Source organism: Algoriphagus chordae (assembly GCF_003254055.1).
Classification (GTDB): domain Bacteria; phylum Bacteroidota; class Bacteroidia; order Cytophagales; family Cyclobacteriaceae; genus Algoriphagus; species Algoriphagus chordae.
The window spans coordinates 288,357-403,699 of record NZ_QKZT01000002.1; the positions used below are offsets into that span (position 1 = coordinate 288,357).

The following is a 115,343-nucleotide window of genomic DNA, read 5'->3' on the forward strand; positions in this document are numbered from 1 at the left end:
TGGAGAGAAAAAGACTTTGTTTACCAACTTCTACCTACCAGGATATTCTTCTTACCCTCGTAGCTCGCCGGATGGCACGAAATTGATTTATGGCTATGATGGAAACTATTACAGCTATGATATCGCATCTGGAGAGGAAACAAATTTGACGGCTAGTTTGCCAGTGACATTTGTCAACGAAGATGATGATCACAATGTGAAAAAGCCACTAGAAGGGTCACTTGGCTGGAGTTCAGATTCTCAGTATGTTTTGCTAAATGACGGCTGGGATATCTGGCAAGTACCAGTTACTGGCAAAATCAAAGCAGTGAATTTGACTCAAAATGGCAGATCAGAAAAAATCAGATATCAGTATCGTTTTTCTCTCGATCGAGAAGAGAAAGGCATAAATCTTAGTAAGCCCCTTTACATCCGTACCTATGGTGAGTGGACTAAGAAAAGTGGTATTTCTTTAATCGACGTTTCTAAAAAAGGCTTAATCCCAGGAGCCAAGTCTCTGATATGGGAAGATGCTAGTATCGGATCTTTACAAAAGGCGGAGAATGCAGAAGTGTATTTCTTCAACAAGGAAACTTTCAACGAAGCAGATCAGATATATGTAGCTGATGCCTCTCTTTCTTCCCCAACTAAAGTGACAGAAAACGCGCCTGCTGCAGGGGATTATGCTTGGTCATCTGGGACCAGATTAGTGGATTATGTTTCTGATAAGGGCGATACACTTCAAGGAGCACTCTTCCTTCCAGCTAATTATAAGGAGGGCGAAAAATACCCTACTGTAGTTTACTACTATGAAAAATTATCTCAGACCCGTCACAATTGGGTAAATCCTGGATACAGCGGTACAGGCTGGAATCCAAATGTATATACCAGTAATGGCTTTGCAGTATTTATCCCAGATATCGTCTATACCATGGATGACCCAGGAATGTCGGCAGTTTGGTGTGTAATCCCAGGCGTAAAAGCGGCAATCGCTACAGGAGTTATCGATGAAGAAAATATAGGAATCCATGGACACTCTTGGGGTGGATACCAGACAGCATTCCTGATCACACAGACTGATATGTTCAAAGCCGCTGCAGCAGGAGCACCACTGACCAATATGATCTCTATGTATGATTTGATCTACTGGAATTCTGGTGGAGGAAATATGTCGATCTTCGAGGCTTCTCAAGGCAGATTTACTGGTGGACCTTGGGAAAACTGGGATTCTTACGAGCGAAATAGCCCTGTCTATCATGTGAAAAATGTAACTACGCCGCTGTTGATGCTACACAACGATAAAGATGGTGCCGTAGATTTCACTCAAGGAATTGAGTATTACTCAGCTTTGCGAAGATTGCAAAAACCGGTAATCTTGGTTCAATATAAGGGCGAAAACCATGGTCTTGGTAAACTCGAAAACCGAAAAGATTACTCTGTGCGAATGATGGAATTCTTTGACCATCATCTGAAGGGAACTGAAGCTCCAGATTGGATGTCAAAAGGAATTGACAAAATCGACTTGGATGAGCATCTTGAAAAAAGAGCATTTTAATAGCAGAGGAGCTGTAACAGGCTCCTCTTTTTTTGTCTAATTTTTACCTTAATGACCCTTAGCCCCGCGACCTTTTATCTCAAATCACCCCACTTATCACCAAATGATTGGCGAATATCCTCAGTTTCACGTTATTTAGCGCCCATTCGAAAAAGCGACTCAAAACACCTCATGGAAGAAACCACCCAAGAAAAGAACCTTAACTCAGAATTTGATTTCACGAAGCTTAGCTCAATTTGCTATAAGGAAAAAGACCCAACTTATTACGAGCACCTCGAAACATATATTTATGATCAGGATTTTGAAACAGTCTGGGACAGCTATGTCACTATTTCGCCAGAAAAAGCTTGGAGTGGAAGAATGATCCATTTTCACCGATTATACTCAAGAAACACCCAAGAAGAGGTTTTCCCGGGTCAAGTATATACTGGAGAAATGGGTATAGGTCAAGTACTCATTCTCAACCTTCACATATTTAGCGGAGTCATAAAACTTCAAGTAGGTCATGAAGTGATGGAAATAGACAAAAAGAAGCAAATGATAAAAATCTGCTACCTAGAAAACTCTAAATCTGAAGGTTCCCAATATGTAAGATTTAAGTCACTTGCTAATGGTAAAACAGAGGTAGCTCATCAGTCATTTTATCGCAGCGGCTCATGGTTCAGAGACAAATTCATTTACCCTTACTTCCATACCAAAGCCATCAATGAATTTCATAACAACGTAAGAAAGTCAATGGCAGTAAGCCAATAGGCAAACTTGACCAGCTTTGGATTTCAGAGATTTCTACACATTATCACATAGTTGCTTGATATTTATCTCGAAAATATTCTTGTATATTTAAGCTAACCATCCAATCTATATATTATGAAAACAAAATTGATTTTACCTGTTGCACTGGTGAGTATTGGCCTATTATCCTATGCTTGTAACCCTGCAGAAAAAACAGAAATAGAAGAGAAACCAGAGGTAGTATCTGATGTGATTTTAGAAGAAGATTTTATCTTAGTAATCGATGAGTACCATCTAAATGAAACTCCTATTGCTACTACCCCGCCAACTACTGAAGCCAAAAGCACCCCCGAAGCTAAGGCCTCGGCTCCAAAGACAGACAATAATACTGCCTATGAGCCGCTTCCAGCTATAGAGTTTCAGGAAGTCATCATTGAGGAATATGATTTGGTAGAAGTGCCCGTTATCCAGACTCAAATCGCAATTCCTCTGAATGAGACTCAAACAGTAATGGCATACAATAAAAAAGGTAAAGCTGAGGGATCCATACAAGTAGTAAGTAATGGAGAAGGTGAAATCGACCATATTCTTTTCCAGGACAAAAACCACAAAGATTCCTACGACGTACAAGCAGGCATGTCTGCGAAGGAGGTGAAGAAGCTCAGAAAAGAAATGAAGCATATGGTCCATAAAGGTCAGGTTTTTTATTACACTGATGATTCCAATATCATGTACCTACTCGATACAGAGGTTCCTGATAGCGGAGAAGTGATAGAAGCGGAAGTGGAAGAAAGTGTGGTGTCAGCTGTGATTTGGAAAGACAAAAAGCATAAAGATCATCCGAATAAATCAAAGAAATAAGATTTCTGAAATATTCTCTAAAGAGTTCCAATAATCGGAGCTCTTTTTTTTTGGCCTTTTGATTGTAACTTTTAGAGAAACGAAATTCATACACTAAACTTTTTTGATTATGACTGAGGGAAGAATTGAGACTTTTGATGCCATCATTATTGGATCTGGCCAAGCCGGAAATCCCCTTGCATTGGCACTAGCTAAGGAAAAATGGAAGGTGGCCATCGTAGAAAAAGATGTTCTTGGAGGAACATGTGTCAATACAGGCTGTACGCCTACCAAGGCTTATGTAGCAAGTGCTAGAGCCGCCTGGGCAATCGGCAATGCCCATAGTCTGGGTATTGAAGTGCCCAAATCGCCCAAAGTAAACTTGAAAACCGTCAAGAAACGAAAGGACGCACTTGTCAAAGAATCTAGATTAGGAATTCGTAAGGCATTAGCTGATTCTCCTCAAATCTCCTTGATCCGAGGAACAGCAACGTTCTTGGACCAAACCTGCCTAAAAGTGGGTTCACGCACCCTGAAGTCCAACAAAATATTCTTGAATGTAGGAGCTAGAGCTCGCATCCCAGAAGGCTTTGAAGACATAGATTACCTCACAAATACTACTATACTTCAGCTTGAGCAGGTTCCAGAGCATCTGATTGTAGTTGGTGGAAGTTATATCGGTTTAGAGTTTGCACAGATTTTCAGAAGGCTAGGATCAAAGGTTACCGTTTTAGAAATGGGCAACTATCTGATTTCACGAGAAGATCAGGACACATCTGAACTAGTCAGGGAAATCTTTGAAAACGAAGGGATAAAAGTGATTTGCGGAGCCAAATGCCTAAAAGGCAAAGACAATAAATCTGGCGGGCTTACTGTTAGTTATCACCAAGAAAAAAAAGATAAACAAGTCAGTGGCTCTCATGTGCTCATTGCCACGGGAAGAATCCCAAATACTGACTTACTCAAACCAAAAAAGGCTTGTTTGAAAGTTAACGAAAGAGGATACATAGATGTGAATCCAAAACTGGAAACCAATATTTCTGGCATTTATGCCTTGGGAGATTGCAATGGAAAAGGGGCTTTTACCCACACATCCTACAATGACTTTGAGATCATGGAGAATCAGCTTTTCGGTGATAAGAAAAGAACGCTGAATGATCGCATTACCAATTATGCATTGTACATCGACCCACCTTTAGGAAGGGCAGGAATGACAGTTTCTCAAGCAAAGGAAACTGGCAAAAAACTACTTTTTGCACGCATGCCAATGAGCCAGATTTCCCGAGCAAAAGAAAAGGGAGAAACTCTGGGAAGGATGGAAGTAATCGTAGATGCTGATTCTGAACAAATCCTCGGTGCGGCAGTTTTAGGCACTGGAGGAGATGAGATCATCGGCACATTTCTGACCGCAATGTATGGCAAACAGAGTTATAAAAAGCTGATGAATTCTGTGCAAACTCACCCTACTGTCACTGAGCTAATCCCAACACTCCTTCAACAGCTCAAGCCGATAAAGAAATAAACGCATGAAAAAATCACATAAGATTTATGCTATCCTAAACCTAATAGTTTTGATCGTTGTCATCTTTTGGAATTACTGGGTAAATGCAAAAGGCATAAATGGAAATACTGTAAGCTCCCTTAGCTCAGAATACGAAAACCTGTTCACTCCCGCTGGATATGCTTTTTCTATTTGGGGATTGATCTTCTTAGCCCTATTTGCACAGGCTATTTTCTTTATTTCTAGAGCCTTTAGCGCAAATAAAGATTCGGATTTTCTTTCTCAGGTCGGCCCATACTTGATTATGACCAATATCGGAAATGGCCTTTGGCTGTATATGTGGTTGATGGAGCATACAGGTATTTCGGTTATCGTTATGATAGGCATTTTAGCCTCCCTGGTAATCACCATCCTCAACACCAACATGGAAAGATGGAATGCCCCCAGACAAACAATCTTCTGGCTCTGGTGGCCTATTGCATTGTATAGCGGCTGGATCTCAGTAGCTACCATCGCAAATATCTCTGCTTATCTCGCCAAAATCGGTTGGGTTGCGGCAGAGCAAGAGATTACGTGGACGGTGATCATGATTGCTGTAGCTGTCTTGCTTAACCTCTTTATGATCTTCACTAGAAACCTTCGGGAATTTGCCTGTGTAGGAGTCTGGGCTTTGATCGCTATTTCAGTTAAGCATTGGGATAGCATACCCACACTACAATGGACAGCACTTTTTGGTGCAATCGTGCTTTTCATCGCAATAGGCTACCATGGCTATCAAAACAGAGCAACCGCACCGTTTAACCTTAACCAAACCAACTAATATGAGAACTTTAAAAAAATCAGAGAAACTAGCTTTGGCTATGCCAATAGTCGCCGCAGCAGGAATTATGTTTTTATCTCATGCTTCAAAGGCACAAGATCTAGAAACTGTTCCTCAGGTAGATCTTGAGCAATATGCCGGAGAATGGTATGAAATCGCCTCATTCCCCCAATCTTTTCAAAAAGGATGTACTTGCACCAAGGCGACTTATACTCCCAATGAAGACGGAACTATCAAAGTGGAAAACACTTGCAATCTTCCCGAAAAGGGCAAAACTAAAACATCCACCGCCACAGCATTTGTAGAAGAAGGATCCGGAAATGCCAAGCTCAAAGTGCAGTTTTTCTGGCCATTCAAAGGAAAGTACTGGATTATCGACTTAGCAAATGATTATTCCTATGCTGTCGTCGGACATCCAAACCGTAAATACCTTTGGATCCTGTCAAGAACAAGCAAGATGGATGATGCCCTTTATGACAAAATTCTAACAGGAATAACTGAAAAAGGATTCGACATCAGCAAACTCGAAAAAACGATACAATGCGAGGACTAAGAATTTTAAACTCTCGGAATCATGAATTCCGAGAGTTTTTATTTTACTGTTAATTATGACTTTTTTATATCCAAAGTAAGCTTCACCAGCCTATGTAGATTTGCTAAGGAATCTGAATCCTCAGCTTTTTGAATTAAATCCTTATTTATTACCCATCAAAAAGAAAGTAATTAGAGATTTTTTGATATTTTAAGCCTAGCTAAGCTGGCTGTAACCTTTTCGACATGGAATTTTTAGATGGATTAGACCCTCAACTCAAGATATTCTGGTATATCGCTATACCTGTTTCTTTGATTTTCGTACTTCAGACGATTTTGACATTTGTAGGATCTGGCGGATCCGATGGCTTAGAAGCTGATTTCGATGGAGACCTGGATGGTGGAGAAGCACCATTTCAGATGTTTTCCTTACGAAACTTGATAAACTTCCTGCTGGGCTTCAGTTGGACTGGGATCTCTTTTTACAAACTCATCCCCAATACTACCCTACTTATCTTCATCAGTTTAGTGGTAGGATTTGCCTTTGTCTATTTCTTTTTTCTCATCATCAAGCAAATCCAAAAACTAGGAGAAGACAACACTTTTCGCTTAGAAAAAACGCTTGACAAAATTGCAGATGTCTATCTAGCAATTCCTGGAAGAATGCAGGGAAAAGGTAAAATCATGGTAAGTCTAAATGGTTCTGTTCGAGAAATTGATGCCATGACTGAGCAAGACAAAATAGAAACAAACGCCACCGTAAAAATCAAACGGGTAGAAAGTGGCAATATCCTCATCGTAGAAAAGCTTTAACTTAATTCTTTTATGGATCCTTTAATTCTCATCGTCGTAGCGACGGTTGTCCTCTTTGTGACTATTCTGGCACTTGTCTCACGCTACAAGCGCTGCCCTTCTGATAAAATCCTAGTCGTGTACGGCAAAACCGGTGGAACTTCAGCCCGCTGTATTCATGGTGGTGGTGCTTTCATCTGGCCAGTAATTCAGGATTATGCCTACCTCGACCTGAAGCCTATTTCCATCGAGGCCAACCTGACCAATGCACTAAGCCGTCAGAATATCCGGGTGGACGTTCCTTGTCGATTTACGATTGCTATTTCTACGGATACAGACACGATGAATACGGCCGCTGAGCGTTTGCTAGGCCTAGCTCACGAGCAAATCCAAGAACTATCAAAAGACATTCTTTTTGGCCAGTTGCGTTTGGTGATTGCTACCATGACCATTGAAGAAATCAATTCCGATAGAGATAAATTTCTAGAGAGCATTTCTAAAAATGTAGATAGCGAACTGAAGAAAATCGGCTTGAAATTGATCAACGTCAACGTAACGGATATCAAAGATGAATCCGGCTACATAGAAGCTCTTGGAAAAGAAGCTGCCGCAAAAGCAATCAACGAAGCTAAAATCTCTGTGGCAGAGCAGGAGAAAATTGGTGAGACGGGCAAAGCACTTGCTGATCGGGAAAAGGACGTTCAGATAGCTGACACACAACGTGACCGAGATGTAAAAATCGCCATAACCAATAAAAACCGGGAAGTTAGCATTGCTGAAGCATTAAAAGACGAGAGCATAGGTAAGGCAGAAGCACAAAGGGATACACGGGTAAAAACCTCTGAAGCGAATGCCATAGCGATCAAAGGAGAAAACGAGGCCAAAATATCCATAGCTCAATCGGATGCACAACGTAGAGAAAAAGAAGCTGAGGCTTTAAGAATCGCCCTTGCATCTGAAAAAGTACAAAGTGCTCGAGCACTCGAGGAAGCATATCTAGCTGAACAAAAAGCTGAAACTGCCAGAGCAGACAGAGAGCGATCTACTCAAAATGCTAACGTAGTAGTCCCTGCAGAAATAGCCAAACAGCGTGCAATCATTGAAGCCCAAGCAGAAGCTGAACGAATCAGAGAACAAGCAAAAGGAGAGGCTGACGCTATCTTCGCTAAAATGGATGCGGAAGCTAAAGGTCTTTACGAAATTTTGACCAAACAGGCAGAAGGTTACCGTGAAGTGGTAAGCGCAGCAGGTGGAGATCCTACCAAAGCCTTCCAGTTGCTATTGATTGAGAAACTTCCTGAGTTAGTGAAAACTCAAGTAGAAGCAGTGAAAAACATCAAGATCGATAAAATTACTGTTTGGGATTCTGGACAAGGCGAAAACGGGAATGGCTCCACCGCCAATTTTGTATCAGGAATGATGAAAACTGTCCCTCCACTAAACGAACTCTTCAACATGGCAGGATTAAATCTACCTACCTATTTGAAGGGTGAAGATCTAAATGAACCTCCAAAACCTGAAGAGGAAAAGAAACCTGAGGAAGAATAACTTCAGCATATAGCCCGGTATTTCCGGGCTATTTTTTTTGGGTGGATTTTTGTAGAAATGAGCATAGATATTGTAGATATATATCCTAGATAATTCTAATCCCCTTTTATCTCAAATGAAAAAACAACTCCTTTCCCTAATCTTTTTAGGGTTAACAAATCTGGTGCTCGCACAAGACAATTTCAATCGATGGTCTCTCGAAACCAATGCAGGATTCAACAAAGCCATGGCTCCTCTAACTCCAGGGTTTTTGTCTCCGACTTTAAATGTCGGGCACCTTGATTTTGGTGTACGATACATGCTCAATGAGAAATTTGGACTGAAAGCTGACGCAGGTTTTGGTTCCTTTTCAGAAGCCAAAGATCACAGCCCTACATTTACCACAAACTATTTTAGAGCCGATATTCAGGCTGTCGCCAACTTAGGAAGAATCATGAATTTTGAGTCTTTCTCAAGAAGAATTGGCATGCTTGGGCATTTCGGAGCAGGAGGTGGACGCTTGAGTTATGACCATACTATACTTAACACACAACCTGATTACGTATACAACTTTATTACAGGAATGACTGGGCAATTAAAGCTTGGACATCGCGTAGCACTTACGGGCGATATTTCTATGATTATCAATGGAAGACAGACCTACACCTTCGATGGCAATCAGTACAACGCAGACGTTCAACCTATTGATCCTACAGCAAATCCACTGGTACACGCAACTGGCACCTGGTGGACAGGAACCCTTGGCTTGAATTTCTACCTAGGTAAAAATGAGGAGCATGCTGACTGGTTTATTGCAGCAGACAAGTATGCTACCAAAGAGGAACTAGCAGCTCAGATCAGCGGCATCAAAGAAATGCTAAAAGATTCCGATGGCGATGGTATTCCTGACTACTTGGACAAAGAGCCTAATACTCCAGCCGGAGCTAGAGTTGATTCTCATGGCATCACCATGGATTCGGATGGTGATGGTACAGCAGATCACCTAGATAAATGCCCATTCCTTCCTGGACCAGCATCTACCAATGGATGCCCAGTAGAAGTGGTGAAGGAGCAAGTTGATTTCTTCAAAAAAGCCATCAATGATGGTTACGTGAATGTTTACTATGCTTTTGACAGCTCCAAACCATTAGCTTATTCTACCAGTGCTACAAGCTACGTATCCAATTTCTTGAAGAAGAACCCAGGAGTTAGCGTTGAAATCAAAGGATATGCAGATGAATTGGGTCCTGAGGATTATAATATGAAGCTTTCGGAAAGACGTGCAAAAGCAGTTTATGACCTATTGATTGCTTCCGGTCTAGATGCCTCAAGGCTATCTTATAAGGGTTATGGTGAAGATACGAGTGTTGACAAATCTTCATCCGATGCAAGACAACTGGCTAGAAGAGCTAGTTTCGAAGTGAAATAGCAAACATTTTCATACCTATGAAAAACCCGGTTCAGAAGAGCCGGGTTTTTATTTTATCTTCGCAGCATGTTTGTTCTATCTGACACACCTTCTATAGCTAACCATTTCCTCCGAGAAATGAGAGATATCCATATTCAAAAGGATAGAATGCGTTTTCGAAGGAATCTGGAGCGAATAGGTGAAATTATGGCTTATGAAATCTCCAAATCTTTTGATTATGCTTCAGAAGAAATTGAGACTCCTTTGACCTCCACTTCTGCATTAGCTCCCATAGGGCAACCAGTGATCATTTCCGTGATGAGGGCCTCACTGCCATTTTATAATGGTTTTTTGAATTATTTTGATCAGGCCGACAGCGGATTCATTGGTGCTTTTCGAGATGAGAGTCAGGAAGAAGAAATCACAATTCAATTAGGCTATCATGCCAGTCCAAGTGTAGAGGGGAGAGTAATTATCCTCGCAGATCCTATGCTAGCCACTGGCAAATCACTGGTAGAATCTATCCAAACTATACTTTCACACGGCAAACCAAAACATATTCACATAGCCGCGATCATTGCAGCACCTGAGGGTATTCAGTACCTCAAAGAAAATGTCTCTAGCTCCTATTCACTTTGGCTTGGGGCTATAGATGAGAAATTAAATCACCAATCCTACATTGTCCCTGGACTAGGCGATGCTGGAGATCTTGCTTTTGGCCCAAAACTTTAATAACTACATGCTCCCATATTTACTTTTATTTGTTGGTTTTGCTATTCTTCTCTACGGCGGAAAAATCCTAGTAGATGGTGCCTCAGCTATGGCTGTGAAACTTGGTATGAGCGCAGGCCTCATAGGCATGACTGTCGTTGCTTTTGGCACCTCCGCACCAGAACTCTTAGTCAGTGTAAATGCAGCACTCAAGGGAAATAGTGATATTTCTATCGGCAATGTAATCGGTTCCAACATTGCCAATATTGCCTTAGTGCTTGGCATAAGTGGGATATTCTACCCTATTCTAATAAGAAAAACGCATATACGTTTTGACTACTTGGTTACCTTATTAGTTACCCTACTGTTTTATGGTTTAAGTTATAATGGTCTTATCGGCTTTTGGGAAGGCATTTTGCTTTTTGGGCTATTTATTGCCTTCAACATCTATCTTTTCAAGAGTCCTGGATCAGATTTGATTGATAATACTGAAGTGGAAGAAGAAATTGAGCAGGTGAAAAATTACTCTTGGGCAGCTTCAATAGCCCTCTTTGTAGGCGGAGTACTAGGCTTATACTTTGGTTCCGAACTATTAGTCAACAATGCCGTGACAATCACCAGGGAGTTTGGGATTTCGGAGCGAGTAATAAGTGTAACTGTCATCGCAATTGGCACCAGCTTACCCGAGCTAATCACTTCTATTATGGCCGCATTGTCCAAGCGTACAGATTTAGCATTAGGCAATATTCTCGGTAGTAATATCATGAATATTCTATCCATTATCGGTATTACTGCGATCATCAAACCTATCGGAGTTTCTCAAGACTTTATCGATTCTGATTTCTTATGGATGATTGGAATTACACTATTACTATTCGTACTGATGCGGACTAAGATGCGTATTTCTAAGGTAGAAGGCTCACTGTTACTATTGAGCTATTTGGTCTATATGTATTTCTTGTTATGTCCGAAGATCTTCTAACCCTAATTGGTATCTATTTTCTGAGTTGGTTCAAATTCTTAGCTGGCCCAGTCCTTGGATCAGCAGCTGGATATAGTGTAGTAGAAAATATATTAATAACTGTAGCTGGAATGATGTCTAGCGTGATAGTATTCACACTTATTGGCACAAAAGTCAAAGAAATTTTTCAGGAAAATATACAGAAAAAACCAAAATTGATCTTCTCCAAAAAGAACAGAAGAATCGTTCACCTTTGGAGGAAATATGGTGAAATTGGAATTGCTTTTTTCACACCAATAGTGCTCAGCCCCATTGGAGGAACGCTAGTTATGGTTTCTTTTGGGGTCAAAAAAAGACACATTTATCTCCATATGTTTTGGAGTGCTTGTTTTTGGGCAGTTATCTTTTGCTTGAGTATTGACAACCTTTTGGCACTCCCATTTATCAAAAGTCTATTCCTCTAATTCATCATCGGGCAGGATTTCAATATCTTTTATCAGGACCCTTTCGGAAATAGCCTGTCCCGTCAAAGTAGCCGCTAATCCGCCCATAGCTGTTTCCTTGTAACGACTTTCCATAGAGGCTCCTACCTCTCCCATCGCCTCCACGCACTCATCTACGGGGATTACGCCACTTACATTGGCTAATGCTATCTGCGCCGAACTGAAGGAGATGGCTGCCGCACTGGCATTGCGTACCACACAAGGCACTTCTACCAATCCTGCTACCGGATCGCAAACTAATCCTAGCATGCACTGGATCGTCACAGCCACTGCATTGAATATCTGATCTGTATTACCTCCTAAGCAATATACAATCGCGCCAGCAGCCATCGCTGCAGCCGAACCCGTTTCAGCCTGACAACCTCCTACGGCCCCGGCCAAACTTGCTTTTTCCTCAATAATCAGAGCTATCCCTGCCCCAACCAACAAGCCTTCTATAATTTGCTCATCAGTCAAACCGTGGATTTCCTGAGCAGTAACCAAGGTTCCTGGTAGAATACCACTCGCCCCAGCGGTGGGAGCAGCTACTACCCTACCCATACAAGAATTAACCTCTTTGGCAGCTAAGGCCCGAGAAATCAATTTTTGGAATTCTGGTGATAATACAGAAAGAGGATGGTTATAAACCTTCTTTGCACCATTGTTGATCATTCCCGATCTAGAGGTCATTTCTTCTTCAAGACCTGTCTTCACGGCATCTCTCATCACGTCGTATGCCTGTAGCAAACCAGCTTGAATTTTATCCCTTTCACCATTTTTTTGATCTACTTCATATTCGATCACAGACTCTGGTAAGGATAGATTCTTCTCTTCACAATAGCTTTTCCAGCCTTTGAAGGATTCAAATAAATAGCTCATAGTCGATGGGTTTATATTCTATAAAATTGGTTGTAATTATATCAGCAACCACCACTCCTCATTTAAATTGGCTGGATGACTGATGACCGAAGTCACGCTTTTCTGAGAATTTGGCCAATCCTAGTTTGCATTCCGCCTTCCTTGAGAAAATAGCGCTTTTCCAATTTAATCTATATTTCCACTCAGAAATTGAATTTCAGCGTCTGCTTAATCTCTGGATCCAAGCTCAATGCTACAGGACAAGTCTTCGCAGCATTCTTCAGTTTTTTAATCATCACAGGGTCAGTTACCGGGCTATCCCAATGAAAATCAACAATAATTTCACTTATTTTGCGAGGAGAAGCTTTCATTATCTTGGTTACCTCCCAAGTTAATCCTTCTAGCGACACCGAATCTCGATTTGCCACAATCCCCATAATCGTAATCATGCAGCTTCCTAATGCACTAGCTACCAAGTCAGTTGGGGAAAAAGCCTCGCCTTTTCCATTATTATCTACTGGAGCATCTGTCAGGATTTTTACGCCTGATTGCAAGTGCTCGGATTCTGTTCTCAAATTCCCTAAATATGAACTTTTTATAGTGGGCATAAACTCTTATTTTTAAAATCAGTTAAAATACTAACACCCAAAAATAGGACTATATTTTCGACCAACTCGAATGAACAAACTGAAAATCATTTTACCTCTTCTATTCCTTTCATTTTCCATGGAATCTTTTGCCCAGAGAGATGACATCGGTAACTATGAATACGATAAGGAATACATGTTCGGTGTCAATAAAAACACAAATGGTGGCTTAATCGGTGGATTTGTATTCAAAGCAGGAACACGAATTGACGATACTCAGTTTAGTTTTTGGGCTTTAGAATTCTCCAATGTCAAAAACCCGAAGGAAACCCGATATTCTACCGTGGTGGGCAATAGTTATATTTACGGAAAATCGAACTACCTCTATTCCATCAGACCTCAATATGGTCGTGAAATAATTCTTTTCAAAAAAGCTCCCAATCATGGAGTTCAAGTTTCCGCTTTAGCTGCAATCGGTCCATCATTTGGCTTAATAGCTCCATATTATATCGAATATGCGGTAAATAGGACAGAAACTGTGACGGAGCAATACGATCCAGAATTGCATCAAAGTCAATTTAACATCTTAGGAACTGGCTATCTTTTCGAAGGCTTAGGAGAGTCAAAATTCGCTTTTGGCGGTAATCTAAAAGCTGCAATTTCCTTTGAGTTTGGAGTATTTCGCGCAAATGCTACTGGATTGGAACTTGGATACATGCTCGAAGGTTTCACCAAAGAAATCCCACTGATCCCTACCACAGAAAATCGGCAGTTATTCCAATCGGTTTACTTCACCTTTTTCTACGGGTTCAGACAGTAGGTCAACTTGGGTTTTGAATTCGGCTGACTTACCTTTGCATCAAATCAGAAATCAATGATCGAATTACCTGTAATATCCGAAGAAGCCACTCGAAGAAAAAAGCCAAATTGGCTTAGAGTGAAGCTTCCAGTAGGAAAAGAATACGCCAAAGTCCGCAAACTGGTAGATGAGCATAAGCTTCATACGATTTGCGAAAGCGGCAATTGCCCAAACATGGGTGAATGCTGGGGAGCTGGCACCGCTACCTTTATGATTTTAGGAAATGTGTGCACGCGCTCTTGTTCATTTTGCGCTGTAGCCACTGGTCGACCGCCAGAGTATGACACCGATGAACCGAGAAGAGTAGCCGAGGCAATCAAACTTATGGAAGTGAAGCATGCTGTGCTGACATCTGTGAATCGTGATGAACTTAAGGACAAAGGCGCTGAAATCTGGTATCAAACAGTTGTTCTTACCAAAGAGCTTTCTCCGAAGACGACTATCGAAACACTTATCCCTGATGTGAAATCAAATTGGGATGCATTATATCGCATGATTAGCGCTGGACAGGAAGTGGTATCTCACAATATGGAAACGGTGGAAAGCCTCTACAGAAGAGTTCGCCCACAAGCAAAATACGCGCGCTCACTAGAGCAAACAAAGTTGACTAAGGAATTTGGTAAGAGAACCAAAACAGGCATTATGCTAGGTTTGGGAGAGAAAAAGGAAGAGGTATTTAAGGCAATGGATGATCTAGCTGAGCATGGCTGCGATATCCTAACCCTAGGACAATACCTACAGCCAACCAAAATGCACATCGAAGTTGCTGAATTTATCCATCCAGATCTTTTCGCTGAGTACAGAGAAGAAGGACTGGCAAGAGGATTGAAATATGTAGAGTCTGGACCGTTAGTAAGATCATCTTATCATGCCGAGAGACATGTTAATGTCTAGATTTTACGCTAATTGATGCCAGTAACCAACTTACTTTGCTTTACTGGACAGAAGACCGAAGACGGGCGACCGAAGCTGCCTCAGTGGTAATGTTAGTCAACAAATAAGGTATTTTCTGATACTTATAGAAAATAAATAAAAAGACATACTTAAAAGAATCTATGAGCACACTTTCGGGTGTGCTTTTTTTATGCCTAATTTTTTAATATTTTGAAGCTGAATTTATCTCACACGTAACTTTTAACCAAATGGTAAAAATTGAAAAAATCGGAGTATCCTCCGCTGCTAAAATCTATGGCCTGACACTGGGTATTCTTGGCTTCGTGATCGGAATATTTTATGCCATATTCCTTTCTGCCTTCTCAGGCTTACTCGGAGATGACTTCCCTATAGGTAATTCTGGAGCCTTAGGACTAGCCATGGCTATTTTCTTCCCAATTATGTACGGTTTCATTGGCTTTATCATGGGAGCTTTGGGAGCAGTAGTCTATAATTTTGTGGCATCAAAAATCGGTGGCCTGGAAATCCAGCTTTCGAAAGATGATGAGATTCCGATGCTGTAAAATCAAATATGACTTTAAAAATGGCTTCGACTTCGCTACCAAGAACACATTGATTGAGGGACACGGAACGCGGGTCAGTCCGAGCACCCGAGAGACGGAGTCTAGAGGTTCGAGGACCTTTCGATTTCGAAACTCTCGTCTCTCAAGTGCTCAAGGTGTCAAAGCTTTTTGTTCCAAAACAAATTTGTATTCTTCTCTTTTTTAAGTTCAAAAAATTGTAAAACTCAGCCTAGCACTTGCGCTCTCCGCGTGACCTTGACGATCTCAGCGGTTGAAACGAAAAAAGGGCTACCGAATGGCAGCCCTTTACTAGTTATATCTAAAATCTGATTAAGCTTCTTCGCTTGCGTAATCTTCCACTGGAATACAGCTACAGATCAAGTTTCTATCGCCGAATGCAGAATCAATTCTTCTTACACTTGGCCAGAATTTATTTGATTTCACATATTCAAGAGGATAAACAGCTTTTTCTCTAGAATATGGCAATTCCCAGTTGTCAGTTAATACCATAGTAGCAGTGTGTGGTGCATTTTTCAATACATTCTCCACTCGGTCAGCTACACCATCTTCGATCTCTTGGATCTCAGCACGGATTGAAAGCATTGCAGCACAGAACTTATCCAATTCCGCCATAGTCTCAGACTCCGTAGGTTCGATCATCAAGGTGCCTGCTACCGGGAAAGAAACCGTAGGCGCATGGTATCCATAGTCCATCAGTCGCTTTGCGATATCTTCTACTTCCACTCCCACTTCTTTGAATGCCCTGCAATCCACGATCATCTCGTGCGCCGCTCTTCCTTGTGTACCTGTATATAAAATCGGGAAATGCTCCTTTAGACTTTCCTTGATGTAGTTAGCATTGAGGATAGCCATCTTAGTAGCGTTTTTCAAACCATCTGCACCCATCATAGCGATGTATGCATAGGAGATAGGCAATATGCTCGCACTACCATAAGGCGCTGCCGAAATAGACGATACCGCCTGCTCCCCACCAGCTTTCACAACTGGATTGCCAGGAAGGAATGGTGCCAAATGACTTGCCACACAGATTGGGCCCATGCCAGGTCCACCACCACCGTGAGGAATACAGAAGGTCTTGTGAAGATTCAAGTGACAGACGTCAGCTCCAATTCTACCTGGGCTAGTCAGTCCAACCTGCGCATTCATATTCGCTCCATCCATATAAACCTGTCCACCATTTTCGTGGATGATTTGACAGATCTCCTGAATAGCTACCTCAAATACTCCGTGGGTAGAAGGATAAGTCACCATAAGAGATGCCAGATCCTTGGAATGAGCCGTTGCTTTGGCTCTTACATCTTCCAGATCAATATTTCCTTTTTCGTCACACTTCACCAAAACCACCTTCATTCCCGCCATAACAGCAGAAGCAGGGTTTGTTCCGTGTGCAGAAGTAGGAATCAAGGCTACATTTCTATGATGATCTCCTCGGCTCTGATGGTAGGCACGAATGACCATTAGTCCAGCGTATTCACCCTGAGCACCAGAATTTGGCTGAAGAGATGTATCAGCAAAGCCAGTGATTTCATTCAACCAATGTCTCAAGTTTGCAAAAAGCTCCTGATATCCAGCAGTCTGATCTGTTGGTGCAAATGGGTGTATCTGCCCAAATTCAGGCCAAGTCACAGGAATCATTTCCGCGGTAGCATTAAGCTTCATTGTACAGGAACCTAGAGAAATCATGGAGTGTACCAATGACAAATCTTTGTTCTCTAGACGCTTGATGTATCGAAGCATCTCATGCTCACTTTGGTAATCATTGAACACTGGATGAGTCAGGTAATCTGACTTTCTCAGCAATCCTTTTGGTAATTCCAATTCAACCTCTGAGGCCAAAGCCGAAAGATCTGGAACTTCTACGCCTTTTGCTTTTGCAAAAACTTCCACAACTGCTGCGATATCCTCCAAAGTCTTCGCTTCGTCAAAGGACAAGAAAACAGTATCGTAATCGTAACGGAAATTCATTTCCGAAGAAAGTGCCAAAGATTGAATGGCATTAAGCGACTTCGCTTCAATCTTTACTTTGATAGTATCAAAGTAATTCTTCGAAGAAACCTCGTAACCCAAATGCTCCAAAGACTTCGCCGTCAATTTGGCTAGTCCATGCGTTCTTAGCGCAATATTCTTCAGACCTTTTGGTCCGTGATAGACTGCATAGAAACTGGCCATAACTGCCAAAAGCACTTGTGCAGTACAAATATTTGAAGTTGCTTTTTCTCTTTTAATATGTTGCTCACGTGTCTGCAAAGCCATTCTGTAAGCTTTGTTTCCTTCACGATCCTGAGAAACACCTATAATTCTACCTGGAATCTGACGCTTGTAAGCTTCTTTGGTAGCAAAAAATCCTGCATGTGGTCCACCGTAACCCATTGGCACACCAAAACGCTGAGATGAACCTACCACCACATCAGCTCCCATTTCACCTGGAGCAGTCAATAGTGTCAAGGCCAACAAGTCAGCTGCAAAAGCAGTTGATACATTGTTTTCTTTGGCTGCAGCTACGATCGCAGAGTAATCACGCGCTTCACCGTCAGCATCTGGGTATTGGAACAATACTCCATAAAGATTCTCATCCGTCAAGTCCAAAGAATCAATAGATCCGAAGACCAATTCTATTCCTACTGGCTCAGCTCTAGTTTCTAGGACAGCTTTAGTCTGTGGAAAAGTTTTCTCGTCAACAAAGAACTTTTTAGCATTCTTTTTTTCTCTTGGCTTCACTGCATAAAGCATATTCATCGCCTCAGCTGCTGCCGTTCCCTCGTCTAGAAGAGATGCATTTGCCAGCTCCATTCCTGTCAACTCCATCACTACAGTCTGGAAATTGATCAAAGCTTCCAATCTACCTTGAGCGATTTCTGCTTGATAAGGAGTATATGCTGTGTACCATCCTGGATTTTCAAGTACGTTTCTCAAAATCACGCCAGGCACTAGCGTATCGTAATATCCCAAGCCTATAAAGGACTTGAACACCTTGTTTTTGGAAGCAAGGCTTTTGAAATCTTTCAAAAACTCCGACTCCAACTGTGCTGCTGGAAGATCCAATGGGCGTTCCAGTTGGATAGACTTCGGTACAGTCTGGTTGATTAATTCCTCTAAAGATGAGGCTCCGATTTTCTCCAGCATTGCTGAGATCTCTGTATCTGTCGGGCCATTGTGTCTGCTCTCAAATTTGACAGCATTAGAAAGATTGATCTTCATATAAGAACGTTAAGACGATGAAATACTTGGGTTTGAAAATGGCTTATTTTTCAAGCTGCAAAGGTACAATATATTGAAAGATAATGCTTTCATGAGCCCTATTATTTCGGTTGAGTTATGTCAAAATATATAAACGGTTTATTGTTGGCTAGAAAAATTCTCTAGTTTAGCGGCTGAATTGCAAAATGATTGAAATCAGCCTTTTACTTACTTCGATAGATTTTGAAGTGAATTCATGGAGATTTCCATCTAAAATCAAATAAACCTAAGTATAAACTGATGAAATCGAGCATGATCTAATTGTCAAAAATTAGAGATCATAAAACAAGCGAGATTCCATGGGACCGTTAAAAATCCAAATTATAAACACATGAATAAAAGTCTGTTATTGACGGGCGCAATGGCTTTGGGCCTAGCGCTACCGTCCTTGGCACAACAACCTGTACAGGTGAAGTATGCCAACACAATTACCACTGGAGACCTGAAAGAACGTCTTACTTACCTAGCTTCTGACGAAATGAAAGGTAGAGATACCGGTTCGGAAGAGCAAAAAGTAGCAGCTAATTACCTAGCTGATTTTTACAAAAAAATTGGCTTGGCTGGCCCAGTAGCTGGAAGTTATCTACAAGAAGTTGAGCTAGTGAGTTCTTCTTTCGGAGAGGTTTCTTTGAAAGTAGGTAAACATAAACTAGTCAACAACGAAGATTTTGTTTTCATCGGTGATGGAGATATGAAGAAAGCTTCTAAAACTGACCTTGTATTCCTAGGCTTGGTTACTGACGAAAACTTGGCAAAAGTTGACGTAAAAGATAAGTTGGTTGGTATCTGGGCTGTTGGCGTAAGATCTAACGACCTTCAAACTAAAGTAATGGACGCAGGTGCGGCAGGAATTGTAATTGTAAGCATGGAAGGTCAGGCAAACTTTGACCGAATTGCTGGTCGCTACCAAAGCTTAGCTGGAAAAGGCAGAATCGGTTTTGCGAAAGAAGTTGAGCAAAAGCCTGTATTTATGGTTAGCTCTGATAAAATGGCTGAATTGTTCGATACTCCAGTAGAGGATTTGAAAGAAGCTGCAAAAACAAACCCTGAGTCTATCAAGTCTCAAAAAGCTACTTTCCAGATCGAAAAGGATATCAAAGAAGTAGAAAGCTCTAATGTAATGGGCTACCTAGAAGGAACAGATAAGAAAGACGAGCTAATAGTTATTTCATCTCACTACGATCACGTGGGTGTGAGCAGCACAGGTGAGGTTTTCAACGGTGCAGATGATGATGGGTCAGGAACTGTTTCTGTCACTGAAATCGCTGAAGCCTTCGCTGCAGCTGCAAAAGACGGTATCAAACCAAGAAGATCTATCCTTTTCCTAAATGTAACAGGTGAGGAAAAAGGTCTTTTGGGATCTGCTTACTACGCAGAGCATCCAATTTTCCCATTGGAAAACACAGTAGTGAATTTCAACATTGACATGGTGGGTAGAATTGACTACGAATACCAAGATGCTGAAAACACAGACTTTGTTTATGTGATCGGTTCTGAAATGCTTTCTACAGATTTGAAGAAAATCTTGGAATATAATAACATCACTTATTCTGATTTGATCTTGGATTACAGATATGATGCTGAGGATGATCCAAACAGATTCTACTACAGATCTGATCATTACAACTTTGCGAAGCATAATATCCCAGTTGCATTCTTCTTCAACGGTGTACACGATGATTATCACCAGGTAACTGATACAGTTGATAAAATCGAATTCCCACTTATGGAAAAGAGAGCAAGACTGATTTTCTATACCGTGTGGGATGTAGCCAACAGAGAAAACAAGCCGAAAGTTGACGGTACAAATAACAGACCTGCTAGATAAGTAAGCTGGATTCTAAGAATTCAAAAGGCTATTGGAGGAATCCAGTAGCCTTTTTTTGGTATATGTGTAAGTCCGAGCGGAGTTGAGGACCATTCGGGTCCAAACCTAAAAAAATGAGCTTCAACTTCGCTCAGCTTGACTAAATTTCACCCAACCACTAGGCAGATCTTACGAATAGGAAAACAAATTGATTTCATTTTTCCAATCTTCAAATTTTATAAAAAGGTATCTTTGCCCTCCGAACGCAATCCAAATCTCCGTGTACAAGTCACTACTCAAGCCCCTCTTTTTTCTAAAAAAACCAGAAGATGCTCACCATTTTACGGTGGATCTTACTCGCTTAACATTCAACCTTCCTGTAATTGGATCGATCGTAGAATCGACCTTTCGCTTAGAAGATAAAAGTTTAGAGCGAGAGGTTTTTGGATTGAAATTCAAAAACCCAGTTGGCTTAGCTGCAGGTTTTGATAAGGATGCCAAGCTCATTGATGAGATGGCAATGTTGGGCTTTGGCTTTATTGAGATTGGAACTTTGACACCAAAACCTCAAGAAGGAAATCCTCAGCCTAGACTTTTTAGACTTCCTCAAGACGAATCCCTGATCAATCGCATGGGCTTCAATAATGGCGGAGTTCAGGAAGCTGTAGAGCGCTTGAAAAAGCGCAAATCAAATGTACTAGTAGGCGGAAATATTGGTAAGAATAAAGTCACTCCCAACGAAAATGCGGTTGACGATTACTTGATTTGTCTAGAAGCACTGCACGATCACGTGGACTATTTTGTGGTGAATGTGAGTTCGCCGAATACGCCCAATCTTCGAGATCTGCAGGAAAAAGAGCCACTGAAAGCTTTGCTCCAAGCGGTAAAAAATGCGAATGATCTTAAGCCAAACCCTAAACCTATACTACTGAAAATAGCTCCTGATTTGACAGAAGGGCAATTGGACGACATCATCGAAATCGTACAGGAAACGAAAATCGACGGCGTAATAGCGACCAACACCACCATAGATCGTTCACAACTGAGCACTTCACAGAATGAAGTTGAAGCCATCGGAGCTGGAGGAGTAAGTGGAAAAGTGCTGGGCAAGCGAAGTACAGAAGTCATCCGATACCTTTCAGAGAAGTCAAATAAGGCTTTCCCGATCATTGGAGTGGGCGGAATCTTTTCTGCAGCTGACGCCATAGAAAAACTCGAGGCTGGAGCTAGCTTGATTCAAGTGTACTCGGGCATGATTTATGAGGGACCTGGATTGATCAAAAAGATTAAAAAAGGATTATTGGCTCATTTTTCGCAGTAATTTGTCAATCTAAATTCATTAATCTTATCTTAAATCGGATTTGAATCGAATACATGGCCACCAAATCACCTAGGACCAATACTTTTAGAAAAAAAGCAGAACCCACCAAAAAGAAAGGCGCAGGCTTCAAAGCCCCGAGTTTTTCATTTGGTAAGTTCAATTCTACCAAGCTAGTCTTGACTTTCGGCATATTGCTGATGTCAGTTGCTATCTTTTTGCTGATCGCTTTTATCAGCTATCTGCTCAATGGGCCTGCAGACCAGAGTTTGGTCATGAATAATCCCGACGAAGCAGTAAGAGAAGCTGCCCGAGAATCCACCAATTGGCTGGGCTATCTAGGCGCACAGGCAGGTAATTGGATGATCTACCGATGGTTCGGAATTGCGGCATTCTTATTTCCTCCTTTTCTTTTTTTATTGGGCTTCAAATGGGCATTCAAAATCTCCCTTGTATCACTCACCCGATACACCACATTCGCTCTTTTCTTCACCTTCTGGTTAGGATTACTGACAGGATACATAGTCATTTTGATCCAAGGCTACTCGTACTGGAGCTTCCTTTCGGGAGGATTTGGCTATGAATTGGCCAAGCTATCAGCAGATTTCCTGAGCTGGGGCACATTCATTCTACTGGGTGGATCCATGCTCATTTTCGTGATTTTCTTCTTTGATATTGACAAACTAGATTGGTTTAGCAGCAAATCTTCCGATACTGATTTGGAGGAAGATGAGCTTGAGAATAGTGCTGTTCCTGTGAAAAACCCATTCAAAGAGGATGAGGAAATTGAGGAGGAAGAAGATATTGATGACGATGGAAGTTCATGGACGGTCAAAGACCAGGAAGAAACTCCTTCCGCTCCTATCGAACTCAAACCAGAATCAAAGCCTAAACCTAAAAAAGAAGAGATAGCTTTCGATGTTCCTCAACTGAATATCCTAGACCCAATACAGGAACCTGAGCCAGAAAAGAAAGTTGAAGAGAAAAGCTTCTCGGTGATAAAGCCTAAAGGAGAAGAGAAAACTGCTGAGGAAGTGGAGAATTTGGATGCTTATGATCCGACCTTAGATCTTCCGCATTACAAATACCCTACGCTTGACTTGCTCAATGAATACGATGTACAGAAAGTCACCGTAAGTCGTCAGGAACTTGAGGACAACAAAAACAAGATTGTTGAGACACTTGAGAACTTCAAGATCGGCATTCAGGAGATCAAAGCGACCATCGGACCGACGGTAACCCTCTATGAAATCGTCCCTGAGCCAGGCGTAAAGATCTCCAAAATCAAGAATCTGGAAGACGATATAGCCTTGAGCTTAGCAGCTTTGGGCATTAGAATTATTGCTCCAATCCCTGGAAAAGGCACTATCGGTATAGAAGTTCCAAACAAAAACAGAGAGCTAGTTCCAGCACGTGCAGTTTTGGGCACTGAGAAATTTATGCGCTCAGACAAGGATCTTCCTATTGCTTTGGGTAAGACTATTTCCAATGAGGTTTTTGTGGCTGATCTTGCGAAAATGCCTCACTTACTTATGGCTGGTGCAACTGGTCAGGGTAAGTCTGTTGGCTTGAACATGATCTTAGCTTCATTGATCTACAAGAAACACCCATCTCAGTTGAAGTTTGTGCTAGTGGATCCGAAAAAGGTTGAATTAACCCTTTTCAATAAAATAGAGAGACATTTCTTGGCCAAACTTCCTGGAGCAGAGGAAGCAATTATTACCGATACCAAGAAGGTTATTTACACCCTGAACTCTCTTTGTATCGAGATGGACAATCGATACAATTTGCTGAAAGATGCAGGCGCAAGAAACCTGAAAGAATACAATGCCAAGTTCATTGCTCGCAAGCTTAACCCAGACAAAGGCCATCACTTTATGCCTTACATCGTCTTGGTAATTGACGAGTTGGCGGATTTGATGATGACAGCTGGCAAGGAGATCGAAGGACCGATCGCCCGTCTAGCACAACTTGCCAGAGCGATCGGTATTCACTTGGTAGTCGCTACGCAAAGACCGTCTGTAAACGTGATCACAGGTATCATCAAAGCCAATTTCCCTGCGCGTCTTTCTTTCCGTGTAACCTCCAAGATCGATAGCCGAACCATTCTAGATGCAGGGGGAGCTGATCAGCTGATCGGTATGGGAGATATGCTTTTATCTCATGGATCTGAAGTGACGCGAATCCAGTGTGCATTCTTGGATACTCCAGAAGTCGATTCGATTTGCGATTGGATTGGCGAACAAAAAGGCTATTCCGATGCCTACATACTTCCTGAATTTGAAGGAGAAGATTCCGACAACTCTATTGGTGATGTTGATTTCTCTGATTTAGACCCATTGTTCAATGATGCCGCCAGACTTTTGGTGATGCATCAGCAAGGAAGTACATCACTGATTCAGAGGAAGTTGAAGCTAGGCTACAATCGTGCAGGTAGAATCATAGATCAATTGGAGGCTGCTGGTATCGTGGGCGCTTTCGAAGGCTCCAAAGCCAGGGAAGTCCTCGTTCAAGATGAAGCTAGTTTGGAACGGTTATTGAATAGTTTGTAAAAGCTGTTCAATTAGTTCAAGCAGCCCATTTACATGAAAAAAATCGCCCTAGTTTATACCCTTTTACTTGCCCTATTATTCTCATTCGAAGCCTCCGCTCAAAAGGATCCAAAAGCAAAAACTGTTTTAGATGCCATGAGCCAAAATTTCCAGGCCATGAATGGGTTTACTGCAAATTTTGACTTCACTTTCCAAGATGCAGTAGGCACTGGAGACCGACAGACGGGTGATATCGCTGTCAAAGGCGAACAATATCGACTCAAGCTCCCAGATCAGGAAATCTATAACGATGGTAAGACCGTCTGGACTTTTATCCAAACTGACAACTATAAGGAAGTCACTATCAACGATGCTGGTCAAATGGAAGGAGAACTCACTCCCTCCAATATCTACCGTCTCTACGAATCAGGCTATAGTTATAAGCTGCTCGGGGAAAAGCAATTTCAAGGTAGATCAGCTCAGGTAGTAGAATTGATCGCTGAGAAAAACAATGCTCCCTTCGAACAAGTGAAGTTGATGATTGATAAAAGCAGCTCAAACCTATTGGGCTGGGAGATGTTTGATGGTCAGGGAGGCGTATTCTCTTACACCTTCAAAAACCTAAAAACTGACGCTGACCTACCTGCATCTTACTTTGTGTTTGATGCCAAAAAATATCCAGGAATAGAAGTGATTGATTTGAGATAATCTCCAAAGTTTATCCTTATTAGTAGTCTCAAAACTACCTTTATGAAGACTCACTGGCTTTTTTCCTTTCTTGCATGTCTTATTTTTTCATGTCAGACCAAGAACAATCAAACTGAAAACAGCTCTATCGAAATGCCCAGTTATAAACTGGAGGTATTGGATTCAGTGACGGTAAAGGACATTCTTGCAACATTGTTTTTATTTCAGACTGCGGATGATGAGCATTTGCTATTTAAAGATGCGATGGCTGCCGAAATCTATGTTTTTGACAAAGCAGGAAATCCAATAGAAAAATGGAATAAAAAAGGAGATGTTCCAGGCTCTTTTTCCAATCTCAATAGAAATATATCTACCGACAAATCGGGAAATCTGGTCATTGTTGATATCATTAATGGCCTGAAAGTATTGAAGAAAAATGGAGACCTGATCCAGGATTTTGGAATACATTATACACAAATGAGTTTCAGTGGACCAATCACAATTTTCAAATCTCAGCAAGTCATTGAAAAAGATGGAAAAGATTACCTGTTGTATTCTCTGGATGTTATGGAGGACTTAAACGGGGACTTCGGTCCAGATTTTTTTCATGCCAGAAAAAACCTACTTCTAACCAATCTTGAAACAGAGGAAACCAAGGCCATATTACCATTTCCGGAAGGCTCCCAATTCTTGAATGGGAATATGTTTCTATTCGAAGACTTCAGACCGGTATTCTCATATGATGAACAATCACAAATGCTATATGTAGCTTTTCAGAATGAGCCAATTATGTATTCATACGATTGGTCAGGTCTAGAGCCTATTTTAAAAGATAAAACAAACTTAGATCTAGCTGGATTTGTAGCAGGAACAGGTTTTGAAAAAGGAGCCGTCGGCTACGGTAAACCTACGGACAATAAGATCAATCCCTTCCCCTCACAGATTATCAGTTTGGAGAAATATGGCAACGACTTTCTGATTAGCTATAAACCAACACCATCTGATAAAAGTGGCTTAGCAAAGATGATGGCTGGCGAGGCTACAAAAGAAGTATTCTGGCGTCTATTTGAAGAATCAAAAATCAAAACTGTGGTCCTGACAGCAAAGGGAAACCTTATCCCCTTGGACTTACCTGAAATGAACACCGATAGTTTCAAAGTAATAGGAGAAGATATCTGGTGGATGAAAAAACATACAGGAGAAGAAGAACAGGAGGATTTTACTGTGTATAGAGGTAGGCTGGTGAAAGAATGAGTAGTCAATCTCGTTTAGAACAGCTGTTCTTTGAGACTCATAAATCCTGCTTCTGGAGAAGCGGGATAACTTTAAGGACAACCTAGGGAAAAGATCTTCAACTTTACTACCAATGACAGATTGATTTGAGGACATCAAAAGCTGGTCAGTTCGAGTACCCGAGAGACGGGAGTCTAGAGGTTCGAGAACCTTTCGAATTCGAGACTCTCGTCTCTCAAGTGCTCAAGGTGACCGTGGTTATGGTTCCAAAACAAATTACTGTCATTTCATTTTTGTATGTTCAAAGAATATTTAATACTCGGAATGACATATTCTTAAAATACTCAGACTGACACACGGAATATCCATAAACAGCTTATCAGGCATTGATAAGTTTCTCGATATCAAACTTTTTCATCTTCATAAATGCCTGAACTACCCGTACAGACCTATCGGGATCAGCCATCAATTCTGAGAGAATTTCAGGTACAATTTGCCAAGAAACTCCATATTTATCCTTCAACCAGCCGCATTGACTCTCCTTGCCGCCAGCTGTGAGCCTTTCCCAGAAATAGTCTATCTGTGCTTGATCGACACATTCCACCACAAAAGATACTGCTTCATTGAAATCAAACTCATGCACAATCGCGCTGTCCATAGCGGCAAACACCTGTCCATTCAATTCAAATTGGGCATGATTGATTTTTCCCTCTTGTCCATTGGAATCATCAGCTCCATATCTGGAAACCAGCTTAATCCCAGAATTCTCAAATATATTCCCATAGAAATTGATTGCCTCTTCGGCTTTGCCAAAGTTAGTTCCAGAGAACATTAAGGCTGGGACAAACCTCTGCTCAGGCATTTCATGCTTATCTATCGTGAGCTGCCAGGTAAGCCCAAACTTATCCTGAACCCAACCGTACTTTTTGCTCCAGGGATAACTATCCAGAGGCATCAATGCTCTTCCATTTTCAATCAATCTATCCCATACATCCTGAATCTCCGCTTCATTTCGAACAATCGTATAAAAGGAAATAGCGGGCGTAAACTTAAACGCTGGCCCAGCATTGAGACACATAAACTTTTGCCCAGCAGACATGAAGGTGACTACCATGGGAGTTTCGTCAACTAGCTTAGAATCTGAGAAGACAGTACAGTAAAACTCAGCTGCTTCTTTCGCATTTCCATCAAACCATAAGCAAGGATAAATGGGCTTATTTAGAGTATTCACAGATTGATTATCCATGTTGTTCACAGATTTCTTTGACTTTGTCTAAGGCTTTTGGCCAGGATTCAGTGAAGTATTCTTCAAATTCCATGGTGGAATCCAAGTCTATTGAAAGTAGGGTATCCGCTCCTTTTTCTTTAAAAGAGTATTTTTCATGAGCTCCCTGCCACATTTCCACCTCTTCCCCCTCCGTTATTTCCACACCTTCTTTGAGCAGTCCAATATGCTCCACATCCACATGCTTATTTGGGATATTTTTAATGACCTTACTTACCAGTCCATTAGAATTGCCCTCTTCTCCCTGAGACACAAATAGAACTTTGCTTCCCTCCTCCCAAGTTCCGATGTAGGTGGAACCCGGAGAGAGAACATCCGTCCATTCTTCATAGGTTGGTTTCTCCAGCATAATCCTATAGACCTCAGCAGGAGTGTTTTTGATCAAGATCTCAAAATGCAATCTGACCAATTTCGCATCTGATTCTGCATAGGTTTTAAAGCTTTCCAAGATCGCTTGCCAGCCATTTTTTTGCATCTCCACAGAATTCTCGCTCTCAGCATCGAATATCTCTGTGACTTCCACCCCAGCAGGCACTTTCCGGAAAGTCACCTCCACCTCGCGCCCATCTTCCAGGATATAGCTGTAAAAAGAATGCTTTTCTACTTCTTGATATACCCCACTGAAATCAAAACCCATACTTCCATCTTTGGCTTCCATTCTACTGGTAAAACTTCCTCCTGGCTGTAGATCATTCTCAGCGTTGGGCGTGTGCCAATCTGAGGAGGCCGAATTCCAGTGAATGATATGCTTAGGTTGTGTGAAGTAATCCCAGACTATTTCTAGGTCTGAGTTGACTGTAGTCTGCACCTTAATCTTGGTTTTTTGAGTAGTTGTCATGGCTTTTAGTTTTAATTAGAAAAATGTACTTAACAAATTTATCTAGCAAAAGACTATTTCTTCCTGTTCAATTCAGACAAATGATGGGCGAAATACGACAGGAAACATTAAATTCAAGTTATGAAGAATATTGCTATTCTAGTTCCAGAACGATCTGTTTTGCAAGCCATTGCCGATCCTCAATTTTGCTTTTCGGCAGTCAATGACTTTTTGATCAAATCTGGAGCTGCCCCACTTTTTAATGTTGAACTGGTGGGACTGAACCCAGAGGTCAAATTAAACGACAAACGCTATTCCGTATTCCCCGACAAGCTGTTACCCGAGGCTAGTACGCCAGATCTAATCGTGGTACCAGCACTTTTTGGAGATATGAAACAGGCCGTAGAAGCAAATGAAGCCTATATCCCTTGGATCAAAGCCCAATATGAAGCAGGATCCGAGATTGCTTCGCTTTGTGTAGGTGCATTTCTACTGGGAGCTACAGGCTTACTAGATGGTAAAAAATGTTCTACACATTGGGGATTTACAAATCTATTTCGAGAGTTCTATCCCGAAGTGGACGTTCAAGATGACGCAATAGTCACAGAAGAAAATGGCATCTATTCCAGCGGAGGAGCGCATTCCTATTGGAACCTCTTGTTGCATTTGGTAGAGAAATATGCAGATCGGGAAATCGCCATTTTGACGGCTAAGTATTTTGCAATAGACATAGACAGAGATAGTCAGACTGCCTTCTCCATGTTTCAGGGTCAAAAATCCCATCAGGACGAGGCTGTAAAAAAGGCGCAAGAATATATAGAAAAGAAAATCGAAGAACGCATCAGCGTGGATCATCTTGCAGAAGAAGTTGCCGTGGGAAGAAGGAGCTTCGAACGGAGATTCAAGAGAGTCACCAACAATTCGGTGCTTGAATACATTCAGCGAGTAAAAGTTGAGGCTGCCAAGCGCAGCTTCGAAACTAGCATGAAAAACATCAACGAAGTTATGTTTGATGTAGGCTATTCAGACACCAAAGCCTTCCGTACCACCTTCAAAAAAATCACTGGCCTCACTCCTTTCGAGTATAGGAATAAGTATAATAAAGGGATAGGGGTGAATTAAGATAAGTCTATCATTTCCACTGGATCAAATCTTTAGACGATAAAAAAAGCTACCAGATTGGTAGCTTTTTTGTTTTCCCTCCCACAAAATAAGATTAGGGATAGAGCACTACGCCTAAAAAGAACATTATACTCCTGTAATAAAATACAGATTAAAGCGGAAAAAATCAGCGACTTAATAGGAATCAAAGCTATCTCCTACCGGTTTTCCTCGCCAACTTTGAGGCACATCAAGTCCCAAAATCCAAGCAATTGTAGCTCCCGTATCATAAGTCATGATGAGGTCATTTATTTGGTGATTCGTTTTAACACCAGGGCCAGAGATTATCCAAGGAATGTAAATTTCCTCAAGTGATTTTCCGCCATGGCCTTTTCCCACTCCGCCATGATCGGATGACAGCATAATGATCGTTTCCTCAGTAAGGCCAGCTGAAGCGACAGCATCAACAATCTGTTTGATCTTAGAATCTACAGTTTTCAACTCTTCGTAATACTCGGGAGTATCATGACCTATATTATGACCCACACCATCAGGTTCACTGAGATGTAAAAACATAAAGGTAGTCTCCCCCTCTTTAATAACTTCAATCGCCCTATCAAGACAAAGATCCTCAGTCTCTCCATTGTAAACCACGTCAATAGCATCCTTTTCCACCAAAGGACCTATACCACCCCAACTGAAAATGGCTGCTGTTTTAGCCTTTGGATTTTGATCTCGGATCAAGCTAAAAATGGATGGAAATATACCGTATTTGGTCACTTCATAAGGAGGGATTTCAGGTGTCTTACTTCCCCACTCAGTGAAACCATGAGCAGTAGGACCCGCACCCATCAGCATGGATGCCCAGTTGACTGCGCTGGAGGAGGGTAAAACCGTTCTTGCTTCCAAAGAGTAAGAACCACCTTCCATCAGCTTTTTCAGGTTGGGCATCTCTGCCTTCGGAAAGGCATATGATCCCAATCCATCAAACCCAATCAATATGACATGTTTGGCTTTTTTTACTTGGGACAGGCCTTTGTTTTGAAAAGCAAAAACCAGCAATAAAGAAATAATAAAGAGGTGTTTCATAGAGAGTTAGTTATTAGTACGGAGTACCATTTAATGATTCGTAATAGTAAATATTTCCAGCAAAATCACAGATGTAAAATCCTTTATCAGAGATCGCAGCTGAAGTCATAATCGGAGCACCCAGATACCTCTTCCATAGCAACCTTCCTGTATTTGCTTCCACTGCATAGACTTTGCCATCCATCGCACCGAAGACCAAATGATCTCCAACCAAGATTGGTGTAGACTCTAGGCTTTGTTGCTGGTCTTTAAAGTAAGATGGTGTGTAAAATAGCGCCGGATCCACTTCAAATTCCCAGAGCTTTTGCCCTGTGGTTCTATCAAAAGAAGCCAGGCCAGGATTAGAACCTGCGAGGATAACCCGATCCTTCAAAACAATCGGGGATGATGTGCCGGTATTTTTCATTGCTGTCGCAAAAGTGCGCTTAGTTTCACCAGTTTTTAGATCAATTTCATGGAACGTATCCTGCTCCGCAACCCAAAGCGATCCTTCTTTGTAGGCAATCACTCCGTCTCTGAATCGCAAACCCTGATCAGACCTAGACCAAAGAAACTTACCGGTAAAGCGATCAAAAGCATCCAGTGATCCCCAATGCCTGCCGGTGATCAGTACTGAATCTGCAATCGTCATGGTAGGTGTTGTCCCTTCACCTCCTCCGCCTTTTTTTGAAGTCCAGATAATATTCCCACTTGCAGCATCAAGTGCTGAAAGTGCTTCGGCAAAACCTGTATAGACGATCTCTCCATCCGTCACCAAGCCGGTAATAAAGCCAGGCAGTCGACGGTATTGAAGATCTTTCTCCCATATCAATTCCCCAGAAGCTATGTCAATGGCATAAGTGATCCCCAGCATATCAGTCGCTACGACTAAATCACCGACAATAACCATCTGGTTTTTTACGCCATTTTTTGTCCTAAACTTCCAAACTTCCTCCCCACCGAATGCATCCCAACAAGCAATAAAATTCTTATCCTCATTGCTATCATCAAAACCTGCCGATAAGACAAACTGCTTAAACAACACAGGCGAGCTCATATAAATATTCGAGCCAATATTCGCCGTCCAAGCTAACTCGTACGGAGGCTTTTGAACGGAAGAAACTACTGCGTCATGAGCGGAATTTCCGGCGAGATTCGCCCAGGTATCATTTGTAGTTACTTCTGGACTGGCGGCTGTAACTATTCTAAAAGTGGATTTTCTATGAATGATTTCTCCGCTTGCTAAATAAGCATCTACCACCAAAGTCGCATTAGTATGATCGCCAGGATCAATATTAGCTCTCCAATTCCAGTCTGTCACTTTATTCATTTTAGACCAATTATCCTCCTGCATGGAAGAAGTCCAGCTAAATCCATTTTTGTCCCACAAGCTATACAGCACACTATCCACTTCAGACCCGGAGTCATATACATTTACAGAGAAATGCAGCAATCCATCAGACGAAAGTGTCATATTTCCCTCCTGTGGATTGACGATTTGAATATCACGATCCAGATAAGTCCAGATCAACTGACTCTTGGTATCGCCTTTTGCATCGACTTTGATTTCTCTAAAACTGGAAGGAGAATGATCTATGCCTCCCATTGCAAGAGTTGCCGTGCTGTAAGTCGTTACGCCACTCTCTCCGTGTGTCTTTACCATGTTAATGTGCCAATGGCCATAGACCCATGATTTTAGATTATAGTCATTTAGATGAATAGATTTCTCTTCATTAACCTTGAAATCAAATTCGTCCCCATTTGTCAGCAGGTCATGATTAAAAAAGATCTTGGGCATATCCTTAGCGTAGGCATTGACCAAATTTTGCATCCAAGTACCTATGTCTTCACGGGTGAAACTTGGCGCATAATCACCACTCATCATCGGAGTAATCACATACAACGTATTCCCCACTTCCAGTGCATACCAAGCTGGTCCAAACTTGGATTCAAAGTATTTCTCACCATATTCTCCCTTGATGAGATCATGATTACCTAGATTATAATAAATTGGAATTCCGAGTTGTTTCTCCGTAAGGTGCTCGCTGTGCCATTTCATGCCAGACTCATAGCAGATATCACCCGTATGTACCACAAAATCCGGCTTTTGGACCTTGATGTATTTCTTCAGATCATCCACCCAGTCTCCATATTCATAGGTCTCCGTATCCGAAATATGTAAAAAAGTCACATTCTCCTTTTTCTCTTTTGCAATTACTCCGAAATCATAGTTTTGTGAATTTGAAGTAATTGGAATGTAGCGAGTAGGCGAATCAAAATCTGCACTTGGATAGATGGTGACAAAACGTTGCTTTTCCCAGCCCTCCAAATCAAATGTACCGTCTGCATTGGTACGGATGACATGAAGTCCGTCGGAAACAACAGCCTCAGAGACTCCTTTTTCAGAAGCATCTTTTACTCCGTTTCCATTTTCATCCCAGTAGATGGTTCCTTTGAGCTGCGCAAACACTGACTGGCTCATTCCTATCATAAAAATAAGAGCAAAGGATAACTTAATTTTCATTACAAATTTTTATTTACGATCATTGGCTTAAAGCAGTTTTAGATAAATCCCATAGCTGCCTGCCTAATTTATGAATAGTTACTTCAGGAAGAATAAGTCAAAAAACAAGCTCCATTTACTCAGGAGCTTGTTTTGAACTAATTAAACCAACTTATTTTTAATCAAATTCCATACGACAAGAGCCTACCAAAAAGTAGTTTGCTCTAGGTTTGGATTTAGCACTAATTGCTGCTGTGGAATTGGTCTGTAGTAATATTTAGGACCTTCAAACATTGGAGGGTTGTCTTTATTCTTTGTAAACCTTACAAAACCCTTGTTACCTTCTGACAAGTAAAAACTCTGAGGAGTCCCATTTTCATCAAGCAGATAAAACTTTGAAAGTGAATTTCTCACCTCCTCTGAAAACCCAGAAAGTACACCCTCACTACCTGGCTTCTCCAGTATGGCAATATCCTCGATTCCGTCACCAGTCACGTCAAAAGCGCCTAAGCTAGGAAAATACATTCCTTCTTGTCCCAAATTAAAGTTATCCCCAGCAGCCCAACGCATCATATCTGAATAGCGAAATCCCTCACAAGCTAATTCGACTCTTCTCTCTCTCCTCAACTCCAGCAGCGTTCCATTCCCCGAAATAGCAGGATACTGGGCTCCAAGGTATGGATCAGCGATTATTCCTAATTGAAGTGCCGGCATTCCTACTCGAGACCTTAAGACATTCACTGTTCTGTCAAGATCTCCTTGATTTAAGGTTCCTAACTCAGCTTTAGCTTCTGCAAGGTTGAGCAAAACCTCAGCGTATCGGATCACTGGAAGGTCCGTATAGTTAAGATTCCATCCTTTACGCTCTGATTCATTTGGATAATACTTTACCTGAAGATATCCACCGAAATTTGGACTCGTTCTCACTGGGTCTCCCGCTTCTGTTGTTTTGAATCCAGGATGGACGATGGTAGCCATCATACGTGGATCCCTATCTGCGAACATTTTTACAAAAGGTTTTTTGTCAAAATCAGTCTGTGAAGTGAAAGGAGTGCCATCACCCATTAAGTAAGTATCCGCCAAATCCTTGCTTAGCGACCACTGCCAGTTGTATACCACGTGGGTATTATTTCCTACTCCCAATTTCTCGTCTGAATCTACCCACCAGATCATTTCTGGATTTCCGTTTAGATTTGGGCTTTTGAAAAGATTAGAGTAATCATCTACGCTGCCAGTGGAATAAACACTAAAAGCTCCACTTGAAATCACTTCTTCAGCTGCACTTAATGCTCGCTCTAGCAATGCATTTTCGCTACCAGTTAGTCCCAATTCTGGATGATATTTTCTGAAAGTTCCTTCGTACAATGCGAATCTGGACAAAAGCGCGATTGCTGCATATTTCGTTACTCGAGTACGATCAGTGCCATCTTTCACATTTACGGCCGCAAATTCTAAATCAGCAATAATATTATCCACAACTATTTCTCGGGGATCTTTTTCTTTATACAATAGTTCTTCATCTGTGTCTGAAAGGTCAACATCGTACCAAGGCACATCGCTATAGCGCTGCACCTTGTCAATATAAAACCAAGCTCTAAAGAGTCTGGCTATTCCAATGAAATGATTGATCTCTACCTCAGAGCCTACCACATCATCCACACGAGCTAACATGTAATTGATTCTACGCAAGTCAGACCAGTCGCTCCAGCCTCCTACATTTCCAGCAGATACACCACCTACAAGTACCTGATCCACCTCATTTGATCCAGTGTTCAGAGAAATATTATCGGACCCTAAGTCTTCAAAACTGTATTGCATCTGTGAATAGAAGCCATTGGTATAAGTTTCCAGATCTTGAACATTCCTGAAAAATTGATCTGAAGTAATGCTAACATGAGGATCTCTCTGAAGGAAATCGTCGTTGCAAGAAGTGGAGAGTCCGATAATAAAACTCCACAAGAATAATTTATAAATTGATGATTTCATGTTGTGTTGAGATTAATTAGAATGTGAAATTCATGCCAATAGACATAGTTCTCTGGAATGGGTAAGCTGTCGTGTTACTGCTTCCACCTGAGCCGATCACTTCCGGATCTAACTTAGCTTTCAGCTTAGAAACCTCCCATAGATTTTCACCTGTGAAGTAAAACCTCACTTTTTGAATCCTTGAATTTTCCAGCATTTTAGGAGACAGACTATATCCTACCGTAAGGTTTTTTAATCTCACGTAAGCTGCATTTTGTAAATACCTTGTTTGAGGTAACCCCAATTCAGATTTATCCTCTGCGATGTAAGCTTTCACTCTTGGGAAGTAGGCATCTGGATTTTCAGGAGACCAGGAATCTAAATTGTGCACCTGCACATTTGTCCATGGCTGTGCGTAAACACCCCAGAAATAATGGTTCCCATTTTCTGGATACCAGTCTTTTTTACCAACTCCTTGAAAGAATACGCGTACATCAAAACCTTTCCATGCACTGTTTAGATCTAAACCAAACTGATACCTAGGAGTAGTATTTCCTATCACTTTAAAGTCTCCATGATTTTCTAAAGTCCAGTCTCCCTTGTCGATTTTACCATCTCCATTGATATCCTGAAATTTCAAATCTCCGACGTTGAAAACATATCCTTGATCATCCGAACCTACAGGTCTCTGATCCAGTGTCTCTAGCTCTGCTTCTGATTGGAAAAACCCATCTGTGGTCAATCCCCAGATTTGACCTAACTTCATACCATCATAATAATCATTCAAATTGCCTGTAGGATTGTCATAAGCCGTAATCTCTGTCTGATAATCACTCAGGTTAAACCCAACACCAATCATTATTGGCGATCCACCCATCGAACCGTGATGATTCCAAGAAATTCTTCCTTCCCAACCTTTAGTCACTAAATCGCCAGCATTAATTTTGGGCTCGGAGGCTCCCAAAACCGCAGGAAGGGTCTTACCCTTCACTAACATATCTTTTGTCTTGCGAGAATAGGCATCGAAATTAACACCCAGTTTACCTTCAAAGAATGTTAGATCAGTACCAAAGTTTAAGCTTTCAACTGTTTCCCAAGTCAATGATCCAGCTACTAAGCCAGGAGGCGACACTGTTAAAGGCCTCTCGCCACCCAGCACCTGACCAATCTGTCCCGCACTTAATGAAGGTATATACCCATAATCTGATACTGCTTGGTTGCCCAATGATCCGTATGAAGCTCTTAGCTTGAAAAAATCAAGTCTCAATCCTCTCGAAACACTTTCCATAAACCCCTCATCAGAAACTACCCAAGCAACTGAGGCAGAAGGGAAAAAGCCAAATCGGTCATCTTTTGGAAAGCGAGACGTACCATCATATCTACCATTAAGCTCTATAATATACTTATTGGAAAAGGTGTAGTTTACTCTATAAAATGCACCTCTCACCGCCCAATCCGAATATCCTTCGCCACCATTCCAAGTCCCAGTAGCAAGAGCGACAGAAGGTAAGTTGGTGGTTATCAAATCTGAACGAGAAACATTGAATGAATTAAGTACGCGAGACTCTTGATTGTAGCCTACCAATGCCTGCACAAAATGCTTCCCACCAAACTCTTTTTTGAAATCTGCATAAGCATTTAGAATCGTGTGATTAACCGACTCGGAGGAGTTCTGAGAAAAGGCTGGATTTGTCCCTGTATAGAGTTCCGGTTGATCTGGCCCCGTTTTATAAGGTATCGGCACGTCAAAGGAATGTGTATCATTACCAACCCTTCTGAAAGTCACATCAGCTTTTATACTGAAAATATTTTTGACAATACTGAGGTCTACATCAAATTTAGAAAGCATGTCGTTTCCTTGGGAAACGGACCTTCCACCCTCTTGCAATCTTCCCAATAATCCTGCTCCTGCACTCGTCCAACTTCCGTCTGGGTTTCTTGGCACATCTAGCGAATTCGTTCTGTTAGCATTGTGAAAGAAAAGCCAAGAACTGTAATAAGGCTGATCGTAATCGACCCTAGAATAAGCCGTGTTGTTACCAAATTTTAGCCAATCAGTAATCGTAAAGTCTACTTTCGAACGTAGATTAATTCTCTCATAAATATCATTTCCATACTTTAGCATACCATCTTGACGGTAATACCCAGCAGAAAATAAGTAATTTATATTCTCATCCTTTTTCGAAATATTGAAATTCGCTGAGTAACTCGGGCTGGATTTGTTGTACACTTCATTGAGCCAGTCTGTTTGTCCCACATAGAGGTATTTTTCCGGGTTATTTGGATCAACAATCACTGAAGGCAGTGAAGGATCATTTGACCGCTCTTGCGCATAGGCTCTTGCCTCTTCAGGGTAAAGGTTATAAAGAGGCGCCGCAGCTTCATGCTTGTACTTCATCACCGAGTATGGATCTGTTACGATCTCAGGTGTTTGGCCAAGTGTTTTGATCCCGTAAATAACATTCGCACTCACAGTCAATTTTTCAGACTGAGCCACCTTGGTGGTAATCAAAACCACACCAAATGCTGCTCTAGCTCCATATATCGCTGAAGCAGAAGCATCTTTCAGCACAGAAACAGAAGATATATCATTAGGACTAAGCGCATTCAACTCAGCACTAGTAACTGGAATATTATCCACCAAAATCAAGGGAGCCCCTCCATTCAATGAGGTGAACCCACGAATATTAAATTCCGGGCTATTCCCAGCTTTGCCACTTGACCGAGTAATATTTAGGTTAGGTATCAAACCTTGAAGCCCCTCACCAACAGAGCCTACTTGACGATTCTCGAATGTTTCTCCTTCCACCATATCTACCGCACCACTCAAATTCACTTTCTTCATCGTACCATAGCCTACTACCACAAAGTCATCCATGGTAATAGAGGTAGGTACGATTGTAACATCAACTCTGCTTTGGTTACCGATCAGCACATCCTGGACTTCATAGCCGACAAAGGAGAACACTAATACACTCGCATCATCAGCTACAGTCAACGTGTAGGCTCCATCAATATCCGTGACAGTCCCTGTAGTCGTCCCTTTCACCACCACGGTTACACCAGGCATACCCTCCCCGGTTTCTGAATCTATCACTTTACCAATGACAGTCTTGTTTTCCATTTGCTGTGAAGAAGATTCTTTATCAGCACCAATTGACACTCGCGAGATGGCATAGACGTCTTGACCATTATGTAAGCTAAACACCAGAATAGGAATCGCCATCACGAGACTCCTTATGGGCTTGCTTTGAGTAATCATGTTTTTCATAAGCGGAAATAATTTATTGTTTTTTAAATGTATCAAAATTCAAAATTTTCCTATCAGGAAAATTAACAAATCAGAAACTCATTATTTTTCTTACTCAAAAGTACCTATAAGCCTTACTAAGGATTAAAAAGAAGCATTATGTTTTCGTTAATAGAAATAATTTTTCATTGAAGGAAATTTAACATCATCTATAACATAACTTCAATATTTTCATAACAGGAAATTTTCACTACTTTGGAAGCAAATAGAAAAACATGACAAACTCAGATTATTTAACCATACAGATCGGCAACAAGCTTAAGGCGATCCGAAAAGAAAATGGATGGAAACTTGGAGAGCTGGCCGAAAAATCAGGCATGAGTATGGCCATGATTTCCAAAATCGAGAATGGTCGCGTAATACCCACTCTACCATCTCTGATTCAGCTGATTCAGACTCTAAATCTGAATATTTCGGATTTTTTCAGTGATCTGAAATCCGAAAACGACTTTAAAGGATATATCCTTCGGAAAAAAAGTGAGTACACTGCTGTGCACAAAGAGGAAGAGTCCACAGGCTATGAATATCAGATGATTTTAAACTATCCCATTGAAAAATCCTCCATGGAGATCTCGCTTCTTACACTAAAAAGCCAAGCCGAAAGAGCTAGCGTGTCCACCGCCGGATTTGAATACATCTATATATTAAAAGGGAAAATCGAATATGAGCTAGGCTCGGAGAAATTTCACCTAGAAGAAGGCGATTCGCTATTCTTTGATGGCAATATCCCTCATGTTCCTAAAAATGAAACTAGCCATGATGCTGTCATTTTAGTAGTCTATCTGATCACCATGAATTAAGCATGAAGAGCCAATTCAAGTTGCTTTTTTGATTTGAACTGCAATAGAAACAAGGTGATAACACATACGACCGTCATTATCAATCCAGCAAGCTGATTTAGATCTCCCAAGAAATTCACCCAAGTGACTGGCGTGTTGCTGAATTCTTTGAACAGCATCACTCCCACACTTCCTGTGTATCCCAGTGCATCTGCGGTGTAAAATAAAAATCCGACGTTTCCATTGAATCGAAGCAAGGCAATAAAACGCTCAAAAATCAAACAATGGAACAGGATGTAAGGAAGGTAAAGCCCCACACCATTGATCACCATCCACCAGATGGGTGACACTACCCCCTTATCAAAAAACCACGTTAGGACCACGATCCCAATACAGCACACTATACTTAGGTAGATACCATAATTAAAAGCTTTACGATTATCCCGAATCAAAACTCCAAATGCAGCTAACATCAATACCAATATTGCTACCGGGATTTCTGTCAGAGTGATCAACTCAGGTTTGGCCTGCATCCCAAGTTCAGCCCAAAACTCCACCATAAAATTATCGCGGAAATCACGCACAATTGTCAGTAGAACATAAACCACAACCAACCCTCCAAATACAAGTCCATGCTTTCTTAGAAAATCCATTCGCTGTTTGGCATTCATCGGTGAGCGTTCAGAGCGAAGACTTACATCTTCCGTTGATCGCTGCTGAGATCTGCTTAGCATCTTGACAGAAACCAAAAACAGCGGAAAGAATATCAGACCAGTAAGGAAGGGCATAATAAACTCCCCTACTCCAAAATCCAGCATCAGCCAAACTCCGACCGTTTTCACAAATCCAGTCGAAAAAATAAAAGTTGCACTGAGCGCTGCTGCCAAAAGCTCCGTATTTTTTCGTCCTTCCAGGTATGAAAACACCAACCCAAAAACCATCCCTAGTGGCAATCCATTCAAAAATAAGGCATATGGCTTAAGACCAACTGGCAAAACTGCAAATGCCAACAGCATCAACAGGCCGAAGCCGACCAAGAGCACTAAGGATGTAGCACGCTTAGTAGATGTCATCTCTGACACAAGTTTAATTCCTACAAACTTGGACAACATATACCCCAAAACCTGGCTAATCACCAAGACGGTCTTAAAATCCATCCCAAAAAAATCCATATCCAAATACTGTCCTGCCAGGAATGATTTGCGGACCGCATACATACCTGTATAGCACAGAAAAGCACCCACCATCAGCATTACCGTTGATTTTTCTGGAAAATATTTATGAGAAAAGATGCTTGTATTTTTCATATCATGAAATTTTTCAAATTTGGATATAGATGGAGCATCAAGACTTCAGATGATATTCAACTTGCTTTTGAGATCCTGTATTAAAACTGAATAAAGAGAGCAAATAGCTTCAAAACAATGAATTAATGAACCCATTTGACTTACGGATCAAAGGTATTAGGGACAGATTTGAAATTTGAATTCTGAATGTTAAGGGATTATTAAGTTTTCTAACAGGAAATTAATTTTCCAATTAGGAAATTTTTTAAGTTTATTTGCAATAGAAATATTGTACACTGCAATCATTTACATTGGTCCTTAGACATAAAATTTGAAATGAAGAAAGAAGCCCTAGCAATGATCTTTACTGAATTGGAGAAGCCATTTTCCGCTACGCCGGTAAATCTTCCGAATTTAACATCAGGCGAGGCACTCGTAGAGATCACCTACACGACTATATGCACGAGTGATCTTCATACGTTTTATGGACGTCGTGCTGCACATACACCAAGCGTACTGGGACATGAAGTTATCGGTCGGATCACTCGCATAGCAGAAGAAGGGCTTACTGATTTCTATGGCGATAAGCTTAAAATTGGAGATCTCGTGACTTGGTCAGTCTATGCCCATGACCATACTGGGATGATGGCGGCTAAGGGCATTCCTCAAAAATCTGAACCTCTTTTCAAATATGGTCATGAGCAAATCAAACAAAACGACGTTCTCAGCGGGGGATTTGCCACACACTGCCATTTGAGAAAGGGAACGGACATTTTCAAAATCCCCTCTGGAATTTCTTCAAAAGAAGCTGCTCCTTTGAACTGCACCCATGCTACTATAGCTGGAGCTATCAGACTAGCAGGGAGCCTGACAGACAAAAATGTGCTCGTAATCGGTGCAGGAATGTTAGGAATTTCAGCTTGTGCGATGTCAAAATTTGCTGGCGCCAAGCATGTATTTGCCATGGACAGAACTATTCAACGAATCGAAAACAGTACACGATTTGGAGCAGACAGAGGCATCGATGCGAACCTTTCACTAGAAGAGATACTAAGCATCACGCAGTCGCTCGGAGGCATTGATATCGTCATAGACACCACTGGATCTGCTTCAGCAATGGAAAAAGGCCTAAATATTTTAAACATAGGAGGGATTGCCATCTGGGTGGGCGCTGTATATTCGGAGCGAAATATCTCCATCAATGCCGAGTCGGTGGTAAGAAGAATTCTGACAATTAAAGGACTACACAATTACAGCCCGGAAGACTTGGCTTTTGCCATCAATTTTCTTGAATCAACACATTTACTCTATCCTTTTGAAAGTCTTGTAGAGACAGACTTTTGCTTGGCAAAGCTTGATGACGCCTTTAAATCGGCCAATAAATCTGGAAAATACAGAGTGGGCATCACTCCAAACTAATCAAATCATTCAATTATATCATCAAATAAAATGAGCGAAAAAAACTACATCAAACTGATCGTTTTTGACATGGCAGGGACAACTGTCAACGAAAACAATGTAGTCTATAAATCACTTCAACAGGCCATCAATAAGCTTGGACATGATTTCTCCCTTAATAACGTATTACTAATTGGAGGTGGGAAAGAAAAACTTCAAGCGATTCGTGACATCATGAAACCTGTCTATTCATCTGCAGAAGACCTAGAAAAGGATGCACAAATTGCCTTTGCTGATTTTCTGACTATCCTTAAGGCAGCCTATAAAAATCTGGAAGTAAACACCTATAAAGGCACCTGCGAACTATTTAGTTATTTACGTCAACATGGAATCAAAGTAGCACTAAATACAGGTTATAATGAACAGACAGCACTTTCTCTTTTGGAGAAATTAGGATGGAAAGAAGGTGAAACTTTTGATGCACTCATCACTGCTGACGATGTCAAAAACAGTCGGCCAGCCCCAGACATGATCTATGTGGCCATGGAGAAGTGTGGCATATCCAATGCAAAGCAAGTGGCAAAAATTGGTGACTCTGTCGTCGACATAGAAGAAGGAAAATCAGCCGGATGCGGATTGACCCTCGGTGTGACTACCGGAGCGCAGACTTCTGAGCAATTAAATACTGCTGACCCTGATTTCATCATAGATTCTTTAGTAGAGTTGAAAGAAATAATTGCCTTAGAAACAGTTTAATCCAAAACAGCCCCGACCTATGAACCGTCGAATTTTTATCAAAAACTCAGCACTGGCTGGGTTTAGCTTTGCATTGCCGGATCTTTCCAGTGAGCTAGAAGCCGTTTTTTCTAAAAAAATTACCATTGGCGTCATAGCTGATTTGCATCAGGATCTAATGCACGATGGAGCAGAAAGGTTATCCAGCTTTTTAACGGAAGTCAAAAAACAATCCCCTGATGCAATCTTGCAGCTGGGTGATTTCGCCTACCCTTCCGACACTAACAAAGCATTGATCGATGATTTTAACAATGCACATCAGCACAGTCTGCATGTCATTGGCAATCATGATACAGACTCGGGCTTTACCAAAGAACAGTGTCTTAGCGTCTGGGGGATGCCCGCTACATATTATACTCAAGATCTAAAAGGAATTCGCCTGATAGTGCTGGATGGAAACGAAAAGGGCTCGCCTTCTTACACAGGAGGCTACGTTTCATTCATTGGGGCCGAGCAGATCAATTGGCTTCAGAAGCAATTGGAGAAATCCACATTACCAGTCTTGATTTGTTGTCACCAGCCCCTTGCAGGCCTTTTCGCTGTCGATAATGCGACAGAAATCCAATCACTGCTAGGCCAGTATTCCGACAAAATTCTCCTTTGCATCAATGGTCATTCGCACATTGATCAACATCAGGTGATCAATGATGTAAACTACCTTCATATCAATTCTGCTTCTTATTACTGGGTTGGGGATGACTACAAGCACACAACTTTCGAAGCATCTATCATCAAAGAGCACCCCATCCTTGACTTGACTTGCCCTTATGAGGAAAGTTTATTCGCGTTCTTGACTATAGACCCTACCTCTAAAACAATAACTGTGAAAGGAAGAAGAAGTAAGTGGGTGGGTAAATCTCCTAAGGAACTCGGATACAAAATTGATGGTGAAACCGATCTATATGATTGGGTAATTCCAGAAATCAAAAATCTCAAAATCTCCTTATCACAATAGACACCTCCATCTATTTTTTCAAAGAAAAACACAAACAACTCCATGAATCAACAACACGCAATCGTAATCGGTGCAGGGATCGTAGGACTTTCTATGACTAGAGCGCTTTATGCCAAAGGTTGGAAAGTAACCGTCATCGAGCGCCACCCACAGGCTCAAGGTGCTTCTGTCCGTAATTTTGGAATGATCTGGCCAATCGGTCAAGAGCAAGGCCCTTGCTATCAACGTGCGATGCGCTCAAGAGAAGTCTGGTTGGAGATGTCCCAAAAAGCCGGTTTTTGGTCAGAACAAACAGGATCACTACATCTAGCATACACTGACCTGGAACTTCAGGTAGTCAAGGAGTACGTGACAGCCATGCAAAATCAAAAATCTGCACATCAGCTCAGTCCTGAAGAAACGCTATTGAAAAGTCCCGCGTCGGTGTCTAAAAATCTAAAAGGTGCACTCTGGACAGCCGATGAGATGATCGTAGATCCTCGTGAAGCGATTGCTAAAACTGCCCAATACCTGGATAGTCTCGATGGAATAGATTTTATCTGGAATAGGGTAATCTCAAGAATCGAAGGAAATACGGTTTATAGTGGACAAAGATCCTGGTCGGCAGATAAAATATTTGTATGCAGTGGCGCAGACTTTGAAACCTTATACCCAGAATTATTTGAGACTACACCTATCACAAAATGTAAGCTCCAAATGATGCGACTAGTGCAGCAACCGCAAAGCTGGCGCATCGGACCTCCCCTTTGCGCAGGATTGAGTTTTATACATTACAAAGGTTTTCAGGTGGCTCCCTCTTTATCACAATTAAAGGAAGTCTACACTGAGCAATACAAAGAGCTTTTAGACCTAGGTATTCATGTGATGGTTTCACAGAATGGAATGGGTGAATTGACCGTAGGTGACAGCCATGAATACGGACTTAACTTCACGCCATTCGATACGCAACGCATCAATAAACTGATCCTGGATGTTTTGAAGACATTCGCCCACTTTAAAAATTGGGAAATCGGAAGTTCTTGGCATGGCATCTACCCTAAAATGACTAATGGAGCCACAGAATTTGTCCATCAAATCGATGATGCAGTCACCATTGTCAACGGTATGGGTGGAGCAGGCATGACACTCTCATTTGGGCTGGGTGAAGAGGTGGTAGACTCTATCAAAGACTAATGCTCCGGAAGATATTTATATCAAAGGAATACTTGTCACCTATAAACTAAACCGCATTGAATTATTCAAGATGATCTTACTATGCCTATAGTAAAGAGCTTCCTTTCCATATGTAGACTTCCTTGAATACATTCAGCGAGTAAAAGTTGAGGCTGCCAAGCGCAGCTTCGAAACTAGCATGAAAAACCTCAACGAAGTTATATTTGATGTAGGCTACTCAGACACCAAAGCCTTCCGTACCACCTTCAAAAAAATCACTGGCCTCACTCCTTTCGAGTATAGGAATAAGTATAATAAAGGGATGGGGGTGAATTAAAGCCTCTTTTGATCAATATTAAAAATCCCTCAGCGGGATGTATTCCCCGTTTTCCCGAGCTCTTTTTCTGATGTCCATATGGAATTTCAGGGAACCTAAATTGTACTCAGGATCATAATCCTCTTCAAATTCTAGGTATTCATCTGTCTCAGCTTCAGTGAGCGCATAATATCTGTGCACGTACAAACCATACATAATATTGAACCAGTCATGGAATTCAGCAAAAAAATCAAACTCCTCACCTTCTATCCAATAGGAATGTGTATGAATTTGAACAGAAACATCATCACTTCTTCTCAAGGTTAAATAAGTAAACTCATGCTCATTGAGATATTTATCGAAGCGTAACAGTTTTTCTATGATCTGCATTTCTGAACACTCAGAATTATTCAAAAAATCATCATCAAAGTCTCTCGCAAAATGAGTAACCAAGTCTAAATGACTCTTGAGTGAATAGAACAACATATAAAAATCATCCCAACTCATCGTTTCAAAATCAAAGCCCCCCGAAGAAACCTCTATAAAATCATAAGTAGGCTCGTATTTCATCAGCCAAGCCTCCAAAAACTCCTTACTTATTCGCTGTGGCCAATGAGCTGATTCTTTTACTGCTGCGCCCGCAAGTTGTAAATGAAGCATGACATCTGGCTTGTCAGAAAAATCAGTTCTCTCATCCAAATGAGAAGTCAGAACCATAGAATCTCCATACCAACCATTGTTGTCTTCCAGACAGTTAAAACAGTAACACTGGTAGATCTCTGCAATAAGTTCGCCCAGCCCGTCATCGCTTGGCTCTAAGCTAAACCGCAGGTCCAAGTAATCTCGCGTGACCTTACTGTAAAAGCGATAGGTCCTTCGATCTAGCCTAGGGTTACAGGAAAGATTATCGCAATATCCAGTCAGCACCTCTAGCTGAGATTCCCCCTGACTTCTGAAGAGACTAAATATCCCTTCTAATTTTTCAACAAAAAGTGGTAAAGGCATATCCTGATAGGTGTACTGTGGATCCAGCAATTCACCAAGCTGAGCAGAATCCATTTCTGCAAAGGAGTTTATGACTTGATTTAAATAAGAATTCATATGGAAAATCAGAATTTGTGAATTTAAAAAAATTGCCTGCTATTGCTAAATAAAAGTTGGATTACGCAAAGTGTACTCCTCGGTGTACCTCGAAAAAAAAGAAAACCCCAAATACTTTACGTATAAGGAGTTCTTAAAGCGGGAACTGCCCCGATAGCCATCGCGGCTTGATCTATTGACCTCTAAATCATTACCTAGAAAACAATACCACAAGAAGTACAAATTTTAAGCACAAAAAAAAAGGATACCATTTCTAGTATCCTTTGTAGCGGGAACAGCGCTACAAACTACTTCTGATTTTCAGAGACTTACGATAAACCTGGGACAAAAACTGGGACAGGTTCATTTTGCTTTTACAATATTAAATTTATTTGAATTGAACCATTTCGAACCTCTCAAAACATGTGTTTAAACGCCATATAGGTTATGTTTATGGTTTTTGAATGATCTTTTTTCTTTTTGATGTGAAATCAGAAAACGAACCTATTTTAGCTAGGGTCAAAACTAGAAAATGAACCTTTAATTTTCCTGAAAATTTGAAGGTATTTGAGTTGTCTTAGGATTGAAATAATTTGAATGGTTTAGAGTCTCACTTTAGCCTCGTACAATTCGTACGGTACGAGGGGTACGAGCTGTACGAGGTGTACGAATTGTCTATTCATTTTACTTTTTCAGAAGCATTCTCTTTCCTGTTTTGTAAGGAAAACCTAGAATATAATATCGCTTTAAAACAAAGTTTAAACGGTTTAGGGAAGTAAGAAATGGAAAAAATCCTAAATCTAAAAATGACCTTGCCTTTTGATCAATTTTAAACCACTAACAACTTACCAATTAGATCATTTTTAAATTCCAAAGAAAGGAAATGGCATCTAACTGTCCAACAAGCACAAATTGAATAATAGCCGACAGATCACAGATCCGCCGGCTTTAACTAGTAAACCCACCTATTTAGTATAATCTTTACTTTGAGATACGATTTAAAATTATCTGTTCATTTGGAGGTAATCTGGAGCTCTAATACTATCCTGCTTATCATACAGATAATTCCATTGACTCATGTAATCATCTGCTGGTAAAAAGGAATCATTTGTATCATCCAACTTGGCTTGAAGTATTTTTTCCAAGGAATCCTGCAGCTCTGAATACGCTGATTGATTAATTAGATTTTTGTTTTGAAAGGGATCTTTTTTATTGTCATATAGCAACCAAGGTCCCTGCAGATCCTTCACATACGTGTACCGTTCAGTACGAATTCCTCTATATTCCCTACCACCATTCGAAAAATTCCATTCATGAAATGGAACCGGCAACATTATCAGTGCTCCATCATTCTCGATATCTTTTCCACTGAGCAGCGCAGAAGAAAAGTCAGTTCCTTCTATGCTATTAGGAATACTGATATCACTTAATCCCAACAAGGTGGGAAGCAAATCAGGAGTATCTATTGGTCCTTTGATCTTCCTGGATTTATTGATCTTATCTGGATATCTTATCAACATAGGTACTTTGATAGATTCATCCCAAGGTCTTTGCTTTCGCAAAAATCCTTTGGAAAACAGCATATCCCCATGTTCTGAGGTGAATACCAGAATCGTATTTTCTGTAAGACCTTCAGATTCTAATGTTTCAATCAAATCGCCCATTGCCTTGTCCAAAGCTGTTATATGAGCGTAATACCCGGCAATAACTTTCCTGGCACTATCCTGTAAATTTTCAGGAACGTTTGGTCTAAGAGTTAAGGAAGCCGCATCATACATCTCCTGATATTCCTGAGGAGCAGTTTGATAGGGATTATGAGGCGGTCCCCAAGACATCATTAATAAGAATGGGTTATCCTTGTTTTTTTTGATATAACTGATCGCGCTGTCCGTTTGTGAAAAAGCATCGTATCCTTTCCAATATTGCTTTTCATCATTTTCATCAAAGTAAAAGGAGTTGTTATAATCATGTGTCACCTCCCTCACTTTCCAATAATCAAATCCCTGCCTGCGGTCTTTAGTCACCGGTTTGTCTCTCGCGCTAAAGGCATCCTCTCCCCTTTTATGACCATTTAAATGCCACTTTCCTATGTAGCCTGTCTGATAACCTTGCTCTTTATAGATCTCAGCCATTGTCAAAGCTTCGGAAGGAAGAGGCTTATCATTGTAAAAAACACCATTTGTAAGAGGGTATTGTCCTGTCAGAAAACTAGCCCTCCAAGGTGCACAAACCGCCATTACTGTTACGGCATTATCAAAAACCAGACTTTCTTTGGCTAACCTGTCGAGATTTGGTGTGATCACATCGGTATTTCCAGCATATCCCACAGCGTCTGCCCGCCATTGGTCGGCGAGGATGAATATTACGTTCGGTTTTTCGCTTTGGGCTAAGGACTTAAATGGAACTACATAATTGAAAAGGAGCAAAAGATTCAACCCCACTAGGAATTTGTAATCTCGAAGCTTAACTATAAATAAATTAACAATGTCAGTCATATTAATATCCTGGATTTTGGGTTAAACTATTAATAAGTATTTGCTCGGCTGGTAAGGGAGCTAATAGCTTATGGGGATCAATTTGGTAGGCGCTGTTGTATAGAAAATCTTTTTGAGCCAACTCCCGCTGTCCATGAGCAGTCATTACTTCTATAGCTTTGTCTGTTCTTTTTAGATCATACCAACGCTGATTCTCAAAGCAAAACTCAACTTGGCGCTCCTTGGCTATCAACTCTTCCAGTTCTGCTTTTCCATAGCCAGACAGAGAAGCATCCAACCCTGCTCGATCACGCACTTGCTGAACGTAAGGCAAGGCCTCTCCAGTTTTTCCTTGCTCGTTCAAAGCCTCAGCATACATCAATAGCACATCGGAATATCTTAATACCGGGAAATTGTCTCCCGTGCGATCATCAGGCGCAGAGATTGGAGGCTTAAACTTGCCGGTGTACGGTATATCTCTCACCGCACCATCCCAATCGGGACCATTCCAGAATTTTATAGAGACATCTTTTCTTTTATCCCCATCTTCAAAAGCATTCAACAAATCCATTGTTGGCTGGTTCCAGCCAGCAGAGATAATATTAATATTAGGACGTTGTGTAATACTTCCTTTTGAACTCCAAGGCGCGAACATGAAGATAAATCGATTAGAAAGCTCTCGGCTGTTTTCGGAATACTGCACACTAAAAATGGTTTCTGTATAATCCTTGTTACTTGGATCATATAAATCCGCATAATCTGGCAACAGTGAATATTTATTCGAATCAATCACTTTTTTAAGTGCCTTTTCCGCATTGTCATATTCTTTCACTGTCAGATAAACCTTACCCAATAAGCCATAGGCAGCATTCAAATTGGCTCTACCATTTTCCTCCAATTGGGTAGCCAAAGCAAACTGATCTATCGCTGAATTCAAATCACTGATAATACTGGCGTATATCTCTTCCTCGCTTACCCTACCCATTTGAAGTGCTTCCTGAGCGCTAATTGGAGTCAGCACTAATGGAACACCTCCAAATTGCCTTACCAGATTAAAATAATATAAAGCGCGGAGGAAGTAAGCCTCTCCAGAAGATCTGCTTTTATACGCTAAATCTGACCATGCTACTTCAGGCCTATCTATCTCTACCAGCAGTTTGTTGGTTCTATTTATTCCATTGTAAGACAAATTCCAAAACTCTGAATAAGCCCTATTGTCAGCGGTAATGATAAACTGATCAATAACGCCTCGCACAGCCTCACCCGTCAAGATATTATATTGAAAACTGGTATTGTCAGAGATTAACTCTGCAATAACCCAGTGCGTATTTTTCTCAATGTCTCTTAATGGTATATAACAGCCATTGGCTAAGAGAATAAACTCTTCCTGAGATTGATAGAAATTGCCTTCACTCAATGTGGTATCAGGGTAAATTTCCAAGAAATCATCCGCGCAGGAAGTAATAGTAAATAAGAGAACTATATATAGTAACTTTTTCATAATGCAATAATTTAGCTTGTGATGGAACATCGTTTTCATTCCAGATTAAAAAGAAAGATTAATTCCCAATGACATAGTCCTAGACAGCGGATACGATGTCATATCAAAACCAGGAACCAAAGTATTATTCTGGTTCGCTGCCTGGCCTTCAGGATTTGCTCCTTTGTAATTGGTAAACATGGCTAAGTTTTGCACTGTAAAATACAGTCTTGAACTCTTTAATACTTTCATTTTCTCAGACAAGCTCGATGGAATGGTATATCCCAAAGTCAAATTTGCAATACGCAAATAAGAAGCATCCTCCACCCACAGCGTTGATACTCTATGTCCCCAGCTTGGCTTCAATTTTGGCACTCCGGAATGAATACCATCACCTGGGTTCTCAGTACTCCTCCATCTTTGCTCCCAATCTCTATCTACATTGAAAAATCCCTGTAAATTATCCGTGGTTTGTCTCAAGCCATTCATGACTTGACCACCAACTTGACCGTTTATAATTACCCCTAAGTCAAAGTTCTTGTAAGAGAAATTATTGGTAAGTCCGAAGATGAAGTCTGGATGGGGATTACCAATGATTGTGTAATCAAGCACATCATTGATAAATCCATCACCATTTACATCTTTATATTTTACGTTTCCTTCATAGACCTGCGGAGAATTAACTACCCCAGGCTGGCTTAAGTATTCTGGCGTATATACTCCTTCAAGTACAAAACCGAAAAATTGACCAATAGGCTTCCCCACTACTGAAATATGTGTAGGATTCCCATCATTGTTGCCCGACAAAATTCTCACCGTATTATCATTCAAAGAAAGTACTTCGTTTCTGTTGAATGCGACATTCCCACTGATATTCCAACTAAATTCACCAGCGATAGGTGTTCCTCCCAAAGCGATTTCTATCCCTGTGTTTTGAACACTTCCTTGATTAATTGTTTGAGAATTAAATCCAGTGATGGCAGGTATCACATCTTCCAGCAACATGTTATTGCTTCTTCTCTTGAAATAATCAATCATGAAAAAGGCGCGGCTATTGAAAAAATCAAAATCCAATCCCACATCGATTTGATTTGATTCTTCCCAAGTCAGACTAGGATTGGATATCCCAACACTGGAGCCAGTCACCTGAGTATTTCCAAAGACATAGGACCCAGCGCTGATATTAGCCAAATGAGCATAATTCCCGATGTTATTATTTCCACTTTTGCCATAGCTGACTCTTAACTTCAAATTATCTATCCAGGATATGTCATTGAAAAACTCCTCTTCTGACACTCTCCATGCACCCGCTAATGAGGGAAAGATTGCAAAACGGTTATCACTCCCAAATCGTGAAGAACCATCCGCTCTAAAAGTTGCGGTGAATAAATAACGCTCTTTGAATGAATAGTTGATTCTTCCCAAATATGAAATCATACTCCACTCATTTACTGCCTCACCCCATGAATTAATAGCTTGGGCCGCGTTGATCGTTGTTATCAAATCATTCGGATAAGGGCTGGCATTCAAATTTATATTATTGGAATTAAAGCGTTGGATGGTATACCCCAGTAAGGAGTTGAATGAATGTTCTCCAAAACTCAAATCGTAATTAACTGTATTCTCAACCAACCAATTGAAGCTATTGTATCGGGTATTTGTAGAGTTACCTGTACCTGCAGTAGGCGGTCTATTAGATCCCCCCACGGTGCTAGGAACATATTGAAAATACTTAGATGCTTCCAAAATTGTATTCAAGGAAGACCTGAAACGAAGGTTTGGTAATATGCTCCATTCCAAAAATGCTAAGCCCAGGTTTTGAAAGGACTTCTGCTCGGTAGTCATTTCCTGCAGTACATACAATGGATTAGCGAAGCTCCATGCTGAGTGAAATTTGCTTTGAGGAGCTACTATGTATGGTTTAAGATTTCCATTTTCATCATAAGGAGTAGAAATTGGGTTTGCCCAAATACTCACACCTAAGACATCTTCCCTATTAAGGTTTGTATTCGCTCGTTGCTGGCTTATATAGGTGGGTTGTATCGAGACACCTAATTTTAGATTAGGAGTGATATCTGTTTCAATCCCAAGTTTCGTACTAAAACGCTCTATACCAGTTTCCTTCAAAACACCTTGTTGATTAAAATACCCAAGACTGAAATTAATACGAGAATCTTCTGTCCCCTTTTGAAGATTGAAATTGTAATCTTGAATCGGAGCATCTCTAAGAATGAGATCATACCAATCCGTACCTCGCCCAGTAAGCGCATCTAGATCTCTATATTCTGCAGGATAGTCTTCTAAGGTAGACTCTCTATTCTCCCTTAAATCTACTTCAAGGTCAATTCTATCTCGCTGTAGCTGGGCAAACTCTCTCTGATTCAGCATATTTGGTCTACCTTTTTGTGGTACCTGCTGAACTCCGGCCATAGCGGAAAAAGTAATATTAGTCTGGTTATAAGTGCCCTTTTTGGTAGTGATCATGATCACACCATTTGCTCCTCTAGAACCATAAATGGCTGTGGAAGAAGCATCTTTTAAGATTGTGATAGACTCTATATTATTTGGGTCAATGAATGCCAAAGGATTCAAAGACTGGTTCATCCCAGAGGAATAAGGCATACCATCCACTACATAAAGAGGCTCATTCCCAGCTCCAAGGGATCCACTGCCCCGAATCTTGATAGAGGTACCTGCGCCTGGAGCGCCTGATACCTGCTGAATCTGAACACCTGCAACTTGGCCAATCATTTTTTGATCGACCGAAGAAACGGGAAGATCCTTGATCGTTTTTTCATTGACAGTGGCCACAGACCCAGTGACATCTTCCTTCTTCTGAGTTCCGTATCCGACCACTACAACTTCATCTAATGCCTGCTCATCTTCACGCATAGTCACATTGATTTCTGTTTGGTTTGCTACAGCTACTTTTTGCTGACTGAAACCTATAAATGAAAACACCAAGACATCACCTGCTTCAGCTTCAATAGAATATCTCCCATCAATATCAGATACAGTTCCGCTGGTGGTGCCTTCGACGATTATTGTCACTCCTGGTAAGGGCGCTCCGGTATTGTCACTGACAAGACCTGAAATACTTATAGCGCTGATTTGAGTAAGATCTTCCGTTGCCGCGCTCTTGTCCTGGGCAAGCCACATAGAAATATTTCTATTTACCTGTTGAAAATTCAGGCCAGTTTGGCTACCAATTTCCTTAAGTAAGTCTTCTACAGAAACCTTATTAGATCTTACAGATACTTTTTGATTGAGATAGGTTTCATTTTCATGAATTGTAAACTGAAACTCAGTTTGCCTCTCCACTTCATGTAGCACGTTCAGCAGTTTCTCTTCATTAAAAGAAACTTTCACATAAACTTCATCGATTTTTTGGGCTTTGATTGAGTGGGCAAGTACCACGTTCAATACGAGCATTTGAAACAAAAAACCATACAGGGTGTATTTTGTCATCCGCAGTAATAGCAGTAAAGGTTTATTTATCATAATTTTGGGTTATTGAGTACTGACAAGTATTTAATTAGGCATAGCTAATGTGCGTCCAAACAAATTAGTTATGCTGCTTCAGAATCAATGGGGTACGAACCCATTGGTTCTGTTTTTTTAAAATGTGATCGTCACATTCGAATGCTTTATTTCATAGGCAAATTTTCTAGAGTATTGTAAATCAGTTAATACGTTTTTCAAGCTTTGGTTCTCATATACTGTAGTCACTTTCCAGTTGGAAGGCACTTTTCCTCTTAATTCAATTTGAACTCCATACCATCTCTCGAGACTGAGTTTTACTTCAGGAAGATTAGCCTGCGTGAAAACCAACCTCCCTTCTTTCCAGCCAACAACCTCTTCTAAATCAAAGTCTTGCTCTAAAAAAGTTTTGGAATCTGATGAAAGCAACAATTCCTTTCCAGGCTTTAGAATTAAAGAATTGTCTGCATTTGAAAGTTGATTTATACTCACTACTCCTTCCACCAATGAAATCCGTAAATCCTCCTCCTCAAATGCTTTCACATTAAAAGCGGTACCTAAGGCGATGGTTTCAAACGATCTGCTCTCAACTATAAATGGCTTGGATTTATCCTTAGCAACTTCAAAGAAGCCTTCTCCTTTTAGGTAAACCCTTCTCTCATCTCCGACAAATCCGCTTAAATATTTGATACTAGAACTGCTATTCAGGTAAACAACTGAACCATCAGGTAGAAAAATTTTAGTTTTTTGACCGGGCTTATTCTCTCTAAAAATGAAAGTTGGAACTTCGGCCGCTACCTCATTGTCTTTTCCTTTTTCTAGCTGCTGGTAGTAAAAAATACTCATCGCCAATGCTGCCATTAAGAAAATGCTCGCCGCATAATTGAATACAATCCGCCACTTTCTCTGACTAGTGGACTTTTTTTGATGAGCTTTCTCCCAAATATCATTGGCCTTTTCTTCCAAATTGACTAAAATCGGCTCAGGAGTACTTTGGTTAGTTACTTTTTTAAATGTTTCAAATACCTCCAGATTTTCATCACACAGGTTTGCCCAATTTTCCAGGATTAAAAGTTCCTCCTGGCTAGCAGTGTTTGTCAGCCACTTTGAAAGAATAAGGTCGATTTGATCTTCAGGTACATTCACCTTACCAAGACAACTTTAAGAATCAAAAGGCGTAATGCACTTCGAATATTTTATGAAATTTTATTTCAAACCTGATCAAATAAGCAGAACAAATGATACAAATGAAATTCATTTCCCAAACAATGAATCAGCTATAGGATTAATAAAAGCTTTTGGGCTGGACTGAATTGCTATATTTTAAAAAAGTTAGGTTAGAACTTAAAAAAATCGGAAATCAACACGACCAATGTTACTAAACTGCCTACTTTTAAAGAAATCGGGATGATTTTCGGGGCACTATTTTGAGTTTCGATATAAACCGAAATTTCTGCTCTTAAATCCCTTACTGCTAATTCCAAGTGTTTCTTCACAGTTTTTTCGGCAATATCAAGCAATTTGGAAACCTCCTTGATTTTTAGCCCATCATCCTTGATCATTTTGTAGACTAGCCTTCTTTTATGAGGCAATCTATCAACACAGCCTGCTATTTTATCGCGCAATTCTGAAGCTACTAGTTGCTCCAGAGGCTGGGTATATTCATTGGTTTTAAAATCCTGCAGATCAATTGGAGAAAATAAACTACTCTTTCTTTTATTCTTTTTTAGCTGATTAAGGCATTGATTTTTTACAGAATAATATAGGTATCCTTCAAAATTATCTATTTCCATTAGTTGTGATTGATTCTGCAAAAGTCTTATAAAGACTTCTGAAACCATATCTTCAGCCTCTTCATAATTTGGTAAAAAACAGGTAGCAAATGTGATCAGTTTTGAATGATACCTTTTAAAAAGTTCAGTAAAAGCAGCCTTGTCTGAATCCACCGAAATCCTATGTAGTAATAGCTTATTGGAGGACTGAGAGGCCATGGGGATCTGGGTTTATCTATTAAGCATTTTCAATTTGAAACTAACTACTTATAGAATTAGAAAGTATATATCATTTCTAAATCATAAACTCACTAGCTAATCACCACTTAATATCAGCTGTGTAGAATCCATTTCCATCCTGTACTATAGGGGACGAGACTATAAAAAATAATTCTCTTTATCGATTCCTCAAACCATATTTTATTTGCTTTATAAAAGTAAAATCATACTAATAACTAGTTTAAGCATGAATTTCCTGATAAAAATTGATCTTGATTCAGAAAGGATAAGGAATCAAGAAAAAACAAGTTATGCTACTAGGAAAACACTTCATCTTTATTTGAGAAGGACTTGAATTCTATAGGATTGCCGCTAAAGTCAAATACAAACATAGTCAGCTGCTCTCCCACTCCGCCGGCATATCTCTTTTGTGGTTTGATCACAAACTCTATCCCTGCATCTTCCAGCCTTTGTTGAACATCTTCAAATTCTCGGGCTTCCAATAAGCATCCGAAATGTGGGATTGGAACCTTAATCCCATCTACTTTCCCGCAGTAATCCAATTCCGGAAAATTGTCACTGATGTGAGCTGAAAGTTGATTCTCGAAGAAATTAAAATCAAGCCAAGTTTCGGTAGACCTTCTCTCCTCACAGCCCAAAACATCTAGGTAGAATTTACGCGTGGAAGGAATATCTTTTACTTTAAAAGCAAAATGAAATGCACTCATGGGGAAATAAAATTAGAAATGAAACTAAGCAAAATTAGTTTGAAATCGGATTTACATAAAATTGAATCAATTCAAATACTTTAATTATTCCATAAAATCGTTGATATTTACAAACAAGTAACAACGATTTTATGGCAGACACCTTAGATTTAAAAATATTGGATGAATTGAAGCTGAATTCTCGGGCTTCCTTCGCAGAAATAGGACGTAAAGTTGGGCTTTCCCCTTCTTCGGCCAGGGAGAGGGTCCAAAGAATGGAGATCTCAGGCCTTATTAAAAAATATAGCCTAGAGCTAGATTACACTCATCTCGGAAATTCAATCGAAGCATTTATGTTACTCAAAATTTTTCATGGCAAACTCAAGCAATTCCTGACCATAGTCCCCAACTATACGGAAATTCAGGAATGCCATAGAATCTTGGGAAGTGACAATATCCATATGAGATTGGTATTAAAGGATCAACTTCACCTGCAGCGTTTTATTGACTCCATCATGGAATATGGGCATACGACCACCCACTTGATACTGTCAGATATCACTTCCGGTAAAACCAAAAGCATTAAGTAAAGGGAATGTGAAGAAGCTAACCTAACTTCCAAAGCTATCTATCCGTTCCAATCACCTTCACCGACTTGCCGTCTGTGCCGCTTGTCCGGGCTTTTTGCTCCACGAAATAGGGCTGAAAAGTATAGGAAGAGTTCGGGTCCCAGGTGGAATTGTACTTTGGCAACAGCTTCTTCATTTTCCTGATTTTCTTTGCATAGGTTGGGTTACCTGCGAGATTAGAAAATTCATAGGGATCAATCGTATGGTCGTACAATTCTTCAGTCCCATCTTCATATTGAATGTACCGAAAACCATCAGCCTTGATTCCATGGTTATTCATTCCGTAGGTTGTAAGGGCAAATGCCTTTTTCTCATGACTTTTTCCTTGCATGGTTGACACCAGACTTTTACCCTCATTCTTATCATATGCCGGCAGACCACATAGTTCCAAGAGCGTCGGATAGATTGAGAGCATCTCAGCAGGAGAGTCGATCACTTTTCCCTTTGGTAGAGTTGGAGCGACAAAGAGCAACGGGGCTTTGGTGGCAGACTCCCATAAGCCATGCTTGGCAAAAGTCCCTTTCTCCCCCAGTCTATAACCATGGTCTGACCATAGGACAATCACGGTATTGTCGGCATGCCCGCTTTCCTCCAGTGCATCCATTACCCGTCCGATCTCGTAGTCGACAAAACTGACACATGCTAAGTAGGCTTGGATTATTTTCTTCCATTCACCGGATTCAATCGCCCACTCGGTAGAGGGCATCATGGGCAAATCATTGATTTTAAGTCCAACATCCGGAATATCATCGAGATCATTTGACAGGTAAGGAGCTACCTGAATTTCACTCAGAGGGTGCATGTCAAACCACTTTTGAGGAACATAGAGCGGTACATGTGGTCTCAAAAATCCCAAGCCCATAAAGAAGGGCTTGTCATATTCCTTGTTTAATCGTTCAATCACCCAATCCACTGATTGATGATCCGGCATCAGGGAATCGTATTCAGGAAAAGCTCCCCAATCGGTACTGGTACGTCCATAGTTTTTGCGATCTGAAGTACCATAAGCGTCCCACACATATCGCTCATCAGGCAAAGGTCCAAAACCTTTTTTCCTTCCTCCCGACTCATCAAAAAGTCCTTCTGGGGCATGGTCATGAAACAACTTTCCGATACCCATGGTATGATAGCCCTGCTCTCTGAAATACTCGGGGAGAAAAGTTATTTCTGAGGTCGTCGGATTTTCAGATCTGATTTTTTCGTCACTGATCATCCCGTAGACCCCAGTAGTCGAGGGACGCAATCCAGTCATGACCGAAGCCCCTGAAGGACCGCACAGAGGAGCTTGGCTGTGCGCGTTGGAAAAAAGCACGCCTTTGGCCGCCAGTTTGTCAATATTGGGCGTCTTGGTATGGGAGTAATTATTGAGGACCCCTATCCAATTATTCAAATCATCAACGGAGATAAACAGGACATTGGGCTTATCCGAAGGCCCGTCGCTTGTTTGCGCTATCGAATCGGACAGCAGACACAAAAAAAGGAAAAACAGAAGTACTCGTATTATCTTATTCATATCATGGTTCGATAGAGTAATTGAAGTCGCTAAGGCTTCTTGATTTTATCCGACTGGGTGCTAGCATGATAATTTGACAATTCATTGACTTTATCGGGTAAGGAATCAGCCAAATTCACAAGCTCTGTGGGATCATCTTTAATATTGTATAATTCCCAAGCCCCGCCGTTGAGTCTGACAATTTTGTAATCTCCACTTCTAAACATCCTGAATTTTTCCAGGCCTGACATAAAATAGTCTGGTTCCTTTCGCTCTTCTCCCAAAAAAACAGGCAATAACGAACTTCCATGAAGCGGTAAAGTAGGATAGCCTTTTATAGAGTCTGGATATTGTATATCCAATAAATCCAAAAATGTAGGGGCGATATCTACGACATGTCCTGGCTGTTGCGTAATGGTATTGGGCGCTATCTTACCTGGCCAATAAGCTATAAAAGGTGTATGGCTCCCCCCTTCATGGCCACATTGCTTGTATTGTCGATAAGGCGTGTTTCCTAAGTTCGCCCAGGAGGTACGCAAACTCCAGTAGGAGTCGGCAGGGCCCGGCTGTACATCCGGAATCTTGTTTGTGTAAAAGGGACAGGACCCATTATCATTCAAATACATGATCAATGTGTTTTCCAACTTCCCATGCTCCTCGAGCAGCTTCAAAACCCGTCCGATATTTTGATCCATACGGTCAACCATTGCAGCATACACCGCCATTTCAAGATCCAGCGAGTCTTTTTGCCCTTCAGACAAGCTATCCCATGGGTAATAATCTGTATAATCAGAGATGAACGGTCCACGAGCTTTGTTCAAATTATCCTCCGGCGGACTTAATTTTGCAGACTGTGGGAGCACTCCCAATTTTTGCATTCGCTCGAAACGATCCTGCCGAAGCTTATCCCACCCTACACGATATTTCCCCCTATACTTTTCTATGTCTTCAGGTCGGGCCTGTAGCGGAAAATGGGCGGCATGGTAAGGCAGGTAGAGAAAGAATGGGGCATCCTGTTGAAAGGATTCCTTTAACCATTTCAAAGCATAGTCCGTGATGAAATCCGTCTTATACATCGGCGACTTTTCATATTCAATTTCAGTCGCCTTTAATTCCCTTCCTTCAAGAAAAAACGGTTCCTCAAACTCCCCGGAGGGAGGCAAGAAATATTCTGTAGTCGCCCAAAAATAAAATGAATGGTCGAATACATTCTCTGCCTTACAGTACTCAGGCACCCATGGATCAAAGTGTTCTTTTCCACTCATAATATTCGAGTAGCCTGCGTTTTTGGTCAAATTTGCCAGGTGTACAGCGCCATTTCCCCCAGTATACAGGCCAGTTAGCAGCGACGATCTAGTGGGATTGCACTTGGCCATATTGTAAAAAGTAGTGAACCTCAATCCTCCCTCTGCCAAACGATCAAGGTTTGGGGTTTCGATCTCTCCCCCATAAGGGCCAATATCCGAAATACCAATATCGTCTCCCATTATCAAGATGATATTGGGTCTTTCCTCTTTCTTTTCAGTACAGGAGAAGATTAATAAGGATGAAACCAAAACAGCTAAGATTTTTGTAATGAATGTATTGTCGCCGCTGCTAAGCTTGGAACTAAAGTCATCAACCGAATAAAACAGATCGTTCTTTGCCTGATGTGCCTTCAAACGGTTTGTCACATCCATCAAAAAGAAGCAGGTCAAGGCATCTAGTTTTATATAAATGTATCGCATCATCCCTCTATATAATTTCCTAGTCAAATAATCTCAAATCACCGTTATCCTTAACTCCACAGCTTGTGTAACAAACTCTGCCTTGATAGGCAGGGCTTCCACGCCGGGCACCATATTGAAAGTCCTGCCTTTCTCTGTTTCTATAATGGTCAGCGGGACATTTGCTTCAATTTTTACTATGCCCTCAGGCTTGGTAATGATGATCACATGATCCTCTGGCTGTTCGACTGGCTCAGTATTTTTGGAAATAATGGGGATTGTAAATGAGGTTTGCTGCTTCAATACTTGCCTAGTTTCTGCCTTTATCTGCATGCCCTTCTCAGAACAGAGATAAGTGATCCTAAAGCCAGAAGCGGAGTCTTGTAAAATCTCCCTGGCTTCATTTTTTAACTTAACATCTCCCCATATGCGGATTTCACCATTTTGATCTTCTGTAGAAAAAGAGGCTGGTAAATCATAAAGATTGGTAAACCATTCACCTTCCTGAAAAGTCTCCAAGCGAGGTGTAAGGGCAATGTCTTTTCCGGGAGCATCCTGCTGATTTAAAGGCTCCATCAATCTATAAACAGCCAAACTTGCAACACAAAGCAAGCCTACTTTATTATGATAAAGCATTCCTAAAGAATTGCCTGTTGCTTGCCGGAGATCCATTTTAGGATAATACTCAGCATCATAGGCAGAAACAGTTCCCCTCCAATCTCCCCTTGAAAATAGGACTGTATCCAATTCTTCAAAATATCTTAACCCATCAGCCTTGGCTCTAGGAAGTGGATTCGATTGATCTATTGTTGGCATTTGATCCCAATGATCCAAGATCACCGCCAGTGATTTGGCATGGGCAAATGTGTGATGGACGCAAGGTTTAATCCCATGTGAAAGGTAATGTGGACCACCATGAAGTAATCCATCAGCCGTACATCGTTTGAGTAATTCGGTGTTTTTGAATGCTGCGGTCCCAAAAGCTAGATTATAACCAGCCATCAGACTAAATGCGGGTTGGCAACCATCACAGGTTCGACTGCCCCAATAGGTCCATTTAAACATTCGCGTGCCCCAGCTGTTGTCAAAACCTCCATCAGGCAACATAAACTCCATATGACTTGCCAAAGACTTTTGCACCAACTCCAGCAATTCCTCATCCTTTTCATGTAAAGCATATAAAGCCAAACTATTGAGGGACTCTTCTATATTATAGCCTAAATCCACTCCTGGAAGCCCTTTTTCACTTAGTTTGTGAGCAGAAGGTTTTACCTCACCATACAATAATGAATTGGGAGCAGTAAAATACTTTTTTACCTCCGCTGCAAGTTTTTTACTGAGGGCTATGTACTTGGGCTCATCCAGCAAATTCCCAATCAGATTCATCGCATAAATATTGGTCGCTCCGTAGTTCACGTTAGTTGCATCGATGGCAGGAAATTTCCTATAAATGAATTCTGCCGCCTCGCCAAGGCGATCAGTCCAGATCTGTCGACGTCCGGTTGCCAGCAAATCCCCGTGGTATTTCAGAGTCTCCGCCAGCGCTATTGCACCAAATACGGAAGTCCCATTCCAAGAATTGGGATCTACATCATTCGTCCAACTGCCATCAGGTTGGGAGACATTTTGGCTCCATTCAAACACGGCAATCCCCGCATCCAGGTATTTCTTTTCTCCAGTTGCCTCAGCCATATAGAAAAAAGGGTAAACAGCATCAGAAACCCTTCCGTGTATGGTTTCGCAAGCTGGGCAATCCAGCAAACCGTGAACGTTAGGATCAGAAGGATTAATAATTTGAACCTTAATCATCCCATCACACCAATCCTTTAAAAGACTAAAAACCAAAACTCTATATTCTTCTGAGTGAAAAGTGTTAGGATCTACTTTGGCAAAAAGATTAGCAAATGGCAGCGATAGACCGATGCCAGTCAATGCTGTTGTATGGATAAATTCCCTTCTTTTCATTTCAGTCGAATTTGTCTAGTTGAGGTTTGATCAGGATACCTAGTTTAAATTTTGTTTGATAACCTGGCTCGGATTGTATCCTATTCTATGGGCTTTTACCCAGATGCTTTCTACCTCTTCAATATCAATAGGCTCTTGGTATATACTCCAAGTTGGTGATTGTTCACCGTCGGAATTGATCAACTTATATCCTACAGAAGCTCCTTCAGTAACAGATTGAATTTCAATTTTCCCATTAGTGATCTTAATCTCGGGATCAGCTGTGGAAGGCTTGCTACTTGCGCCAGACCAAAGTCTTTTTATTAATTCCTGCTCAGGTAAATTAGGTCTGTCACCAATATCCGTGAGCCAGCGATCCATCTCATTGCTCAATTCCTTGAGTTTGTCTTGGTAATTAGGATCTTCAGCGAGATTATTCAGCTCGTAAGGATCTGCTTCACAATCATATAATTCTTCCTTTGGTTTAGACTTTCGAAACCATTGGGCTTGACTCGCATTCAGTTCTCCGGATTCATTCAAGCGTAAAAGCTCCTGCATCGTTGGGATTTGCTCCCGATAAGTCAAAGGCAAGTAATACCCTTGATTCGGACGATAATTTCTGATGTATTTAAATTGCTTATCACGAACGGCTCGGATGGCATCTGTGACTTCGTCAAAGCGATCAGCAGCACCATGTATGTATTCACGCTTTTCTTTGGACTGGAAATCACCTAAAAATGCCTGTCCTTGCATGTAATCCAGTGGTTTTTCACCAATCAATGAAAGGAGTGTCGGCGCAAAATCCACAAAACTAATCAGCTGATCATCTTTGGATCCAGCTCTCCAAGAATTAGGATAACGGATGATCATAGGTGTATTTAGCCCTGAATCGTAAATCAAACGCTTCTCCCGGGGCAGTGGACCACCGTGATCTCCATAGAACACGATAATGGTATTTTCCAGCAATCCATCTTCTTCCAATTGAGCCAGTATTGCTCCCAACTGCCTATCCATTTCAGAAATATTATTGTAGAGCTTCCACATATCCCGTTGCACTATGGGAGTATTTGGGAGGTAGGGAGGAACCGCAAATTCTTGGTCTTTGGAAACATGAACAGGCGTTTCCGCTTCGGTCATATTTCCCGGCTCCCATTTGTAAGTGGTATCACCTGAGTGGTAATGTCTCATTTCTATATTTCGGAAACCATAAGGTTCGAAAAGACCTGACTCGTGGGTAGTGGTAAAGTTAAAAATTGAGTAAAACGGCTGGTCTTCAGCTCTATTTCTCCAATGTGCATAAGGCCCATTTTCGTCCCAAGCTGTGACAGGTGCTTTAAACTGATAGTCTTCTTTGTAATTATTACTGGTGTAATATCCTTTCTCTCGAAGCAGCTCACTGACCATCTTCACTTTGGGCCCTGGAACAGCTTCATATTTTGGAAGTCCAGTCACTTCGGTATAAGAATCAGTTCTCATATGATTGGCTCCTATACTAGAAGGATACATGCCAGTGGCTATTGCGGCTCTACTAGGTGCGCAGACTCCTGAAGTGGAGTACAAATTGGTGTATATGACTCCCTCTCTAGCTAGACGATTCAAATTCGGAGTAATGGCACTTGAATCTCCAAAAGCAGGGATATAGGCTCCCATATCTTCGGTCACCAACCATAAAATATTGGGGCGATCAGGGAGAGAATATTCAGATTCATTTGCTTCGAGAGCGGATCCTTTACTGGTACATCCGTATGCAAACAGCATGGCAAGCAAAACCAAAATATGATTTTTGACTGCGTAGTCTGTAGAGTTTTTGATAAGATATTTATTTACAAGGCTCATTGAATTTGATGGTTTTTGAAAGCTTAATTTTTTCTGTAAAATGGCAAGACCAATAAACTAACTAAGATGTATGTACTCTTACCACTAATCAGAAAGAATTGACTTTCAACAGAATAGTATGTTTACCAGATTCTAGCCTTATCGTACCAAACGCTGTGGCTACTTTCTGCCCATTATGAATTACATCCTTTCCTTCCATTTCGGTTAAAGAAAATTCAGCCACCATATTTGCCGGTATTTCTATCTCATAGGTCTGCAGCCTAGCGTTATTGAAAATATAATTAGCCTTGATTGAACCCAAAACAGTTGGAACCTCGATTGCACTGGATTTGAGCGTACTCATTTGAGGCTGAATCTGAGCAATACCAAACCCAGGGGTTTTAGGCTGTATTCCCCATAAACCTCTCGGGATTACATTGGCCGGAACAGCTCCCCAAGGATGATTCCAATCCAGGTTATTTTTGTATTTGTTATCCCAGGCTTCCAGAGTAATCGTTGATCCCAGTTTTATCATATTGTACCAACTTCTATCGCTGGTATCCACCAATAGTGATAAAGCATAATCCTGCTCCCCTGCCCGGTAAAGCCCATCCATCAGGTATTGGGAACCATAAACACTACAGGCCATTCCACGGGATTTGATAAATTCCACGACTGACTCCTTATGCTCCTCTGGCACCAGCCCAAAAGCCAGGGGCATCATATTGGCGTGCAAGGAAGCATGATCTGTATCGATTCCATCTACATAAATTCCACGCTCAGAATCAAACATTTGCTCATTGAGCGATTTCTTCACCTTGGCAGCCCGGTATTCAAATTCCAGGGCTTCTTGTGTTTTACCCATGATCTTGGCAAATTCAGCCATGATTCTCATGTTTTCATAGTAGAAGGCATTGATCAACGTATTATAGGGCTTGAAAACAAAGTTGTCCTGCTCTCCCATAGTAACCGCTCCATTAAACTTTGCCGGTGGCCAGTCCACAATATCCGTAAGTGGCTTTTTATAATCCTCCTTAAAACCCAGCTTCAACATGTAATCATGATCCACCTTGGTAGAAGTGATCAGTCCATCCTCATTTGCCAACTCATAAAGTGTTTTATACTTCAATGGCTCATAGTATTTCTCGATCAATTCCGTATTACCCGTGTACATATAGTCCGCATAGAACATCAGTGCCACGTGTTGCTGCCACTCTGTAGGCCAGGTAGGATGCTCCATAAAATACTCTATCGTCCTTCTGGCCATGGCGTATTCAGCATCCGTAGTATAATGACTCAGCTGATTTAAATACGCGTCTGATTCATAAGGAATTCTCTCCCGATCCCCGTCCACGTAAAGCCCATTGAAAGTGGTCGCTTTGATGGTGTATTTACACAGCTCCCAAACTTGATTTAAAATAGCATCAGAACTCTCAAAAGCACTTGCTTTATCATCAAAATAGGTATGGTAAGCAAGTTGGATAAAGTCATCACCTACTAAATTCCCGCTTGCACCTTCCACCTCAGCATATCTAAAAGGCATCAAAACAGGAGTTCCTTCAGGTAAAGGCAGCGCTACTCCCAGAAGCGTATTTCTTTCGTCCTTTTGTATAGGCAATTGATAGGTTGTTTGACCTGGTTTTACCTCTACTGCGATTTCCTGATAGCGAATGTGGCTCTTTGCGGGAGGAGTTCTGTTGACAGCTTCGCCATCAGCCATTTCTCCTATTCTAAAAATCAGAGTCTCCGCCTTATCCGTTTTATAATTGAACTCAATAGTAGCAAACGCTGCTTTACCAAAATCCATGAAATAAGTATTACCTTTTTTCTCAAAAACCCGAGGTTTAATTCTACTTACATCCTGGATATTGGCAGTAGAAATCATCTTATCCTCACTTTCACCCACGGTGAATTTCTGAGCCTTTGAATAATCCACCACTCGATTTTCCTCATCCCATATCCTCACTTTCCAATAATAACTTTTCCCTTCTTCCAAAGTCTCTCCCTTGTATTCTACATTGGAAGAACTGCTGGATCTCACCTGAGCGCTATTCCATACATCGCCTGAATTCAAATTAATCAGCTCTTCACTGGAACTGACTAGGATTTGGTAGGCAGACTGAGTTTTGGAAAATTCCGATATCTGCCAGCCAAATTCAGGTTTGGTATCCAAAATCTTTACAGCATTTTGAGGATCCCTAATGAGCTCAACGGTCAGATTAGATGGCGCAGCTCTGTATTTATTACTGAATTTAGTGATCAGCTCATCCGTTTTGGATCGAAGGTTTCTAGCAATGTCCTTATACTTTGGATCATTGATAAGGTTATTAATTTCCTGTGGATCGTCTTTTAGTTGATAAAGTTCTTCCACCTTTTTGTCATTGACATAGCGGAAATATTTCCAATCCTCGGTGCGAACTCCTTCACTTGGCGGTATTTCATCAAATTCCCAAATATGCTCTATTAATACCGTGTCTCTACCGATTTCTTGATCTTGTCCGGTCACGATCGGCATCAAACTCTTTCCATGCCAACTTTCTGGAGCTTCAACACCCGCCAAATCAGCAATAGTTGCTGGCACATCAATATTGAGCACCATGTCTTTTACATCTTGATGGCTACCTACACGCGGATCATAAATAATCAAAGGAACACGAATGGAATTATCATACATCAGCCATTTTCCTGCAAGTTGACGCTCACCTAGAAAGTAGCCATTATCACCCATTACGATAATTACTGTGTTCTTGTCTAGTCCCTTTTCGGCTAGTTTCTGACGAATCTTGGCGATCTCCAGGTCAATACCCGAAATCATTCTATAATATCCTTTCAGGCTATGCTGATACTTTTCTTCAGTATCATACCTCCAAGTCCATCTCAGGCGGTTAAATCCGTCGCGAACAAACTGGGGTTGCGCTTGAAAATACTTATCCTCTCCGAGTACAGGTCCTGGAATAGTGGTATTCTGAAGCAATTGATCTGTGGTGGATTGCCAAAAATACTGATCAGGAGCACCGTCGTGCGCATGAGGTGCACTGAAGCTCAATGATAAACTAAAAGGTTGATCTGAAGGAGCCTTATCGATAAAATCCAGTGCCTGCTGGCCGGTATATCGGGTCAGGTGGACTGTATCTCCATCGATGGTTTTGTAGAAATACCCTCTTTTGTCAGGATATTGATTGTTGCGGTCATAGGACTCATACTCATCGAATTGTTTGTCCAGATCATCGTATCGCACGCCATACTTTCCATAAAATGCCGTATAATATCCATTGTTTTTTAGAACTGTTGGATAGGAGTTTTCCATGTATTCTGACCGGATGTTACCTGTCTGGAAATTGAAATTATGTGATCGTTCGTAAAGCCCGGTGAACAAACTGGCTCTACTAGCCGCGCAGATTGGCGTAGTGACTATGGCAGTTTCAAAATAGACTCCCGTTTCGGCAAGCTTATCCATTTCCGGTGTCTGGACAAATTTATTCCCCGCATATCCTAATGCATCAAAGCGCTGATCATCAGTTAGAATGAAAATAATATTTGGTTTATCCGAAGGTGATTTTGACTCCTGAGCAAGAAGTTTTGTTGCATTGAAGGGAATATATAAAAAGCAAACTACTGCTATAAACTTGTTCATTAATTTGGGTGAATTTTAATTGATGTAGGGAAATTTTGATCCACTATTGAAATGGAAATTCAAATTAGATTTTAAGAATTAAACTACTATCCTGTACCCTAGTGTATGATAAATAGCTTTAAATCTTCAGTGATTATTTCGGATCGGTTTGTAGAAAACAGAAAGAAGCAAGCATTAGTCGACTTACTTCTTTCTTGTTTATTTTAAAATTAGAACGGTTGATACCTCACGTAACTGTTCAGCTGATGCCCAATTCCATTGGTAAAAATGAAATTATGAAGATTCACCACCGTACCTCTAGAAGTGCTCGGCATATTGGAAGGTGTGGATGGAGAACCTATCCTAGCAATGCTGGTATTGATACGGATAGATTGATCAAATAATCGCTTATTAATCTCAATCGAGCCCGAATCCCCCGGTACTAACGTCTGGTAGTACAAGAAGAAATCGTTTTTAGGTATGGCAGGTTGAGACAAATACTCATCAATAATGTGGTATCTCAGAACATGCTCAAGCCTCTCATTGCTGATCGAGTCAAGCGGATAATCTCTATTACCTGCCATGTTCTGTATCAGCTGATTATTTCCATTCCAAGCACTGTTTCTTAATAAGAGATAAGTCGTGGTAGTGTCCTGCCCTAAATACAAATCTTCCAATCCTGTTCGAGCAATTGCTTCGAGCAAGTAATTAAATTCTGGAAGTCCGTTGGCATCCTGGTAGGTAGGATCGCTATTTATCATCTCCAGCCATTCTAGAGCTGACATTCCTGTAGGCTTATTTCCAAAAGGCTCCGGCACGTACTCCCATTCCTTTTGTAGTTCCAGATCACAACTGAATGTGGCAAAAGCGACAACAGCTGCAATCAATAGTTTACTTGCCTTATTTATATATACTTTCATATGATTATAATTATTTTTTTAGAGGTCATATGGAATCTCACATAGCCAATAATTATGTCAGTGTGTGACGTTTGAGTCATGCTCGATTTCATCTGTAAGTTCATTTAAATTAATAACCAGTAGTCTGAGTTAAATTTGGGTTATCTACCAAATGCTGAAACCAGATCGGAAACAATAATCTATCAGCACCTTGCCCATTGATTGGTGCCATTACTTCGACCGCTTTATCATTACGAATAAGGTCCCACCATCTTTTCCCTTCAGCCAACAACTCGAACTGACGCTCATCCAAGACTACATTCAGCAATTCTTCACTAGTTGCATAGTCTGCCAGCTGAATACCTGGAAGATCCCTTGCTTGCCTCACTCTATTGACCAGATTTGCTGCTTCTTCCAGATTACCTAATTGAAGTTCAGCTTCGGCTTTGAGCAACAACATGCCTGCATACCTATATACCACCACATCTGTATCATCCTCATTCCCAGAGTAATTGGTCAGATTATACTTTCCATAACGTCTTTCACCAATTACCTTTTCAGACTCAGCAAGCTGTAAGTACCTGAAATAGTCACCATATATAGTCTGTCCGGTATTTTCATCCACAGTTTTAGGAGTATAATCAGGATACTTCATATGCCAAGAAATAGAATCAGTAGGGAATGTTTCTATCCACTTATTTTCCAGTCTTTCAGAGATAAAGTATGGCGGCACCCCAGCCCAAAATAGACTGTAAATTCCACCAGCCCCCTGATCTTCTTCAATATTTAATACGATGGAGAAAATAAGTTCTGTACCTGTTTCCATTTGATTTGTAGGAAGACCTGATCTTTCTGGCTCATTTCGGAAAAGGGCATGGAAGTCTTCGGCAGTGTTTACCAAGGTAAATTGACTTAAATCTTCCAACTTGTCCAGCGCCACCTTTGCCATGGCATATTCTTTCAAATGCATATAAACTTCTGCCTGTAAGCTGTAAACACTTGATAATGAGAATCTGGATTTCTCATGAGGATTAAGGATCAACTCCTCAGCCTTTAGCATGTCCGGAATTATCAAATTATTCATGATCTCCTCTCCGGAGGTCTTTTCTCTATAGATATCATCATTGACGCCGGAAATCACATCTAGGTATAAGGGCACGTCACCAAATGTTCGAACCAAATCGAAGTATACAAAAGCACGAATAGCATGAGCCTGACCTAAAAGTCCATTTACATCTCCTGAAATGTCGGGTATATTATTGATAGCCAGATTGGCTCTCAGAAGCACATTGTACATATCGCCCCATCCACCATAATTTCGACTCTGATCGTTTAGATTATTGGTCGTAAGCTGAAGTGCTTCAGGGTTTTCCCCAGCTGGAGAAGCAGCGAAATTATCTGATCGTAATTCTCCCCAGACAAAATATTTTCGGGAATAAGCTTCCTGCATGGCATCATAAATACCTGCCACACCGGATTGGGCATCTGCCTCTGTCTCCCAAAATTGTGCATCAGAAACTTCACTCTGTGGATTCTCCTCCAGCATGCTGTCACAACCTTGCGAAATCATCACAGTTATTGCCAACAGCAGTCCTAACTTTGTTTTATTTATAATTTTCATATGGTTACAATTTGATGTTTATACCAAGAATATACTCTCGGTAAAGTGGATACCGTAGATTATCCAGACCAGGTTGAAGCGCATTTCCTCTTGAACCCAATTCTGCATTATATCCTTCATAATTCGTCCAGGTAAGCAGGTTGTTTCCCGATGCATAGAAGGAGACATTTGACAGGAAACTGACTTTATCCAGTACAGAAGCAGGAAGAGAGTAGTCCAATCTCAAGGATCTCAACTTTATAAAATCAGCTTGACTCACCCAAAATGTGTTTGGTCCCAAGCTATTTCTAGAGCTTCCACTTGCATTCAAACTAGGGTATTTGGCAATATCACCCAGCTCATACCAAGCTTCCTCTACTCTGTCTGGACCTGGTACAACTGTACGAACCAGACGCTGATTTCTGGATTCATCATAACTTCTGTAAATGTCATTGCCGAAATTGTAGTCAATCATCATAGAGAGCTTTATTCCTTTAAACATGAATTCATTATAGAATCCACCAAATAATTTTGGCAAGCCATTCCCGATTACAGTTCTATCATTATTAGGATCAATATTGAAATCTCCATTCCAATCCTTCCACATCACATCACCACCTATAGGTACCCTATTTTGAACCTTCAACTGGTTTACATTCCCTGTGTAGGTTTGGCCGTTCTGCTCATAGTTGAGAAAACCTCCCTGCTCATCGAAAATCGGAGTTAATTGATTCCCATTGTCGTCAAAGGCATTGGACTCATTATAGGGAAATACTCCCTCTGCGGTGTAGCCCCACATGTCTCCAATGGATCCTCCTTCTCTGATAATAAAGTCACCTCTGATGATTTGACCGTTCTCTTCAGCCAGCTCTACTACTTCATTCACATTAGTTGCAATGTTGAAACTAGAAAACCATTGGAAAGAAGGTGTTTTCATTACATCGCCGCTAATGGTAAATTCTATCCCACTATTCTTGATCTGACCGATGTTATTACTGATGCTGTTAAATCCAGTTTCCTCAGGAAGTGGTGTAGGATAAAGTAGATCAGAGGTCAATTTTTCATAGTAATCGAAACTGGCATTGATTCTACCGTTCAAAAATCCAAAGTCAGCACCTACATAGGACTGCTGGGTAGTTTCCCAAGACAGATTTTCATTGCCTAATTGAGTAATGGCTATCCCATTCAAGCCATTGTAGAGAAATCCAGGGGAGTATAAGGTACGGCTATCAAAGTTTCCGATCCTTTCATTTCCATTTTGGGAAATCCCAGCACGTAGTTTGAATTCAGAGAACACAGATGAAATTGGTTTCCAAAATGCTTCATCACTTATTCTCCAACCTATGGACAATCCTGGAAAAACTCCATACTGCTTTGCTGAACCAAATCGGGACGAACCATCTCGTCTTATAGTCCCACCAAATAAGTACTTGCCTTTATAATCATAAGTAACTCTACCAAACTGAGAAACCAAGGAATGGCTTGTGGCCGTAGTTCGGGTGTTTGCCGCATCCAATTCAGCCACGTTGTTAAAGGTCCTTACTATGTCATTATTGAAGTTAACCGAGCGGAATCTGGAATATTCATATTGCCATCTCTGAAATTGAACCCCTACTACACCAGTCAAATTATGATCACCAAAGCTCTTTTTGTAGCTGAGGTAGTTTTCCTGTTGAATACTGTAGTTCAAATTGGTGATTTCAGATCCTGCTGGTGGACTGCCTAATGGCTGCACCACTGTAGGATCAAAATCATTATTTCTGCCTAGCTCCAAGTTGACTCCCAATGTGGATTTAAACTTTAGAGAGGGAAGGATGTCAATTTCCCCGTAGGAAAAAATCTGTCCTACGTAATCTCTGCTTCTCCTCACAGTGAAAATTGTTTCAGCAACTACGTTTTGTTGACTCGAAGTTTGTGGCACATAGGTTCCGTCCGCATCTTGGGTAGGCAGATATGGGAAATGCGTAGCGAGCTGGCCAAATATAGATCCTTCATTCAGGCCGTTTCGTTCCAGATAGGATGCATTGACACGAGTTCCTATTTTTAGCCTTTTTAAGACATTAAAATTAACATTCAAAGTAGTATTAACCCGTTGAAAACCAGAATTATCAACAATCCCATCTTGGTTTAAAAACCCGGTATTCCAATAAAAATTTGCATCATCTTTCCCTCCACTTAGAGCAAGACCAACCTGGTCACGAACACCAACTCTGGTGATCATTTCCTGATAATCAAAATCTTGATTGAACATTGTGGAAAGTGAATCCGCAGGAGGTCCAGGGTTTATTGCGTTGTTACCAACCCGCGCCAGTTCATAAATCCTAGCCTGGCGGGTGTTTGAAACTGGGATTTTGGTTGCCAAAGAACTATAGCTGCGCACATAACTCGCATCAATCTTTGTTTCGCCACTGGCACCTTTTTTTGTAGTGACAAGTATTACTCCATTAGCTGACTTGGAACCGTAGATTGCTGCAGAAGCTCCATCTTTAAGTACCTCAATAGAGGCAATGTCATTTGGGTTCAGGTTTTCTATATTATCCAATTGTTGTCCATCGACAACATACAATGGTCCTGTACCACCATTCAAGGTGGATGTTCCCCTGATTTTGATATCGGATGGCTCACCCGGTCCGCCATTAGAAGTAATAGAAACCCCTGCCATTCTCCCCTTCATCCCATCAAGTACCCCAACTGGCGTGGACTGTTCCAGTTCTTCTGATTTAACAGAAACTACAGAACCCGTCAAATCCCGCCTGTTCTGCTCGCCATAGCCCATTACGACTACCTCACTCAATTGTGTCATATCCACCTCCAGGGTGACATCTATTTGAGCCTGATTTCCTACGGTGATCTCTTGTGGATTATATCCTATAAAAGAGAATATCAGTACATCTCCTGCTGAGGCTTTAATCTGGTACTTTCCATCAATGTCAGTAGCTGTGCCAGTGGTACTCCCTTTTACCAATACAGTAACCCCAGGCAACCCCAGGTCATCTTCTTCTGATATTACTGTTCCCGAGATAAGATTCTCCTGCGCAAATAGAATCGTATGGCACAAAAGCATCGAAAAGAAGAGCAATACTATTCTTTGTAAAATTTTATGAATCATTTCAATTTCATTTAACTATCTGTTTATATATCATGTCTACTTTTCTTGTAGACATCCTTTTTGAGGATTATTGTTTTTGGGTAAAGAGGTTATTTAAGGTTTATTTTATTCATTCAGATATCAATTAAAATGTTCATACTTATTCACTCTATTTATCAGGCAGTCCTTTTAGCTTAAAGATCAATTATTAACTATAAATAATTCCTGACAGAATCTTTAAAGGCCCCATAAAATCAACTCATTGTTATCATCAATTGAATAGCATACCATTAAGAAATCTTCAATTGAAAACTGTTGCAGTTTGCCTTAGATGAAGACTTTTTCGTTTGTTCATTAATCCGGGATTATTGATGAATACTCATCACAATATTTCTCGATTAGAACACTCTAATCTTCATTTTATTCAAAAAATAAAAATCCAAAAAATAGGTGATTTCGTACAAATCCACTTTAATTCACGGTATAGGCGGAATTTAATGACGTTTTTAAATGATAACTAAAAATTTTTCGATTGACGAATTAGGATTAGGAATGGAAGGAGATACACTAAGCCAAAGAAGATTTAGCATAGCTATAAAAGTTCTCAGCGAATTCTCACAAAAAAAATGATTAAACTGTAATTTGAAAAATCACTACAGTGGTTAAAAAAATCCTGCAGGTAAATCAATCCAAACCGAGCTCTTCTTTGAATCGTTCGGAATAAGCTTTTGGACTTAATCCATAATGTTTTTTAAATGCCTTTGAAAAATAATTAGGATCTTTAAAACCTACTATATAACCCACTTCTGATATATTCGTTTTATGTTGCTCTAAAAGTGAAGCAGCCTTTTTCATTTTCACAGTCAATATAAAATCCTTTGGCGTCTGATTAGTCCATGCTTTAAACTTTGTAAAAAGTAAAGATCGACTAATACCTAGTTCCTCTGTTAGATATTGTATATCAAAAAACTCATTTGTTATATTATCCTTAATGATCTGAATTGCATTTTTCATCATTTCCTCATCTCTGGAATTGACACTCACATCAGAAGAAATAAATTCTCCGGCCTCACCTATTTTCTTTCTTAGTTTCTCATGAGTAGCGAGGATATTCCTGCATTTCAACAGCAGTTCTCTAAAATCAAAAGGTTTGCTTAGAAACTCGTCTGCACCGGATTCCAATCCATCGTATTTATAAACCAAGGACGTTCGGGCAGTCAAAAGAATAAAAGGTATATGACTGGTACGAAGATCAGATTTCACCTTTTCGCAGAATTCAATCCCATCCATTACAGGCATCATCACGTCGCTTATTATCAGATCAGGCTGAGCAGATATGGCCTCTTGGTAACCTAAGGCCCCATTTTCTATCAATACTGTGCGATAAGTCTTGGATAAAATACTTTGGATAAAAGTGCCTATTTCCTGATTATCTTCGACGATTAGGATTTTGGGAGCATCTTCCAGTCGGTTATTTCTTTCTTCAGTATCCAACAATAAATTGGCATCATCTAGAGACTCAGGCAAAATATAATTGGAGATTTCCTCACTACTAAAAAAGGACTCTATTACCTCATCATCCGAGAAATTATCCCTACCCAAGCTGAGCTCCATTACAAAATCACTCCCCCTTCCCTCTTCGCTCCAGACTTTCAATTGGCCCTTATGAAGTTCAATCACATTTTTTGCAATAGCCAATCCAATTCCAGAGCCTTTCTTGAATTTGGATTTATTTCCTTGAGAGGGAACCTCATAGAATCTATCAAAAATTTTGTCCAAATACTCTGCGGCAATACCAGTACCGGAATCCTTCACATGAACCTCCACCTTATTCTCCACCAACATTACACTCACTTCGATCTTTCCACCCGAAGGGGTATATTTAAAAGCGTTTGAAATGAGATTATATAACACCTTTTCCAATTTATCCCTGTCGAAATAGACATTGATCTGCTCGTGTGTCGTGAAGAACTGATAGTCTAACTCATACAATTTGGCTTGCTGGGTAAAGGACAAAAAAATCTCTTTGGTAAACTTTACTATATTCCCTTCTGCAGCTTGGAGCCTCATTTGCTTATTTTCCAACTTCCGGAAATCCATCAGCTCATTTATCAACTTAAACAGATGATCCGTATTTTTTTTGATAACCTGAAGCTGTCTGAAAACACCACTTGGTCCTTTGTATTCAGAAATTAATTTGTCCAAAGGAGCTGAAATTAAGGTCAGCGGAGTTCTGAATTCATGAGAAATATTAGTGAAAAACTGCAACTTCTGCTGATTCAGCTCTTTTTGATTTTCAAATTCCCTGGATTCCATTTCGAGCTGATGCTGTAGCCTCAACCTTGATCTAAAGAAAAATATAACTACTAATAAGCCAGACAATATAATCACCGAGTAAAGAAAATAAGCCCAACCAGTCAGCCAAGGGGCACTTTTGATATTGATAATCAAGCTGGTGATTTCCGCACTTTCTATCCCATCCTTATTTACTCCTTTCACTTCGAATACATAATCCCCTCCACGTTGTATGGTGTAGGATACAAATGGGTTGGAAGTCCTCACCCACTCATCTTCCAAACCCTTGAGGCGATAGAAATAGGTGTTTTTATCAGGGTTAAGGTAATTAGGCATGGAAAAATGTATGGAAAAAATATTCTCGTCATAGTCCAAGGTAATCTCCTTTGAATACGCTATGGACTTGTCCAAAATGTTGGTATCATCTCCCACCCGAATTTGTCGATCGGAAATATAAAATTGGGTAAGCACCACCTTAGGGGCTGTAGCATTTTCAACTTCCAATTTGCTGGGATAAAATGATGTCACGCCTGAGGCACCACCAAATAAAACTCTTCCAGAGCTGGTAAATAGTTTGGCTCGCCTATTAAACTCATTGGGTTGGACCCCATCTTTACTATCAAAAATCCTATGGTTTCCAGATACAGGGTTATACATAACCACGCCTTCTTCTGTACTTAACCAAAGCTTCCCATCACTAGCCTCACTTATAGCAAAAACGCTAGTGATTTTAGGGATTTCCAGATGAATCAGTTGGTTTTCTTCTATATAGAACAGCCCGAAATCATTTGCTGCAACCCATATTTTATTCCCTTTCATACTTTCCACAATATCATGTACATACAAGTCACTTTCCCTTCCATCTTCCATTTTCAAAGTTTGGAAGTTGAAAAGTGCTTGCTCATAGGACGACTTAGTAAGAAAACAAACACCTTTGCCAGTTCCCACATATAGATCCCCAGATTGTGTTTCGGTGACCACCCTCACATTGTTATTGGGTATAGCTGGAACTTGGCCCGCGGAAAAATGCTGAAAGTCTTTGCTTTTTGGGTCTAAAAGGCTGAGCCCTTTATTCAATGTACCAATCCATATCTTTCCGTCAGATGCTTGCTCCAATTCTAATAATTGATTGGTAAGAAGGCTATTGCTTTTATTCAGTTTGGGATCATACCTATATTCTTCAAAGTTTCCGTTCCTTAGATCATAATGGATCAATCCTCTGTTGAAAGTCGCTACCCAGACTTTCCGTGAGTCTTCGTATAGCATATCTTTTACGGAACCAATAAAGTTGCCATCAGCAAGTTTATTTATTTTCTTAAACCCCTGATCTCCAACCTCCATCACATTAATACCTGTACCCTCTGTCCCTATATAAATATTGGTATTGTTATCCTCCATAAAGGAGCTAACCACATTGTACCCCAATTGCGTACCAAAATGCTCCTGAATTCTTTCAAAATTGAGCTGCTTTTCACTCCAATAATTGATCCCTCCAAAATAGGTTGATATCCAAATCCCTCCATCCCTATCGGTAAACAAAGCTTTAACGTCTTTGCCTTTTAAACTATTCGGGTTTCGGGAATCATGTCTGATCTGTGCTAAAAGTTTGTGATTGTTATCCAGGACGTTTACTCCATCATAGGTGCCCACCCACAGCCTATTTTTATGGTCAAAAGTAATAACACTTACCTCTTGGTTAGTAAGTTGCCCTTCCCCTTTCTTATCCCCGTATCGTTCAAAAATTTCTTCATGTACACGATAATAAAACAACCCATGCTTAGTACCAATCCAAAGATTCCCGATCAAATCTTCCGCTAGGCAAGTAATTTCAAAATTCCCATTGAACTGTTTATCTGAGGCTTTTGGGGAAAATGATTTGAAGGTCAATTGATCATTTTTATCTCTTATAGCTTTATTAAGCCCATCCTGAGTACCCAGCCAGACTTCCCCGTTTTTACCTTTATAAATAGTGGTGATAAAACTGGAGCTTAAAGAAGTTACCTCGTTCTCCAGGTGTTTATAAACCTTGATTTCCTTCTTGTCTTCATTCAAAACATGAAGACTCTCACGTGTAGCAACCCAGACCTCACTAGCATTTACCCTCATGACATCGTAAACGAAGGATGAAGAGATCGATAATTTTTCCCCAGCATTGAAATCATGAGATTTTTCCAGCATGGGATCGAAATGGCTCAAGCCTCTTTTGGTGCCCATCCATACGCCAGTGCTATCCAATGCGATAGCGTATATATCATTGATTCTTAATTCTTCCACATTTCCAATATCCCGCCGTACAACCGCCAAATCATGGCCATTATACTTCATCAAGCCATTTCGGGTTCCAAGCCAAATCATCCCCATTTCATCCTGGGCAATACTGTTCACTGGGTTTAATGAGAAACCATCGGATGTGGGTAAATGGGTGAAAAAATTAAATGAATCCTGAACCTGAGCAAAGGAACACCTTATGAAAAAAAAGAAATACAAAAGCAAAACCCAGAAAGTCTTTCTCTTCCTGGAGCATCTACCAATATTCAATATTCGTTTACTTACAAACTCTATTTTTGATATACTTTCATATCGCATACAGTCTTGGTCATAGTTTGGGTTGTTAATTGACTCTTCAAAAGTCAAACTTTTAATATTTACTTAATATTAAAAAAATTCAAAACTACAGAGCCTATTAATTGGGCGAAATTTAATATAGGCTCCTTTTGAATTTAGCATTATGAAATCCTGCAAATGAAATTGTTCATCCAGAAGTTACATCAGAATAGTATAAAGTTGCTTTAATAATCAGACTTGCCTGTACTGCCCTATACTGCTTATAATTAAAAAGGGAGAAGATATGCCTATCCTCTCCCAATTGAGCTACACAACTTAAACCCACTCCGAAAAGTTGTTTTATAATACGCTCAATTTTATAGTCTTCAAATCTTTTTCGAGACTGGAGGCTCCCACAGAAATAGTGAAATCGCCAGGCTCAACCACCTTTTCCATTTTCTGATTATATAGTGAGAGATTATCGGGGTTTAATTCAAAAACCACTGTTTTCGTCTCTCCTGGAGCAAGTGTCACCCGTTCAAATCCCTTTAGTAATTTATCATAGCGCCCAACAGAGGCAAAATCATCTTTGATATACATCTGAACTACCTCATCTCCCTGAACTTTCCCTTTGTTGGTCACATCCACGGAGACACTAGTAGTTTCATTTGATTTAATTTCCGATTTGGCCAGTTTTAGATTAGAATAATCAAACTGCGTATAGCTTAGTCCAAAACCGAAGGGAAAAAGAGGAGTTTTTTCACTGAATTTATATTCCCCTTTTCCAGAACCCACAAAGTCTGGTCTTTCCAGGTAAGTAACAGGAATCTGACCTACGGAGCGTGGAAATGAAACCGTCAATTTGCCTCCAGGATTGTAATCTCCAAACAACACATCCGCTAATGCATCACCAGATCTCATCCCTAGATACCAGCTCTCGATTATAGCAGGCACATTTTCCGCTATATAATTAATAGTCAAAGGTCTGCCATTGACTAAGATTACCACTACAGGCTTACCTGTTTTATATATAGCTTCTACTAACTCATTTTGTACACCAAACAAATCCAAATCATCCCGATCAATCCCCTCCCCACAGGTCTGCGTAGATCCTCCTACTGCCAATACCACGACATCAGATTTATTTGCAGCGGCAATTGCTTCCTGAAACCCGGCCTTGGAATCGCTGGTAAGTTTAGCCCCCTCGGCATAATTGATTTGGATTTGATCACCCACTTTTTGCTTGATCCCTTCCAAAATGGATGTGTAATAAGGGGGAATTCCTGAGTACCCTCCCATCAAGGTATATTTCTTTCCCTCAGGCACTTCTTCATGCGCATTAGGCCCAATCACTGCAATTGACTTGATTTTACCCTTGTTTAAAGGCAGTAAATTATTCTCATTTTTAAGAAGTACTACTGCCTTTTTTGCAATGTCAAGAGCCAATTCCTGACTCTCTGGAGTACTGATCACAGGCTTCACCTCGTCGGTATTATCCTGATCAAACAATCCTAATTTGTATTTCATTTTCAGAATACGGGAGACACTGGCATCTACAAACTTGACCAAATCAGGATTACTGGTTAAGGTGTCTTGCAATACATTCATAATGTACGCCGCATCTGCTGGGTTTTTCCCTATCACCAAATCCATATCCACTCCTGTCTGTAACCCCATTACAGCTGCTTCCTCTCTGGATTTGGCTATATAATGCATGTGATGCAATCGAGAAACATCGTTGTTGTCTGACACCACAAATCCATCAAAACCCCACTCATCTCTCAGTAAATCCTGAATCAACCAAGTATTCATATGGCAAGGAACACCATTCAGATCCTGATGCCCAGGCATGATAGCTCCTACCCCTGCTAGCTTCACCGCTGCTTCAAAGGGAGGTAAATGAATTTCAAATAATCTACGCTCAGAAATATCACTAAAGCCGCCATTGATCCCTCTGCGGTTTTCCGGATAGGCTACAAAATGTTTTGCTGTAGCCATGATATGATTCTCATCGAACTGCTCTTTGCCCGTTCCTTGTAACCCCTCTATAAAAGCCACCCCCATCTTGGAAACCAAATATGGATCCTCTCCATAAGACTCTTCCACTCTCCCATATCGTCCATCACCTGTGATTACATCCAAGTTTGGTGAATAGCAATGGGTCAGATTTGCTGCTCGTGCTTCCTTAGCAATTGCAGTTGTCATAATCCTGATGGATTCTGGGTCCCAAGTAGATCCCAGTGCTATAGCTTGAGGATATACAGTCGCGCCAGGCAACCAAAGTCCGTGAAGACATTCACTGTATTGCATCATGGGAATCCCAAGGCGCTCGTTAGCTGGTGCATCCTGAGTCAACTCCGCCACTTTTTCTTCCAAGGTCATCTGTTTCAGCAATTCGGAAACTTTTTTGTCAATTTCAGAATCAGGGTCTTCCTCTTTTTTGACCATTGCATTTGACTGACAGCCTGCGATGAAAGCTACGAGCATGAGTATGCCAAGCAGGAAATTAATACGATGTCTTACCCACATATTTGGTAAAATTTACTGTTGAGTTTATTGTTATGAACTGTTCAAATAAAGGTCAAAAACAACTTCCTATAGTCTAAAAATAGGGTGATTTAGTCCAGAGTGAAGAAAAGACTTCAGGATAAGCTTCAATAAAAAATACTGTTAAACGACTGATTAATAAACATTAAACCTATACTGATTTATCAATCAGTGATGGGATTAGCAGAAATATAGTCTAGAAGTAGTTTCCTGACATCTTCCACTTTTCCTAGCTCCAATCCTCCTGAAGTTGCTCCAGTGATCCAGTACAATACCATACCCGCATCAGAACAATCCCACTTACCCTTTTGGAATTTTACCACATCATCCACTTCAGCCATTTTGCCCAAAAGCCAGATCCATTGAACCCTTGAATCAAGATGATTCTTTGCCCAATCCCATTGCTCCAAGTCAACCTTGAGGTATTCATTTTGATCCGGAATTCGAACCTCCTCAACTCCAAAATCAAGAATTTGAGCCCAAGTATAATAATCCCCAGCATCATCATTGGCGGAGTGATGAGTAATCACCTTTACAAACTGATGCTTCTCTGGATTGGATTCTTTCAAAGACATACCTATTATATCCGGCTCCCCAGCTTCCACTATCCACAATGGATCCTCAGCTGTAGATTCGTTTATAGCTTTAGCCAAATCACTGACTGTTTCTTCTTGCTGCCAAAGTGCATCGAAGAAAATCAAGGAATCATATCCACCCCAACGCCGTGCTGTCACATCACAAGCTAGCTGCATCATATGATGCCGCTCCTTTTCTGCCCGATCTGAAATTCTAGGACCTCTCACCAAATCACAACTATGGGAATAATGCACCAATCGATCTGACAATCCTGCTGCCCGTAGTAAAGCTAAACTCACGGCAGTCCCTCCGAGATCATCCGGGTCAGGGGAATTCCCATCTGCTACAACAGCAATTCTGCCCGGAGCTGGCGCAATGGCTACACCCTTGAAACGAGTATTTGCAATAGTTGAATCAGCGATTTGACTTACTTCGCTAGAATTTTGATCGGTAGATGGAGCTGGAGTTAGAATTCCATCGGGAGTGTAATTGATGTCTTGAGTGAGTAAGAATTGGTCAAATTCAAAACCATCCTCGCGCATACTGAATTGAATAGTATGAATACCTGTATTCTCGACATCCAAGTAAATTTGATGAGGTACTCCACAATGTTCCTCTTTGGTCCTTTGCTTACTTGCCCAAGTCCAGGCATTTTTACCCTCACACCATTGCATTCGCTGACCACTCGGTGGCCAGGAATCATCAATTCCCACATGTATGCCATTATCTTCAGTTCCTGTGGAAAAGGCTCTCACCCAAACATAATATCTTCCTGGATTTGTGAAATTTACCTCATAGCTGACAATTGCCATCTCCCCCGCTTCATTGGAGAAATTTTCTCCTTGAATCAACTCATCCTCATGGGTAACTCTGGTATCGGGTAAAATTTCCAAATATGCTTGCTTACTAGCTTCTTTTGTATGATTTCCATCTTTATCAGGCAAAACAGCTGCTGTATTCTGCTTCGTAGTAACGTACCATTGCCGTTTTTCAGTCCTATTTTGCCTGGAAAAATTCTCAGCTTCAACCACAATATTCCCTTGTAACTCTACATTCCTTTGTGCTTTTAGGTCTGAAGCGTTAGCTGCAAGATTAATGAAAAGCAATACAGGTAAACTCCTGAATAATTTTGAAAACATAATAAGTTGATTGCATCAATAGCCTTATTGACTTTAGTTTAAATGAAAAAAAACGAATTCCTATAAATAAGGTATAAGAACATACTTATTTCCTAATACCCGGTTCAATACGGACCGAAAGATTCACCTGATCCTCTGGCCATTGGGAAATAATCAATTGTTGTCTAGTTTCATCCCAAGTAAAATTTCTCACATCCCAATTTCCAGTTTTCTTTACTACTTCCAGTCCTACCTGTTTAATGGGATTATGTGTTAGAGCTAATTCATTTCCAAGGCGTACTGTAAACCCATCCGGATAGTGCCTGTTTGCTCCTATAAAAAATTGTGAAGAACCTTTAGAGTTATCTGTTGAAAGATTCACATCCAAAATTCGGGTTGCGAAGTCAAAGTGGAATGAATGTATTTCTCCTGCGATTTCCTGAGGATATGGTCTAGCAATAATATCAGTAATGTACTTTCTCTCCACTGTACCAACCCCCACAGAATCGCTGAAAATGGCCCAAGTCGAAGGCCCAGCAGGAAGAAAATCCTGCATTACTCTATTTCCGGAAAACCAGGCTTTGATCGTCCCTACCCCCAAACTGTCAAATAAATTAACAGTGTGAATGTAAAAATCCATGTACTCCCGCTGAGCCTCATCAGAAGTATCTGTGGTCAAAAAGGTAGGAAAACCCCATTCACCAACTAGCATAGGACCGTTTTGCAACTCAGCTTCCTTCACAAATCTCAACATGGTAGGTCTAATCCATTCTTCTTTATTTTGATAAATATGAGGGGTAAACACTACGTTTTCTCTGTCAATGGCTCTGGTGATTTCAGCATATTGATTGTGATTAATTGCATCGCCTTTGTTCATGAAAATCGCCTGACAATACATTACTTTCCCTTGGTCTATTTCAGTGTAAGCATCAATAATCTTCTGGTAGATCGGGACTAAAAAATTGTTGGTCAAATCAGCATAGGAAATATCCATTTCGTGCTTTCTGGGTTCGTTGACCAAATCATACCCGTTTACCGCATCATTGCTTTTGTACCTGTTCCAGATATTTTTCCAGGCAGCAATGTAAGTTTCCTGCTCCCCATTTTCGTTCCTGTAGAACTTTTCCCAGTTGAACCCTTTTACTCCATACACGGTCATTTTGAAAACCGTCTTTATTCCATGTACCCGACCAAGATCGACTAAGCTGTCCAGCTTAAGTAGATATTCAGGCGATAATTTACCTCCGGGAAAGCTACTCAATTTCCCCAATTCAAGCCTGATTACCTGAAAATTGGCTCCCATTCGTACCATTCTCAGGTAGTCATCCGAAGTATAAAAAAGCTCCCCCACGGCATCATTGGTACTCACCACAAATCCTCTGGGAATCACATGTCTACCATTATCATCTTTGAATGGTTTATTATTTTGGGCAATTGACTGAAAGCAAATGGTCAATATTAATAGGATAATCCCATATGGAAATTTGAATTTTAAAATCATAATTTGCTTGTAGAGCTTTATTCTTTAAAATAGATTTTGTTCGAGATATATCAGCTCATAATAATACCAGAAGAGAAGGTGGAAAACATCCAGATTGCGGGTATTAAAATCCAAAAATCAATCATTATTGGCATTATAGAGTCAATCACGTTAATAAAAAAGTTGAATGCCTTTATTTTCAAGAAATAGCCAAACAGTGAATTTAAATCTGGGACAATTTTATTAATATGAGTTCACTCAACTGGAGAAAAAAAGTATTAATGGGACAAAAAAGAAGACAAAAAGTGGGACAAATCCTGGGACAATTTGAATTAAATGGAATCAATTTCTATCCACAACATGCATACAAGACCCTATAAAACACAAAAAGTTGACCGTGAAACGATCAACTAATTGATTAGTAGCGGGAACAGCGCTACACACTAATCTTGACATTCAGAGACTTATGTAAAAACTGGGACAAAAACTGGGACAGGTTCATTTTGCTTTTACATGTTTAAGATTATTTGAATTGAACCATTTCGAGCCTCTCAAAACATGTGTATAAATTCCGTATAGGCACTTTTTAAGTTTCTGATTTTTGAATGATCTTTATTCTTAATGATGTAAAATCAGAAAACGAACCTATTTTAAACAGGTTCAAAACCAGAAAATGAACCTTTGAATTTCTTTCTAATTTGAAGGTATTTGAGTTGTCTCCCGATTGAAATAATTTGAATGGATTAGAACTTCAATTTAGTCTCGTACAATTCGTACGGTACGAGGGGTACGAGCCGTACGAGGTATACGAATTTTAGGATTTTGGTTTATTAGATATTCAAACACTCACTTTTTCATGCTTCCCATCCAGTTTGTGAGGATGGACAAGGACCTCAACAGGTAAGATATTTTCTATACCCACCTGCCCATTTCCAACTTCATTTTGAGTATTATCCTCACTGTCGCTGTGTTGTGGGATTGATTGAACATTAGCAATCTGCGGTATCATCCCATCCGGATCAATAAACCGCAATGGATTATTGAAAGCATAGTTATAAGGAGAATTCCTGCGCATCTGCTCTGCCATCGGATCCATCACAAACCAACGCCAAATAGCAGGATCATTTCTTTACGCTCAGCCTCTATTATTAAGACATGGATTGTAACCCCATTATCAGCTAACCCTTCACTAAAATATTCACGAGACATTTGCTTTAATCTTTGCTCTCTCCATAATGGTATCCAATAGACGTCTTCAAAGTTAATCTACTTGGTGAAGAAATTCACTGTAATTAAAATTATATACAAGTTACTACTTCCTTTAAATTAAGTTTAATCCAAATATCTCGTTTTAAATAAAATTGTGTTCAACATCTGATTTTCATCAAACAAAAACATAAAATAGCTGGAGTTTTCAAAATCTTTCACAATTAATGTATCGATAGCTGTCTCGAGGTTAAATTTATCCTTAAAGATATTATAAGGAACCCCAATTTTAATTGCTCCTGAGTCTATTTTGTACTGATCAGATTTAATTTCAGCCTCTAATAAAATAGCGTTACCCGAGGCTTTGTGAAACTTAAAAAAATCCTTTTCATTGGTGAATGAAACTATAGTGTCATTTAAGGATTTGTTATGAATATTTGGAACTATTAGTTCTGATTTTATATCGATTTTACTTTCCACATATGAAAAACTCAACTCATTATCTAATACACTAAACACAAAATCGTCATCATTAATAAACTTTTTCGTTTGCGAGGAATCCTGATTAAATATCTCTTTCATTGGGACTTCATTGTCATCCGACTTTTCTTGAAAATTCTTTTCACCTTTTACATTTCCAGTTCCAGTACCACAAGAGAACACAATTAATAAATTCAAAGAGTTTAAGCCTATTTTCATATTTTCAATATTATTTACCTAAGAAGTATTTTAAATCGGTTGGTGCGAATCGAATATTCAAATTCCCAAAGCAAGCAGTTTCAAATGGCGTGTGTTTAGTAACAATTACTTCATAATGCAAATGAGGTCCTGTTGTATTTCGTCCTGTATTGCCAGACACTAGAATAAGATCCCCTACACTAACCGGTTGGCCCTCTTTTTCTGGAATCGAATTGCCGTGTGCATACAAAGTGTAGACATTACCATTACTGTCTGAAGACGGACCATGATCCACGATAACCGTGTTTCCATAAGTTTTTGAATTGTATGCTTTAACGACTTTTCCCGATGCAGTCACCGATACATTTGTTCCTATAGAAACAGCATAATCAGTTCCTCCATGGGTATTTGAACACTTTTCACAGGTTCTTGTTGACTTAAACGCTGAGGATACCCGAGCATTACCAACTGGACTATCAAGCACTTCACTTTTATTTTTAGTACTTCCTCCCCTGGTTTCAAAGTCACCTATATAATCCTCCCCTTGAATATCTCTAGAACTAACCTTTTGTCCATACCCAACATCAATCATGACTTCATCCCTCTTTTTTCCAACCTGCCCAGTCCCCACTTCATTTTGGGTGGGATCCTCACTGTCGCTGTGTTGTGGGGTAGCTTGTACATTTGCCACTTGTGGCATCATTCCATCCGGATCAATAAACCGTAATGGATTGTTAAATGCATAGTTGTACGGGGAATGACCACGCATCTTCTCTGCCATCGGATCCATCACAAACCAGCGCCCAATAGCAGGATCATACATCCTAGCCCCAAAATCATAGAGACTCACTCCCAAGTGGCCGTTTGCCTCTTTTCTATTATAAAGATATGGATTAAACCTCCCTACAAGCTGGCCACTCGCTAAATCAGTCCACTGGACTGATTATTCACACTCGATCCTCTGCATACTGGTACCCCAAACCTGAAAGCTCTACACCCCAAGGATCATAATGAGTTTCCTGGACGATCAAAATGCCCTGTACTAAGGATTCTGAATTGATCAAACCATACATCATCAGAAGTTTCATTCACCAAGTAAGTTTCTATATATCCATCCTTTGGAAAAGCTATCTTTTTGATCAGTTCCTCGTGCTTATTCCTCGCTTTTTTTGGATAGGATTACTTTTCCTTGTTCATATAAGGTGGAATCTGAATCATACAAAGCATAACCCATATAAGCCTCTGGTAAGGTTTTCTGTTGCAGCTCTGTGATCACCAAAGCAATCACGTTGGAAATGGCAATTTCATTCAACTTCTCCGGCACTTAGTTTCTGGCCATATTCATTAGACTGTTGAACTTTAATTATCCGTATGAATGACTGAAAAATTGTGTAAGAAAATAGCAGAAACAACTAACAGCAGGATGGAAACTCATTTCCCAAATATCCCAAGCTTTCACTTTTTACATCAATGAGACCTGCATTATCAAAAACGAAATAAAATTTAACCAATCCATGATTTTGGAACCAGCAATAAATTATTCCATTAGACTTCTCAAGTATAAGAGAACTTAAATCTACTATTTCAAACCCTAATCCTATTAGAGTATTCTTTTTATCTAATGGTCTATCTTTAATAATATGCTCTATATCTGATAAATCATTAACAATTGAATAACTACCAAAGTCATTCGGATTTGAAATAAAATAACAATACTTTTTCATTATCGCCATCTCTCCCTCAACATTAAACAATCTTACATATAAATTAAAGGAGTCCAAGTTGATTAGATTTGACAAATAGTAATAGTCATTAGTTATTCTACTAGTACTATTTTCTACCAAGACCCAAGGATAAGCTTTTACAAAACTTTCATGAGAATCATGTCGAAGTACTATGAAATTTGGCTTAGTTGAACTTTTATTATCAGTAATATTGAGCAATTTAGAATTAGTCGATGAGTCCAATACACTTATTGTATAATCATCATAGATTTCATTTGGCACTATGCCAAGAAATTTATGAAAATAATATCCCCTAGTACTGGTTTGAAAAATTCTATACATAGCAGTATCATCCCCTCTTTGAAAAACCCTAAACAGTGCAATTACACTGACCGTGACACATATTGCCAAAACCAGAAATTTACTCAATTTCCCCATATACTTTTCCTAATAATAGATTGCTGACTTAAATTGAAACCTGCTCCTTGTACATAGGCACTCCTATAATCCATAATGCTATTGGGATCTTCTGTATACCCTTGTGAATTATGATCAAACTTAAATAGACCATGACCTAATTCATGAACGGAAGCATTAACATATTTCCATGTATCAAGAACTCTCCCTTTGGGTTGCATACTTAGTTCATTATATTCAGTAATAGAATGTGGATCACCTAATCTTGCGTATCCACCTGCCCCAAAGCTATCTCTTGATAGATTAAAATTCTTTATAGTTATTGTAGCTGTAGGAGATCCCTGCCACCAAGCTTTCAATCTTCCCATTATTGATTCATCCTTAATTTTTAACTTAGAATTAAATCCATTTTGGACAAGAGTACTTTTTAAAGTTTTGTAATAATCCTCATTATTAAATCCTGTAGGTGTGATCCATTTACTTACAAAAATAGTTGGATCTCCAGTCGTATTATTTTGCACATTCCCTCCCTTAGTTTGATAACTTCCATAAAATGAAGAACTGGAAATGGTAGAGTTTCTTGCACTACTTTCTCCATACCCATCAGACCATAGAAAATCTTCCCTATCCTGCCCCACCTGCCCAGTACCCACTTCATTTTGGGTAGGATCCTCACTGTCGCTGTGTTGTGGGGTAGCTTGTACATTTGCCACTTGTGGTATCATTCCATCCGGATCAATATACCGTAATGGATTGTTAAATGCATAGTTGTACGGGGAATGACTACGCATCTTCTCTGCCATCGGATCCATCACAAACCAGCGGCCGATAGAAGGATCGTAAAGTCTAGCCCCGAAATCATACAGGTTCACTCCCAAATGGCCGTTTGCCTCCTTGCCGTTATAAAGATAGGGATTGACCTTGATTCCTCCATATTGATAACCTAATCCGCTAAGCTCTACACCCCAAGGATCATAGTGTGTCTCCTGAACGATCAAAGGCCCTGTACTTAATATTCTAAATTGATCAAACCAGACATCATCAGAAGTCTCATTCACCAGGTAAGTTTCAATATACCCATCCTTTGGAACAGCTATCTTTTTGATCAGTTCCTCGTGCTTATTCCTGGCTTTTTTGGACAGGATTACTTTTCCTTGTTCATATAAGGTAGAATCTGAATTGTATAGTGCATAACCCATATAAGCCTCTGGCACTGGCTTCTGTTGCAGCTCTGTGATCACTAATGCTATCACATTGGCAATAGCAATTTCATTGACTCCTGCTGCACTAAGATTCTGACCATATTCCGTAAGCTGTTGGATCATTTTTTTATCCATGCCCGAGCGAACAAAACTTGCCGGGGAGAGTCTTATTTTCTTGGGATCAACATACTTACCAAATACACCAAGTTCCACGCTGTCTCCTTGTTGCACTTCCTGGGAACGGAAAGGTCCCAAAATCCTATTCCTTCCAGCATTCAGCCAGGCTGTGACATATCTTTTAATAATCTTTAAAGATAATTATGATCAAAGGAACATAAAAGGTTATTATTTTATCAAAATAAAAACTATTACCAACAACTAACACAACATGCTAAAAATAAATCATCGATTTAAAAACCATTAAACAGTTCAATCAGTTTATTTCAATATAAACAGCTATGGTATTATTTTTTTCAGAAAGTAAAGTTCCTGAAAAAGACATGCTTTTTCTATTATCAATTTCCACTTTATATAAACCTACTTTATTTTTATTCGAAAAATCTTTAAGTGGTCCATGGATAGAATCACTTAAAGGTAGGTGATCAAATTGAAGTGATTTTGATTCTTGATATACTTCTTTAAAAGACTCATTATCTAATTGAAGAACAATAAATGAAAACCCATCCCCATTAAAATTATTCCATTCATCCTTAAATTCTAATATCTCAGCATCACGAGGTATTGATAGTCCACTTATTATTCTGGCTACCTTTTGCGGAGTTCTAGGAGGAAGGTTATCAATATATACCATATAAGTAATCAATAAAGCGATTACTAACAGAACAGGAAATATTAAAATTCTATTCTTCATGAATTAAGGATATGTGATTTTAAATGATTTGGCTCCAACTGCTTTTCCATCTAAATTTACCAATCTTGTTTTTACTTCTGCTTCAAATGATCTAACACCCCAAGGCTTAGGATCGAAATCAAAATTATCATAAAACCCAACTGCAACTCCTTTAGTATTATAATAAACTGTTGCACGTCCAAGAGAATTACCATGTTCAGTACCATAAAATGAGATTACTTTTGCAATAACTTCTTGTCCATTTAAATTGGTAGAGGTTCCTTTGATATCGTCAGCCCCTTGTTGTTTTGCCAACTTTACAATTTCATTGAACTGCTTTTTAGTCAAAACCATATCGCCTTTTCCTAACCAATAACGTTCAAACATATCTTTTCCTGCATCTGTACCCATCTGATTCCTATAAAAATTCCCATATCCAAGCAAATCCGGTCTGCCATCCTGACAACAATCTTTATTCTCTGAATTATTTTGATCATTTTTTTTCAAATCAGATAGATATCCTCCATCTTCTGTATGACTCCATACATTACCGATATCAATATCTTCCCCATATCCCCCTTTTACAACCTGCCCAGTTCCCACTTCATTTTGAGTTGGATCCTCACTTTCGCTGTGTTGTGGGGTTGAATGAACAATTGCAACCTGCGGTACCATCCCGTCCGGATCAATAAACCGCAATGGATTGTTAAATGCATAATTGTACGGGGAATGCCTGCGCATCTGTTCAGCCATCGGATCCATCACAAACCACCTTCCTATTGCCGGGTCGTACATCCTGGCCCCATAGTCATACAAATTCACTCCAAGGTGGCCGTTTGCCTCCTTGCCATTATAAAGATATGGATTCACTTTGATTCCTGCATACTGGTAGCCCAGTCCTGAAAGTTCTACCCCCCAAGGGTCATAGTGTGTCTCTTGGACTATCAGTGGTCCTGTGCTTTCGATTCTAAATTGATCAAACCAGACATCATCAGAAGTCTCATTCACCAAGTAGGTTTCTATGTACCCATCCTTAGGAACAGCGATCTTTTTGACCAATTCCTCGTGCTTATTCCTGGCTTTTTTGGACAAGATTACTTTCCCCTGTTCGTATAAGGTAGAATCCGAATCGTATAGTGCATAACCCATATAAGCCTCAGGTACCGGTTTCTGTTGCAGCTCGGTGATCACCAAAGCTATCACATTGGCAATGGCAATTTCATTCACTCCTCCAGCACTTAGATTCTGACCATATTCTGTAAGCTGTTGGATCATTTTTTTATCCATTCCCGAGCGAACAAAACTTGCCGGAGAAAGTCTGATTTTCTTGGGATCAACATATTTCCCAAATACCCCAAGTTCCACACTGTCCCCTTGTTGCACTTCCTGGGAACGGGAAGGTCCCAAAATCCTATTCCTTCCAGCATTCAGCCAGGCTGTGGCATAGCCGCCCGGTGTTTTATTGTGCTCTCCGGCACCTTGACGGGATTCTTTGATATTCTTAAAGTATTTCTCTTCTTCCTCTTCATTCTCAGGTTCCATGGTGGCTATTCTTGCTCCGGATATTGGCGCACGTATCACCTGTCTCACATTTCCAAGATGGTCTTTCACAAAGAATTCATATTGGAACGCTGAGTTTTCGTAGGCGGCCCTTCCTTCCTCATGGAGAATATAAGAAATCGCATTGTTTTCGAATACTAGTTCTCCCAGATAATCGAATGTCTTTACAGTTGCCCCATCCGTATTGACCTGACGTAGTTTTACCCCTCGGGCATTATACCAATAATCAATTTTCTTATTGGTTCCCGAGAAAGTGATCGTGACCGGAAGATTTAAATGGTTGTAGGTGATGGATGTGATATCCTTGTCCAGGTTTTTCGTGAGGTTTCCGTTTCGGTCGTATAAGTAATTCTCGCTACTCGTGCCTTTAAAATCCTTTGACAGATAGGTGTTGGTGCCCTGGCTTTCACCTACCTGAATTAGCTTATTGCTGTTTGACAAATAAGTATAAGATAAATTATCCACCAATGCCCAAATAGAGGCAGTTTGCTGATTCACCCGCTGCATGGTGGTGATATTACCATTCGCGTCGTAATTGATATAGCCTAGATTGTAACGCCCGTTGTGTACCGAATTTGTGGGAACTGTATATTGAGCAGTCTTAAGCCTATTGGCTGCATCGTAAGTGAAATTATAGACTTTTTTGATGTCGTCCTGCCCTCTCCATTCTGTTTTTGCAATATTTCCATTCCAATATTGTCCAGTTCCTCCCGATTCATAAAACAGTTCCTGCGCAAAAACTTTTGAAGAGGCATTGCTGACTTGAGGATCGTTGATTTTCTTTAGCCAACCCCTGATATTATAGGTGAAACTTGTCACGGCATCCCCTCCAGCTGGATAGGCTTTGGAGGTGAGTTCTCCCAATTGGTTATAAGTATGAGTTGCCAAAGTAACTACTCCACCCGAATTGATTCTGTGGGTAATATGGCTTAGAGCACCCGAATTATTGTATACGTAACCTTTGGTAATGGTATAGGTACTTGGCGTAGTGTGTTGGGTGATCGTCTCCAGGGGTTTGTTTTCAAAATCATACTTACTGGAAATCCGTACCGTTCCCGCCAAATGGTGATCAGAAATTGTTTGGACCACCCGTCCCTGCGAATCATAGTAAATCGCTGTTTCATATCGGGTGTTGTTTCCCAGGTTTTTTATTAAAGTCCCGGTTAACATTCCCGTGGTCTTGGTACTGGAATCATGATAACCCGTAGGTTTCACATAAGTGAGTGCGGATTTTCTGAATGTGTAATTGTCATAGTAATTTACGGTCAGTACATCTCCCTCACCATTGCCGTCGGTGGACCTTGGAAATCCTCCTGCATTGCTCGTTCCGGTTTTGCCTGATGTGGCATTGATCACTGCATTATTATTCCCCAATCCATCAACTAGGGCCTGTAGAGTTGCGCGGTTCCCTGAATAAGTAACCAAACCGGTCATTACTTCACGACCTAACACATCATACTTGGCAAAAAGCCATTTTCCCTGAACCAGTAAAAGACTATCACGGGATGCCACCAATCTATCCTGCTTGTCATAAACCATCTCTTCGGGAGCTTTACCTGGAAGTTTTTTGGTGATCTGCCTACCCCTGGAGTCATAGGAGTAGAGATAATAGAGGCCATAGCGGTTAGAGTCCCAGGTAGAGCCTCCCCAGTTGTTGGAAGATCTTAATGTACTGATGGTCTTAGGTGGCATCACTACCCGTAACCTTCCCATCAGGTCATACACATAATACGTACATAGCCATCCATCATGGTGAGAGGTAGGCGCGGTATCAATCTGGACTTTCTTTAATATCAGTCTACCAAGCTTGTCTTTGTATTCAATAGTTCTTTGATCCTGCTCATTATAGGTTTCAATTTTGGAAAGAGAGCCATTTGCAAATAATCCACCATTGACAGGTAAACCTGATGAATTGACTGTCCATATCCTAACTGAGTCAGCGGCAATGTTTACATTTTCAAAAAGCTCAATTTCATGACCTATCCAAGGCGTTCCTGGTACTCCCTGCTTAAGTATCCTATTTAATGGAGAAGCTTCATATGTTTTATCTGCATACCCACGGGAATCTGAATATTGGGCAGTGTAATAAGAACTATGAAGGGAGGTCGCAGCGGACCTATACAACCCTTGGTAGGATGTATTATTAGGAAATGGAAGGTAATCCCTGTACTGTCTTCCCAATGCATCATATCCAAAGGCCGTTATAATATCAGAACCATTTTCCGAAGCCTGAATCCCGACTTTTTGGCTTACTCTTCCTAATCCGTCGTGATAGGTAGTTTGTTTAAAGGAAGCTTTTTGGGAAGAGTTCCTCAATGTATAGTCCCCAGTCAGGGTATCTCTTGCTGCATATTCACGAGTCCAGTTTAAGTCTTCGGCATAGCGGTTGATTCTTACCGGCATCTTTGAGGTTATACAACCAGTTGCTGTATAGCGATAAGCTATATAATATGTTTTACTGGAGGTCACATTTAATACTGGAAGACTTTGGGTTGTATATGGAAGTAATACTTGATTATTGTCATACCACTGGTATGTAAAACCTGGTGGAGCAGGATTAGCCATGAGTGTATCATTTCCATCTGCGATCAGGGTTATGTCTGGGACTGATGGTAACACTATTGGACAGGGATCTCCCGTGCCTCCCGTAACGCTCACAGTCATATAATCATAATATGTCCCGCTTACATCCGAATATTCATAATATAGGCTATAAGTACCAGCAGAAGCCCACGTGAGAATGTTGGAGCTTATAGTTGTACCCGAAGCCGTGGCCCCGTTTACATCCCAAAAGTAGGTGCCAGATCCAGGAGGTGCCACTTGACTAGAACCACTGTAAAAATTAACAGTATAGCTGGTCTGTACACCTGCTGATGCCGAACTGGAACCCACCAGGTCGACATGGGTAATGGCTTGGGAAAAGCAAAAAGTAGTCCCTATTACCAACATAAATGGGAAAAGAAATAGAAATTTCATGGTTCAATTCTTTTAAGCTTAAGACCAAGATTTCTTATTTCTTTAGGGTTGGCTGGAATTAACTGTAGTCCGTTTTTATTCAGAATCACTGAATATGACAACAACAACCTCTCATCCAGTTCGATTTCCAATATCCCTTCATTATTTAGAATCCAATTACCGTTTACTAATTGGGTGTTCCCATGATCATTCCAAGAAGATTCAAATTTTCCTCCTTCATGGAATATGTATATTCTTGACCGCATGCTTTCTAACTGGCCTTTAAAATGCTCTTCCCTTAATGGATTAGCACTATTTCTACTCTCCAAAGCTGATTTCTCCATTTGCATATCCGCATCCATCATCCATACCCCTGTCAAAGCCTGAATAGTCAAACTATCTTTGGATTGTGCCATTCCCCCTAGGTGGAACATTCCCAAAAAGAGTCCTGTGAAAAATAAGTATTTATATGTACCCATATCTTATTTGATAAAATTGTATTCGTAGTGCGAAAGAATATGCCCGTCATTATTAAGGATTGTTTCAAGCCTTCCCAACCTATCGTAGTTATAAATCACAGCATGATTCTTTGCGTCCAGTTGAGACCATTGCCCAATCCCAGGGATATAGGTATAGGTATTCATTTCAGATCCAGGTGGATGGATCCTTATTTCATCAACGAGGACATTCGTGCCTGAGATAGAAAGTGAAGTTGAGGTGACATCGCGTTCTACTAGTTTCCAAGTAGTGGTTAGGGTCTCAGTAGCTCCCAAAAAAGTCCAGGATTGGGTCCCTGTGGAGACTTTGGCCCAAAAGCTCAGCTTAAATTTGTTTGACGTGGACGCTCCCGTCACAGTTCTGGATATTGCCCCTCCTGACAGATTGTAAGCATTCCTTCCTGTTCTGGCCTCAGTCCATCTTAGCACTGTTTCCGGTCCGCTGTAGGTCCAGCCTCCTTTTTCATTGGTTTCAAAAGAAGTATAGGCGATCTGTGCAGCAGTTGCATTTTTAACTTCGGCAATGGGGTAAGCTCCATCATATGCCCAGATAAAGGAATTTGACTGTGAATCGGATTGGTTGAAGCCTGTGATGTTGCCACGAGTGTCATATGTGGAAAATATTAGCCTTGCCTGATAACGGGTATCCCGGGTTACAGCGGAAGAGCCGGAAATTGTAAGCGGAGTAAATGAGGCGACCGCGAGAGGAGAAGCCAGTTCAAGAAAATACATAATATCAGGAAGATAATAAGTTCCCGAAGCCTTGAAATAAGTCAACTGACCTCCTACTACCTGGGCGTTCGTGCCGTTCAGATTCTGGATCAATGTATATTGTTCTATAGGCTTCAGGATGTTTCTCAATGTGAGTTGCTTAAGAATATTTGGATATCCAGTGTAAGTTGTGGCTGGGTTGATAACCTGAAAGGGGTATCGATATCGGGTTACCACAACCTCTGGATTGGAACTTACCCAAACTTCTTCTTGGGTAAGCTGTAGATAAGTAGGATCGTAAGTCTTTAATGTGGTGGTAGTAAGCGCTCCGGTTGGATTGATAATAGATTCTATTCGTGAATTTTCCACATATGCTCCCGTTTGCTGTTCAAGCTTTCTAATCTGATAAGTCATGAGATCCACAGAGGTGCCATTTTCGTCAATACAGGTAGAATTAAAAGGAGGTATATATCCATCATCAATAAACTGAATGACTGCTTGGCTAACTGCGATATTCTGGCTTTTCAATTTTGTATAAGCGATAACAGTCTGGGAGACATCCGTACCAGCTGCATTTTTAACTGTTTTTTTGGTCAACTTACCCCTTTCCCAGCTGCTTGAATTGCGGTGGGTTTTATTGGAATAAGGTACTGTCATAAAGAGGTCAGGAATATGAGTATTGTTATCAAATTCGTAAAGAATCTTACCGTTTGTCCCATTTATATTCTCATACTCACTGACCTTCAAGTAGACAACGGGGCTATCATCGTAACCTGCTCCTATTGCCGAGTTAGAATAAAACATCCTGACTCTTTCCCTACGACTACAGCCAACAGATTGGCAAGTAGCCCTGGATTCGGATTCTGTAGCAAAATAAAACAAGCTTTGTGTGAAGTTTTTGATACCTGTACCGGTCTCCCCTTCCCCATATTTATATTCTTTGGAATAAACAGAGGATCCAGTTGTATTGGTGATTCTCTTAATCCGTAATCCACCTCCATATTTGGTCACTGAACCATCCACATATTTGTGGGGCTCATAAAAAAACTCTGTATATCCTTTCGTGGGATGAGTGATCCTTTTTAGCATACCTTCTTTCAAGTAAGTGGTATCACTTTCACGATTGCCACCACCAATATCAATGTTTGAAACCGCAGTCGCTGTATTCGGTTGATATTGTATTGTCTGAAATGGAATCAGACTTGAATTTGGTTTTCCATTATAGAAACCAAACCAATCTCTTCGTCTGCTTTTTGTTGCTTGATCCCAAGAAAATGAGTTGGTATGATAGCTAAAGCTTTGTTTGTTTATAATTGTATTAGCCCCATCTTTTTCAATTAATTCGTCTAGTTTAAGACGCGATACGCCGCTGAAATAGCTTTTTGTTAACTGGTAGGATTTTATGAGAGTGTATTCCGTGCCGATTTTACTGTAAATCTCAATCCGGTCCAATGCATTCAACCCGGTAAGATCTGATCGTTTCGAAGTATTAATAATAAACTTGACTTTACCTGTCTTATACCTGATTTCATCGATGCCTAGGCTAGTTGAAAATGAACTTGTGTTGACCTCCTGTTGGATATAAGTTCCACTCCTACATGGAAGAAGAGAGGGACTTGTTGAATTACATTGATCAATTACAGTCACATTATGTTCAATATCCACCAAAGATTGATTTCCTAATGGCTGATATGTGATTTCTACCTTATCATCGGAATTAGGGGCAAATACTTCAACTAGATACCATGCAGTAATCCCTGATACAGAACTACCACCAGCTCCTGTGGTAGTGGTGTTTTCAGTAAAATTCAAATTGGCTGAATTTTTACCGAACCTATATCTGACACCATTTTCATCAGTTATATCAAAAAAACTGAGGCTGGCACCTACTGCTAAATTTATCGGAGCTTCCGGAAATAGGTAGGGAGCCTGTCCATTCTGTCGCAGGTAAAACTTCCCACTCTTTCCAGGCATACTATAGGAAAAAATGTCTGCCTCCCGATCTACACCTGCATTTGCACTGTTTTTCTTATAAAGCCAATTATATTTATCAGTAACCGTGTTACCTATACAGTAATTATCTACCATATAGTCATTTGATCCTGTTAAGAAATAAAGATTATCAGGCATTTTCTGAATTTGCCTAGTAATCTGCCCCCCTGCAATTACTGACCATCCTAAACCTGCCCAACTTGCCTGATCGGTGTATTTAATACCTGAGGAATGGTAATTGAGAGAGATGGGAAGTTTAATCGGTCCGGACTCAACTGTGTAGAGGGGAATTGAGATATTGGGCACTCCAGTGTACAAATTGACATCATAATTCCCATATCGTTCAATACCTGAAGCATTGGGTGACTTTTGAATGGGCTTGGGAAAGTTTTTGTTGACTTGAGTCTGAATATCACTAGGTAATTGAGCCATTGTAGCAAAACTTACCAATAAACAGAAGAAGGAGATAAGAAGAGATGGTCTGAGTATTTTTTTTGCCCACATAAGATCTAGATGAGATATTTCGGGCAAATAATGAAAGAATTTAAATTCTAAACAATACCATATACACGGAATTTTTTATATGAAAAAATATATTTATACAAAATTATATTTGTATTACAACAGATTTGAAAGTATCACAAATCTCATTTTTCTGTATACATTTAAAAAGAATAGGCCAAAAACTATTAAAAAACTCACTTTTAAGCAATTATAAGTTTAGCCATAATTCTAGAACTCAGACAAAATTTAAGTGAATAGTTCTGAGAAAAAGTCAATTGTCAAACAGATTAGTTCAAACAATTATTTTTAGTAAAAAATACTAATGAAGATTTTTCAGAATATTTTATGATTTTTAAAGCTTTTCACAAATAATGGATCCTCCCTATTAGCAGATATAGTTTGATTTAAGTAAGACAACCCTGCCCCATTCATTCATGGCAGACACTAAAACAAACTATTATAAAGGAATGATTGACATCTATGACTAAACAGCATAGAATTATTAAAGATGTGTTTCTTTGGTCTTGTAAAAGACCTGCGCTACACTTTGCAACCATCTGTCTAGCGTTGGGCAAACGCTGATCAAGGCAGAATGAAATACCGAGAAGAAATACTAGAAGTGGTGCCAGATAATCAGAACTACCATGGGCAAAGCAGAAGCATCAGCAAAAGTTAAATTAGCAGCCCGAAAGCAGCAAGTAAAAGATCCTGTGCAATTCATTGAAGTAGTGGAAACCGAACTGCTCGAACTATGTGAAGGAAATTTTGTTAGAAACCGAATCAAACCTTCTGATTTTTCAGCATTGCAAAAACACTGGGGTTCTTAGCAATAATAATAAAAAAAGGAGGGCAGAAACGGGGAAAATTTAAACCAAATTAAATCCATTTGAATTTACAAGACTCAACAGAAAGGGCATAAAACACAAAAAGTTGATCGTAAAACGATCACCTAATTTATTAGTATTAAAAGTGCTACAAAATCACATAGATTTTCAGTGATTTATGTGAAAAGAGGACAAAAAGGGGGACAGGTTCATATTGCTTTTTCAATTTTAAAATTTATTTGAATTCAATCATTTTAAACCTCTCAAAACATGTTTACGATTTTTGAATGATCTTTTTTCTTTTCGATGTGAAATCAGAAAACGAACCTCTTTTCCGAAGAGACAAAATATGAAAATGAACCATTGAATTTCCTGTTAATTTGAAGGCATTTATGCTGTCCCAGGATCAAATTCAATTGAATGGATTTAAATCCTCCTCAGCCTCGTACAATTCGTACGGTACGAGGGGTATGAGCAGTACGAGGTGTACGAAACTCATAGTGCTTAATTAATAAAGAAAGCACAGTTAAAGAACGGAATTCTGACTACGATTTATGAATCACCAAACCACTTCCTTGACATTTTCCGTCAAATCCTAATTAATAATTTGCTCATATCCAAAGGACTACTTAATTCGAATTACAATCTAAAATTTTAAGATTTTGTTAATCGCACTTGACAGTTTCGGCTTTCGTATTTCTCCACGCAAAGGATTAACTGGAAAATGCCAAATATGTGGCAATCCAGTAAAGGCATATTGTGGGAACATTATTATACATCATTGGAAGCATGTCGCAGAATTAAATTGCGATCCATGGAAAGAGCACGAATCGGAATGGCACAGGTCATGGAAAAATGAATTTCCAAAAGATTGGCAAGAAGTAATAATGAACAAAGGCAATAATAAACATATTGCAGATGTTAAAACGAAAAATGGGCTTGTGTTAGAACTTCAGAATTCCTCTATATCAAGTTCAACAATTGAAGAAAGAGAAGATTTTTACGGAAACATAATTTGGCTGATTAATGCAAAACCATTTCAGGATAATTTTATGCATTTCAGTATAGTAAAAAGTAAATTATTAGAATTAGAACGATCCAAGTATTCCTCACTTTCCTATTATCAGAAGGAAGACAGTAAGATTATTAAAGATTTAAAAGAGAAAATTGAAGATTGTAAATCAGATTATACAAATCTATCATATGAAGTCCCAAGTCTAGAAAGACTCCGAACTGAAATTATCGAATTAAATAGCAATATTGAAAAAACTTTAATCAGCTATTTAACTCAAAAATACCTATTTAGTAGAATTTTAAATGAATTCTCATGCAAAGAGAAGGAAGCAATATTATCTATCCGTTCTCAAAAAGAATTAATAAATACTGAAATTCAAGAATGTAAAAAGACTCTGCAAAAAATAGAAAGTTTCCCAGGCTCAGAAGTACCAGGTTTTGAGCATTATAAAATCATACCACACACTGCAGTTTCATCCTCTTCCTTTAGCAAATGTCGTTTAGTCGAAAAAGAAACAAAAGACTCTCTCTTCCCCTTCACTCTTCCGTTTCACTCTAAAGAAGAATTTGAGCAGATTTCAAGTAATAAAAATTATATTCTAATTATTGATCTAAACGAGGTATTGGAAAACATTCATCAAACAATAAACTCTCTCTCATTAGAATTAAAACAACTTGAGAAAGCAGAAAATAATAATCTAAGGTATATGGAGGTTCAACTTACTGATTTTCTAGAGGTAGAACTAAAAAAGTGTTTATCGAAACTCAAAATCAGAAAAGATAAAATAAAACAGGTTAATCAAAGTATTGATAGTTTACAAAATGAAATAAAGTGGCAAAAAGAAAATGAAGAAGATGAAAGAGAACTTGAAATTACGCAGCAAGAAGAAATGCATGAATTAGAAAAAAACGAGATTATGACCAGATTTAAAGGTCAATTTTACTACCAATGGAAGCATAGAAGACAGAGTTGGAACTATGCAAAAGCCCGAATTTTCGTGGATTTTAAATCACACATTTCCGAACTTGTCAGCGATACAACCCTTAGAAAATTAAGCAAGACCGACTTCGTACATCTAATAAAAAATTGGAAGTAAACGACAATGTGGCCAGTAATAAAATTTTTAGGAACAGTTTTTATTAGCTTTTTTGCCATGACGGAGCATAGGGGCCGAAAATCCATTTCCTCTTTTTGCTGTGGCATGGGGAATTTGGATAATTTACATCGTTAGCTTGCGCTCGAAAAGAAAAAAGAGCTGGACAAAGAGCGGCTGATCCGGGAAATACTGAACAAGCTCTAGAATTCAAAAAGGAACTTCAGCGAAGCAAAAGATCCTAGAAGGAAAAAGCAGAATGAAGCAAAACTAACCAATCGAAAACCCGCTCTTGAAAGAAAGGGATTTTTCAGATGAGCATTTTGAATTAATGATAGCAAGAATCCAAGCCCAAGAAAAAAAAAAACAACTAGTAAGGATTCCATCGTTTCAGATCTGAGGGTTTTTAATAATCATTGTTTAAACTACAAAAGTACTTTCTGATAAAAAAAAGGAAGATTACTTCTCCCCTTCTGATTCAATTCCTAAAATATAATTAGCTGCTTGATGGGCTTTTTGAGCAGCGTAGATCAGCATTTTTGGATCATCTTGCAACGGCTTCATCCATCCTTTTAGGTAAGCCAGCGAATTTTTGAAGTTGGCATCTTTGATTCCAGCATAAGCATTCAGGAAACTGGCTCCCATTTCCGCGATCAATTCTTCTTTCGAATATTCAACAGAGCCGTAGCCTACCAAAGCCGGTCTTTCTGAAAATCTACCCAAACGGCTACCATGTCCAGTCGAATGCAGCATTTCATGAAAAAGAACGGAATAGTACTGCTCGTCCCCTTTAAATGATTCCTTATTCGGCATATTGATATAATCAGCAGATGGACTGTAAAATGCGTCATCGCCATAATGAACAATTTTAGGACAATCGGAATATCCAGAAATAATCTGCTCACAAGTTTCAATTGGATTAAATACTCTCTCAGTGCTTTCATTTATGGAAAATTCGATTCCTTCAATTTGGTCGATGTTGAAAACTGTCCAGATAAACGGAGTGAACTTTCTTCCATAGAGATCCTCGTCTTCTCCAGCTTCATTTTTGGTTTGTCCTTTGACGAATTTGGAGATCTTCCAGAATACGACTTTGGTCCCTTTTTGGCCTTTTTTGATATTTCCTCCAAGCTGTTTCGCTTGTTTGAAAGTTAGAAAATAGGATTGGCTGAATTTTTTGGATATAGTCACCCATGCTAACCAAAGCGCATTGAACCCCAAATAAGGACGATCTGAAGCAAAGTTTTTAGGGGCATTTTTCTGATCCCAAACTTGTTCCCAAGTAAGGTTTTCATTTTGGATACCCTCGATGATTTCATTGGTTACGGTTTCCGCTAGTTTGTTGAAGTTTTCCCAAGCTGTCATTTTAATTTTGTTTTAAGTGTTGAAAAAGAGCCAGCTAGCCCCAAAGAATCCCCCATCATATCCAAGGATGTAAGGAACATCGACCCGACAAATCCAGAGCTTTTCCCTGGAGTCAGTAGAGCTTGGTTTTTCTGGGAGAGTGGGGATATTTGGCTGAGTAGTGACATTTTTTTTATCCACTGGTGTTGAGGTACCGACCGACAAGCATTTTCAGGAAAAGCTGGGGCTGGATAAGACAAAAACCTGAAGTGAAATGTCGGAGGCAGTTCGTAGGAAACCGTCATTTTGCGGAAGGGCAAAGCGGATTTTTGACGATTCCAGAATCAGGTTTTCACCTTTGCTTGGTTGGACGGTATAACACCAGTAAAAAACCAGAACAGATCAGACAACCCACTCGGAAGAAAAACTCTCCCTGACGGAAGGATTAGAAAAGCGAAAAATGGCTTGCCCCCCTAAAGGAGGATTGGGTCACTTATTCGAGGAGCGGCTTTCCTCTGTTTCAGGCTTGACGGAACAGGGTAACTAAAGCGGATTGAATGTGTGGCTGTGTGGAGCTGAAAGCTATTTGACTGCAGCGGAAGAATGGAGAGAAAAAAAATTGCTGTATGCGGAGAAATGGGGAAAGGTCACTGTCTATCTGAATGACCACCCCATTCCCAGACCTGTCGGGAATGGGTCAAGGAAAATGAAGTGAGACTGTGACCGTGGGGAAGAGTAAATCTCTTCAGGAATAAAGCGCAGCAAGAAGTCATTTGAAAAATGGTGCGCGAGTAGCGGTATGGATAGAGCGATTTACTATAGGGATTTAAAATTCAACTATTTACTGTAGCACAAACAAGAAATTTTTCGTCCTTTATAAAAAGATTTTGAATTTTTAAAAGTCAATTTTCCATTTTCCCATTTAAACAAAAATCATATGAAAGCCAGAATCTTAATAAGCTTAATCTTCCTTACTATTTTCTTTTCATGTCAAGAAAATAGTAAGGAAGATGGGAACAGATTTTTGATGTGAATGGCCTTTATGAAGGCTACCACATTTTCGAATTTAAAGAAGATGGCACTTATATTGGCGAAATGGCAGCTAGAACACTCGATACAAAAGAACTTATCGGCTATAGAGGTATTGAGGAAGGGATTTATGTGATAAACGAAAATAAGATTACTATGACCCGAACAAAAGGATTCTCACGAAACATCAATGATCCTTCTTTTGTAGATGACAATTCCCCCTTTCCAACTTTTGTACCAAAAGATGCCCTTATACCAGACAACGGGCCACAGGAAATTTATTATTGGATAGCAGATGATTTTTCAGAATTACGATTTATCTGTCCTGAAAATTCAGCCGATTACTGTGTAGAATTTACTACTTATATCAAGGTAACTAACCCTTGACATCTAATGGTATAAAACATGCCGTGTTCAACTCCTAAGTGCTTCCCTAATTCCTTTTTTGCTTCTCTAAATTAGAACCTTGATTACCTTCTTAAAAAATATCAACAATGATTAGGTGATAAAAAAGGGAGCCTAAAGCCTCCCTTCATCTGCAAAAGAGAAATACCCTTCACTGGTTACGATGATATGGTCTAGGACAGGTAAATCCAAAAACTTCCCTGCTTCAACGAGTCGCTTGGTTAATCTCTCATCTTGGGAACTTGGAAGTAAATTTCCACTAGGATGATTGTGACCAAGGATTATCGATTGGCAGTTACTCTTTAACGCTGCTGCAAAAACCAACTTTGGATCAACGACCGTTCCGGCAGTTCCACCGTTTGAAATCTCTACAACTCCCAGAACTCTATTACCTCTGTTCAACAGGATGATTTTGAAGGATTCAATAAACTGGATTTTATCCTCTCCCCAAACTTCCTTGAAAATCTGGTATGCACAGTTGGAACTACTCACTTTTCGTGCTTTCAGAACATCAATTTTTGGCTTGTAAACTAGCTCGATTTCGGCGACTTGGGACTGTGTTTTGATCGTTTCCATAATAATAACGGTTAGGAGTTAGAAATTAATTATGGTGCAACCCCAGCTTTTGAGTGATCAAGGCCAATTGGAAACTGAATAAATGAAAGGTTGTGGGCAGGCGGTGTTTATGCGGTAGTCTATTGGCCGCTTCAGATGTGAAAAAGGTAATTTTGAAGCATTATTGATATCACTACCAGTTTTTATAGTTCACTCTACATTATTCGTGGTGGCATTCAGGGGAAACCTTAGTATCTTAGGAATTTCCAAAAGCTGCAGCAATTTTTGAGTAGCCTCAAATAATTAAGTTAAATGAACATAGCCCAGATTGAATCCAACCTTCAAAATCTGATCAAGTCCTTTTCCAAAGAAACTTTCATTTACGATCTGCTATTGGCATACGGCCTGCCCAAAGCTTCCATCACCAGATTGCAGAAAGGAAACCTCAACTTGTCGAAATCAGAAGGCGAAATTTCCTGGAAAAAGAAACTTCGATTCCAAGAAGAGTATTCTGCCGATTTGCATCTAACTATTTCTGAGCTAGCCCAGTCCATCAAGCATGAAGAGCGATTTGTAATCGTCACAGACTATGAGCTTTTTCTGGCTATAGATTCCAAAACAGGTGAAAAGCTGGATATAGAACTGGCAGAGCTACCGAAGCATTTTGATTTCTTTCTGCCTTGGGCTGGGATGGAAAAAGCCCAACACCGAAATGAGAATCCAGCTGATGTCAAGGCTGCAGAGCGAATGGCAAAGCTTTTTGACGAAATCAAAAAAGACAATCCCGTCAAAACAGAGGAAGATTCTCATGCCCTCAACGTCTTTTTGACCCGGCTTCTCTTTTGTTTTTTTGCTGAAGACACCCACATTTTTCAGGATGGGCAGTTTACAAATGCGATTAGCTCGCACACTGCTGTAGATGGCCATGATCTTCGTTCCTATCTGGAGAGTCTATTTGAAGTTTTGAATACCGCTTCAAAAGGTCGAAAAGATCTACCCGCTTATTTAAACGCCTTCCCTTATGTCAATGGAGGCTTATTTAAAGATTCTTTTCAGGTACCTGAATTCAGCCGAAAATCGAGACAACTGATCATTGACGCTGGGGAGATGAACTGGAAGGATATCAATCCGGATATTTTCGGATCAATGTTCCAGGGTGTTATCGATCCGGAAAAAAGAGGAAGCTTGGGGGCGCACTATACCTCTGTGCCCAATATCATGAAAGTCATCGAGCCACTCTTTCTGGATGAACTGAAGGAGGAGCTTGAAAAAGCAAAACACAATCCCAAAAAGCTCAACGAACTACTCTACCGTCTGAGTAAAATCAAAATCTTCGATCCGGCCTGTGGCAGTGGCAACTTCCTGATCATTGCCTACAAGGAACTCCGAAGACTGGAAATAGCGATTATCCATCACCTTCAGGACTTGCAAAAAGCTGCGGCTGGATTTAACAGTAAAAGCGAACAACTTTCCTTTATCCCTAAGGCTCAACTTAGCCTGGCTGCATCTTTTCAAGTAGAGTTGTTTTCCAGGATTCAGCTGAGCCAGTTTTTCGGGGTAGAGATCGATGACTTCGCCCATGAGATTGCACAACTATCGCTCTGGCTGGCCGAGCATCAGATGAATGTGGAATTTTATCGGGAATTCGGAAAAACCAGCCCTACTCTACCACTAAAGGAAGCAGGTAAGATTGTTTGTGGAAATGCCTGCCGGTTAAAATGGGAGAAAGTTTGTCCAAAGAAAGAAGGCGATGAGATTTATATTTTGGGCAATCCACCCTATCTGGGAAAAAAAGAACAATTGGTGAACCACAAATTAGATATGCAGCTTGTCTTTAATTCTCAAGATGGATTTAAAAATTTAGACTATATATCGATTTGGTTCTTTTTGGCAGCAAAATATTGTTCAAACACTCCAAAATGTAAAGCCGCTTTTGTTTCCACAAATTCAATTTGTCAAGGTGAGCAAGTCGGAAATTTTTGGATCTTAATATTCTCACAAAACATTGAAATTATTTTTGCTCACACTTCTTTCATGTGGAAAAATAGTGCGAAAAGCAATGCAGGAGTTGCTGTGGTGATAGTTGGAATATCAGCAAAAAACGGCTCCATCAAAAAAATATATTCTTCAGGAAAAATCATACAAACACAAGAAATTAGCCCATATCTAACTTCAGGAACAACAACAATTGTAACAAAAAGGTCTAGACCCCTTTCACAAATTCCTGAAATGACCAATGGAAGCATGGCGAATGATGATGGGAATTTCTTTATTGATCATGAAGAGTATATCCAGCTTCCTAGCCATTTAAAAGTATATTTTAGACAAATCCTTGGTGCCAGAGAATTGTTTTATTCTTTTAAAAGATATGCTTTATGGCTTAAAGATGAGGACATTGAAAAGGCGTTGGAAATTGATCTAATAAAGTCAATCGTAAATAAAGTAGCCAAGTACCGAGCTGGAAGCACAAGAGAAGCCACTAGAAAACTAGCAAATACCTCACACTTATTTGGAGAAATTCGACATAAGAGCGGTCAGGCATTAATTATTCCAGGCCTTTCAGCTGAAAAGCGAGACTATATACCAATAGACTTCTTAACTAATGGGGAAATCGTGAGTAATTTGGCCCAAGTTATTTTTGACTTTGATCCTTGGCTTTTTTCATTACTCAGTTCTAGGTTAAACATTGTGTGGGTTCGAGCTACATCTGGCTACTTTAAGAAGGACTTAAGGTATTCTCCTGTATTATCATATAATAACTTTCCTGTTCCCTATATTTCCGACCAACGAAAACAGGAAATCACCCAGTGTGTATTCCGTATCTTGGAAGAAAGGGAGCGGCATTCTGAAAAAACATTAGCACAGCTATATGATCCTGATAAAATGCCAGCCGGATTGCGTGAAGCACATCGTCAAAATGACTTGGCTATTGAGCGATGCTACCGCAGTCGGCCGTTTGAGTCAGATGAAGAACGATTGGAATACCTCTTTAAACTCTATGAGAAAATGATCGCAGAAGAGAAAGTAAAGGACTCCCTTTTTGAAAAAGAGAAAAAAGGAAGGAAAGTGAAAAAATGATGACAGACACTCAACTTAAAGAAACATTAAATGATTTAGTAAAGCTTCCTCGTGAGAGCGAATGGGTGGAGTTTAAGCTAAACTTTCATTCTCCTGAAGAAATTGGGGAACGAATATCTGCATTGTCAAATGGTGCATGTATTCATAATCAACCCTATGGCTATTTAGTTTTTGGAGTGGAAGATAATACGCACATCATCAAGGGAACAACCTTCAAAGCTAAATCCCACAAAAAGAAAAATGAGGATCTAGAACATTGGCTTGCTACTCGGATAAATCCAAGGATTGACTTCCAAGTACATGAATTTGACTATGATGCCACTCGCCATATATCCATCTATATCATCCCAGCAGCGAAAACTCAGCCGGTAGAATTTCTTCACCAAGCATATATCCGTATCAACACGATTACCAGGAAAATAAATGACTTCCCGGAAAAACAAGCTAAAATTTGGAAGAAAGAAAGTAAGCCTTTTGAAAAAGAAATTGCAATGGATAATCTCAGCGTATCTGATATTACTCACTTTCTAAGTGCCGAGACTTATTTTGACCTAATGAAACTCCCCTATCCTTCCAGTGTAGATGGAGTAATTGCAAAGTTCATAGAGGAAGGATTAGTAGTAAAGCATAAGACCTATGCTATTACCAAATTGGGAGCTTTATTATTTGCCAAACAACTGAGAAATTTTGAAAGTACTGAGCGAAAGGCTGTAAGAGCAATCGTGTACAAAGGCAAGAATAAGGTCGAAACAGAGAGGGAACAGATGGGAGTAAAAGGATATGCACTGGGTTTTGAAGGTTTGGTGGAATGGGTAAACAGTCAGCTTCCAGCAAATGAAGAAATAGGGAAAGCCTTGCGAACTGAAACTCGAATGTATCCAGAAATAGCTATTCGGGAACTAGTTGCAAATGCCCTTATTCATCAGGACTTCTCTGTTAAAGGATTTCCTATGATTGAAGTATTCAGTGATCGCATAGAAATATCTAATCCTGGAAATCCATTGGTTACCCCTGAGCGTTTTATCGATGCATATCTTTCCCGAAATGAAAAGCTAGCAGATCTGATGCGTAGGATGGGCTTTTGTGAAGAAAAAGGAAGTGGATTAGATAAAGTGATCTTCTATAATGAGCTCTATCAGTTACCTCCTATAAATGTAATTGTGGCAGAAAACAGGACTAGAGTTAGCATTTACCACTACAAATCTCTGAACAATTTGGATAAGAAAGAAAAGATTAGGGCATGCTATCAGCATGCTTGCCTAAAACACGTGTCAAATGAAAAGATGACAAACCAAAGTCTTAGGGATCGCTTCAAAATCGAGGATCATAATTATTCAATTGCTTCGAGAATTATAAGGGACGCATTGGCTGAGGGAGTGATAAAAGAAGAGGATCCAGAAAACAAATCCAGAAAGTATGCTAGCTATATCCCATTCTGGGCATAGATCTTATGTGATCGTTATGTGATCATAGGGAATAAACATACAGTAAGCCGCTGATATTCAATAGAATTTTATATGAAGCTTATGTGATAAAAAATTAGAATCATGGCTGGATTGCTGATATTTGGATTTCCCTTAATTGTTGAAAAGACTTTGGCTAAAAAGAAATAAACTGAAAATAAATTATTTAAGAAGTGCCCTAGAACTCATTCAAGCCACTTTTTCTCTTTTTTCTTTAAAAACAAATAAAAATAAAGTCAGAGAATTGGACTGAAGTTTAGCAAGTGATGAGGTAGAATTCTTATGTGACGGTCATGTGATCCCTTAGCATTTTGATAAGTTAAAACACTGATAATCAGCCTAATTTTATGTGATAGTTATGTGATAGGCAACAAAAAAACAAAGTGTATTGATAGATCAAAAAGTTCATCTAATTCATTATTTAGCTCAGATGAATTAGACGGGATTTAGATAAACTTTAGACGAAAACAAAATATATATTATTGATATCCAGATATTTATAGGTTTAAATTTAGACGATTTAGACGGATTTTAGACAAACTTTAGACCATTAACCTTTTTGAAATGCCCAATATAGTAGAAGTAAATTATCACCAGACTGGCCAAAGTACCCAAACTAACCCTATGGGAATGCGCGATATGCAAGCCCGGGCATATGAGGCCAGACATGCCCAATACTTATTGCTGAAAGCTCCACCTGCATCCGGGAAATCCAGGGCATTAATGTTCTTGGGTCTCGATAAACTTTTCTACCAAGGCATCAAAAAAGTGATTGTCGCTGTACCGGAACGTTCTATCGGGAGTTCATTTGCACATACTGATCTAAAATCCCATGGATTTTTTGCAGACTGGAAGCCAAACGATGCCTATAATCTGTGCATGCCCGGAAGTGATGGGAGCATGAGTAAAGTCAAGGCTTTTCACAATTTCATGGCAAACGAAGAGAAGCTTTTGATCTGTACCCATGCCACACTGAGATTTGCATCAGAAGAATTGGAAGAAAAAGTATTTGACAATTGCCTCCTTGCAATAGATGAGTTTCACCATGTTTCCGCGGATATCAATAATCGTCTGGGTGATATCCTTCGGAATATCATGCAAAAGTCTTCGGCGCACATTATTGCGATGACCGGCTCCTATTTCCGGGGTGATAGCGTGCCGGTACTTCCTCCGGAAGATGAAGCTAAGTTTGAAAAAGTCACCTACAACTATTACGAGCAGCTGAACGGATATAATTACCTGAAATCCCTAGGAATTGGCTACCACTTTTATCAGGGCAGATATACAGAAGCCATTCTGGAAGTATTAGACACGGACAAAAAGACCATCCTTCATATCCCAAATGTCAATTCGGGTGAATCCACCAAAGACAAGCACAACGAGGTTGATTTTATCTTGGATGCGATAGGAGAAGTAATAAGGCAGGATGCAGAAATTGGTGTGATCTATATCAAACGGCACTCAGATGGCAAAATCCTGAAAGTTGCTGACTTGGTAGAGGATAATTCCAGGGAGCGGGATAAAATCGTAGAGTACCTGAGGAAGAGCAAAGACGAGGAGGATATGGATTTGATCATTGCTTTGGGTATGGCTAAAGAAGGATTTGACTGGCCTTATTGCGAACATGCCCTGACTGTTGGTTACCGTGGGTCCTTGACTGAAATTATCCAGATTATAGGCCGATGCACACGTGACAGTAGCAATAAAACACATGCACAGTTTACTAATCTAATTGCCCAGCCAGATGCTGCGGATGATCAGGTAAAATTATCCGTCAACAATATGCTGAAAGCCATTACAGCTTCCCTCCTGATGGAGCAGGTCTTGGCTCCCAACTGGAAATTTAAAACCAAACTATCCGATGAGGATAAGGCAAAGCCAGGCGAACTCAAAATACGTGGACTGAAAGAACCAAGCTCCAAAAGAGTAAAAGACATTATTGAATCGGACTTAAATGACCTGAAGGCGGTAATTCTTCAGGATGATCAAATGCTCAAGGCTATGCCAGGGAATGTAGATCCAGAGGTAATCAATAAAGTTCTAATCCCGAAGATCATCCAAGTGAGATACCCTGACCTCTCGGCCGATGAAGTAGAAGAAGTTCGCCAGCAAGTTGTGGTCGATTCTGTGATTAAAAACGGTGAAGTCAAAGAAACCGGGGACAAACGCTTTATCCGAATGGCCAATACATTTGTGAATATAGATGACCTTCATATCGACCTGATTGATCAGGTTAATCCTTTTCAGAAAGCTTTTGAGATCTTGTCAAAATCTGTGACTACCAAAGTTCTGAAAGTGATCCAGGAAACGATAGAAGCAACCCGAATTTCAATCAGTGAAGAAGAGGTTTTACTTCTTTATCCTAAAATCAAGGAATTTATAGCCATGTATGGCAAAAAGCCAAATATCAATTCTGGAGATCCATTGGAAAGAAGAATGGCAGAGGCGATCATTTACATCAATGAACAAAGAAGGAAGCATGCAGCATCGTAAAAAGTATTCTTCTTTGGATGAAATTTTCAATGATGAGGAGTTTCATCTGATCGAAGAGAAAAAGAAAGTTTCATCAACAAGTACTCCTGATGATCGTTTGCTTGCATCTTTTCATCAGATCAATGACTTTTTTGCAAAAAACGGAAAAGCCCCAGAAGCGAATATCTCCAATGTCTCCGAATACCAGCTTTACTCCCGATTGAAAAGTATTCGGGAAGATGCTACTAAAGTTGAAATGCTGCTGCCTGAAGATATCCATGGTCTTCTACAAAAGAAAGATACTCTTGCAGTAGAAGAACCGAGCGGGAAATATCATAAGAAACCAAAGCAGGAGATAAAATCCATCAGTGATATTCTGAATGATGATCTGGATATTTTGGGTGACGATGCAGGACTTTTTGATTTTAAACATACGCCTAAACCGGAGGAAAGGGTAAGTGCCGATTTTGTAGCCAAAAGGAAACCCTGCAAAGATTTCGCTACCTACGAACCGCTTTTCAAAGAAGTGCAAAAGGATTTGGCAGAGGGCAAGAGGAAACTGATAGATTTTAAAGTGGACAATCTGAAAGAGGGTGCATTTTATGTCCATAATGGAGTTCTGTTTCTATTGGAGCATGTGAATATTTCCCAAAAAGAGCATTACAGAGCCGATGGTACCAGAGTACGTGAAGATGGAAGGACAAGGTGTATTTTTGAAAATGGCAACCAATCCAATATGCTTAAACGGTCGGTAGAAAAGATTCTTTATGCCAATGGAAAGGTAGTCACTGAGAATTTTGAAAAAATAAACCAGTCATTCCAGGAAAACTTTGGAATGATTACCGAAGAAGACGAAGAATCAGGCTTTATCTATGTGCTCAAATCTTTGAGTTCCAATCCGGATATAGCATCAATAGACAACCTATTCAAGATCGGCTATTCAAAAATCGCGGTAGAAGACCGGATCAAAAATGCATCAAAGGAGCCAACCTACCTGATGTCAGACGTGAAATACATTGCTGGATGGAAATGCTATAATATGAACACCCAGAAATTCGAACAGCTGATTCATAATTTCTTTGGTTCTTGCTGTCTGAACATTGACGTATTTGACGAAAAGGGCAAAAGATATACGCCTAGGGAATGGTTTATCGCCCCTTACGAAGTGATCGAACAGGCAATCGGGTTAATTATTAGTGGAGAGGTGGTAAAGTATCGGTATGACAGCGAGGAGGAGAGGATTTTAAAGAAACAATATTTTTAAAAGAATTAATGGAACTAGTATTTAAAAAAGAACATAGATCAATAAAACAGTTTGAGCCTATTTCGATCGCTGATTTTTGTATCATAACAGGATTAAATGGTTCAGGAAAAACCCATCTCTTACAAGCAATTGAAACTGGAGCAGTAGAGATATCAAATATTCCTTCAAATGAGATCATATATTACAACTATTTCGACTTTAGCCTAAATTATGATGTTCCTCCTTTGACAACTGGAAATAGACAACAAACTACAAGTATATCCAAAAACACTTCTAAGGATAACTTTGCCAAGAAATCCTCAGCATTAAGCCAAAGGCTAACAAAAGAAAGAAATGAAATTCTTCAAGGCTATAAGGTCTTACCTCAAGGGTTATCTCAAATTGAAGACAATTTTTTGCATTGGGCTCAAAATAGCGATCATTTTATTTGGTCAGAGGAAGAACTATCATCTTATAAGGATTTATTAAAAACAGAGGATTTTACGTCTGATCCAAATGGATCTTTTGTGAAATTATCCAAAAAAGCCGAGTCTGTTTTTCAAAGCACAGGATTGATACCAAAAGTTTCAGACTTTGAATTGTTAAAAAACTTGATTCCCAAATGCCAAATTCTGCAATTTTTTAAGCAGGTAGGTTATAATTCAAGTTTGCTTGATTGGAGTGAAAAAGATTTAGAAAATTACTTTTTATACTGTCAAAACAACCCTGATTTCAATATTTGGGATGATTCGGCAAAAACACATCTCTCTCAAGGCTTTATTAACTTAATAATGTCTATTCAAGACTCCCCTAATTCTTTTGTAGCAATAAATGAACATAGTTTATTGAATTTTAGAAGGGAAGGCTTGGAAGTATTTGCAGATTTGGAGAATTTTTTGAATGAAAAAATGCCTACTAATTCTTTGAAAATGCTAAAAGGATTATCTGGTAAAAATGGTATTTTCTCACCTCTCCCCTCAGAAAGTGGATTTCTAGATTTATACCAATTATCCCTTGAAGAAAAGCAATATCAAATAACAAAAAAACAGAATGATTTCAATAGGTATTTGAAAGCTAAAGATGATCCATCTGTTTCATTTCTTGATGATGATCAATTTATAAAGGCTAATGGTGAATCTCCAGTATCAATGCTTAATGAAGCACTTCGCGTTTACGATTGTAACGGATATGTATTTAAAGCAAGCCAAATACCAGATCAAATCGGGATAGACTTTAATTCTCATAACATCCATATTCAACTTTTCAACAAAAAAAAGGGATACAGTACTGATATTAATTCATTATCATCAGGAGAACGAACACTACTGGCATTAACTTTTTATGTGTATAAATTGAAGTTTAAAAAAAGGCTTGTTGCCAGTATATTATTACTAGATGAAATTGACTCTTCCCTCCATCCATTTATGAGTCAAAGATTAGTTGATGTCTTGTACACTTTATTCCATCAACAGTTGGGACTAAAGATAATTCTATGCACCCATTCTCCTTCTACAGTTGCATTCGCCCCTTGTGAAGATTCTCTTTATGTCATGAAAGCTGAAGGAGACCCAAAACTAATAATGAGTAGCAAGGATGCAGCATTAAAGGAATTGACTCATGGTGTCCCCTCATTCAGCGTTAATTATGAGAATAGGAGGCAAATATTTGTTGAGAGCAAGTTTGATGTTGAATATTATGAAGCCATTTACAAGATTTTTAGAAATAAATTGCATCCTGAGATTTCTCTCAATTTCATTGCCTCAGGAGATGCTCAAAAAGATAAAAATGGGCAGCCTATTTCGAACTGTACTCAAGTTATCGAAATCACAAAACTTTTGAGGAATGGGGGAAATAAATTTATTTGGGGGATTATTGACTGGGATCTGGAAAAACAATTACCTGATTGTAAGTTTGTAAAGGTACTAGGATGGCAGAGCAGATACAGTATCGAAAGCTATATTTTAGATCCACTTTTGGTGGCAATACTTGTCCTAGTTGAAAAGTTTCAGGATCCTAAGGAATTTGGTCTGCAAGAAGATTTTAAGCTTCACATGCTATTTAATTTAGATGAACCTTCCATTCAAGTAATTATAGATAGCATGATTAGGATGTTGAATTTCGATTCGACGGTAGACCTGTCGGAGAGGATTGAATATTCGACCATATCAGGAAAGAGGCTTTTATTACCTAAGAATTTCACTGAATTAAATGGCCACGATTTAGAAGCCAAATATTTGAAAGAAATCCCAAAGCTTAATTCAATTAAGAAAAATAAAGAGAATGAGCTTAAAAATGCTATTATTAAAAAAGTAATTCAAGAGTATGAAGAATTTACTCCCAAAGATTTACTCGATATACTAATAAGCGTCCAAGAAGTGTGACACTTCAGAAAGTTGAATCTTATTTTGGTAAAGTAATGTGGTATAAAAAAAGCCCCGAAGGGCTTTCAAATCAAAATTCTTCAGAATCAGGTTCATTGACAGAGACATAAACTGTATGGCTTTTTCCGAACTGATCTGAATTTAAACCTATGCAACTTTAATTTTAAATAATTCGAACAATTTTGTCTTAAAACATATTTAAATATTTTTTTTATGCCTCATAAAGTATACATAGGTTATAAAGGCATTTTTGGTAATGAACCCTTTTCTGAATCTGACTTTTTAAAAAAGATACCACTAAGACTTGCTATAGGAGTTTGTTCGCGTATAGGTTCCATGTTATATCTTAGACAAAATGAAAATCACATTCAAGCAGCACTTCTCGACTTCCTAATTCGGAGGCAAAATATTCAGGTTAAAAGC

At 40.0% G+C, this 115,343-nt stretch carries 77 protein-coding genes and 2 pseudogenes (2 of these 79 cut by a window edge); 36 read left to right on the forward strand and 43 right to left on the reverse strand.

What is annotated here, in order from left to right; all coding sequences use genetic code 11:
• The 11 genes from LV85_RS03310 to LV85_RS03360 form a co-directional block, all read left to right on the forward strand.
• Positions 1–1,534 carry the 3' portion of a S9 family peptidase gene (locus LV85_RS03310; RefSeq protein ID WP_111316759.1) on the forward strand. 1,400 nt of this gene lie to the left of the window's left edge, so only the last 1,534 of its 2,934 coding nucleotides appear in the window; its start codon lies beyond the left edge, outside the window; it ends in the stop codon at positions 1,532–1,534.
• A gap of 171 nt (positions 1,535–1,705) precedes the next feature.
• The gene (locus tag LV85_RS03315; protein WP_111316760.1) at positions 1,706–2,287 is read left to right on the forward strand and encodes a hypothetical protein; all 582 of its coding nucleotides are present in this window, start codon (positions 1,706–1,708) and stop codon (positions 2,285–2,287) included.
• A gap of 114 nt (positions 2,288–2,401) precedes the next feature.
• Positions 2,402–3,127: a hypothetical protein gene (locus LV85_RS03320; RefSeq protein WP_111316761.1), complete on the forward strand. Its 726-nt coding sequence runs from the start codon at positions 2,402–2,404 to the stop codon at positions 3,125–3,127.
• A 109-nt stretch (positions 3,128–3,236) separates the two neighbouring features.
• Positions 3,237–4,628, forward strand: a complete 1,392-nt coding sequence (locus tag LV85_RS03325) for a mercuric reductase (protein WP_211318369.1) — start codon at positions 3,237–3,239, stop codon at positions 4,626–4,628.
• A gap of 4 nt (positions 4,629–4,632) precedes the next feature.
• On the forward strand, positions 4,633–5,427 hold the full coding sequence (locus LV85_RS03330) for a tryptophan-rich sensory protein (protein ID WP_111316762.1): 795 nt from the start codon (positions 4,633–4,635) through the stop codon (positions 5,425–5,427).
• Position 5,428: 1 nt separating this feature from the next.
• The gene (locus LV85_RS03335) at positions 5,429–5,980 is read left to right on the forward strand and encodes a lipocalin family protein (protein WP_211318370.1); all 552 of its coding nucleotides are present in this window, start codon (positions 5,429–5,431) and stop codon (positions 5,978–5,980) included.
• 224 nt (positions 5,981–6,204) lie between these two features.
• Entirely contained in the window at positions 6,205–6,771 is a 567-nt protein-coding gene (locus LV85_RS03340) for an NfeD family protein (protein WP_111316763.1), read from the forward strand.
• Positions 6,772–6,783: 12 nt separating this feature from the next.
• Complete coding sequence (locus LV85_RS03345) at positions 6,784–8,298, forward strand: flotillin family protein (protein ID WP_111316764.1); 1,515 nt, start codon at positions 6,784–6,786, stop codon at positions 8,296–8,298.
• 115 nt (positions 8,299–8,413) lie between these two features.
• Entirely contained in the window at positions 8,414–9,706 is a 1,293-nt protein-coding gene (locus tag LV85_RS03350) for an OmpA family protein (protein ID WP_111316765.1), read from the forward strand.
• 66 nt (positions 9,707–9,772) lie between these two features.
• Complete coding sequence (gene upp / locus LV85_RS03355; protein ID WP_111316766.1) at positions 9,773–10,417, forward strand: uracil phosphoribosyltransferase; 645 nt, start codon at positions 9,773–9,775, stop codon at positions 10,415–10,417.
• Between the two features lie 7 nt (positions 10,418–10,424).
• Positions 10,425–11,378 (forward strand): calcium/sodium antiporter, encoded by a 954-nt coding sequence (locus LV85_RS03360; RefSeq protein WP_111316767.1) that lies wholly within the window; start codon positions 10,425–10,427, stop codon positions 11,376–11,378.
• 431 nt (positions 11,379–11,809) lie between these two features.
• On the opposite strand, the gene sdaAA is transcribed toward LV85_RS03360, so the two are convergent.
• Positions 11,810–12,718, reverse strand: coding sequence for an L-serine ammonia-lyase, iron-sulfur-dependent, subunit alpha (gene sdaAA / locus LV85_RS03370; RefSeq protein ID WP_111316769.1), 909 nt, complete (start codon positions 12,716–12,718; stop codon positions 11,810–11,812).
• 182 nt (positions 12,719–12,900) lie between these two features.
• Positions 12,901–13,305: an OsmC family protein gene (locus tag LV85_RS03375; RefSeq protein ID WP_111316770.1), complete on the reverse strand. Its 405-nt coding sequence runs from the start codon at positions 13,303–13,305 to the stop codon at positions 12,901–12,903.
• Between the two features lie 70 nt (positions 13,306–13,375).
• Here LV85_RS03375 and LV85_RS03380 point away from each other — a divergent pair, with 70 nt between their 5' ends.
• From LV85_RS03380 to LV85_RS03390, 3 genes are all read left to right on the forward strand, one after another.
• Positions 13,376–14,104, forward strand: coding sequence for a hypothetical protein (locus LV85_RS03380; protein ID WP_111316771.1), 729 nt, complete (start codon positions 13,376–13,378; stop codon positions 14,102–14,104).
• Positions 14,105–14,158: 54 nt separating this feature from the next.
• The gene (gene lipA / locus LV85_RS03385) at positions 14,159–15,037 is read left to right on the forward strand and encodes a lipoyl synthase (protein WP_111316772.1); all 879 of its coding nucleotides are present in this window, start codon (positions 14,159–14,161) and stop codon (positions 15,035–15,037) included.
• Positions 15,038–15,285: 248 nt separating this feature from the next.
• A complete protein-coding gene (locus tag LV85_RS03390) occupies positions 15,286–15,600 on the forward strand; it encodes a hypothetical protein (RefSeq protein ID WP_111316773.1) in 315 nt (104 codons plus the stop codon).
• Between the two features lie 330 nt (positions 15,601–15,930).
• On the opposite strand, the gene gcvP is transcribed toward LV85_RS03390, so the two are convergent.
• A complete protein-coding gene (gene gcvP / locus LV85_RS03395; RefSeq protein ID WP_111316774.1) occupies positions 15,931–18,819 on the reverse strand; it encodes an aminomethyl-transferring glycine dehydrogenase in 2,889 nt (962 codons plus the stop codon).
• Between the two features lie 370 nt (positions 18,820–19,189).
• Here gcvP and LV85_RS03400 point away from each other — a divergent pair, with 370 nt between their 5' ends.
• From LV85_RS03400 to LV85_RS03420, 5 genes are all read left to right on the forward strand, one after another.
• Positions 19,190–20,686 carry a M28 family peptidase gene (locus LV85_RS03400; RefSeq protein ID WP_111316775.1) on the forward strand — a complete coding sequence of 499 codons (1,497 nt, stop codon included), beginning with the start codon at positions 19,190–19,192 and terminating at the stop codon, positions 20,684–20,686.
• A 259-nt stretch (positions 20,687–20,945) separates the two neighbouring features.
• Positions 20,946–21,986, forward strand: coding sequence for a quinone-dependent dihydroorotate dehydrogenase (locus tag LV85_RS03405; protein WP_111316776.1), 1,041 nt, complete (start codon positions 20,946–20,948; stop codon positions 21,984–21,986).
• Between the two features lie 53 nt (positions 21,987–22,039).
• Complete coding sequence (locus tag LV85_RS03410) at positions 22,040–24,535, forward strand: FtsK/SpoIIIE family DNA translocase (RefSeq protein ID WP_111316777.1); 2,496 nt, start codon at positions 22,040–22,042, stop codon at positions 24,533–24,535.
• Between the two features lie 33 nt (positions 24,536–24,568).
• Complete coding sequence (locus LV85_RS03415; protein WP_111316778.1) at positions 24,569–25,222, forward strand: LolA family protein; 654 nt, start codon at positions 24,569–24,571, stop codon at positions 25,220–25,222.
• Positions 25,223–25,354: 132 nt separating this feature from the next.
• On the forward strand, positions 25,355–26,455 hold the full coding sequence (locus tag LV85_RS03420) for an NHL repeat-containing protein (RefSeq protein WP_146260417.1): 1,101 nt from the start codon (positions 25,355–25,357) through the stop codon (positions 26,453–26,455).
• A gap of 358 nt (positions 26,456–26,813) precedes the next feature.
• On the opposite strand, the gene LV85_RS03425 is transcribed toward LV85_RS03420, so the two are convergent.
• Together LV85_RS03425 and LV85_RS03430 are read right to left on the reverse strand one after the other, a co-directional pair.
• Positions 26,814–27,680, reverse strand: a complete 867-nt coding sequence (locus LV85_RS03425) for a VOC family protein (protein WP_111316780.1) — start codon at positions 27,678–27,680, stop codon at positions 26,814–26,816.
• Entirely contained in the window at positions 27,673–28,557 is an 885-nt protein-coding gene (locus LV85_RS03430; RefSeq protein WP_111316781.1) for an SRPBCC domain-containing protein, read from the reverse strand. The genes LV85_RS03425 and LV85_RS03430 overlap by 8 nt, the downstream gene beginning before the upstream one ends.
• Before the next feature lie 120 nt (positions 28,558–28,677).
• On the opposite strand from LV85_RS03430, the gene LV85_RS03435 reads away from it, so the two are divergent.
• Complete coding sequence (locus LV85_RS03435) at positions 28,678–29,658, forward strand: GlxA family transcriptional regulator (protein ID WP_111316782.1); 981 nt, start codon at positions 28,678–28,680, stop codon at positions 29,656–29,658.
• 174 nt (positions 29,659–29,832) lie between these two features.
• Here the strand turns inward: LV85_RS03435 and LV85_RS03440 are convergent, their stop codons facing one another.
• The 4 genes from LV85_RS03440 to LV85_RS03455 all read right to left on the reverse strand — a co-directional run bounded on the left by LV85_RS03440 (position 29,833) and on the right by LV85_RS03455 (position 38,444).
• Positions 29,833–30,726 carry an alkaline phosphatase gene (locus LV85_RS03440; protein ID WP_111316783.1) on the reverse strand — a complete coding sequence of 298 codons (894 nt, stop codon included), beginning with the start codon at positions 30,724–30,726 and terminating at the stop codon, positions 29,833–29,835.
• 13 nt (positions 30,727–30,739) lie between these two features.
• The gene (locus LV85_RS03445) at positions 30,740–33,229 is read right to left on the reverse strand and encodes an outer membrane protein assembly factor BamB family protein (protein WP_111316784.1); all 2,490 of its coding nucleotides are present in this window, start codon (positions 33,227–33,229) and stop codon (positions 30,740–30,742) included.
• Positions 33,230–33,412: 183 nt separating this feature from the next.
• A complete protein-coding gene (locus LV85_RS03450) occupies positions 33,413–35,194 on the reverse strand; it encodes a RagB/SusD family nutrient uptake outer membrane protein (RefSeq protein WP_111316785.1) in 1,782 nt (593 codons plus the stop codon).
• A gap of 16 nt (positions 35,195–35,210) precedes the next feature.
• Positions 35,211–38,444: a SusC/RagA family TonB-linked outer membrane protein gene (locus LV85_RS03455; protein WP_111316786.1), complete on the reverse strand. Its 3,234-nt coding sequence runs from the start codon at positions 38,442–38,444 to the stop codon at positions 35,211–35,213.
• A gap of 254 nt (positions 38,445–38,698) precedes the next feature.
• Here LV85_RS03455 and LV85_RS03460 point away from each other — a divergent pair, with 254 nt between their 5' ends.
• Complete coding sequence (locus LV85_RS03460; RefSeq protein WP_111316787.1) at positions 38,699–39,283, forward strand: helix-turn-helix domain-containing protein; 585 nt, start codon at positions 38,699–38,701, stop codon at positions 39,281–39,283.
• On the opposite strand, the gene LV85_RS03465 is transcribed toward LV85_RS03460, so the two are convergent.
• Positions 39,280–40,569: a DUF5690 family protein gene (locus tag LV85_RS03465; protein ID WP_111316788.1), complete on the reverse strand. Its 1,290-nt coding sequence runs from the start codon at positions 40,567–40,569 to the stop codon at positions 39,280–39,282. The two genes, LV85_RS03460 and LV85_RS03465, sit on opposite strands and share 4 nt — an antisense overlap.
• A 315-nt stretch (positions 40,570–40,884) precedes the next feature.
• On the opposite strand from LV85_RS03465, the gene LV85_RS03470 reads away from it, so the two are divergent.
• From LV85_RS03470 to LV85_RS03490, 5 genes and pseudogenes are all read left to right on the forward strand, one after another.
• Positions 40,885–41,967 (forward strand): zinc-binding dehydrogenase, encoded by a 1,083-nt coding sequence (locus LV85_RS03470; RefSeq protein ID WP_111316789.1) that lies wholly within the window; start codon positions 40,885–40,887, stop codon positions 41,965–41,967.
• A gap of 30 nt (positions 41,968–41,997) precedes the next feature.
• Complete coding sequence (locus LV85_RS03475; protein ID WP_111316790.1) at positions 41,998–42,702, forward strand: phosphonatase-like hydrolase; 705 nt, start codon at positions 41,998–42,000, stop codon at positions 42,700–42,702.
• A gap of 19 nt (positions 42,703–42,721) precedes the next feature.
• Positions 42,722–43,696 carry a metallophosphoesterase family protein gene (locus tag LV85_RS03480; protein WP_111316791.1) on the forward strand — a complete coding sequence of 325 codons (975 nt, stop codon included), beginning with the start codon at positions 42,722–42,724 and terminating at the stop codon, positions 43,694–43,696.
• Between the two features lie 42 nt (positions 43,697–43,738).
• A complete protein-coding gene (locus tag LV85_RS03485; protein WP_111316792.1) occupies positions 43,739–44,869 on the forward strand; it encodes a TIGR03364 family FAD-dependent oxidoreductase in 1,131 nt (376 codons plus the stop codon).
• 124 nt (positions 44,870–44,993) lie between these two features.
• Positions 44,994–45,185, forward strand: a pseudogene (locus tag LV85_RS03490) (helix-turn-helix domain-containing protein); the annotation flags it as partial.
• Positions 45,186–45,203: 18 nt separating this feature from the next.
• Here LV85_RS03490 and LV85_RS03495 read toward each other — a convergent pair.
• The 7 genes from LV85_RS03495 to LV85_RS03525 form a co-directional block, all read right to left on the reverse strand.
• Positions 45,204–46,265, reverse strand: coding sequence for a hypothetical protein (locus LV85_RS03495; protein WP_111316793.1), 1,062 nt, complete (start codon positions 46,263–46,265; stop codon positions 45,204–45,206).
• A 983-nt stretch (positions 46,266–47,248) separates the two neighbouring features.
• Positions 47,249–48,739, reverse strand: a complete 1,491-nt coding sequence (locus LV85_RS03500) for a sulfatase family protein (protein ID WP_111316794.1) — start codon at positions 48,737–48,739, stop codon at positions 47,249–47,251.
• 1 nt (position 48,740) lies between these two features.
• Positions 48,741–50,219 carry a RagB/SusD family nutrient uptake outer membrane protein gene (locus tag LV85_RS03505; protein WP_111316845.1) on the reverse strand — a complete coding sequence of 493 codons (1,479 nt, stop codon included), beginning with the start codon at positions 50,217–50,219 and terminating at the stop codon, positions 48,741–48,743.
• Between the two features lie 45 nt (positions 50,220–50,264).
• On the reverse strand, positions 50,265–53,699 hold the full coding sequence (locus tag LV85_RS03510; RefSeq protein WP_111316795.1) for a SusC/RagA family TonB-linked outer membrane protein: 3,435 nt from the start codon (positions 53,697–53,699) through the stop codon (positions 50,265–50,267).
• A gap of 117 nt (positions 53,700–53,816) precedes the next feature.
• Positions 53,817–54,824, reverse strand: a complete 1,008-nt coding sequence (locus LV85_RS03515; protein ID WP_111316796.1) for a FecR family protein — start codon at positions 54,822–54,824, stop codon at positions 53,817–53,819.
• Positions 54,825–55,015: 191 nt separating this feature from the next.
• A complete protein-coding gene (locus LV85_RS03520; RefSeq protein WP_158531129.1) occupies positions 55,016–55,624 on the reverse strand; it encodes an RNA polymerase sigma factor in 609 nt (202 codons plus the stop codon).
• Positions 55,625–55,986: 362 nt separating this feature from the next.
• Positions 55,987–56,397 (reverse strand): VOC family protein, encoded by a 411-nt coding sequence (locus tag LV85_RS03525; RefSeq protein ID WP_111316798.1) that lies wholly within the window; start codon positions 56,395–56,397, stop codon positions 55,987–55,989.
• 131 nt (positions 56,398–56,528) lie between these two features.
• Here LV85_RS03525 and LV85_RS03530 point away from each other — a divergent pair, with 131 nt between their 5' ends.
• Positions 56,529–56,966, forward strand: a complete 438-nt coding sequence (locus LV85_RS03530; protein ID WP_111316799.1) for an Lrp/AsnC family transcriptional regulator — start codon at positions 56,529–56,531, stop codon at positions 56,964–56,966.
• A 34-nt stretch (positions 56,967–57,000) separates the two neighbouring features.
• Here LV85_RS03530 and LV85_RS03535 read toward each other — a convergent pair whose 3' ends face one another.
• From LV85_RS03535 to LV85_RS03645, 24 genes and pseudogenes are all read right to left on the reverse strand, one after another.
• The gene (locus LV85_RS03535) at positions 57,001–58,518 is read right to left on the reverse strand and encodes a sulfatase (protein WP_111316800.1); all 1,518 of its coding nucleotides are present in this window, start codon (positions 58,516–58,518) and stop codon (positions 57,001–57,003) included.
• 29 nt (positions 58,519–58,547) lie between these two features.
• Positions 58,548–60,227 (reverse strand): arylsulfatase, encoded by a 1,680-nt coding sequence (locus LV85_RS03540; protein ID WP_245942123.1) that lies wholly within the window; start codon positions 60,225–60,227, stop codon positions 58,548–58,550.
• Between the two features lie 30 nt (positions 60,228–60,257).
• Entirely contained in the window at positions 60,258–62,168 is a 1,911-nt protein-coding gene (locus tag LV85_RS03545; protein ID WP_111316801.1) for a hypothetical protein, read from the reverse strand.
• Positions 62,169–62,207: 39 nt separating this feature from the next.
• Complete coding sequence (locus tag LV85_RS03550; RefSeq protein WP_245942125.1) at positions 62,208–63,983, reverse strand: sulfatase family protein; 1,776 nt, start codon at positions 63,981–63,983, stop codon at positions 62,208–62,210.
• Positions 63,984–64,071: 88 nt separating this feature from the next.
• Complete coding sequence (locus LV85_RS03555) at positions 64,072–67,596, reverse strand: sulfatase-like hydrolase/transferase (protein ID WP_111316802.1); 3,525 nt, start codon at positions 67,594–67,596, stop codon at positions 64,072–64,074.
• A 209-nt stretch (positions 67,597–67,805) separates the two neighbouring features.
• Positions 67,806–68,495 (reverse strand): fasciclin domain-containing protein, encoded by a 690-nt coding sequence (locus tag LV85_RS03560; protein ID WP_111316803.1) that lies wholly within the window; start codon positions 68,493–68,495, stop codon positions 67,806–67,808.
• Between the two features lie 109 nt (positions 68,496–68,604).
• On the reverse strand, positions 68,605–70,095 hold the full coding sequence (locus LV85_RS03565) for a RagB/SusD family nutrient uptake outer membrane protein (RefSeq protein WP_111316804.1): 1,491 nt from the start codon (positions 70,093–70,095) through the stop codon (positions 68,605–68,607).
• 4 nt (positions 70,096–70,099) lie between these two features.
• A complete protein-coding gene (locus tag LV85_RS03570) occupies positions 70,100–73,183 on the reverse strand; it encodes a SusC/RagA family TonB-linked outer membrane protein (protein ID WP_111316805.1) in 3,084 nt (1,027 codons plus the stop codon).
• A gap of 663 nt (positions 73,184–73,846) precedes the next feature.
• Positions 73,847–77,842 carry a two-component regulator propeller domain-containing protein gene (locus LV85_RS03575; RefSeq protein WP_158531130.1) on the reverse strand — a complete coding sequence of 1,332 codons (3,996 nt, stop codon included), beginning with the start codon at positions 77,840–77,842 and terminating at the stop codon, positions 73,847–73,849.
• Between the two features lie 519 nt (positions 77,843–78,361).
• Positions 78,362–80,530 (reverse strand): beta-xylosidase, encoded by a 2,169-nt coding sequence (locus LV85_RS03580; protein ID WP_245942127.1) that lies wholly within the window; start codon positions 80,528–80,530, stop codon positions 78,362–78,364.
• Positions 80,531–80,712: 182 nt separating this feature from the next.
• Positions 80,713–82,263, reverse strand: a complete 1,551-nt coding sequence (locus LV85_RS22185) for a hypothetical protein (protein WP_211318371.1) — start codon at positions 82,261–82,263, stop codon at positions 80,713–80,715.
• 85 nt (positions 82,264–82,348) lie between these two features.
• Complete coding sequence (locus LV85_RS03595; protein ID WP_111316808.1) at positions 82,349–83,743, reverse strand: cellulase family glycosylhydrolase; 1,395 nt, start codon at positions 83,741–83,743, stop codon at positions 82,349–82,351.
• A gap of 817 nt (positions 83,744–84,560) precedes the next feature.
• A complete protein-coding gene (locus LV85_RS03600) occupies positions 84,561–84,818 on the reverse strand; it encodes a hypothetical protein (protein ID WP_146260419.1) in 258 nt (85 codons plus the stop codon).
• A gap of 236 nt (positions 84,819–85,054) precedes the next feature.
• Complete coding sequence (locus LV85_RS03605; RefSeq protein WP_111316810.1) at positions 85,055–85,627, reverse strand: hypothetical protein; 573 nt, start codon at positions 85,625–85,627, stop codon at positions 85,055–85,057.
• Positions 85,628–85,637: 10 nt separating this feature from the next.
• Entirely contained in the window at positions 85,638–86,309 is a 672-nt protein-coding gene (locus LV85_RS03610) for a M23 family metallopeptidase (protein WP_317046429.1), read from the reverse strand.
• A gap of 9 nt (positions 86,310–86,318) precedes the next feature.
• A pseudogene (locus LV85_RS22365) lies at positions 86,319–86,489 on the reverse strand (RHS repeat domain-containing protein); the annotation flags it as partial.
• A 64-nt stretch (positions 86,490–86,553) separates the two neighbouring features.
• Positions 86,554–86,694 (reverse strand): hypothetical protein, encoded by a 141-nt coding sequence (locus LV85_RS22010; protein ID WP_158531131.1) that lies wholly within the window; start codon positions 86,692–86,694, stop codon positions 86,554–86,556.
• Positions 86,695–86,759: 65 nt separating this feature from the next.
• Positions 86,760–86,930 (reverse strand): hypothetical protein, encoded by a 171-nt coding sequence (locus tag LV85_RS22015; protein WP_158531132.1) that lies wholly within the window; start codon positions 86,928–86,930, stop codon positions 86,760–86,762.
• A gap of 88 nt (positions 86,931–87,018) precedes the next feature.
• The gene (locus LV85_RS03615; RefSeq protein WP_111316812.1) at positions 87,019–87,768 is read right to left on the reverse strand and encodes a hypothetical protein; all 750 of its coding nucleotides are present in this window, start codon (positions 87,766–87,768) and stop codon (positions 87,019–87,021) included.
• Positions 87,756–89,084, reverse strand: coding sequence for an RHS repeat-associated core domain-containing protein (locus LV85_RS03620; protein ID WP_111316813.1), 1,329 nt, complete (start codon positions 89,082–89,084; stop codon positions 87,756–87,758). Before LV85_RS03620 ends, LV85_RS03615 begins: the two co-directional genes overlap by 13 nt.
• Positions 89,085–89,382: 298 nt before the next feature.
• A complete protein-coding gene (locus LV85_RS03630) occupies positions 89,383–89,820 on the reverse strand; it encodes a hypothetical protein (protein WP_111316815.1) in 438 nt (145 codons plus the stop codon).
• Positions 89,821–89,823: 3 nt separating this feature from the next.
• On the reverse strand, positions 89,824–94,335 hold the full coding sequence (locus LV85_RS03635; RefSeq protein WP_211318372.1) for a DUF6443 domain-containing protein: 4,512 nt from the start codon (positions 94,333–94,335) through the stop codon (positions 89,824–89,826).
• Complete coding sequence (locus LV85_RS03640) at positions 94,332–94,793, reverse strand: hypothetical protein (protein ID WP_111316816.1); 462 nt, start codon at positions 94,791–94,793, stop codon at positions 94,332–94,334. Before LV85_RS03640 ends, LV85_RS03635 begins: the two co-directional genes overlap by 4 nt.
• A 3-nt stretch (positions 94,794–94,796) precedes the next feature.
• Positions 94,797–97,946 carry an RHS repeat domain-containing protein gene (locus tag LV85_RS03645; protein WP_111316817.1) on the reverse strand — a complete coding sequence of 1,050 codons (3,150 nt, stop codon included), beginning with the start codon at positions 97,944–97,946 and terminating at the stop codon, positions 94,797–94,799.
• 716 nt (positions 97,947–98,662) lie between these two features.
• On the opposite strand from LV85_RS03645, the gene LV85_RS03650 reads away from it, so the two are divergent.
• Complete coding sequence (locus tag LV85_RS03650; protein ID WP_111316818.1) at positions 98,663–98,845, forward strand: hypothetical protein; 183 nt, start codon at positions 98,663–98,665, stop codon at positions 98,843–98,845.
• A gap of 659 nt (positions 98,846–99,504) precedes the next feature.
• Positions 99,505–100,953, forward strand: coding sequence for a hypothetical protein (locus tag LV85_RS03655; protein WP_111316819.1), 1,449 nt, complete (start codon positions 99,505–99,507; stop codon positions 100,951–100,953).
• A 456-nt stretch (positions 100,954–101,409) separates the two neighbouring features.
• On the opposite strand, the gene LV85_RS03665 is transcribed toward LV85_RS03655, so the two are convergent.
• Complete coding sequence (locus tag LV85_RS03665) at positions 101,410–102,315, reverse strand: ArdC family protein (protein WP_111316821.1); 906 nt, start codon at positions 102,313–102,315, stop codon at positions 101,410–101,412.
• A 1,008-nt stretch (positions 102,316–103,323) separates the two neighbouring features.
• Between LV85_RS03665 and LV85_RS03675 the strand changes: the two genes are divergently transcribed.
• A complete protein-coding gene (locus LV85_RS03675) occupies positions 103,324–103,710 on the forward strand; it encodes a hypothetical protein (RefSeq protein ID WP_111316823.1) in 387 nt (128 codons plus the stop codon).
• Positions 103,711–103,842: 132 nt separating this feature from the next.
• Here LV85_RS03675 and LV85_RS03680 read toward each other — a convergent pair whose 3' ends face one another.
• Complete coding sequence (locus LV85_RS03680; protein ID WP_111316824.1) at positions 103,843–104,304, reverse strand: JAB domain-containing protein; 462 nt, start codon at positions 104,302–104,304, stop codon at positions 103,843–103,845.
• A gap of 291 nt (positions 104,305–104,595) precedes the next feature.
• Between LV85_RS03680 and LV85_RS03685 the strand changes: the two genes are divergently transcribed.
• The 6 genes from LV85_RS03685 to LV85_RS03710 all read left to right on the forward strand — a co-directional run.
• A complete protein-coding gene (locus tag LV85_RS03685) occupies positions 104,596–107,361 on the forward strand; it encodes a class I SAM-dependent DNA methyltransferase (RefSeq protein ID WP_111316825.1) in 2,766 nt (921 codons plus the stop codon).
• Positions 107,358–108,806, forward strand: coding sequence for an RNA-binding domain-containing protein (locus LV85_RS03690; protein WP_211318373.1), 1,449 nt, complete (start codon positions 107,358–107,360; stop codon positions 108,804–108,806). Before LV85_RS03685 ends, LV85_RS03690 begins: the two co-directional genes overlap by 4 nt.
• Positions 108,807–109,388: 582 nt before the next feature.
• Complete coding sequence (locus LV85_RS03695) at positions 109,389–111,317, forward strand: DEAD/DEAH box helicase (RefSeq protein WP_111316826.1); 1,929 nt, start codon at positions 109,389–109,391, stop codon at positions 111,315–111,317.
• Positions 111,286–112,560, forward strand: a complete 1,275-nt coding sequence (locus LV85_RS03700; protein WP_245942129.1) for a GIY-YIG nuclease family protein — start codon at positions 111,286–111,288, stop codon at positions 112,558–112,560. The genes LV85_RS03695 and LV85_RS03700 overlap by 32 nt, the downstream gene beginning before the upstream one ends.
• 8 nt (positions 112,561–112,568) lie before the next feature.
• A complete protein-coding gene (locus LV85_RS03705) occupies positions 112,569–114,920 on the forward strand; it encodes an AAA family ATPase (protein ID WP_111316827.1) in 2,352 nt (783 codons plus the stop codon).
• Positions 114,921–115,133: 213 nt separating this feature from the next.
• Positions 115,134–115,343 carry the start of a hypothetical protein gene (locus LV85_RS03710; protein ID WP_111316828.1) on the forward strand. It continues 1,434 nt past the right edge of the window, so the window shows 210 of its 1,644 coding nt (coding positions 1–210); it begins with the start codon at positions 115,134–115,136; its stop codon lies beyond the right edge, outside the window.

What these genes read in the sequence shown, in the direction of transcription:
- LV85_RS03315 (WP_111316760.1), top strand. Translation starts at nt 1,706, where the DNA reads ATGGAAGAAACCACCCAAGAAAAGAACCTTAACTCAGAATTTGATTTC.
- LV85_RS03320 (WP_111316761.1), top strand. Translation starts at nt 2,402, where the DNA reads ATGAAAACAAAATTGATTTTACCTGTTGCACTGGTGAGTATTGGCCTA.
- LV85_RS03325 (WP_211318369.1), top strand. Translation starts at nt 3,237, where the DNA reads ATGACTGAGGGAAGAATTGAGACTTTTGATGCCATCATTATTGGATCT.
- LV85_RS03330 (WP_111316762.1), top strand. Translation starts at nt 4,633, where the DNA reads ATGAAAAAATCACATAAGATTTATGCTATCCTAAACCTAATAGTTTTG.
- LV85_RS03335 (WP_211318370.1), top strand. Translation starts at nt 5,429, where the DNA reads ATGAGAACTTTAAAAAAATCAGAGAAACTAGCTTTGGCTATGCCAATA.
- LV85_RS03340 (WP_111316763.1), top strand. Translation starts at nt 6,205, where the DNA reads ATGGAATTTTTAGATGGATTAGACCCTCAACTCAAGATATTCTGGTAT.
- LV85_RS03345 (WP_111316764.1), top strand. Translation starts at nt 6,784, where the DNA reads ATGGATCCTTTAATTCTCATCGTCGTAGCGACGGTTGTCCTCTTTGTG.
- LV85_RS03350 (WP_111316765.1), top strand. Translation starts at nt 8,414, where the DNA reads ATGAAAAAACAACTCCTTTCCCTAATCTTTTTAGGGTTAACAAATCTG.
- upp (WP_111316766.1), top strand. Translation starts at nt 9,773, where the DNA reads ATGTTTGTTCTATCTGACACACCTTCTATAGCTAACCATTTCCTCCGA.
- LV85_RS03360 (WP_111316767.1), top strand. Translation starts at nt 10,425, where the DNA reads ATGCTCCCATATTTACTTTTATTTGTTGGTTTTGCTATTCTTCTCTAC.
- sdaAA (WP_111316769.1), bottom strand. Translation starts at nt 12,718, where the DNA reads ATGAGCTATTTATTTGAATCCTTCAAAGGCTGGAAAAGCTATTGTGAA.
- LV85_RS03375 (WP_111316770.1), bottom strand. Translation starts at nt 13,305, where the DNA reads ATGCCCACTATAAAAAGTTCATATTTAGGGAATTTGAGAACAGAATCC.
- LV85_RS03380 (WP_111316771.1), top strand. Translation starts at nt 13,376, where the DNA reads ATGAACAAACTGAAAATCATTTTACCTCTTCTATTCCTTTCATTTTCC.
- lipA (WP_111316772.1), top strand. Translation starts at nt 14,159, where the DNA reads ATGATCGAATTACCTGTAATATCCGAAGAAGCCACTCGAAGAAAAAAG.
- LV85_RS03390 (WP_111316773.1), top strand. Translation starts at nt 15,286, where the DNA reads ATGGTAAAAATTGAAAAAATCGGAGTATCCTCCGCTGCTAAAATCTAT.
- gcvP (WP_111316774.1), bottom strand. Translation starts at nt 18,819, where the DNA reads ATGAAGATCAATCTTTCTAATGCTGTCAAATTTGAGAGCAGACACAAT.
- LV85_RS03400 (WP_111316775.1), top strand. Translation starts at nt 19,190, where the DNA reads ATGAATAAAAGTCTGTTATTGACGGGCGCAATGGCTTTGGGCCTAGCG.
- LV85_RS03410 (WP_111316777.1), top strand. Translation starts at nt 22,040, where the DNA reads ATGGCCACCAAATCACCTAGGACCAATACTTTTAGAAAAAAAGCAGAA.
- LV85_RS03415 (WP_111316778.1), top strand. Translation starts at nt 24,569, where the DNA reads ATGAAAAAAATCGCCCTAGTTTATACCCTTTTACTTGCCCTATTATTC.
- LV85_RS03420 (WP_146260417.1), top strand. Translation starts at nt 25,355, where the DNA reads ATGCCCAGTTATAAACTGGAGGTATTGGATTCAGTGACGGTAAAGGAC.
- LV85_RS03425 (WP_111316780.1), bottom strand. Translation starts at nt 27,680, where the DNA reads ATGGATAATCAATCTGTGAATACTCTAAATAAGCCCATTTATCCTTGC.
- LV85_RS03430 (WP_111316781.1), bottom strand. Translation starts at nt 28,557, where the DNA reads ATGACAACTACTCAAAAAACCAAGATTAAGGTGCAGACTACAGTCAAC.
- LV85_RS03435 (WP_111316782.1), top strand. Translation starts at nt 28,678, where the DNA reads ATGAAGAATATTGCTATTCTAGTTCCAGAACGATCTGTTTTGCAAGCC.
- LV85_RS03440 (WP_111316783.1), bottom strand. Translation starts at nt 30,726, where the DNA reads ATGAAACACCTCTTTATTATTTCTTTATTGCTGGTTTTTGCTTTTCAA.
- LV85_RS03445 (WP_111316784.1), bottom strand. Translation starts at nt 33,229, where the DNA reads ATGAAAATTAAGTTATCCTTTGCTCTTATTTTTATGATAGGAATGAGC.
- LV85_RS03450 (WP_111316785.1), bottom strand. Translation starts at nt 35,194, where the DNA reads ATGAAATCATCAATTTATAAATTATTCTTGTGGAGTTTTATTATCGGA.
- LV85_RS03455 (WP_111316786.1), bottom strand. Translation starts at nt 38,444, where the DNA reads ATGAAAAACATGATTACTCAAAGCAAGCCCATAAGGAGTCTCGTGATG.
- LV85_RS03460 (WP_111316787.1), top strand. Translation starts at nt 38,699, where the DNA reads ATGACAAACTCAGATTATTTAACCATACAGATCGGCAACAAGCTTAAG.
- LV85_RS03465 (WP_111316788.1), bottom strand. Translation starts at nt 40,569, where the DNA reads ATGAAAAATACAAGCATCTTTTCTCATAAATATTTTCCAGAAAAATCA.
- LV85_RS03470 (WP_111316789.1), top strand. Translation starts at nt 40,885, where the DNA reads ATGAAGAAAGAAGCCCTAGCAATGATCTTTACTGAATTGGAGAAGCCA.
- LV85_RS03475 (WP_111316790.1), top strand. Translation starts at nt 41,998, where the DNA reads ATGAGCGAAAAAAACTACATCAAACTGATCGTTTTTGACATGGCAGGG.
- LV85_RS03480 (WP_111316791.1), top strand. Translation starts at nt 42,722, where the DNA reads ATGAACCGTCGAATTTTTATCAAAAACTCAGCACTGGCTGGGTTTAGC.
- LV85_RS03485 (WP_111316792.1), top strand. Translation starts at nt 43,739, where the DNA reads ATGAATCAACAACACGCAATCGTAATCGGTGCAGGGATCGTAGGACTT.
- LV85_RS03495 (WP_111316793.1), bottom strand. Translation starts at nt 46,265, where the DNA reads ATGAATTCTTATTTAAATCAAGTCATAAACTCCTTTGCAGAAATGGAT.
- LV85_RS03500 (WP_111316794.1), bottom strand. Translation starts at nt 48,739, where the DNA reads ATGACTGACATTGTTAATTTATTTATAGTTAAGCTTCGAGATTACAAA.
- LV85_RS03505 (WP_111316845.1), bottom strand. Translation starts at nt 50,219, where the DNA reads ATGAAAAAGTTACTATATATAGTTCTCTTATTTACTATTACTTCCTGC.
- LV85_RS03510 (WP_111316795.1), bottom strand. Translation starts at nt 53,699, where the DNA reads ATGATAAATAAACCTTTACTGCTATTACTGCGGATGACAAAATACACC.
- LV85_RS03525 (WP_111316798.1), bottom strand. Translation starts at nt 56,397, where the DNA reads ATGAGTGCATTTCATTTTGCTTTTAAAGTAAAAGATATTCCTTCCACG.
- LV85_RS03530 (WP_111316799.1), top strand. Translation starts at nt 56,529, where the DNA reads ATGGCAGACACCTTAGATTTAAAAATATTGGATGAATTGAAGCTGAAT.
- LV85_RS03535 (WP_111316800.1), bottom strand. Translation starts at nt 58,518, where the DNA reads ATGAATAAGATAATACGAGTACTTCTGTTTTTCCTTTTTTTGTGTCTG.
- LV85_RS03540 (WP_245942123.1), bottom strand. Translation starts at nt 60,227, where the DNA reads ATGATGCGATACATTTATATAAAACTAGATGCCTTGACCTGCTTCTTT.
- LV85_RS03545 (WP_111316801.1), bottom strand. Translation starts at nt 62,168, where the DNA reads ATGAAAAGAAGGGAATTTATCCATACAACAGCATTGACTGGCATCGGT.
- LV85_RS03550 (WP_245942125.1), bottom strand. Translation starts at nt 63,983, where the DNA reads ATGAGCCTTGTAAATAAATATCTTATCAAAAACTCTACAGACTACGCA.
- LV85_RS03555 (WP_111316802.1), bottom strand. Translation starts at nt 67,596, where the DNA reads ATGAACAAGTTTATAGCAGTAGTTTGCTTTTTATATATTCCCTTCAAT.
- LV85_RS03560 (WP_111316803.1), bottom strand. Translation starts at nt 68,495, where the DNA reads ATGAAAGTATATATAAATAAGGCAAGTAAACTATTGATTGCAGCTGTT.
- LV85_RS03565 (WP_111316804.1), bottom strand. Translation starts at nt 70,095, where the DNA reads ATGAAAATTATAAATAAAACAAAGTTAGGACTGCTGTTGGCAATAACT.
- LV85_RS03570 (WP_111316805.1), bottom strand. Translation starts at nt 73,183, where the DNA reads ATGATTCATAAAATTTTACAAAGAATAGTATTGCTCTTCTTTTCGATG.
- LV85_RS03580 (WP_245942127.1), bottom strand. Translation starts at nt 80,530, where the DNA reads ATGTGGGTAAGACATCGTATTAATTTCCTGCTTGGCATACTCATGCTC.
- LV85_RS22185 (WP_211318371.1), bottom strand. Translation starts at nt 82,263, where the DNA reads ATGTTTTCAAAATTATTCAGGAGTTTACCTGTATTGCTTTTCATTAAT.
- LV85_RS03595 (WP_111316808.1), bottom strand. Translation starts at nt 83,743, where the DNA reads ATGATTTTAAAATTCAAATTTCCATATGGGATTATCCTATTAATATTG.
- LV85_RS03600 (WP_146260419.1), bottom strand. Translation starts at nt 84,818, where the DNA reads ATGGATCCGATGGCAGAGCAGATGCGCAGGAATTCTCCTTATAACTAT.
- LV85_RS03605 (WP_111316810.1), bottom strand. Translation starts at nt 85,627, where the DNA reads ATGAAAATAGGCTTAAACTCTTTGAATTTATTAATTGTGTTCTCTTGT.
- LV85_RS03610 (WP_317046429.1), bottom strand. Translation starts at nt 86,309, where the DNA reads ATGATGCCACAAGTGGCAAATGTACAAGCTACCCCACAACACAGCGAC.
- LV85_RS22010 (WP_158531131.1), bottom strand. Translation starts at nt 86,694, where the DNA reads ATGAAACTTCTGATGATGTATGGTTTGATCAATTCAGAATCCTTAGTA.
- LV85_RS03615 (WP_111316812.1), bottom strand. Translation starts at nt 87,768, where the DNA reads ATGGGGAAATTGAGTAAATTTCTGGTTTTGGCAATATGTGTCACGGTC.
- LV85_RS03620 (WP_111316813.1), bottom strand. Translation starts at nt 89,084, where the DNA reads ATGGATAAAAAAATGATCCAACAGCTTACGGAATATGGTCAGAATCTT.
- LV85_RS03630 (WP_111316815.1), bottom strand. Translation starts at nt 89,820, where the DNA reads ATGAAGAATAGAATTTTAATATTTCCTGTTCTGTTAGTAATCGCTTTA.
- LV85_RS03635 (WP_211318372.1), bottom strand. Translation starts at nt 94,335, where the DNA reads ATGAAATTTCTATTTCTTTTCCCATTTATGTTGGTAATAGGGACTACT.
- LV85_RS03640 (WP_111316816.1), bottom strand. Translation starts at nt 94,793, where the DNA reads ATGGGTACATATAAATACTTATTTTTCACAGGACTCTTTTTGGGAATG.
- LV85_RS03645 (WP_111316817.1), bottom strand. Translation starts at nt 97,946, where the DNA reads ATGGCTCAATTACCTAGTGATATTCAGACTCAAGTCAACAAAAACTTT.
- LV85_RS03650 (WP_111316818.1), top strand. Translation starts at nt 98,663, where the DNA reads ATGGGCAAAGCAGAAGCATCAGCAAAAGTTAAATTAGCAGCCCGAAAG.
- LV85_RS03665 (WP_111316821.1), bottom strand. Translation starts at nt 102,315, where the DNA reads ATGACAGCTTGGGAAAACTTCAACAAACTAGCGGAAACCGTAACCAAT.
- LV85_RS03680 (WP_111316824.1), bottom strand. Translation starts at nt 104,304, where the DNA reads ATGGAAACGATCAAAACACAGTCCCAAGTCGCCGAAATCGAGCTAGTT.
- LV85_RS03685 (WP_111316825.1), top strand. Translation starts at nt 104,596, where the DNA reads ATGAACATAGCCCAGATTGAATCCAACCTTCAAAATCTGATCAAGTCC.
- LV85_RS03690 (WP_211318373.1), top strand. Translation starts at nt 107,358, where the DNA reads ATGATGACAGACACTCAACTTAAAGAAACATTAAATGATTTAGTAAAG.
- LV85_RS03695 (WP_111316826.1), top strand. Translation starts at nt 109,389, where the DNA reads ATGCCCAATATAGTAGAAGTAAATTATCACCAGACTGGCCAAAGTACC.
- LV85_RS03700 (WP_245942129.1), top strand. Translation starts at nt 111,286, where the DNA reads ATGAACAAAGAAGGAAGCATGCAGCATCGTAAAAAGTATTCTTCTTTG.
- LV85_RS03705 (WP_111316827.1), top strand. Translation starts at nt 112,569, where the DNA reads ATGGAACTAGTATTTAAAAAAGAACATAGATCAATAAAACAGTTTGAG.